This is a genomic window from Dechloromonas aromatica RCB, from assembly GCF_000012425.1.
In genome coordinates this window covers 311779-422879 of record NC_007298.1, presented here as the reverse complement: position 1 = coordinate 422879, position 111101 = coordinate 311779, and the positions used below count along the sequence as shown (strand labels likewise).

Genomic DNA, 111101 nt, shown 5'->3' with positions numbered 1-111101 from the left:
ACTTTCACCTTCACCTTGAGGCGGGTGTCCGGCAACATCTTCTTCGGTGCATCGAGGCTGACTGCCAGCTTGCGGTCGCCACGTTCGAGCGGCAGATGGGTCAGGCCGAGCGCCCGCGCCGGAGTGACCTTTTCACCGGCACTGCCCGGGCGCAGCACCACGGCCGAGACGTAGAGGTCGTGACGCTTCCAGTCCTTGTCGACCGGGATATCAATGGTCGTGCCTTCGAGCGGCACCGAAACGCGCTTCAACCAAAGGGTCTTGTCGGCCTCAACGGTGACCAGCGCTTCGCCGGCATGCGGCGGGGTGATGGTCAGCTTGGCAGTCTCGCCATCCTTGTAGGCCGGCTTGTCGAACTTCAGCGCCACCCGGTCGGGACGGACGCCTTGCGTTTCGTCGCCGCGTGCACTCCAGCCGGCGTAGAAGCGGTATTTGGTGATCTGGCCGGTTTCCGAATCGGTGATCTCGACGCGATAACGGCCGTATTTGACCGGCAGGCCGAGCTTGCCGCGGCTGCCATCGGGAATGCTGACCACCGTCGTGTCGACCAGCTCGTCGGTTTCGGTGAAGCCCGAATGCCAGCCGCGCTGGTCATCGAAGCGCCAGTAGTAGTCGCGGTTTTCGCGGAACAGGCGGACAGGCAGTGCCTTGCCGCCATGCAGCTTGGCTTCGGCGTTGGCGCGGATCACCTCGAACTGGGCGACGCTGCCTTCGCGGGCGTAATCGCCGGTGAACAGAGGACGGACACCGACCAGCACCGGGGCTGGCCAGATCACCCGTTCAAAATTGCGCACCACCGGCCGGCCGCCGCTTTCGAGCAGGCTGAGCGTTGTCCGTACCGTGTAGGGCGAACGCTTGCCCTTGGCCGGGGCGAGATCGACCTCCAGCGCGAGGTCGCCGTTCTCGTCGAGCTGGTTCTGCTCGAGTTCAACGCGCTGACGCTGGCTGTCCTCATTGGTATCGCCGAACTCGAAGCCGGGCAGCTTTTGCGCCAGCGGATTCTTCTGGCGCTCGAAAACGGCCACGCCGAGCAGCTGGTTGCCAGCCGCCGGGGCTCCGTAGAGATAGGCGCCCTTGATGTCGATTTTCAGGGATTCGTCGGGCGAGACCGTCGCCTGCTTGCTGTTCAGGTCGAGCTTCATGCGTTCGGGCAGGAATTCCTCGACCCCGAAACGGAAGCTGGTGGTCGCCAGCTTGTCGGCTGGGTCGGCGCGCAGCTCGAGGGTCCACGCACCGGTTGCGGCGTCGACCGGCAGCTCGATGCGACTCTGGTAGTAGCCACCGAGCTTGGCATCCGGCTGCCAGGTCGCGGTGAACTGGCTCTTGCCGTCCGGACGCCGGAGGATGGCCTGAATCGGCTGGGCCGGCACCGGTCGCCCATCGGCATCACGCGCGAGCACGGAAATGTCGAATTTCTCGCCGGGGCGATACAGGTTGCGCCCGGAGTAGGCGAACAGGCGCACCGGCCGACCGGGCAGGCCGGCCACATCGTATTCGGACAGGTCGAGCGCCGGTTCCTTGAGCGTGACCATCGAGATCTGCTGGCCGTGACGAGCAATGATGACCTTCGCTGCAGCGGGCCGCTCGGCAAAGTTGGCGCGGCCGCTGCTGTCGGTTTCGGCGCGACCCACCACCTTGGCGTTTTCGTCCATCCACGCTACTTCAACACCGGAAACAGCCTTGCCTGTGGTCAGCGAACTGACATAGGCATCAGCCCCCTTGGCAAACAGGCGGGTGCTCAGGCCGAGATCGCTGACGTAGAAATAGGTCACCTGATAGTCGTAGCGGAAGCGGTTGGGCTGGCTCATCACCGCGATATAGATCCCCGGTTCGCGGAGTTCCTTGATGTCCTCGACCGGCAGGAAAGTGACGTTGCGCTTGTTGGGCTTCTGCTCGGTCAGGAAACGACCGACAAAGACGCTTTCGGTCAGGTTGTGCAAGCTGTCCAGCGACCAGTTGTTGACCGCCCCCTTCAGGCTGGTGGCGCGCCAGTCATAGTCGCCGTCGTACTCCACGTCATAGTCGTAGTCGTCGTTGTTCTGGCGCTTGGCGCGCGCCTGCGGCCGCGGCCCGCTGATCACCTTGTCGAGGAAGCGCGGCAGCTGGTCCGGCTTGACGCGCAGGAACTGGACATCGACCTCAGGCACGTTGACGGTGACTACCGGCAAACCGCCATTCTGTTTGGCCGGCAGGACCGTGCCGCGACTGGCGAAGTAATAGGCGGGCGCCACAGTGGCCGTAACCACCGAGTAACGCCCCTCCTCATTCAGCTTCTGACCGGACAGCGAACTCAGGCCGGCAGCGACGCGAACGACATAGCGCGTCTGCGGCTTGATGTGCGGAAAATACAGGATGCGCGGATTGTCGCCGACCACCCAGGCGCCCTTGATCAGCTTGCCACCGTCGGTCGCGACATCGGCCGGCTCGGTGCTGACTTGCGGATTGGCGCTGCCCGGCGCGCCCTCCTCGCCTTCATCCTCGGATTCATTCACCTGCGCCTTGGCATCGCCCGGGCGCGGCGGCATCTCGAAGACCTGAATCTGCTCATCGTAGCCCTTCTTGGCATCCATCGGCAGGGTAAAACTCAACGCGAGCGATGGCGATCCTTCGAAATCGCGATTCGAGAAATCGGCAATCTCGAACGGCCCGTCTCCGGCGCTCGCCGTTTCCGATTGCCATGGCTTGGCGTAGATCAGGACAGCAGCGATCGCAACCGCCAGCGCCACCAACCAGGCAACAGCCCCGAAACCCCGACTCTTCGACAAACCTGACATCAGCGTATTCCTCAAGACGACTAAAACGGCAATGGATGAAGACAATCAATTCTGGGCGCAAATTATGACACGTCGATCATCAAGTCTTACTGCATTTGACTGAGTCTATTCGCCGGATTGACCAATGGTTATGCATGAGGCAGTAACCGGCCAAGGCTGCGTGAAAATTCAAAGCCAAAACCAAAGCCAAACAGGGATGCTTTACCCCGCCATGGCTTTGAAAAACAACCGTGTCGTAATTGTTAAATTCATCAAAACAACCAGTCACTGACCAGCCGTTTTCACACAATTCCAGCCAAAAGCGTCCAGTCCGGGTTGCAGGTGCAAGCACAGCTGGCGCTTCCAGATTCAGCGGTCTAGCGAACCGAGCCGTTGCAATGGGACATGCTTCACAAAATATGTAAAAGTGATATATGATATTCGGATTTTTGCTGTTTATACAAATATCATCAAAAGGGAGAAATATGTTTAAGAAAATTGCATCTGTAGCCATCTTTGCCGCTTTCATCACGGGCTGCGCATCTGTTCCGATGGAAAGCAAAGAAGCATCTGACCAAGCGAAGCGTTTCCCAGCGCCATCGCAAGGACAGGCAGGACTCTATATTTATCGCTCCGCCGGTGTTGGTGGAGCGCTGAAGAAAGACATTTGGGTCGATGGAAAATGCATTGGAGAGTCAGCACCAAATGTTTTCTTCTATGAGGAGGTGAAGGGGAATCAGGAGCATGTCATTGCCACGGAGTCGGAGTTTTCCCCTAACGAAATCAAGCTAGCAGTAGCAGATGGCATTAATTACTTCATTAGGCAGTACATAAAAATGGGGGTTTTTGTCGGCGGAGCAAACCTGGAAGTTGCGAACGAAGCCGAAGGAAAAGAGGTTGTCCGGAATCTGGAGATGGCTAAAAAAGGAACTTGTAGCGAATAAGATCAAGGCGGTTTGCTCGCTGACCGGCCGGCCCTCTCGCCTTGGTCGGTCAGTTAGACAAATACTCTGGCCTTATGGGAGCCTAGTATCGAGCCAGCAAGTACCAACTGAATCCGACAGAGATAAACAGGTACAAAAATACAAAAATATTTGTATTTTCCGTATCAGTAAGTCCTGAAAAAATTCAACTTGCCTGATGATTCGCGGGTTTGATGCTCAACACTGGCATACAAAACGATACTCGGCATCAGGTACAATCGAAGTCTTCAACGGGTCGCCATCGGTCCGAGCCATTTCCTCAACGCCCTTCGCCAGCCTATCTCGTGAGCACCGCCATCCAATCCCGCCTGAATGAATTCCGGCAACAGCGCCGTGTCCAGGCTGGCTCGCTGATCATCACCGTCTTTGGCGACGCGATCCTGCCGCGCGGCGGACGCATCTGGCTAGGCAGCCTGATCCGCCTGCTCGAACCACTCGAACTCAACGAACGGCTGATCCGCACCTCCGTCTTCCGTCTGGTCAAGGAGGAATGGCTGCGCACCGAAACCATCGGCCGGCGTGCCGACTACGTGCTGACGCCATCGGGCCGTCGGCGTTTCGAGGAAGCTTCACGCCACATCTACGCCTCGGATGCGCCACTCTGGGATCGCCGCTGGCGCCTGATCCTGGTCGTCGGCGATCTGGACCCCAAGCTGCGTGAGCAGGTCCGGCGCGCCTTGTTCTGGCAGGGGTTCGGCGCCTTGGGGGCCGATTGCTTCGTGCACCCTAGCGCCGAGTTGTCCAGCGTGCTCGACACGCTGATTACCGAAGGCCTGTCATCGGCCATCGGCGCGCTGATGCCCTTGTTCGCGGCCGATTCGCGTTCGGCCCAGTCGGCCAGCGACGCCGACCTCGTGCACCGCGCCTGGGATCTCGGGCATCTGGCCGAGGCCTACAGCGCCTTCGTCGCCACCTATCAGCCCATTCTCGACGAACTCCGGCGCGACCATCTGGCCGGGGTCAGCGAGCAGGATGCCTTCCTGCTGCGCATCCTGCTCATCCACGATTACCGGCGCCTGCTGCTGCGCGATCCGGAATTGCCGGAAGTCCTGCTGCCGGCCAACTGGCCAGGTCAGCAGTCGCGACTGTTGTGCAAGGAACTGTACAAGCGGCTGGAACCCCTCGCCAGCCGCCACCTCGACCAGCAGTTGTGCCTGGCCGATGGACGCGTGCCGGAAGAGGACCTGTCGCTCCCCGAGCGCTTCCCGCAGAACGATCCGCTATCGGCCTGATCAGGCCGAGTCGTCAGTCCCGCCGATTCTGCCCTGTTCGGCCCACCCCGCATCCCCATTCGCTTTATCGCGCGACCGGGGCGCGGAGCCTGCCTCGGCATCAAGGCAAACCTGCGTGGCAGACAACTAGCGGTTCTTCAGTTCAGTCAGCGGCACGACATCCGGCATCTCGATCCGCTTGCGATCGGCCTCGACCGCCGTCAGCGGGGTCGTTTCGACCATCGTCGCCAGGCAGCGCCGGGTCAGTTCCTGATAGGTCCGCGTCCCATCGCTCTTCCAGGCCATCTCCTGTTCGCTCAGCGGGCGGATCACCTTGGCCGGCACACCCGCGACCAGCACGCCGGGGGGGATTTCCTGGCTGGCCTTGACGAAGGCCGAGGCGGCGACGATGCTCGCCTCGCCGATCACTGCGTTGTCCATGATCACGGCGTTCATGCCGATCAGCGCATTCTTTTTGATGCGGCAGCCGTGCAGCACGGCACCATGGCCGATGTGGCCGTTTTCCTCGACCACCGTATCGGTGCCGGGAAAGCCGTGCATGACGCAGGTGTCCTGCAAATTCGCCCCGGCCTCCAGGATCAGTCGGCCGAAATCGCCCCGCAGGCTGGCGCAGGGACCGACGTAGCAATCCGTCCCGACAATCACATCGCCGATCAGCACGGCACTCGGGTGGACATAGGCGGTGGGATCGACCACCGGGACGATTCCGTCAATGGAATAAACGCGAAGTTTTGACATAATACAATGTTTTCCTTTGATATTTTGATTTATTATAAAACTAGTTTTGAATAACAGAATTCAGGGAGCAGCAATGAGTGAGGAACTGGAAGGGAAACACGGCGTTCAGTCGCTGGAAGTGGGCATGAGTATCCTGCGTGCCATGGCCAACGGCCAGCGTTCGATGATGCTGAAGGATATTGCTGCGGCGGCCGACATGCCCGCCTCCAAGGCGCACCGTTATCTGGTCAGCCTGATCCGGGCCGGCCTGGTCGACCAGGACCCGATGACCTCGCGTTACGATCTCGGCACCTTCGCGCTCAATCTCGGCCTCGTCGCGCTTGACCGACTGGACCGCGTCCGCCTCGGCCTGAGCGCCATTGCCGAATTGCGTGACGAAATCAACCAGACCACGGCCCTCGCGGTCTGGGGGGATGGTGGCCCGGTGGTGATCCGCTGGGAACGGCCGCGTCGGCCGATCACCGTCAACGTGACGACCGGTACCGCGCTCGATCTGCTGATGTCGGCCGCCGGGCGGGTTTTTGCCGCCTGGATGCCGAAGAAAATCACTGCGCCCCTGCTGGCCGAGGAGTTGAAGCACGCCCCGCTGCCGCCCGACTTGAAGAGCAAGGCGGCAGTCGAGGCGCTGCTGGCCGAGATTCGGGCGCAAGGCTATGCCGCGACCAATGGCCAGCACAAGGTGGCTGGCGTCGAAGCCGCTGCCGCGCCGATATTCAATTTCAAGAACGAAATCACGATGGCAGTCCTGGTCGTCGGCGTCCAAGGCATGCTCGACACCAGCCCGGAGGGCAACGTGATCCAGAGCCTGAAGCATTGCGCCGAAACACTTTCCCAGCGCCTCGGCGCCCACGGCGAACCGAAGCAGCCCTGAGGCACGTTCATTCCCGTGGTAACGGGAATGAACAGCCGGCTTACAACCAGGCGGGCGGACGCTTGTCGAGGAAAGCGGCAATACCGTCTTTCGCTTCATCGGTCGCCCGCTGACGGGCAATACGTTGCGCGGTTTCCTCGCTGATCGTTGCATCGATCGGCTGGCCGTTCACCGCGCCGATCAGATCCTTGGCCGCCTTCTGGGCCAGCGGACCGCCTTGCAGCAAGGCCTCGACCAGCTGGTCGACACAGGCATCCAGTTCATCCAGTTCGACGACGTCACCGACCAGGCCGATGGCCAGCGCCCGCGAGGCCTTGATCCGCTCGGCGCTCTGGAAGTAGCGCATGGCATGGCGCGGACCGATGGCGCGCAGCACATAGGGGCTGATCGCCGACGGGATGATGCCGAACTTCACTTCCGAGGTCGAAAACACCGCATCGCTGCTTGCCACCGCCATGTCACAAGCGGCGGTCAGGCCGGTACCGCCACCGAGGGCGGCACCCTGCACGCGGGCAATGGTCGGCTTGCTCATTTCGGACAACGTGCGCAGCATGCCGGCGAACTTGCGTGCATCCTCGACGTTCTGTTCGTGGGTGAATTGCGAAGCGCGCTTCATCCAGTTGAGGTCGGCACCGGCCGAGAAATGCTTGCCGCGACCACCGAGCACGACGATGCGGACGCTGGCATCGGCATCAAGCTCCTTGCAAGCAGCAGCGAGTTCGGCGATCAGCTGTTCGTCAAAGGCATTGAAGACGGCCGGACGGTTCATCCAGATGGTGGCGACCTTGCCGGCCCGTTCGATTTCCAGGGTTTCGTACATGGCACTCACTCTCAGCGGTTCTTGAACACGGGTTTTCGCTTCTCGACAAAGGCCGCCATGCCTTCCTTCTGATCTTCGAGGGCGAAGGCCGAATGGAAAACGCGGCGCTCAAAGAGCAGGCCTTCGTTCAACGAGGATTCGTAGGCGCGATTGACCGATTCCTTGATCATCATGACCACCGGCAGCGAATAGCCGGCAATGGTCTGGGCGGCCTTCAGGGTTTCGTCGAGCAGTTGCTCGGCCGGGATGATGCGGGCGACCAGCCCGGCCTTTTCGGCTTCGGCCGCATCCATCATGCGGGCGGTCAGGCACATGTCCATGGCCTTGGCCTTGCCGACGGCCCGGGGCAGACGTTGCGTGCCACCGGCCCCGGGCATGGTGCCAAGACGGATCTCCGGCTGGCCGAACTTGGCAGTATCGGCGGCGAAGATCATGTCGCACATCATGGCCATTTCACAGCCGCCACCCAGAGCGAAACCGGATACTGCGGCAATCACCGGCTTGCGGGTGGTCTTGATGCGTTCCCAGTTGCGGGTGATGAAGTCGGTCTTGTAGGCGTGCATGTAGTCGAAATCCTTCATGAAGCCGATGTCGGCTCCGGCGGCGAAGGCTTTCTCATTGCCGGTGATGACGATGCAGCCAATGTTCTCGTCGGCTTCGTAGATGTCGATGGCGGCACCGATGCCGTCGACGACGTCGTTGTTCAGTGCGTTCATCGCTTCCGGACGGTTGATGCGGATCAGGCCGACCTTGCCGATCACTTCGGTGAGGACTACTTGGGTCATGGTTTGCTCCAAAAAAATGACCGCCCCCGGAGGGAGCCGTGGGCGGTCCAAGTGCAGCTGTTGGTTGGCCGGATCAGCGTTCGTCGAAGCTGACCACCAGGCGTTTAGTCGTGGCGCGAGCCTGGCAGCTGAGCACGAAACCCTGCGCCATTTCGTCGCCTTCCAGCGTGTAGTTCTTGTCCATGACCACCTCGCCGCACAACACCTTGGCGCGGCAGGTACAGCAGACGCCGGCCTTGCAAGAGAACGGCAGGTCGAGGCCAGCGTTCATCGCAGCATCGAGTACATGCTCGTCGGGGCCGATCTGCAGCTCATGTTCCTTGCCGTCGAGAACGACGGTCAGGGCGATGTCCTTGGCGGCAGCGACGCGGGTCGGCGCGGCATCGGTATCGGCCTGGATCTTGGCGGCCTGGGCCGGGCCGGAGGTGAAGCGTTCGGTATAGACGCGGCTTTCCGGCACGCCGGCTTCGATCAGCGCCTTTTCGGTCGCTTCGATCATGGCTTCCGGGCCGCAGATGAACACTTCATCCATGCTCTTGACCGGCAGCAGGGCGTCGATCACGGCCTGAACCTTGGCGCCGTCGATCCGGCCTTGCAGCAGGTCGACTTCCTGCGCCTGGCGCGACAGGATGTGGATCAGCGTCAGACGGTCCGGGTAACGGTCCTTCAGGTCCTGCAGGGATTCGTTGAACATCACGCTGGACATGCGGCGGTTGCCATAGACCAGCGTGAATTTGGCTTCCGGCTGTTCTTCCAGCGTCGTCGCGGCAATCGACAGGATGGGCGTAATGCCCGACCCCGCGGCGAAACCGACACGGTGAATGGCGCGCTGCTTTTTGACGACAAAGCGACCATCCGGCGGCATCACGTCGAGCTTGGCGCCAGCCTTCAGGGTTTGCGCCGCCCAGTTGGAAAAGACGCCACCTTCGACCGGACGGATGCCGATTTCCAGCTCGCCGGCCTTGGCCAGACGGCTGCGCGGGCTGCTGATCGAATAGCTGCGGCGCACATCCTGGCCATCGACCTTGGCGCGCAGGGTCAGGAACTGGCCGGGCTGGAAGCTGAAGGCTTCGCGCTCGGCGTCAGGGATATTGAAGGTAATCGCCACCGAGCCGGCCGCTTCGGGGCTGACGCGCTTGATGGTGAGTTCGTGAAAACGGAGGGCTGACATTTCCTGATGCTCCGGTAAATTCTTAGTAAGGCTTGAAGTAATCGAACGGTTCCTGGCAATCAAGGCACTTGTACAGCGCCTTGCAGGCCGTCGATCCAAAATGGGAGGACTCGACCGTATGCGCCGAGCCGCAATGCGGACAGGGCACGGTTTCGACCTTGGCCGGCTTGCTGATGAAGCGCACGACATTGCTGCCGGCCGGCGTCTGGTGCGGCGGCGCAATGCCGTAGGCGCGCAGCTTTTCCTTGCCGGTTTCGCTCATCCAGTCGGTGGTCCAGGCGGGAGCCAGTTGCGTCACGACACGCGCCGAGATGCCCTTGGCGAGCAAGGTCGAGCGCACGTCATCCTCGATCTGGCTCATCGCCGGGCAGCCGCTGTAGGTGGGCGTGATGACCACTTCCAGACCGTCGGCACCGACCCGGATATCGCGCAGGATGCCGAGCTCGCGCAGCGAGATGACCGGAATTTCCGGATCGGCCAGATATTCCAGCGCAGCCCAGGCGGCATCGACGTTTGCGCTCATCGCTTACCAGACCCCGTTCGGATGGGCGCGGGCCAGGCTTTGCATTTCGGCCAGCAGGAAGCCGAGATGCTCGGAATGCACGCCGTTCTTGCCGTCCGAAACGTAACCGCCGGCTTTCGGGCGCTGCAGCGTCGCTTCTTCCAGCGCGGCATCGACGATGCCATCCCAGTCGGCCTTCAGCGTGTTCAGATCAACGGCAATACCATCCTTCACCGCGGCGGCTTCGGCCGGGCTGTGGGCCCAGAATTCCTGGGTGTAGGGCATCAGGTGATCGAGTGAGGCCTGAACGCGGGCATGCGATTCCTCGGTGCCATCGCCGAGGCGAACCAGCCAGTCGCGGGAGTGGCGCAGGTGATAGCGTACTTCCTTCAGCGACTTGGCGGCGATGGCGGCCAGATCGGCGTTGTTCGACTTGGCCAGCGCTTCCCAGAGCAGGGCCATCAGGGCGCTGTACAGGAAGTTGCGGACGATGGTCGTGCCGTAGTCGAGGCTGCTGTGGGCATAGCCGGACAGCGGGCCATGGTGCGGCAGTTCGAGCAGCGTGTAGTTGCGGAATTCGCCGGTATCGCGGAAGTAGGCCAGCTTGTCTTCGGTGGCATCGCCGCCCTTCAGCTGTGCAACCAGCTGATAGAGCATGCGGGCCTGGCCAATCAGGTCGAGGCTGACGTTGGACAGCGCAATGTCTTCTTCAAGGATCGGCCCGTGGCCGCACCATTCGGCATTGCGCTGGCCGAGGACCAGGGCATTGTCAGCCAGATGCAGCAGGTAATCGATGGCGGCACTCATTACATGTGCCCCACTTCGTCGGGGATTTCGTAGAAGGTCGGGTGACGGTAGATCTTGTCGGCCGCCGGATCGAACAGTTCGCCCTTCTCGTCCGGATTGCTGGCGGTGATTGCCTTGGACTCGACAACCCAGATGCTGACGCCTTCCTGGCGGCGGGTGTAGACGTCGCGGGCCATTTCCAGCGCCTGACGGGCATCGGCGGCGTGCAGGCTGCCGCAGTGCTTGTGCTCGAGACCCTGCTTGCTGCGAATGAAGATTTCCCAGAGGGGCCATTCTTTGAGTTCGGTCGTCATGCTGCTTCCTTCATCTTGCGTGCTTGTTGTTTGTTGGCATGGGCCAGCGCGGCATCGCGCACCCATTGGCCGTCGTTGTGTGCCTTGACGCGGGTCGCCAGGCGTTCCTTGTTGCAGGGGCCGTTACCATTGACGGTCTCCCAGAATTCGTTCCAGTCGATCTGGCCGTAGTCGTGATGCTGACGCTCCTCGTTCCACTTGAGATCGGGATCAGGCAGCGTGACGCCAAGCACCTTGGCTTGCGGCACGGTGGCATCGACAAACTTCTGACGCAGGTCGTCGTTGGAAATGCGCTTGATACCCCAGCGCATGCCTTGCACGCTGTTCGGGCTGTCGGCATCGGGTGGTCCGAACATGGCCAGGCACTTCCACCAGAAGCGGTTGACGGCATCCTGGACCATGGCCTTCTGCTCGGCCGTGCCGGTCATCATGACCAGCAGGGCTTCGTAGCCCTGGCGCTGATGGAAGGATTCTTCCTTGCAGACGCGGACCATGGCGCGGGCGTAGGGGCCGTAGGAGCAGCGACAGAGCGGGATCTGATTCATGATCGCGGCGCCGTCCACCAGCCAGCCGATCACGCCAACGTCGGCCCAGGTCAGGGTCGGGTAGTTGAAGATCGAGCTGTATTTGGCGCGGCCGCTGTGCAGGCCTTCGAGCATCTGGTCGCGGCTGGTACCCAGCGTTTCGGCGGCGGAATACAGGTAGAGGCCGTGGCCGCCTTCATCCTGCACCTTGGCGATCAGGATGGCCTTGCGCTTCAGGCTCGGGGCGCGGGAAATCCAGTTGCCTTCGGGCAGCATGCCGACGATCTCGCTGTGGGCGTGCTGGCTGATCTGGCGGACCAGCGTCTTGCGGTAGGCGTCCGGCATCCAGTCCTGCGGCTCGATGCGGCCATCGGCATCGATGCGGGTATCGAAAGCCGCCTGCAGCGCCGGATCTTCTTTGGACGGCACGGGAGCTACGGCCTTGCCGCCCGGCGCGTCGGGTACGTTGAAAGACTGGGTGTACATAAAGATCTCCTGTTGAGAAGGAAGCGGCGTTATGGGTCGCCGCATTCCGCCGGGACAGCCGCCAGGCGGCCATCCCGGAACTACGGTGTTACTGGACGATGGACCAGTCGCCGCCCTTCACTTCCAGCATGCGGAAAGCGGAGAGGTCGAGGCCCATGTGATCGGTGGCCGACATGTTGAAAGTGCCGCTGGTGCCGACGAAGCCCTTGGTCGCTTCCAGTGCATCACGCACCTTGGCCTTGTCGGTGCCGCCGGCGCGCTTGATGGCGTCGACCGCCAGCATCAGGCCGTCGTAGGCGTAGCCGCCAAAGGTCGACACGTCGGCCTTGTAGGCGGCCTTGTAGGTCTGCTCATAGGAAGTCACGACCGGCTTCTGCGGATCCTTGGCGGCCAGCTTTTCCGGGATCAGCTGAGCCGGGGACGGCAGACGGACACCTTCGGCGGCCGGACCAGCCAGCTTCAGGAATTCGTCGGAAGCCACACCATGCGACTGGTACAGCGGCAGCGTCACGCCAAGCTGCTTGTAGTTCTTGGTCACGATGGCCGGCCCCTGGCCCAGACCGAACACGAACACGGCCTGAACACCCGGCGTGGTCTTGATCTTGGTCAGCTGCGGGCTCATGTCGGTATCCTTCGGACCATAGGTCTCGTTGGCGACCAGCGTGATGCCGTACTTACCGGCGACGCCTTCGGTTTCCTTCTTGCCGGAAGCGCCGAAGCCGGAGGTTTCGGAAAGCAGCGCCACCTTGGTCAGGCCGCGCTTCTTCATGTCCTCGAAGACCTTTTCGGCGGCCATGCGGTCGGTGTGCGGGGTCTTGAAAACGAATTTCTTGACCGGCTCGACAATGACCACGGCACCGGCCAGTGAGACGAACGGCGTGCCGGACTTTTCAGCCAGCGGCACCATCGACATGGTGGAACCGGTGGTGGTGCCACCAACCAGCACGTCGACCTTGTCGTCTTCGAGCAGGCGCTTGGCAAAGCCGTTGGCCTTGTTGGCATCGCTGCCGTCGTCGTAATGGACCAGTTGCAACTGGCGACCGAGAACGCCACCCTTCTTGTTGATGTCATCAACGTACAGTTGCAGCGTCTTCAGTTCCGGGTCGCCGAGGAAAGCAGCCGGACCGGTGACGGAGAGCACCGAGCCTATCTTGATCGGATCGGCGGCGAAGGCACCAAAGGCACCGAAGGTCAGTGCGGCTGCGACAACGAGTTTCTTCATGCTGTGCTTCATGGGTTTGTCTCCTCTGTTGGTATATGGTCAGACACGCTCGATCACCATCGCGATGCCCTGCCCGACACCAATACACATGGTGCACAGGGCGTAGCGACCGCCACGGCGTTTGAGTTCATAGGCAGCCGTAGTCACCAGACGGGCGCCGCTCATGCCGAGCGGGTGACCCATGGCGATGGCACCGCCGTTGGGATTGACGTGGGCAGCATCGTCAGCCAGCCCGAGGTCGCGCAACACGGCCAGGCCCTGGGCGGCAAAAGCTTCGTTGAGTTCGATGACGTCCATCTGGGCCAGTGTCAGGCCGGTCTTGGCCAGCACCTTGCGCACGGCCGGCGCCGGACCGAAGCCCATGATGCGCGGCAGCACGCCGGCGGTGGCCATGCCGACCACGCGGGCCAGCGGCTGCAGACCGTACTGGCTGGCGGCGGCGCCGGAAGCCAGCAGCAGCGCACAGGCGCCGTCATTGACCCCGGAGGCATTGCCAGCCGTGACCGAGAGTTCCGGGCCATTGACGCCCTTCAGCTTGGCCAGCATGTCCAGCGTCGTTTCCGGACGCGGATGCTCGTCGGTATCGACGACGACCGGATCCCCCTTCTTCTTCGGGATGACGACCGGCACGATTTCGTCCTTGAAACGACCGGCCGCATTGGCCGCCGCCCAGCGCTGCTGCGAACGGACGGCGAAAGCGTCCTGATCGGCCCGGCCGATGGCGAAGTCGGCCGCGACGTTGTCAGCCGTCTGCGGCATCGAATGGGTGTCGTACAGCTTCTTCATCGCCGGATTGGGGAAGCGCCAGCCGATGGTCGTGTCGTAGATCGCGGCGCTACGGGAATAGGCGCTTTCCGCCTTGCCCATCACGAACGGGGCGCGCGACATGCTCTCGACGCCGCCGGCGATCATCAGTTCGGTTTCGCCAGACTTGATCGAGCGGGCCGCCATACCGATGGCGTCCATACCGGAACCGCACAGACGGTTGATCGTCGTGCCCGGCACTTCGATCGGCAAGCCGGCCAGAAGGCCGGACATGCGGGCGACGTTGCGGTTGTCTTCACCGGCCTGATTGGCGCAGCCGTAGATGATGTCTTCGACGGCGGTCCAGTCGACCTGTGGATTGCGTTCCATCAGCGCCTTGAGCGGGATGGCGCCGAGATCGTCGGCGCGGACACCGGCCAGGGCGCCGCCGTAACGGCCGATGGGGGTGCGAATGGCGTCGCAGATAAAGGCTTCATTCATGTTCATTTCCTCAGTTCTGCTTCGGGCGCTCGTCGAGCACGCGCTTGGCCTTACCGGTCAGCGTGCGGGGAATGGAGTCGTGTTCCATGACGGTGATCCGCGTCGAGATGCCGATGATGGTCTTGATGTGGTGCTGCAATTCCTTGCTGATCGCCTGGATTTCGCTCGGCGACAGCTTGCCGGACAACTCGCTCTGCAGCTCGCAACGCACTTCGACGTTGTCGAGGTGGCCATCGCGGGTAACCAGGATCTGGTAGGTGCCGGCCAGGCGCTTGTCGCGCAGGATCTGCTCCTCGATCTGGGTCGGGAAGACGTTCACACCACGGATGATCAGCATGTCGTCGGACCGGCCGGTGATCTTGCCGATGCGGCGGAACGAACGGGCAGTTGGCGGCAGCAGGCGGGTCAGGTCGCGGGTGCGGTAGCGGATGACCGGGAAGGCTTCCTTGGTCAGCGAGGTGAAGACCAGTTCGCCGAGTTCGCCGTCAGGCAACACTTCACCGGTTTCCGGATCAATGATTTCGGGGTAGAAATGGTCTTCCCAGATCACCGGGCCATCCTTGGTTTCGATGCATTCGCAGGCGACGCCCGGGCCCATCACTTCGGTCAGGCCGTAGATGTCGATCGCGTCGATGCCGAGCTTGCGTTCGATTTCGGCGCGCATGCCCTCGCCCCAGGGTTCGGCGCCGAAGATGCCGACCTTCAGCGGAATGTCTTCCGGCTTGATGCCAAGACGCTCGAACTCTTCGGCGATGACCAGCGAGTAGGACGGCGTGACCATGATCGCATCCGGCTTGAAGTCCATGATCTGCTGGACCTGCTTTTCCGTCTGTCCACCGGACATCGGCACGGCGGTACAGCCAAGGCGCTCGATGCCGTAGTGGGCGCCGAGGCCGCCGGTGAACATGCCGTAGCCGTAAGCGTTGTGCACCATGTCACCGGCACGGACACCAGCCGCGCGCAGCGAGCGGGCGATCAGGTCGGACCAGTTCTCGATGTCCTTCTTGGTGTAGCCGACAACGACCGACTTGCCGGTGGTGCCGCTCGAGGCATGCAGGCGGGCAACCTTGTCGCGCGGCACGGCAAACAGGCCGAACGGGTAGTTGTCACGCAAGTCCAGCTTGGTCATAAACGGAAACTTGCTGATGTCGGCCAGCGTCTTCAGGTCGTCCGGATGCACGCCTTTTTCCAGGCATTTCTTGCGGTACGGCTCGACGTTGTCGTAGGTGTGGCGCACCGACCATTTCAGGCGATCAAGTTGCAGCGCCGAAATCTCTTCGCGGCTGGCCGTTTCAATCGGTTCGAGGTCACCGGGCAGGGGTTTCTTGACGGTCATGAGTGTCTCCTCTGTGTTGTTGGGTCAGGCCTGGTCGGCCTGTTGCAGTCCGGCGATCACTTCGCCGCTGATGCGATAGCTCTTGCCCCGGAACAGGGCGACAGTCTTGCCACCAGAGGTGCGCACGGTGATGTCATAGACACCGGTACGTCCCGAGGCGGATTGCTCGACGGCCTCGGCTTCCAGCAATTCACCTTCCTTGGCCGGGGCCAGGAAGTCGATATGGCAGGCCGAAGCGACGGTAGTCTTGTTGTAGGCGTTGCAGGCGTAGGCGAAGGCGGTATCGGCCAGGCTGAAAATCATGCCGCCATGGCAAATATGGTGGCCGTTGACCATGTCGCCACGAACGCTCATGGTTAGCAACGAGGCACCCGGCTGGACGCGGACGATCTTGATGCCCAGCGCCTGGGCGGCACGATCACGCGAATACATCGCATCGGCGGTCGCCTCGGCCAGCGCTTGCGCCTCGGCCGGGCTCAGTTTGTGTTCAGTCATGGATATTCCTTCCGGCAAAAACGGCGCGCTGGATCAGCGGCGAAATGCGATAACGGTCCTCGCCGTAGCTGGCACCAAGATTGGCCAGCACGTCGCGGATGGCAGCGACACCGACCTGATCGGCCCAGGCCAGCGGGCCTTGCGGATAATTGACGCCGAGGCGCATGGCCTGATCGGCGCCGGCTTCGGAGCAGACGCCCTGATTGACGGCATCGGCCGCTTCATTGGCCAGCATTGCCACCGTGCGCATGACGATCAGGCCCGGCACATCGAGAAAGCGCGACACGGCGAAACCAGTGGCCTGGAGCAGGCCGACGGCCGAAGCGACGGCGGCCGGTTCGCATTGCTCGGCGGCGGCGATGGCCAGACGGGTCGCCTTGCTGTAATCGAGCGCGAGGTCGATCAGCACGGTATTGGCGACGCCGGTTTCGGCGGCACGTTGGGTGGCACTGCGACCGTCGGTCACGTACAACTTGGCGAAGCCGATTTCGGCGATACGGCCATCGCTGTCCGGTGCCCGGTTGTAGGAGAGGGCGGAGTGCTGCAGGCGCTCGACCAGCAGTTCAGCCAGATCGGACTCGCCAAAAACAGTGATCTTGCCGGCCGGCGTTTGCGCGGCTTCGGTCTGCGGCTCGGGCTTCACGGCACCTTCGCGGTAGTCGTAGAAGCCGCGTCCACTCTTGCGGCCATAGAACCCGGCATCGACCAGTTCCTGCTGGATCAGCGAAGGCAGGAAGCGCTGGTCGTTGTAGAAAGCACGCCACACCGAGTTGGTCACGGCGAAATTGACGTCGTGGCCAATCATATCCATCAGCTCGAACGGTCCCATGCGGAAGCCGCCAGCCTCACGGCAGCAGGCATCGATCGTGGCGTAGTCGGCTGCGCCTTCCTGCGCCACGCGCAGCGCTTCGGCATAGTAAGGACGGGCGACACGATTGACGATGAAACCGGGCGTCGACTTGGCATGCACGGCCGTCTTGCCCCAGGCATTGGCCGTGGAAAACAGCGTGTCAGCCACCGCTTTATCGGTCGCCAGGCCGGAAACGATTTCGACCAGCGCCATCAACGGGGCCGGATTGAAGAAATGCAGACCAGCCAGACGCTCCGGATGCTTCAGCGCAGCGCCGATGGCGGTCACCGAAATCGACGAGGTGTTGGTCCCGAAGATGCAGTCGGCACCGACGATGGCTTCGAGATCGGCATACAGCTTCTGCTTGGCGTCGAGGTTCTCGACGATGGCCTCGACGACCAGTGCGGCATCGGCCAGATCGGCCAGTTGCTCGACAGCGCTCAGGCGTTCGCCAGCCGCTTGCGCGGCTTCGGTGGTCAGCTTGCCTTTTTCGGCCAGCTTGGCGAACTGCGCACGGATACCGGCGACAGCCTTGTCAGCCGCGCCTGGCCGGTTATCGAGCAGCTTGACCGGATGGCCGGCCGCTGCGGCGACCTGGGCGATGCCGGCGCCCATGGCGCCAGTACCGACCACGGCGATGACCGCCTGTTGGGGAAGGGGTTGCTTAGTCACGCGTTCACTCTCCGGTGAATTTCGGCGCACGTTTTTCCATGAAGGCGGCGACGCCCTCGGCGTAGTCCGGGCTCCAGCCCAGTTCGCGCATGAAGCTGCCTTCGAAGGACAACTGCTGCTCCAGCGTGTGGCCCGGCGCGGCATGCATAGCCTGCCGGGTGCGGACCAGCGCCTTGGTCGGCATCACCGACAACTGCTTGGCCAGCGCGTCGATGCGGGCGGCGAAATCGGCGTCCTCGGTACATTCCCAGATCAGTCCCCAGGCGGCGGCCTTTTCGGCCGGCAACTTGTCGGCGAGCAGGGCGAGGCCCATGGCACGGGCCATGCCGACACGCTGCGGCAGGAACCAGGTACCGCCGGTATCCGGAATCAGCCCTATCTTGGAAAAGGCCTGCAGGAAGCAAGCCGACTTGGTGGCGACCACCAGGTCACAGGCCAGCGCCACCGAAGCCCCGGCACCGGCGGCAATGCCGTTGACCGCAGCGATGGTCGGCACGCGCAGGTTTTGCAGGCGCATGACCAGCGGCTTGTAGTTGCGGTCGACGACGTTGCCGATGTCCGGCATCTTGCCGTCGATTTTCGCCATGTCCGGATCGGCCAGGTCCTGGCCGGCGCAGAAGGCGCGACCGGCACCGGTCAGCACCAGCACGCGGATGGAATGGTCGCTCTGGACGCGGTCGAGGGCGGTACGCAGTTCGGCATGCATTTCGCCGGTGAAGCTGTTCAGCTTGTCCGGGCGATTCAGGGTCAGACGGGCAATGCCGGCTTCGACGGTGAAGGTGATGTTTTCAAAGTTCATTCAGTTCTCCAAAACGTGTGCAGAAATCGTAGCGAGCCCGCTTAGGTCGGCCCGAGAAGCGCAGTCGTACTCAAGTACGGCGAGCATCGCAGGGCCGAGATGGGCGGGCGCAGTAGATTTATGCATGCGTTTAGATGTGGTAACGGCGCTGGACGACTACGAAGCGGTTGGCGACAAAGGCGGCATCGGCGTAGGACGCGTTGGCAGCCGGGTTGCCGCCGGTACCGTGGTAATCGGAGTAAGCGGCCGACTGATTGACGAACACGCCACTGGTCAGGTTGATCGACAGGGCAACCTTGGCGCGCATCGTGGCGGCGGTCATCGCGTCGATCACTTCCGGCTTGGTCGAGTAGATACCGGCCGTCAGCGCACCGTGGGTAGACACAATGCGCTCGGACAGCGCGATGGCGGCAGCGGTATCAGCCACCTTGACGATGAAGCTGATCGGGCCAAAACGCTCTTCCATATAGGCATGCTCGTCGGCCGCATCACAGGCGAGCAGGACCGGGGTACGGACGGCAGCTTTCGGGAATTCCGGGTTGTCCAGCTTGGTGGAAGCCAGCACCACCTTGCCCAGCGTGCCGCTGTCAGCCATGTCGATACGCTTGATGGTATCAGCCGATTGCATGGCACCGAGCACGGCCAGCGCGACCTCCGGCTTGGACAGGAAGCCGGACACGGCACGGGCCAGATCGGCACAGACGTCGTCGTAGGACTTGTGGCCGTCTTCGGTCTCAATGCCAGCGGCCGGCACGAAGATGGCCTGCGAGGTGGTGCACATCTGGCCGGAATACAGCGACAGCGTGAAAGCCAGGTTGCGCAGCATCGGCTTGTAGGCATCGGTCGAATCGATCACGATGTTGTTGACGCCGGCCAGCTCGGCATAGACGCGGGCCTGGCGGCAGTTGTCGATCAGCCACTGGCCGAAGACATTACCGCCAGTGAAGTCGATGGACTTGACGGCCTTGTGGGTGACCAGCTTCTGCGTGGCGGCACGATCGGCCACGCACAGCGTGACCAGGTTGGGGTCAATGCCGTTCTCGGCCAGCACGGCGCGAATGGTGCGCACGGTAATGGCGGCCGGCAGGATGGCATTGCTATGCGGCTTGACGATCACGGCATTGCCGGTGGACAGCGCGGCAAACAGGCCGGGGTAGGTATTCCAGGTCGGGAAGGTGCCGCAGCCGACAACGACGCCGACACCGTGACCGACGATTTCGAAATGCTTCTTCATGACCAGCGGCGGGTTCTTGCCCTGCGGCTTGTCCCAGGTCGTTTCGGCCGGCACGAAGCTCTGTTCGCGATAGGCATAGGCAACCGCTTCGAGGCCACGGTCCTGGGCGTGCGGCGAGCCGGCCTGGAAAGCCATCATCCAGCCCTGGCCGGTGGTCATCATGACCGCATGGGCCAGCTCGAAGCTCTGCTGATTCAGGCGAGCCAGGATTTCGAGACAGATGCCAGTGCGGCCATCGGCCCCGATCTTCTGCCAGCCGCCCATGGCCTGCTGGCCGGCGGCGATCAATGTTTCATAGTTGCAGACCGGATACTGAACGTTCAGATCGATACCGTAGGGCGATTGCTCGCCACCGGCCCAACCCGTCGCCCCCGGCTGCCCCAGATCGAACTGCTTGCCAAGATGGGCTTCGAAAGCCTTCTTGCCATCTTCAGCCGCGGTTTCACCGTAGGTCTTCGGACTCGGCATCTCGTTATAGGCCGACCAATAGGCACGGGTGGCGATGGCATTAAGGGCGCCATCGAGCGTGGCGCGGTGCTTGTCGAGCAGGGGGTGGGACATCTGAAATCTCCTTGAAGACATCTTTTCTTGGGCAGAGGCGCACACAGCAGCCCCGATCTGGTTACACGATACGAATTATGTTTTCGAAAGTCAAACAAAAGTATCGTTAATATCTCAAAAACCACACATTCCGATTAGCGAAAGAAATTCTGCTTCATTAAAAAATACGCTTAAAAACCGTTATTTATAGTTTGCAAATTAGCGAACGAAGACTATGATTCCGAAATGCAGAATTTGTTCCCGAACAATTTCGAATCAATCTGATACAAATTTTGTTGACATTGCACATCGATACGTATCATTATCCATCCACGCCATCCGGACACCCGGATGGATCGCTCACTCGATGAAATGACTCGTAACGAACAGGAGACAAAGACATGGCTAGCCACAAGGAACGTTTTGCCGACAAGATGGAGTTCCCGCCGGAAATCCAGCAGCCCAACATCTACCCGCTGTCCTGGAACTCCAAGACCAAGAAGCTGCAGGAAGTCTGGGAAGCCTCGCTGCGCGAGAACTGGGATCCGGAGAAGCTGCCGTGGGACACCCTCGATGTAGACAGCTACACCTGGGAAGAGCGCGAATCGATCGCCTACTGGTGGAGCTTGCTGTCGGTGTTCGACGCATCCGCCCCCCCGGTGTTTGCCGAAGCGCTGATCAAGACCTACGAAGTGCATGAGGAAGACCCCGTTCGCAAGTGCTTCTTCTCGGTGACCCGTGACGAGCAGAACCACGAAATCATGTGTGGCCTGGCCATCACCAAGATGCTCGGCCATCCGGACCCGATTACCTACGAACCGAAAACCGATCTCGGTCGCCGCCTGCAGAAGAACGTCAAGTGGCTGTACTTCAACGGCTCGCGCTACTGGACCGGCTACAAGCAGGCCGTACCCAAGTACGACCTGGCCGTGCTGTTCAGCTCCTTCCTGATGGGCGAAATCGCCGCTGCCACCATCTTCAAGCAGATGTTCGACAACTCCCGCGAAGCTGTGTTCAAGGAAGGTTTCAAGAACATCGGCCGCGACGAAGGGCGTCACATGGCGATCTGTATGGCCGTCATGGAGCGCGACTATCCGGGCCTCAAGGAAGAAACCAAGGCCATCGTCACCAAGCAGATCCGCGCCGGCTACCTGTTCCTGTCCGCCGTGCTGTTCGAACCGCCGATGGAATTCTGGGACCTGCCGGAAGACTTCATTGCCAACCAGCGTGAGGGTGAAGAAGTGGCGCGCGGCGCCGGTTTCGGCATCCCGAGCTACGAGGCCAAGCTGGAAAACTGGAAGAACGCGATGATTAACCTGAAGGGTGTGCTCGACCGCTACAACATCCCGTTCCCGGCGATTCCGGAAGTCGGCATCACCGGCCAGGAAGTCTCCGAGATCGACATGGAAGACATCATTCCGGTCTTCTAAACCAGACCAGCGACTGTAATTTGCTCCGGCCGGCGCCCCCACAAGGGCGCCGGCCTTGCCGCAACAGAGAAACCAATTCCACTAGGGGAAGACAAAATGGCTCGTATCATCATGCAACCCTCCGGCAAGTCCGTTGATTGCGCCTATGGCGATACCGTTCTGATGGCGCTCGAAAAGGCCGGCTATGCCCTGCCCAACAACTGCCGCGCCGGCGCCTGCGGCGAATGCAAGGTCAAGGTCACCCAAGGCCAGTTCGACCAGGGCATGGTGCTCGACATGGCCCTCTCGCAGGACGAGCGCAAGCAGGGCTTCGGCCTGATGTGCATGGCCAAACCGATTTCCGAGGAGCTGACCATCGAATGGGGCACCGAGGATGCGAAGCCCAAACTCTTCCCCCCGCGCGAAGATGCGCTGTTCGTCGTCACCGACAAGAAGCAGATCGCCGCCCGCGTCGTCGAGCTGCGCCTGCGCCCGGTCGGCCAGCCGATCCGCTACTGGCCCGGCCAGTACGTCACGCTCGGCAACCCGCGCGCCGACATTCCGGCCCGCGCCTATTCCATTTCCAACGCCCCCCGTCCCGACGGCGAACTGGTGCTGCAAGTCGCCCGTGCCGACAGCGGCGTGACCAGCAACTGGGTCCACGACACCCTGCAGGCCGGCGATAACGTCAAGGTATCCGGCGCCTACGGCACTTTCATCGGCGACCCCTCGGTCGATACCCCGGTCCTCTGCATCGCCGCCGGCACCGGCCTCGCCCCCGTGCTGGCGCTGGCCGAAGCCGCCCTGCGCCGTGGTTTCAAGAAGCCGGTGACCATGCTCTTCTCGGCCCGCACCAAGGAAGACGTTTACAGCCAGGGCATGATGGCCTGGTGGCGGACCAAGCATCGCAATTTCGACTACAAGGTAACGTTGACCCGCGAAGAAGCCGACGGCTTCCTGAAAGGCCGCGTCGACGTCGTGCTGCCGCAACTGTTCAAGGACCTGTCCAAGCACACCATCTTCATCGCCGGCAGCCCGGAGTTCGTCGATAGCTGCGTCGCTGCCGCCAAGGCCCAGGGTGCATTGGATGAACTGATCCACACCGAAGGCTTCTTCGCCCAGCAGCAGCCGGTGGTGGCCGACGCCGACCATCTGCTGCCGCTCTAAATCACAAAAACAGACCCTCGAGGAGACGAAATGAACCCCCAAGACCAACAGAGAAGGAGGGCATGATGCTTGCCCAGTTCCTGCAATTCCTCTTTTCCGGGATCACGGTCGGCGCGACCTATGCGCTGGCCGCGCTCGGTTTCACGCTGATCTATAACGCCAGCAACGTAATCAACTTCGCCCAGGGCGAATTCATCATGCTCGGCGGCATGCTGGCCGTGTTCTTCACCCAGGCCGGCCTGCCCTTGCCGGTCGCGCTGGTGCTGGCCATCCTGATTCCCGCCATCGTCGGCGTGATCATCGAGAAGCTGGCCATCGAACCGGTCAAGGGCGCCGAAACGGTGACCCTGATCATCATCACCATCGGCGCCTCGCTGGTCATCCGCGGCCTGACCGCCGTCATCTTCGGCAAGAACACGCACAGCCTGCCGGCCTTCTCCGGCGAAACGCCCATCGACATCCTCGGCGCCACGCTGATGCCGCAAAGCCTCTGGGTACTCGGCATCACCGCGCTGGTCGTCGTCGTGCTGTGGTACTACTTCAACCGCACGCTGCAGGGCAAGGCCATGCTGGCCACCTCGTACAACCGGCTGGCCGCCGAGCTGGTCGGCATCAACACCGGCTGGGTGCTGTTCATGAGCTTTGCCATGTCGGCGGCGCTTGGCGCGCTGGGCGGCATCCTGATCACGCCGATCACGCTGACCTCCTACGACGTCGGGATCATGCTCGGCCTCAAGGGCTTCGTCGCTGCCGTGCTCGGCGGCCTGGGCAACGGCCTCGGTGCCGTGGTCGGCGGCCTGCTCGTCGGTATTCTCGAAGCGATGGGCGCCGGCTACATCTCGTCGGCCTACAAGGATGCGATCCCCTTCGTGTTGATCCTGTTCATTCTCTTCTTCATGCCGCGCGGCCTGTTCGGCGGCAAATCGACGGATCGGGTGTAAGCATGAAAAAAAGTGTCTATAACGGCCTCTATGTGGTCATCGCCATCCTGCTGGTGCTGCCTTTCGTGATGCCCAACAGTTTCTATCTCGATCTCGCGGTGCGCATGGCGATCAATGCCGTGATCGTTCTCGGGCTGAACCTGCTGATCGGCTTTGCCGGCCAGATCAGCCTTGGCCACGCCGGCTTCCTCGGCATTGGCGCCTACGCCTCGGCCGTGCTCCCGACGCACTTCGGCTGGCATCCGCTGCTCGCCATGGGCGCCGGCGCCGTGGCTACCGGCATTCTCGCCGCCGTGGTCGCCCGCCCGATCTTCAAGCTCAAGGGCAACTACTTGGCGATGGCCACGCTCGGCCTCGGCATCATCATCAGCATTGCGCTGCGCAACGAGGCGCAATGGACCGGTGGGCCGGACGGCATGCCGGTGCCGGCGATGGGCCTGTTCGGCTTCGAGCTGAGCAACGACAAGCAGTGGTACTGGGTCGTCGCCCTGCTGCTGTCGGTGTCGGTCTGGGCCTCGCTGAACCTGATCGACTCGCCGTTCGGCCGCGCCCTGCGCGCCCTGCACGGTTCGGAAGTCGCTTCGCAGGTGGTCGGCGTCGATGTCGTCCGCTACAAGGTCGCCATCTTCGTGCTGTCCGCCGTCTTCGCCAGCCTGATGGGCAGCGTCACGGCCCACTACGTCGGTTTCGTCAGCCCCAACTTCGCCGACTTCTTCCACTCCATCGAACTGGTCACCATGGTCGTCATCGGCGGCATGGCCTCGGTCTATGGCTCGCTGGTCGGCGCCGTGCTGCTCACCGCCCTGCCGCAAGCCCTGGCCACCTTCGAAGGCTGGGAAACCGTGGTCTTCGGCGCCATCCTGATGCTGTCGATGATCTTCCTGCCCAAGGGCCTCGTCCCGACGCTGGCCGCCAAATTCGGCAAGGGGGAATAAATCATGAGCATGCTCGAAGTCAAAGACCTCTCCATCCACTTCGGCGGCGTCAAGGCCGTCCAGAACGTGTCGTTCAACATCGATTCCGGCATCGTCTATTCGGTCATTGGCCCCAACGGCGCCGGCAAGACGACGCTGTTCAACCTGATCACCGGGGTCTACAAACCGACCACCGGCGAGATCCGGCTGGACGGTGAAGCCATCCACGGCAAGTCGCCGAACGAACTGGCCACCCGCGGCGTCGCCCGCACTTTCCAGAACCTGCAGATCTGCATGAACATGAGCGCCGTCGAGAACGTGATGGTCGGTGCTCACTTGCGCCTCGACCGCAATCTGTTCAAAGCCGCCCTGCGCTTCCCGGGCCTGAAAAAGCGTGATCGCGAACTGCGCGCCGAAGCGGCCGAACTGATGGCTTTCGTCGGGCTGGAGCAGTACGTCGAAACTCGCGCCGATGCGATGTCCTACGGCGCGCTGAAGCGTCTGGAAATCGCCCGCGCCCTGGCCATGAAACCGCGCCTGATCTTCCTCGACGAACCGGCCGCCGGTCTGAACCCCAAGGAAACCATCGAAGTCGACCATCTGATCCGCAAGATTGCCGACGCCGGCGTCACTGTCGTACTCGTCGAACACGACATGAAAATGGTCATGAACCTGTCCGACCGCATCCTCGTCCTCGACTACGGCAAGAAACTGGCCGAAGGCACCGGTGAAGAAATCCGCAAGAACCCGGATGTAATCGCAGCTTATCTGGGCGCTCACGCCTAAGCAGGGGAAGAACATGGAAGCATTACGCATCATCACCGAAGAGCACCAGAACCTCTGGCGCATCGCCACTACGCTCGACATGGTTGCCGACGAGATCGACGGCGGCGGCCACGTCGAAACGGCGTTTTTCACTTCGCTGTTCGATTACATCGACCAGTTCATGGACCGCGCCCACCACGCCAAGGAAGACAGCTACCTGTTCCCATCCCTGCTGCGCCGTGCGCCAGAAGCCGCGGCGATCATCGAGCGCCTGCAGGCCGAGCACCACAACGGCCCCGAAGTCCTGCGCGACCTGCGTGCCAAGCTGGCGGCGACCGCCGCCGGCAGCGAGGCCAACGCCACCTTCACGGCAGCCTTGCGCAGCTACGCGCAAGCCGTCAAGAGCCACGTCCGCAGCGAGGAAAAGGATGTCATGCCCCTCGCCCGCGAGGCGCTGACCGCCGACGACTGGGCCGATATCGACAAGGCCTTCCTCGACAACGACGACCCCCTGTTCGGCAGCAAGGCGAGGGCGGAATTCCGCGAGATCTTCCACCGCATCGTAAACCTCGCGCCGGAACCGATCGGCCTCGGCGGCCATAGCGGCGGCGCGCTGCAAAAGCCGATCGCCCCGGTTGGCGACGTGCTGCTCAAGATCGAGGGAATGGAAAGCTGCTACGGTCGGATCAAGGCGCTGAAGGGCATCGACCTCGAAGTGCGGCAGGGCGAACTGGTTGCGCTGGTCGGCGCCAACGGCGCAGGCAAGACCACCTTCCTGCGCACCCTGTCCGGCGTGCAGCCGATGAGCGCCGGCCGCATCATCTTCAACCGCGAGGACATTTCCGGCCTGCGCTCTGACCTGCGCATGCGCCGCGGCATCTGCCAGAGCCCTGAAGGCCGCCAGGTCTTCGGCCCGCTGGCCATCGAGGACAACCTGCGCCTGGGTGCCTACACGCGCCCCAAGAACGACGTTGAGGGCGATCTCGAGCGAGTCTATTCGATGTTCCCCATCCTCAAGGAGAAGCGCCATCTGCCGGCCGGCACCTTGTCCGGCGGCCAGCAGCAGATGCTGGCCATCGGCCGGGCGCTGATGGGTCGCCCGAAGATGCTGCTGCTCGACGAGCCGTCGATGGGCCTCGCCCCACTGCTGGTCGAAGAAGTCTTCAACGTCGTCAAGGCGCTGAAGGCTCAGGGCATGACCATCTTCCTGGTCGAGCAGAACGCCTTTGCCGCGCTGGCCATCGCCGACCGCGGCTATGTGCTGGAAACCGGCAACATCACGCTGACCGGCACCGGCCAGGAGCTGATCAGTAACGAACAGGTGCGGGCGGCCTACCTCGGGATGTAACCCGGCACCAAAACCGCGCCATCGGGTCGGCCAGTCACGGCCGACCCGATTCCTATCCGCAGCCGGGCCGGCATCAGGCTAGAATTCACGACAGCCCCTTTATCGCCACCGCACATCACTCGCCATGCTCCCTTCCCGCTCCGAATACCTCGACCTGCCCGACATCCGCCTGCACATCCGGCGCTGGGGCAATCCGAAGGCACCGACGCTGTTCCTGCTCCACGGCTGGATGGATGTTTCGGCCTCCTTCCAGTTCGTCGTCGATGAACTGCAGAAAGACTGGAACATCATCGCCCCCGACTGGCGCGGCTTCGGCAGTTCGGAATGGCTGAACCGCCCCTATTTCTTTGCCGAACATCTCGGCGATCTCGAAGCCATCCTTGACCGCTACGCCCCCGAAGGCAAGGTCAAGCTGGTTGGCCACAGCATGGGCGGCATCCTCGCCTGCCTGTACGCCGGCATCCGTCCGGAGCGGGTGGAAAGCGTGATCTCGCTGGAAGGCTTCGGCATCGCCCCGACCACGCCGGACATGGCGACAGAGCGCTACCAGAAATGGCTCGGCGTCCTGAAAAGCCCGCCGCGCATGCATCTCTACAGCGACCGCGCCGGCTTCGCCCGCCGCCTGATGCACACGGACCGCTTCCTGACGCAGGAACGCGCCAACTTCCTGTCCCGCCACCTCGCCCGGATCGGCGATGGCGAAACCCGGAGCGGCGAACGCCGTCACGGCATCATCTGGAACGGCGACCCATGGCACAAGGCCCCCGCCCCCTACCTGTTCCGTCTGGAAGAATCGATGGCGATCTGGCGTCAGATCACCTGCCCGGTACTCTGGGTGGCCGGCCGCCAGTCCTGGGTCATCCGCGAATTCGATACCCGGCCAGGCGACTGGGCCGCCCGCCAGGCCTGCTTTGCCGACGTTCGCGAAGCATGGGTCGACAATGCCGACCACATGCTGCACCACGACCAGCCGGAAGAAGTGGCGCGCATCGTCGAGACGTTCATCGCCTGACGGACCGGCCAAAACCGAAACGCTGAAATTGAAAAAGCCGGGAATCCCCGGCTTTTTCTGGTTTCGCCGAGCCAATCTGGCTCGGCAACCTGACTACGCCTGCTGCAAAAAACGGGATCCGTGATCCGTCAGGGCAGCAGCGTTGGATGAATGCGCTTAGTGATAAGCCGTCTTGGAAGACAACTTGATCGCCATCAAGCAGGCCAGACCAAAGATGGCCAAAGTAAAGCCAATACCCAAGTAAGAAATTTCGTCCATCGTTGCCTCATCGCAGGTAAGTTGAAAATTGAAGCGATGTAGACAGCGCACTGCAAAAAAGTTCCCGGGACGAAAATGCTTTTTACGTTGGCAGAATCATCCTCTATGCCGTGGCCGCTTGTTGGGGCTCGCGGCGCCGGATACCCGCCGTACAGACAGCGTGACCAGAAAGGGAAACTCCCTGTCCGCCGCCTGGATGATGCGAAACTCCGGCCCGACCGAGCGCGCCATCCACGCCGTCAGCGCCTCGAGATTGACGGCTTCACAACGAAGATCGGCAACGACGCTGCCCTGATCTTCGTACACCGGGAAGTCCGAGCACCCCAAAGGCTTGAGTTCCTGACCGTAGATGGTGCATGCGTGGCCCGCTTCGTCGTAGGCCGGGCACGGTTTGCTGTGGACGTAATAAAGCCCGTCATCCCCCGCCCGAATCTCGACGGGACCTTGGCCGGAGGAGAGGCGCTTGTCAAAACCCGGGCGCGATTCTTCGAGCCGCCAGAATGACTTGATCTGCTTCCACTCCAGCTCAAGGACCAGCGTATCGAGTTTGCAACACGGCTTCGCGCACACCGCGCAATGCGGGATAACGTCGGCCGTCTGATAGGCGGCGGCCGCAGCGGCAAGCTCCTTGCCCAGCGAGCGGCGAGTGTTCGGGGCGCTCATCGAAGGGCGGCGCGCAAATACTGGTTGGGCCAGGCGCCACCTTGCCTCAGCTCCTGCGCGGCCTGTTGCGGCCAGTACGGGTTGCGCAGAATTTCGCGGCCGAGCAGCACCATGTCGGCCTGGCCAGTGCGCAAGACATGATCCGCCTGAGCCGCCGACGTGATCAGGCCAACCGCCGCGGTCGGCAAGCCGGCCTCATGGCGCACGCGGGCGGCAAATTCGGTCTGGAAGCCGGGGCCGACAGGGATTTTCGCGGTCGGCACCAGACCGGCGGTCGAGATATCGGCCAGATCGACACCCAGCGTCTTCAAGTCACGGCACAACGCAACCGTTTCGTCGGCCGACCAGCCACCCTCGACCCAGTCGGTGGCGGACAGGCGAATCAGCAGCGGCAGGCTTTCCGGCCACACAGCCCGCACCGCCGTGACCACCTCGCGCAGCAGGCGGGTACGGTTCTCGAAACTGCCACCGTAGGCATCGGTTCGTTGATTCGATAGCGGCGACAGGAATTGATGCATCAGGTAGCCGTGGGCCGCATGGATTTCGATTGCCTGAAAACCGGCCACGACCGCCCGTCTGGCCGCTGCGACGAAGGCCGCAACGACCTCGGCGATCCCGGCGATGCTCAGTTCATGCGGCACCGCGTAGCCTTCGCCGAACGATATGGCCGAAGGCGCGACGGACTGCCAGCCACCCTCGTCGGCCCGCAGCGTGCGCTGCTCGCCCCAACCCAAACCGACACTGGCCTTGCGGCCGGCATGGGCGAGCTGGATGGCTGCCACACACCCCTGCTCCCGGGCAAAGCGGGCGATCTTCGCCAACGGTTCAATCTGCTCGTCTTTCCACAGGCCAAGGTCGCCCGGGCTGATCCGCCCCTCCGGCACGACCGCCGTCGCCTCGACAATCATCAGCCCGGCACCACCCACCGCCCGGCTGCCGTAATGGACGAAATGCCAATCAGCCGCCATGCCGTCCTGCGCCGAGTATTGGCACATCGGCGGGATGCCGATCCGGTTCTTGAGGGTGATGTCGCGTAATTTCAGGGGGTCGAATAGATGGCTCATGATTTCAATTTCTGGCAAAAAATTCCGGCTGACCGCAGGGCCAGCCGGAATTCTAATGCTTGATGGATTTTCAAAAAACGGGGCTTACTCGCCGCGCGCCCGACGAACGGTAATCGACTCACCGCCGACACCCCAGTTGTCGGTATCGACCTCGTCGATGACGACCACCGTGGTCTTCGGGTTCTTGCCCAGCACATCGACCAGCAACTGCGTCGCGCCGGCAATCAGGCGCGCCTTCTGTTCCGGCGTCGCCCCTTCGCGGGTGATCTTGATATTGACGTAGGGCATCAGCGTATCTCTTAACGATTCACATCGACGACGACACGACCGCGTACCTTGCCGTCCATCAGTTGCGCCGCCGTCGGAATGGCCTCGGCCAGCGACACTTCATGGGTGATCAGACCAAGCTTGGCAACATCGAGATCAGTGGCCAGCCGCTGCCACGCGACCAGACGCTCCGGACGCGGACACATCACGCTATCCACCCCGACCAGCGTCACGCCGCGCAGGATGAAGGGCGCCACCGACGACGGAAAATCCATGCCGCCGGCCAGACCGCAGGCCGTCACCACGCCACGATATTTGGTGGTAGCGCAGATGTTGGCCAGCGTATGGCTGCCAACCACATCGACCGCCCCCGCCCAGCGCTCCTTGCCCAGCGGCTTGCCGGGGCTGGAGAAGGCTGCCCGATCGAGCACTTCGGCCGCACCGAGCTGCTTCAGGTAATCCGTTTCTTCCGGCCGACCGCTGACGGCGACCACCGTGTAGCCGAGCTTGGCCAGTACGGCGATGGCCACGCTGCCCACACCACCCGCGGCACCGGTGACGACGATCTCGCCATCAGCCGGCTTGACGCCCTGGCGCTCCAGCGCCAGCACACACAACATCGCGGTGTAGCCGGCGGTGCCGATGGCCACGGCCTGTTTCTCGGAGAAAGCGGCCGGCAGCGGCACCAGCCAGTCGCCCTTGAGGCGCGCCTTCTGGGCCAGCCCGCCCCAGTGCGTTTCGCCAACGCCCCAGCCGTTGAGCACGACCCGGTCACCGGCCTTGTAGTCTGCATGACTGCTGGTTTCAACCGTGCCGGCAATGTCGATCCCCGGCACCATCGGGAACTTGCGAACGACTGGGCCTTTGCCGGTGATCGCCAGACCGTCCTTGTAATTGAGCGAAGACATCGCGACGCGCACCGTCACATCGCCTTCCGGCAACTGGCTCTCGTCTATATCCTTGACCGCCGCGCGATAGCCGGCATCATCCTTCTCGATCAGAATTCCCTTGAACATGCATCGTCTCCGTTTCAGTTCTGCAAGCTGGGCTCAAGCGCCAGCGTGGCGTCCCGCTTTTCCACCAGTTTCAGTATAACCAACAGCACGACGCCCATCACCATCACGCCGGCCGCGATATACAGGCCAATCGAATAGTTACCGAGCCGGGTGGCCAGCCAGCCAACGATGGCCGGCCCGATGATCTGCGCCACGCCGTAGGAGAGCGTCATCTTGCCCATCATCTTGGCCGGCTTGGTCGGGTAGTAGCGCCCGGCCATGGTCAAGACCAGACTCACCATGCCGATGAAGGTTCCACCGAACAACAACGCACCAAAGATCGTCGGAATCAGCCCACCGACCGCCACCGGCAGGACAATGCCGAATATCTGCAGCACGGCGGCGAGTATCAGGGCATTGATGTCCCCCGTGTAGCGGGCGATCAGATCCCAGTTGAAGGCGGCGGGCGCAGCGGCCAGACCGATGGCCAGGAAGGCCAGCCCGCCTTGCCCGGCCAGACCAGGCAGGCCATTGACGATGGCGACGATGAAGGTGGCACTGATCACATAGCCGAAACCGGCACAGAAGTAGGCTGCCATGAAGATGCGCAGGAACAGCGGGCTCGGCGGATTGTCGTGCATGGTGACGCCGCTCTTCGTCACCGGACTGGTATCGGGCGCCGGCAACCAGGCCATGGCCGGCACAATGAGCAGACAAGCAATGGCCGAAAAGGCGAACCACTGCTCGCGCCAGTCCAGCCAGCCGCCCATCAGCCACACCGCCACGGCACAACCGGAAATGCCCAGCCCGATGCCGGCAAAGTGGATGCCCAACTCCGGCCGGTGGTTGTGGCGAATCAGCCAGTTGAGGATCAGCCCGGTGCCGAGCAGCATGCCGGCCGCGCTGGAGAGGCCGGCGATGAAGCGCGAGGCCATCCAGAGCAGCGGGTCGGTGGTCAGCCCCATCATCACCGTGCTCAGGATGGCGACCACCAGGCCGATCCGGTACAGCTTGTCCTTGAGCACCAGGTTGCTGATCAGCGAGGCAATCAGTGCGCCACTGAGATAACCGGCGTAGTTGAGCGCCGCCAGCCAGCCGGCTTCGGCCAGCCCCAGCCCGGCCTGCTGCTGCATGATCGGCAGCAAGGGCGTGTAGGCAAAGCGGGCCACGCCAAAGGTCAGCAGCAGGCTGAATATCCCGGCGCTCAGCACCTTGAGGCGTTCTCTCTGTGAGTTCATGGGATGTTCCTTTTGTTATTGATAGGCGAACAATAAACAGGGTAAAGTATCTCTACAAGTGATTTATTTAGAACACACCATTCGTTTTTTGAGATAGCCATGGAACTCGTCGCCCTGCGCACCTTTCAGACGGTTGTCGAAGAAGGTGGCATTCTCGCCGCCTCACGCAAGCTGAACACCGTGCAATCGAACGTCACCGGCCGCATCCGACGGCTGGAAGAGGAGCTCGGCACCGAACTGTTCTTCCGCAAGGGCCGCGGGCTGGAGCTTGCCCCGTCGGGCAAGGTGCTGCTCGACTACGCGCGGCGCATGCTGATGCTCGAACGCCAGACCAGCGCCGCCGTCCGCCAGGTCGGCGAAAGCGCCGGCGAACTGCGCATCGGTGCCATGGAAACCTTTGCCGCCCTGCATCTGCCGAGTGCGCTGAAAGCCGTGCGTAGCGAACACCCGGGCCTTGAGCTGCGCGTCTTCACCGACACCACCAGCACGCTGATGGACAAGGTGCTCGACCACAAGCTCGACTGCGCCTTCGTTGCCGGCCCGGTCATCCATCCCGACCTGCAGTTCGACGAACTGGTCGTCGAAGAATTGGTCCAGGTGCATGCTGCCGGCACCGACCCGGTCCTGCTGCCGCTGATCCTCTTCCGCGAAGGCTGCGCCTATCGGACCCGCGCCATCGCCTGGCAACGCGCCCAGGGCCACGCCGTGGCCGACGCCATGGAATTCGGCACACTGGAAGGCATCCTCGGCTGCGTCGCCGTCGGCCTCGGCTGGACACTGATGCCCCGCCGTGTTGCAGAGCAATCCAGCCATGCCGCCGATCTGGTCATCGAAACGGTACCGGACGAGTTCAGCCGGGTACCGACCGGCATGATCCATCTGCGCGAAGCGGCGCCGATGGCTGCCTTGAAAACCCTGTGCGACGGCATCACCGCCTCGGCCAATCGCATCAGGACTTGAGCAGTTCTTCCCGTGAGCCCAGCCAGCGCTTGAGATGGCGTTCAGCCAGCTCGAGATGCTCGGTCAGCATCTCCTCGGCCACGTCACGCGCCATCTCGACCAGATCGGCATCCATTTCCAGATCGGCATAGCGCAATAGCGGCACACCACTCTGCCGCGCGCCGACAAATTCACCGGGTCCGCGAATCTGCAAGTCCTGACGGGCGATCTCGAAGCCGTCGGTATTCTCGAAAATAATTTTCAAGCGCTGGCGGGCAATCTCGCCCAAGGGCCCGGCATAGATCAGCACGCAGCTCGACTCGTACTTGCCGCGTCCGACCCGCCCCCGCAACTGGTGAAGCTGGGAAAGACCAAAGCGCTCGGCATGTTCGATGACCATCAGGCTGGCATTCGGCACATCGACACCGACTTCGATCACCGTCGTCGCCACCAGCACATCGATGTCGCCCGCAGCAAAGGCGGCCATCACCGCCTGCTTCTCGTCGGCCTTCAGGCGGCCATGGACCAGCCCGATAACCAGCTCCGGCAAATCAATGGACAACTGCTCGTAGGTATCCTGCGCCGTCTGCAACTGCAACGCCTCAGATTCCTCGATCAGCGGGCAAACCCAATAAGCCTGCCGGCCTTCCTCGACAGATTTCTTGACGAAACCGACCACATCCTCACGCCGGTTATCGGCGACCAGCCGTGTCTTGATCGGCGTCCGGCCGGGCGGCAGTTCGTCGAGCACGGTTACGTCGAGGTCAGCGTAATAGCTCATGGCCAGCGTGCGGGGGATCGGCGTTGCCGACATCATCAACTGGTGCGGGTTGTTGCCTTTCTTGCGCAGAGCCAGCCGCTGGGCGACGCCGAAGCGGTGCTGTTCGTCGACAATGGCCAATCCCAGCCTGGCGAAATCGACACCGTCCTGAATCAGTGCATGCGTGCCAACCACCAGCTGTGCCTCGGCCGCCGTCGCCGCCAGCTGTTCGCGCTTGGCCTTGGTTTTCAGGCTGCCGGACAGCCAGGCCACTTTGACGCCCAAAGGTTCCAGCCAGTCCTTCAATTTCAAATAATGCTGCTCGGCCAGGATTTCGGTCGGCGCCATGAAAGCTGCCTGCCACCCAGCCGAGATCGCCTGACAGGCTGCCAGCGCAGCAACAATGGTCTTCCCAGCGCCTACATCGCCCTGCAGCAGACGCTGCATCGGATAGGGCTGGGCCAGATCGTCGGCAATCTCGGCCATCGCCCGTAACTGGGCGCCGGTCAGGCCAAACGGCAACTGGTCGAGCAGGCGGGCGCCGAGATCGTCCTGCGCCACCAGCACCGGCGCGCCCTGCTCGCGACGAGCCAGATAGGCGCGGCGCAGCGACAGTTGCTGGGCCAGCACCTCGTCGAACTTGACGCGCCGCCAGGCCGGATGGTTGCGGGCATGCAAGGTGTCAAGATCAGTGCCGGGCGGCGGCCGATGCAGGAAGTTCAGGCTGCGCGCCAAGCCCGGCAGCTTGAGGCGCTGGCGTAGTGTTTCAGGCAGGGTATCCGACAGATCCCCCACCGCCAGCGCCTTGCCGATCAGCTTTTGTAGCGCCGAATTGGCTAAGCCGGCGGTCGACGGGTAAATCGGCGTCATCTCTGTCGGCAGCGCTTCGTCGCCACCCACTTTGCGGAAACGCGGATGCACCATTTCAGCCCCGAAGAAACCGCCGCGCACTTCGCCAAATGCCCGCAGACGCGAACCTTCACTCAAGGCCGCCTGCTGACTGGGATAGAAACTGAAGAAGCGCAGCGTAATCTCGCCGCTATCGTCAGCCGCCCGCACGATCATCTGCCGGCGTGGCCGGAACTGCACTTCATTACTCTGGACGACCACTTCGATCTGCACCGCTTCGCCGCCAAAGGCACGCTTGACCGGTGTGATACGCGTTTCGTCCTCATAGCGCAGCGGCAGATGCACCAGCAAATCGGCCTCGCTATGGAGGCCGATCTTGGCGAGCTTCTTCTGCAGCGCTTCGGAAGCGCGAATCGGCGGAGAGGCCGGAGCCGAAGCCCCGCTCGTCGTCATCAGTCCTTGATCAGCCGCTTAGTTGCCGATGACCATGACTGCATCGGCCTCGACCAGCGCGCCGCGCGGCAGTTCCTTGACGCCGACGGCGGCCCGGGCCGGGAACGGCTCGCTGAAATACTTGGCCATCGTCTCGTTAACCTTGGCGAAGTTGGCCAGGTCGGTCAGGAAAACATTCAGCTTGACCACATCGGCCAGCGAACCGCCGGCGGCTTCGGCCACCGCCTTCAGATTGTCGAAAACGCGAACGATTTGCGCATCGATTCCGTCTACCATCTGCATGGAAGCGGGATCGAGCCCGATCTGCCCGGACATGTAAACGGTGTCGCCGACGCGCACGGCCTGCGAATAGGTGCCGATGGCGGCCGGGGCGTTCGGGGTGGCGATGATGGTCTTGGCCATGAGTAACTTCCTGTATCCGGATTGCAAAACCCTATTTTAGCCTTGGTAGCCCATGAACCCACGTATCGAATCCCTGGAAAAAATGCTCGGCGGCCCACGCGACGGCGCCCTGCTCCGCTTCTCGCTCGGCAACGAATACCTGAAAGCCGGCGATCCAGCGAAAGCCGCCGTCAGCTTCAAAGACGCCGTCGACCGCGACCCGCAATATTCAGCCGCCTGGAAAGCGCTCGGCAAGGCGCGCGCCGAAGCCGGCGACAACATCGGCTGCCTGGCCGCTTACGAACAAGGCATCGCTGTCGCCGAAGCCAAAGGCGACATTCAGGCCGCCAGGGAAATGACCGTCTTTGCCAACCGGGTACGCAAGGCGCTGGCCGACTAGCCAGCAGAAAAGTCCGAAACCCCTTGCCGATCCTGAGTACTAACGATTTGTTACAAACCAGTCCGGGATCGCCGTATGCCAAACAGGGAGTGTCCGCGTTATTTACTTACCTAAGCACCGGAATCCCTGCCCAATGAAACTCTCGCCAACCCTTATCCGCCTCAGCCTCGCCACTGCCCTGCTCGGCAGCCTTGGCGCCTGCACGGTGGTTCCGGCCTATCCGGTGGGTTATCACCGCGCACCGCCGGTCTATGTCGAGAGCTATCCGGCCTATGGTTATGGCTATCCGAGGGCGAATATCTATTACGAATCCGATCGTCGGCACTACGATGATCGCGGTGGCCGGTATTACGACAATCAGCGCTATGAGATGCCCTTGCCGCCCCCCTTGCAGTTGCACCGCGATGTCCGGCGCAGCCTGGGTCTGCCACGCCTGCCGGGCATGCCCTGATCCGCTAGTTCTTGCCTCGGGGAGGAACGAGAATGGCCTCGACGCCCAGTTCCTTCAGTTTGGCCTGGGCCAGCTCGGCTTCGTGCCGGGTTCGGAACGGGCCAACCTGAACCCGGGTTTCCAGCGTCGAGGGAACGCCGCTCAACGTCAGTCGGGCGTGCAGCTCTTCAGCACGCTGGGTGCTGGAAAACACACCAGCCTGTAGCAGGAAGCCTGAAAACAGACGCGGTGCGCTCGGTGGCACCACCGCAGGCGCAGGCGCCGGGGCCGGAGCTGGTTTAGCCTCAATGATGCGCACCGAAGGCTTGGCCGGCGCAGCCTCCGCCGGTGTGGCAGCACGTTGCGGCGCCAGCCTGTTCGAAGGTGCTGTCGTCGCTTCAGGCACGGCTTGCGGTGCAGGTGGTGGTGGTACCGAAACCGCAGGTTTCACATTGGCGGCCGGTAACTTGGCCGCGACATGGGCCTCGGGCTTGGCCTCAACCACCGCTGATGCTGGCGCGTCCACCGTCGGCGGTGGCGGCGCCTCGGCAGGAGCCTCAACTTTTTCCGGAACCGGAGGTTCGGGCAAGTTCTCGGCCGGCGTCACCGGTTGTGAAACTTCCTTCTTGGGCGCCACGGGAACCGGCTGGGTAAAAACCTGCTGGTCTGCCTCATCAGGCGGATTAGCCAGATAGTCAAAAAACGCCAGCACCCCCAGCAAGAGGGCCACCAACACACCGGCAACCGCCAGACGGGCAATCAACTTGCCGCGCAATTCGCGGGCATGTTCTTCATTCTCGGAAACTTCTGGTTGGTCCGCCATTCCCTACCTCAACGTTCCTGACTCTTGGCCAACGCAACGACCAGTTCCGCTTCGGCCCGGGCGATACCGCATCGCTCGGCTATCGCCACCGGATCATAGCCGGAGACGGCCATCTGCATGGCATCGCCGTAAATCGGGGAAACCGTCTGGCTGGCCCGCAAATGTGCCAACTCCTGCAGCATGTCTTCGCGCAAGGCCGCCAGTTCGCCACGCATGGCATCGACTTCATCGCGCAACTGGACCAGGTCCCGCTCCAGCCCTTGGCGCAAAATCTCCTCACCCAGGCCCGCCGGAGTCTTCTCCCAGCTTTCGTCGCCGTCGGCCATCGCTGCCGTCAACGGGCTCACCGACTGCGCCTCCGGGGCGAGCCTTTCGGACGAAGCAACGGGCGTCTCGATGGGCTTGTTTCGCAAGCGGCGCATGCGAAACAGCACGAAGAGCATGTAGACCGCGACCAGCGCGATCAACATGATCACCCCTTCACGCAGCCCCAGCGTCATCCCGCCCAGTTCCAGCGCCGGCACGTTGGCCCCTTGCTCAAGAAATTAGAAACCCACCGAGTATTGCGCGCCAACGATATGGGCACTGGCGTTGTAATCGCCACGCAATTCGTGGGCTACTCCCACCACCTTGGACTGCTGGATAGACGGGTCCTTGACGTAAAGATAGGAGTAGCCGACATCGACCTTGCCATAGCGACCGGCATTCCACTGTCCGCCCAGCGACAACCACAAACGATCGTTGTCGGGCACGCGAGCCGAACGGTATTCATCGCGCACCGGCGTCCGGTCATAGGCAATACCGAATTTCACCTTGAGTGCATCACTGGCCTTGTAGGCAGCACCCCAGGCAAGTCGCCAGGAGTTTTCATAGTTGAAGATCTCGGTATCAACGCCAGCGGAGCTGCGAACATCCAGACGATCCAGGGTGCTCCAGCGCGTGTAGGACAAATCGCCCATCGCTTCCCAACGATCCGAAACCTGTTGCCAGACCGACAGGATAAAAGTATCTGGCAGCTTGATGTCCGCCTTGGCGGCAACGGAATTAGCCCCGACCGAACGGGTTCCTTCCAGCGTGTAATTCACTGCCGAGCGGTAAGACACACCAACGCGCATGGCGGGAGAAAGTGTAAACAAAGCACCGGCATTCCATCCCCAGGTCGAATCGTCACCCTTGACCCGGTAGAGACCAGCCGGGGTGTAACTGGTAATTTCAGCATCCAGTTGCTGATAATTGATGCCAAAACCCAGCGAAACCTTGTCGTTGACGCGATAGGCAAGCGACGGGTTGTAGTTGACGGTCTTGATCTCTGACTTGATCGCCTGAACACGCCCGACCCAGTTGCTGTCGTATTCAGTCGCCAGCCCAAATGGGGCCGAAACGCCAAAGCCGATCGAAAGATTATCGGTCAGATGCCCGGACAAATAGAGATTGGGAACGGCATTCCAGCCGCCCGCGTCACCGCCGTTGCCGCTACCCTTGAATGCTCCGGTCGAGCCATTGTCACGAAACTCATAGCTCGGCCCAACCCCGGTTACCCCAGCAGAGAACTGGAAGCCTGACAGTTGCGTCATCCCCGCCGGATTGAAGAAAACCGTACTGGCGTTATCCGCCACCGCTGCCGAGCCCGCATAAGCATTCCCCAGGCCGCTGGCATTTTGCTCCCAAAGCTGGAAGGCAGCAGCCGAGGCGGTGCCGGAAAAGATAGCCAACAGCAGTGCTGGGACGATACGCAGGTTCATCTTATTCATGGGAGTGCTCGCTTGCAGGCGGGGTAATTGTTTAACTGCCGGATTTTAGACCATTTCCGGTCATTTTTCGGTCGGAACATTGCGCTTCATCCCGGCGCCATCAATCGCCACATAGGTCAGCTCAGCCTCAGTCACCTTGACGATAATTGGTGCGGCGTAATTCCGTTCGGCATAGACCTCGACTCGAACGGTAATCGAGGTCGTGCCGACCCGCACGATATCGGCGTACAGGCTGACAATGTCGCCGACCGAAACCGGCTGCTTGAACAGGAAGGAATTAACCGAAACGGTGGCTACTCTGCCGCAAGCCCGACGCATTGCCGGGATGGCGCCAGCCACGTCGACCTGGGCCATGACCCAGCCGCCGAAGACATCGCCATTCTGGTTGAGGTCGGCCGGCATCGGGACGACACGCAGCGTGCAGTGCTTGTTTGGAAGAACGAGGGGATCAATGGTCATGGTCAGTCCGGATTGCGAATTGTTTCCGGATTTTCCCGGAAAGGCGGCAGTTTTCATATACTCGGCAGAGATTCTTCCAACGGATACCCACCAGACACATGCGTCGCGCCACTGCTCTCCCCAAACCGCCCGCTGGCCAAGCCCTGCCCCAAACCCATGTCTGGCTGACGCTGCGCACGCTGTTCCCTTATCTGTGGTCCTATCGGCTACGTGTGCTGGCCGCCATGGCTTGCCTGATCGGTGCCAAGATCGCCAATGTCAGCGTACCGTTGATCTTCAAGGAAATGATCGACGGCCTTTCCGGTAGCCAGCAGTTGCTGGCCCTGCCCATCCTGCTGCTGGTCCTGTACGGCGCCCTGCGCTTCTCGACTTCGCTGTTTACCGAATTGCGCGAAATCCTGTTTGCCCGGGTGACCCAACGCGCCGTTCGCCAGGTATCGCTGGAGGTATTCCGGCACCTGCATGCCTTGTCGCTGCGCTTCCACCTGGAGCGTCAGACCGGTGGCGTCTCCCGCGATATCGAACGCGGCAGCCGCTCGATCTCCAGTCTCATTTCCTACACGCTGTACTCAATCCTGCCGACGCTGGTCGAAATTGGACTGGTCCTCGGCATCCTGTTCGTCAAATACGATGTCGGCTTTGTCGTCATTACCGTCATATCACTGATCGTCTACATTGTATTTACCGTCAAGGTCAGTAACTGGCGCATCGACATCCGTCGGGCTGTCAATGAAAACGACTCAGCCGCCAATACCCGCGCCATCGACAGCCTGCTCAACTACGAGACGGTCAAATATTTTAATAATGAAGCGTGGGAAGCCCGTCGTTACGACGAACAACTGATCAAATGGGAAGAGGCTGCCACGCGCAGTCAGACTACGCTGGCCTTCCTCAACCTCGGCCAGGCAGCGATCATCGCCCTCGGCGTCACGGCGATGATGTGGCGCGCCGCCAGCGGGGTCGTTGCAGGCGAGATGACAATTGGCGATCTGGTGCTGGTCAATGCCTTCCTGATCCAGCTCTATATTCCGCTCAATTTCCTTGGCATCGTCTATCGCGAAATCCGGCAGGCCCTGACCGATATCGAACGCATGTTCAACCTGCTCAAGGAAAACCGTGAAATTGCCGATGCACCCGATGCTCGCGAGCTTCCGAACAGCCCCTTGCAGATCAATTTTGAAACCGTCGATTTCGCCTACGATCCGGATCGCCAGATCCTGAAGAATCTCAGTTTGGCCATTCCTCCAGGAAAAACAGTCGCTGTTGTCGGACACTCCGGTGCCGGCAAATCTACGCTGGCCCGGCTGCTCTATCGTTTCTATGACGTCACTGGTGGCGCCATCCGGATCAATGGCCACGATCTCCGTGCGCTTAAGCAAAGCAGTCTTCGAGCAGCAATCGGCATCGTGCCGCAGGACACAGTACTGTTTAACGACAGTATTTTCTACAACATCAACTACGGCCGCCCGGAAGCAAGCCGGGAAGAGGTTTTCGCCGCAGCCCGCGCCGCCCAGTTGCACGAATTCATCGAGTCCTTGCCGCAAAAATACGAAACACGCGTCGGCGAACGCGGCTTAAAACTGTCTGGTGGAGAAAAACAACGCGTCGCCATCGCCCGGGCCTTATTGAAAAACCCGCCCATCCTGATTTTTGACGAAGCCACCTCCGCCCTCGACTCAGCCACCGAACGAGCTATTCAGACCCAGCTTGAACAAGTCGCCGTTGGCCACACAACGCTGATCATCGCGCACCGCCTGTCCACCGTCATGAATGCCGACGAAATCCTCGTCATGAGCGAAGGCCACATCATCGAGCGCGGCTCACACGCCGCCCTCCTCGCAGCAGGCGCCACTTATGCGCGGATGTGGACCTTGCAACAACAGGAAGAACACGAGCACCCGGCAAGACACGGCTAAGCGGCGAGACGGCTCAAGATCGCTCATCGATTCAGCAAAGCTGATTGACTGCCGGGTTGATTGCCAAGTTTCGACAGCAACAGGGACGAAGGTTGGTAATATCGCAGCTAGCGATATTTAGCGCTTCAACGCGGATATCCCGCATTCGTCGATCATGATTCCAATAATGAACAAAATGAAGGTACTGGCGGTTGATGACAACCGCACCAACCTGCACATTCTCCAGGTCTTCCTGAAGAAGCTTGGGCATGAAGTCGTTCTTGCTGAGAACGGCGAGGAGGCGGTACGTCGATTTGAGACCGACGCTCCGGACCTGGTTCTCCTCGACATCATGATGCCGGTTATGGATGGCTTTGAAGCAGCTCGTCGTATCAAGGCCATGACCCGTGATCGCTGGACGCCAGTCATCTTCCTTTCCGCCCTGAATCGCGACGAAAACCTCGTTGAAGGGTTGGATGCAGGCGCCGACGACTACCTTACCAAGCCGATCAATTTTGTCGTTCTGGAAGCCAAGTTGCGTTCGATGCAACGTTCGCTGACCATGCAGCAGCAGTCTATCGATTCGCTGCGCCGGGTTCAGGCAATTTCCGACAACGTGCTGGATGCCATCGTTACAACCAACGAAGAAGGAATGATCGTCTCGGTAAATCAATCCACCGAACGTATTTTTGGTTGGTCCACGGCAGAGCTGCTTGGACAGAATGCCTCGCTACTAATGCCAGTCCCGGCGAGCGCATCGGGTGACATAATGCTCAGCCCGGGTGACGCGGCAAGGCCCTTGCCGGGGGCTGGACAAGAACAGGAAATAAATGCCCGGCACAAGGATGGGCATATATTCCCGGCAACCATCTCAATCAGTCAGGTCGAGCTCGACAATCAACGCATGATCATCAGTGTGATCCGCGACATTTCCGAGCGGAAAGAAACCGAACAAAAGCTGCGCGAAAACGCCCAGCAGCTGCAGGACTACTACGACCAAACCCAGACCGAACAACAACTTGCCCTGCGCCTGATGGAAAAGCAACTCCACCGCAGCGGTCTTCGCGACAAACGCCTCCGCTACAAAGTCATTCCAGCCGAACATTTCAGCGGTGACATTGTCGCCGCCTCCCGCTCCCCGGATGGACTCTTGTACGCGTTACTGGCCGATGCAACCGGCCATGGATTGACCGCCGCGATCAGTGTCCTGCCGGTATTGGCCCTGTTTTATCGGATGACCAAACTCAACCGGTCAATCCAGGAAATAGTGCTGGAATTAAATCAACAACTAAAGGAATCCATGCCGGTCGGGCGTTTTGTCGCCGTGACGCTGGTCTGCCTAGATGAAAAGAACAGAAAAGGCGAAATATGGGTCGGCGGTACGCCCGAAGCCTTCCTTTTTGATCGCTGGGGGCGGGTTGCCAGCACATTCCCTTCCGACAACCTGCCGCTCGGCATCGTTGGCAGCAATGAACTAGGCGGCCACCCACGACTATTTTCGTGGGAACCGGAAAGCCAACTCGCGCTATGCTCCGATGGCCTTCTGGAAGCGACCGACACCGAAGGTAAACAGTTTGGAAATTCGGGCCTGATCAACTCCGCATCAAACACCTCGCCAAGCGACCGCTTTGCCAAGATAGAAACTGCGCTGAAAGAGCATCAGAATGGCTGCGCCGCCAGCGACGATGTATCACTAATGCTGATCGACTGCCCTTAATAAGAAATTGGCAGCCAAAGAAAAAGGCCGGAGAACCGGCCTTTTTTCTATTTGAGAATTTCTCAGCTTACTCAGCTGCATCCTCAATCTCAACCGCTTCGGTCACTTCCGGGCGATCAAGCAATTCGACGAATGCCATCGGAGCATTGTCGCCGACACGGAAGCCACACTTCAGAATGCGAAGGTAGCCGCCCGGACGGGTTGCGTAACGCGGGCCAATTTCTGCGAACAGCTTGACCACGATATCGCGGTCGCGCAGACGGTCGAAAGCCAGACGCTTGTTAGCCAGCGTCGGGTTCTTGCCCAGGGTAATGATCGGTTCGACAACGCGGCGCAGTTCCTTGGCTTTCGGCACGGTGGTCTTGATAGCCTCGTGCTTGAGCAGGGAAACGGTCATGTTGCGCAGCATCGCCAGGCGATGGCTGCTGGTGCGGTTAAGTTTGCGAAGTCCATTGCGGTGACGCATGGTTAATCCTTTCTATGTTCTGCAGGCGTCCCTTGACAACCCGGGTTGAAAAAGGCTTACGCCTTTTCCAGACCGGCGGGCGGCCAATTTTCCAGTTTCATGCCGAGCGTCAAACCGCGTGCGGCCAAAACTTCCTTGATCTCATTCAGTGACTTACGACCCAGATTCGGGGTCTTGAGAAGTTCATTCTCGGTACGCTGGATCAGATCGCCGATGTAGTAGATATTCTCGGCCTTCAGGCAGTTCGCGGAACGAACCGTCAGCTCGAGGTCATCAACCGGGCGGAGCAGAACCGGATCAACCTGAGCCGGCTTGGAAGCCTCGGCCACAGGAGCGGTACCCTCCAGGTCGGCAAACACGGAAAGTTGTTCCATCAGCACGCGAGCAGCGTAGCGAATGGCTTCTTCCGGCTCGACAACACCATTGGTTTCGATATCAACAATCAGCTTGTCCAGATCGGTACGCTGTTCAACGCGGGCACTTTCGACCGCGTAAGCAACGCGACGGATCGGGCTGAACGAAGCGTCCAGAACCAGCTTGCCGATGGTCTTGGCATCGCCCAGGTTACGGACGTTACCCGGCACGTAGCCGCGACCCTTCTCGACCTTGATCTCCATGGCAAGCTTGCCACCAGGAGAGAGGTGAGCGATCACATGTTCCGGATTGATGATCTCGACGTCGTGGGGCAACTCGATATCGCCAGCACGGACGGCGCCTTCGCCTTCCTTGACCAGCTTGAGGTTAACCACGTCACGGTTGTGCAATTTGAAGACGACACCCTTCAGATTGAGAAGGATATCAACGACATCTTCCTGCACGCCATCAACGGTGGAGTACTCGTGGAGCACGCCGTCGATGCCGACTTCGGTCGGTGCATAACCGACCATCGAGGAGAGCAGAATGCGGCGCAGTGCGTTGCCGAGGGTATGGCCATAGCCGCGTTCGAACGGCTCCATGACCACCTTGGCTTGCACAGGCGACACGCTCTGCACGTCGATAATGCGGGGTTTGAGAAGTCCACTGCTTTGCATGGGCTAGATCCTCTGCTCAGTGCTTACTTCGAGTAAAGTTCGATGACGAGACCTTCGTTCAGGGTCGCCGGCAATTCGGAGCGCTGCGGCATGGCCTTGAACGTGCCCTTGCCTTCCTTGACGTCCACGGAGATCCACTCCGGGAAACCGCGGGACTCGGCAGCTTCGAGAGCGGCCTTGCAACGCAGGGAAGCACGTGCGCGATCGGTCAGCTGGACAACATCACCCGGCTTGACGATGAACGACGGAATGTTAACGCGCTTGCCGTTAACCAGAATGCCGTTATGACGAACAACCTGGCGCGACTCGGAGCGGGAAGCACCGAAACCCATGCGGTAGGCAACGGAATCCAGGCGAGCTTCGAGCAACTGCAGGAGGTTTTCACCGGTCTGGCCCTTGCGGCGATCAGCTTCGGCAAAGGTTTTGCGGAACTGGCCTTCAAGAACGCCGTAAACGCGGCGGATCTTCTGTTTGGCACGCAGGTGAACGCCGTAGTCGGACAAACGGGCACCTGACTTTTGACCGTGCTGGCCCGGCGCGTAAGAACGACGCTCAATGGCACACTTGTCGGTAAAACACTTTTCGCCCTTCAGGAACAGCTTTTCGCCTTCGCGGCGGCACTGACGGCATTTCGGATCGAGATTACGAGCCACTTGTCTTTCTCCTTAGATGCGGCGCTTTTTAGGCGGACGGCAACCGTTGTGCGGTACCGGCGTCACGTCCGAAATGGAAGTGATCTTCATGCCCAGCGCATTGAGCGCACGGACAGAGGATTCACGACCAGGACCAGGGCCCTTGATACGGACTTCGACATTCTTGACGCCACATTCCTGAGCAGCCTTGCCGGCGGCTTCGGCGGCAACCTGGGCAGCGAACGGGGTGGACTTACGCGAACCGCGGAAGCCGGCACCACCGGAGGTAGCCCACGACAGAGCGTTGCCCTGACGGTCGGTAATGGTGATGATGGTATTGTTGAACGATGCGTGGATGTGGGCAATGCCCTCAGCAACGTTCTTCTTGACCTTTTTGCGAACTTTCGTAGCAGTCTTTGCCATGTTCTGTCCCTATTACTTCTTGCCAGCGATGGCCTTGCGCGGGCCCTTGCGGGTACGAGCATTGGTACGGGTGCGCTGACCACGGCAAGGCAGACCCTTGCGATGGCGCAGGCCACGGTAGCAACCGAGGTCCATCAGGCGCTTGATATTCATGGTGACTTCGCGGCGCAGATCACCTTCGACGGTGAACTTGCCTACTTCGTCACGCAGACGATCCATGTCCGAATCGGACAGGTCTTTCATTTTTACGTTACGACCAACGCCGGCTGCGTCACAGATCTTCTGTGCGCGGGTACGGCCGATGCCGAAGATCGCGGTCAGAGCGATTTCTGCATGCTGATGGTTCGGAATGTTTACCCCTGCAATACGGGCCATTGAATCACTCCACTATTTCGAAAATTAACGAATGCCGAACTGGACAGGGGATTAACCCTGGCGCTGTTTGTGACGCGGATCCTTGCAAATGATGCGCACGACACCTTTGCGGCGGATAACTTTGCAGTTGCGGCAGATGCGCTTCACTGAAGGTTGGACTTTCATGTTTCACTCCTCGTCTGCGAGAGCTTGGAAGCAGCCGTGTTTCCTTGCCCTGCGGTTTATTGCGTAGAGAACTTTTTACTTGGTCCGGAAAACGATCCGGGCCTTGGTTAAATCATACGGCGTCAGTTGCACAGTCACTTTGTCTCCGGGAAGGATACGGATGTAATGCATCCGCATTTTTCCGGAAATGAACCCATGCACGATGTGTCCGTTTTCCAGCCTGACTTTGAAGGTCGCATTTGGGAGGTTCTCAACAACCTCACCCAGCATCTCAATGTAATCTTCTTTTGCCATGCTGATTACTACTTGATCATAGGTGCGCCCTTGAAGTTTGCTTTCTTCAGCAGGCTTTCATATTGATGCGACATCACATAGGCCTGAACCTGGGACATGAAGTCCATGGTCACGACTACGATAATCAACAGCGACGTTCCACCGAAATAGAACGGAACGTTCCACTTCAGGATCAAAAATTCGGGTAACAAACAAACAACCGTGATGTAAGCAGCCCCAATCAGGGTCAGGCGCATCAGGATCTTGTCAATATAACGGGCAGTTTGCTCACCAGGACGAATACCCGGGACAAAAGCACCACTCTTTTTCAGGTTATCGGCCGTTTCCTTGGAATTAAACACAAGGGCGGTATAGAAGAAGCAGAAAAAGACGATGGCTGACGCGTACAGCATCACGTAGATCGGCTGCCCAGGAGACAAGGTACCCGCAACATCCTTCAACCAATGCATCGACTCGCTGGAACCAAACCAGTTGGCCACTGTTGCCGGGAACAAAATGATCGATGAAGCAAAAATCGGGGGGATTACACCAGACATGTTCAGCTTCAGTGGCAGGTGCGAGCTCTGTCCACCATAAATCTTGTTACCTACTTGGCGCTTGGCGTAATTGACCAGAATTTTCCGTTGGCCACGTTCGACAAAGACCACGAAGCCAGTAACCGCAACGACGAGAATACAAATGATCAGGGCCGTCAGGGGGTGCATCGCTCCGGTACGGACCAGCTCAAGCAGGCCGCCAATTGCGTTCGGCAAGCCAGCGGCAATACCAGCGAAAATAATGATCGAAATACCATTACCAAGACCACGCTCGGTAATCTGTTCACCCAGCCACATCAGGAACATGGTGCCGGTCAGCAGCGTGGAAACGGTTGTCAGGCGGAACATAAAGCCTGGATCATTAACCAGACCGGCCTGCGCTTCAAGTGCGACGGCAATACCCAGCCCCTGAAACAGTGCAAGAATCACCGTGCCGTAGCGGGTGTATTGAGTGATCTTCCGACGCCCGGCCTCGCCCTCTTTCTTGAGAGCTTCCAGTTGCGGGCTAGCGACACTCATCAACTGCATGATGATCGACGCCGAAATATACGGCATGATCCCCAACGCAAAAATCGTAAATCGCGACAGGGCGCCACCCGAGAACATGTTGAACATGCCCAGGATGCCACCCTTCTGCGAATTGAAGAGATCGGCCAGAGCGTTGGGGTCAATCCCCGGAACCGGGATATGGGCGCCAATGCGGTACACAACCAGTGCGCCCAAAAGGAACCAAAGCCGGCGCTTGAGATCGCCGAACTTGCCACCTTTGCCAACGGTATTGGGATTTGCAGCCAACGTTCTAACCTTTCCCTGTCTTACTCAGCGATCGAGCCGCCGACTGCTTCAATAGCAGCCTTCGCACCCTTGGTCGCGCCAACACCCTTCAGGACAACCTTGCGGCTGATCGCACCGGACAAGATAACCTTGGCGGAGAGTGCGTCACCCGGAACGATACCGGCCACTTGCAGCGCAAGCAGGTCAATTTCGTCAACCGGCAGGCGGTCCAGATCAGTCAGGCGAACTTCATAGTTGCGCGCACGGGTCAGCGAGTTGAAGCCACGCTTCGGAAGGCGACGCTGCAACGGCATTTGACCGCCCTCGAAGCCTACCTTGTGGAAGCCACCGGAACGGGACTTCTGGCCTTTATGGCCGCGACCGCAGGTCTTGCCCAGGCCGGAACCAATACCGCGGCCAACACGCTTGGCGGTCTTCTTGGAGCCTTCGCCCGGCTTGATAGTATTCAGACGCATGGCTTAACCCTCAACCTTAACGAGATACTGAACCTTCTGGATCATGCCGCGGACAGCCGGCGTATCGATCAGCTCAGACGAACTATTCAGCTTGCGCAGACCAAGGCCCTTGACGGTAGCCCGGTGATCTTGCTTGGTGCCGATAACGCTCTTGACGAGCGTCACTTTGATTTTCTTGTCAGCCATGACTTACCCCTGGATCTGATCAACCGAAAGACCGCGCTTGGCGGCGATTTCGGCTGGCGTATTCACCTTCGACAGACCGTCGATGGTGGCACGCACGATGTTGTAGGGATTGGTCGAGCCGTGAGCCTTGGCAACAACATTGGTCACGCCAACGACTTCGAAAACAGCACGCATTGCGCCACCCGCGATGATCCCGGTACCTTCCGGAGCCGGTTGAATCATCACGGTAGTAGCGCCATGACGACCCATCACAGTGTGATGAACGGTACCGCTCTTCAAGCTGACCTTGGCCATCTTGCGACGTGCCTCTTCCATTGCCTTTTGAACGGCAACCGGCACTTCGCGGGACTTGCCCTTGCCCATGCCGATGCTACCGTCACCGTCGCCGACCACGGTCAGGGCTGCAAAACCGAGAATCCGGCCGCCCTTTACAACCTTGGTAACGCGATTGACCGCAACCATCTTTTCGCGCATGCCATCATCGCGCTCTTCAGCCTGTTGCGGCTTTTTGTTTCTTTCAGGTTTAGCCATTTCTTAACCTCGTCCTTTTGCCGTCGGTTAGAACTTCAGGCCGCCTTCACGCGCGGCTTCCGCCAACGCCTGAATACGTCCGTGGTACTGGAGACCGGAACGGTCAAAGGCTACCTGCTCGATACCGGCGGCCTTGGCGCGCTCGGCAATCAGCTTGCCAATAGTAGTGGCAGCAGCCTTGTTTCCGCCGTTCGCGAGGTCCTTACGGACATCGGTATCCAGCGTGGAAGCCGAAGCCAGAACCTTACCGCCGCAAGGCGAAATGATCTGGGCGTAAATGTGGCAGTTGGTGCGGTTAACGCACAAACGGACAGCTTTGAGCTCGGCGATTTTGGCCCGGGTTTTGCGGGCACGGCGCAGACGCGCTTGCTTCTTGTTAAACATATGCCACCCTTACTTCTTCTTGGTTTCCTTGATAACCACCACTTCATCGGCATAACGAACGCCCTTACCCTTGTAGGGCTCCGGCTTGCGATATGCACGAATCTCGGCGGCAACCTGACCGACTTGCTGCTTGTCCGAACCCTTGATCAGGATTTCGGTCTGGGTCGGACACTCAACTTTCACACCAGCAGGCATCTTATGCGCCACCGGATGAGAGAAGCCAAGCGACAGATTCAGGGTGTCACCCTGAGCCTGGGCACGATAGCCCACGCCAACCAGTTGCAGCTTACGCTCGAAGCCCTTCGAAACACCGGTTACCATGTTATTCAGGTTGGCGCGCATGGTGCCCCACATGGCGGCAGCATTTGCTGCGCCAGCAACCTTGGATACGGTAACGTTCTGGCCTTCGACGGCAACATTGACTGCTGAATGAGCAGCCGTCTTCAGGGACCCCAAAGGCCCCTTGACGACGATCTGCTCACCGACGGTGACTTCAACACCGGCGGGCAGCACTACGGGATTTTTACCAATACGAGACATGCTTCGCTCCTTACGCCACGATGCAAAGGACTTCGCCGCCAACCTTGCTGGCGCGAGCCTTGCGGTCAGTCATGACGCCCTTCGGGGTAGAAACGATGGCCACACCAAGACCATTCATGACACGCGGAATATCGTCGCAGCCCTTGTAGATACGCAGACCAGGCTTGGAAATACGCTCAATACGCTCAATGACCGGACGACCGGCGTAATACTTGAGTGCGATTTCGAGATTTGCCTTGCCATCAGCCTGACGAACTGCAAAATCTTCGACGTAGCCTTCATCCTTGAGCACAGCAGCAATAGCCACCTTTACCTTGGACGAGGGCATGGAGACAGACGCCTTTTCGGCGAGCTGGGCGTTGCGGATGCGAGTCAGCATGTCCGCGATCGGATCGCTCATAGCCATTTCTGAATCTCCTTGTTACCAGCTGGCTTTAACAACACCCGGAACTTCGCCGTTGAAGGCGAGTTCGCGGATCTTGTGACGGCACAGACCGAATTTACGGAAAACACCACGCGGACGGCCGGTCAGCTGGCAACGATTGCGCAGACGGGACGGGCTGGAATTGCGCGGCAGGGCCTGCATCTTCAGACGGGCTTCATAACGCTCCTCGTCAGACAGGCTCACGTTGGTGATGATCGCCTCCAGGGCCGCACGCTTCTTTGCGTACTGAGCCACCAGCTTGCGGCGCTTCTCTTCACGGTTGATCAGAGCAAGTTTTGCCATGATTGCCTCAATTCTTGAACGGGAACTTGAAGGCCACCAGCAGAGCTTTAGCTTCTGCATCGGTCTTCGCGGTCGTGGTGATACTGATGTTCATACCCCGCAGAGCATCGATCTTGTCGTACTCGATTTCCGGGAAAATAATCTGTTCTTTGACGCCCATGTTGTAGTTGCCCTGGCCGTCAAAACCCTTGCCAGAAATACCACGGAAGTCGCGAACGCGCGGCAAAGCGATGGTCACCAGACGATCAAGGAATTCGAACATGCGAGGACCACGCAGGGTGACCATGCAACCGATCGGATAACCATCACGAATCTTGAAGCCGGCAATGGACTTGCGGGCTTTCGTGGTAACCGGCTTTTGACCTGCAATCTTCTGCATGTCGCCAACGGCGTTTTCCAGAACTTTCTTATCAGCTACCGCCTCGCCAACACCCATGTTCAAGGTGATCTTGGTGATACGCGGAACTTCCATCACGGATTTGTAACCAAACTGCTTAACCAGATCGGAAACAATCGTTTCTTTGTAAAACTGTTGCAAACGCGCCATGACCACCCCTTATGCGTTTACCAGTTCGCCGTTCGACTTGAACACGCGAACCTTGCGGCCATCATCAAGCGCCTTGAAGCCGACACGATCGGCCTTCTTGGTCGCCGGATTGAACAGCGCAACATTGGAGATATGGATAGGCATGTCTTTATCTACGATGCCACCAGCCACACCCTTGACCGGGTTCGGCTTAACGTGCTTTTTAGCACGATTGACACCCTCGACAAGCACATGCTCATCATCGACACGGCGCAGCACTGTGCCGCGTTTGCCCTTGTCTTTACCGGTGATGACGACGATTTCGTCACCTTTGCGAATTTTTTCCATCATCCGTTCCTTACAGCACTTCAGGAGCCAGCGACACGATCTTCATGAAGCGCTCGGTACGCAGTTCGCGGGTTACCGGGCCAAAGATGCGCGTGCCAATCGGCTCGAGCTTGTTGTTGAGAAGGACTGCGGCATTGCCATCAAAGCGCACCAGCGAGCCATCCGGACGACGAACACCCTTGGCAGTGCGAACCACCACGGCGTTGTAAACGTCACCCTTTTTGACACGGCCACGCGGAGCAGCATCCTTGATGCTGACCTTGATGATGTCACCAATGCCCGCATAACGGCGCCTGGACCCACCCAGCACTTTGATACACATTACTGAACGTGCGCCGGTGTTATCGGCGACATCCAGAGTCGTCTGCATCTGAATCATTTAAATAAACTCCAACTTAATCCGCCCAGGCGGTCAGTCTTGGAACCCGTACGGGTCGAACAACTTCGCAACCACCAGGACGGCAGTTGCAAAAAAGAAGCCGGATTATACCGGCTTCTTTGATCACTGCGCAAGCGTTTTTAAAAACTTTCGTTATACAACGATCGCCTTTTCAAGAACGCTGGTGACAGCCCAAGTCTTGGTACGGGAAACCGGACGGGTTTCGACGATCTCGACGAGATCGCCAGCCTTGGCCGAATTGCCTTCGTTATGGGCATGGTACTTCTTCGAACGAACCATCACCTTGCCATACATAGGGTGCTTGACCTTACGCTCGACGAGGACGGTGACCGTCTTATCCATCTTGTCGCTGACAACACGACCGATGAGAGTACGCTTGATACTGGAGGATTCGCTCATTGCTGCACCGCCTTTTCACGGATAAGCGTGCGAACGCGAGCGATGTCGCGACGCACCTTGGACATTTGGCTGGTATTGGACAACTGCTGGGTAGCGAGTTGCATACGCAGACCGAACTGGGCCTTCAACAGGTCCAGCAATTCCTTTTTGAGCTCGTCCACGCTCTTGGTTCTCAGTTCACTAGCTTTCATGATTACCCCAGATGACGAGTCACGAAGGTGGTGGGAATCGGCAGCTTGGCAGCAGCAAGGGCAAACGCCTCGCGAGCCAGCGCTTCATTGACACCATCCATCTCGTAGAGGACCTTGCCCGGCTGGATTTCGGCAACCCAATATTCCGGGTTACCCTTACCGTTACCCATACGAACTTCAGCCGGCTTCTTGGAAATCGGCTTGTCCGGGAAGATACGGATCCAGATGCGACCACCCCGCTTGATATGACGGGTCATGGCGCGACGAGCAGCTTCGATCTGACGAGCCGTCAGACGACCGCGACCGATGGCCTTGAGGCCCCACTCGCCGAAGGAAACCTTCGTGCCACGAGTCGCCAGACCTTCATTGCGGCCCTTGTGCTCCTTACGGAACTTGCGACGGTTAGGTTGCAGCATGTTAAGCACCTGCCTTTCTTACGCGCTTGGCCGGATCAGCTGCACCGTCAACTTTCTTGACGGTACGGGTACGCGGCTTGTCACCATCGGGCCTGCCCGGGGTACGACGCGGACGACGGTCATCGGCAGCCGGTTCTTCTGCCACCGGTTGCTCATTACGATCAAGCATGTCGCCCTTGTAAACCCAGACCTTGATACCGATAATGCCGTAAGTGGTCAGCGCTTCAGAGGTTGCATAGTCGATGTCGGCGCGCAGGGTGTGCAACGGCACACGACCTTCGCGATACCACTCGCTACGGGCAATTTCTGCACCGTTCAGACGACCAGCGCTCATCACCTTGATACCTTGAGCACCAAGACGCATGGCGTTCTGCATCGCGCGCTTCATGGCACGACGGAACATGATGCGCTTTTCGAGTTGTTGCGCAATCGAATCAGCGATCAACTGCGCATCGATTTCCGGCTTGCGGATTTCTTCGATCGACACATGGACGGGAACGCCCATGATGCGCTGAAGGTCCGTACGCAGTTGCTCGATATCTTCGCCCTTCTTACCGATAACGACACCCGGACGGGCGGAGTAAACGGTGACGCGGGCATTCTTTGCCGGACGTTCGATCAGGACACGACCAACTGAAGCGTGCGCGAGCTTGCGCTTCAGATATTCACGAACCTTGATGTCTTCGTTCAACATGCCAGGGAAGTCTTTGCTGTTAGCGTACCAGCGCGAACTCCAGTTTTTGGTGACTGCCAGGCGGAAGCCAGTCGGATGAATTTTCTGTCCCATGGCTCTTCCTTAGTTACCAACGGTCAGATAGATATGGCAGGTCGGCTTGATGATCCGATTACCACGACCCTTGGCGCGGGCAGTAAAACGCTTCAGCACCATGCCTTTTTCGACGTAGATGGTTTTCACCGTCAGTTCGTCGATATCAGCACCATCATTGTGCTCGGCGTTGGCGATTGCCGACTCCAGCACCTTCTTGACGATACCGGCGCCCTTTTTGGGGCAGAAAGCCAGGATGTTTAGAGCCTGACCAACCGGCTTGCCGCGCACCAGATCCGCAACCAAGCGGCCCTTTTGCGCAGAGAGGCGTACGCCTCGCAGACTTGCACGAGTTTCCATGTCAGCTCCTTACTTCTTGGCCTTCTTGCCGGCGGTGTGACCCTTGAACGTACGGGTCAGCGAGAACTCGCCGAGCTTGTGACCGACCATATTTTCGGTGACGAACACCGGAATATGCTGCTTGCCATTGTGGACCGCAATCGTCAGGCCGATGAACTCGGGGAGGATCGTCGAACGACGCGACCAGGTCTTGATCGGGCGCTTGTCGCTGGTAGCGCGAACTGCTTCGACTTTGTCGATCAGATGCGCATCAACAAACGGGCCCTTTTTGAGAGAACGTCCCATTTCCTACCCCTTAACGCTTATGACGGCGCTGAACGATCATGCTGTTCGTGCGCTTGTTGCTGCGGGTGCGGTAACCCTTGGTGGGCTGACCCCACGGATTGACCGGTACGCGGCCTTCGCCAGTGCGGCCTTCGCCACCACCGTGCGGGTGATCCACCGGGTTCATGGCTGTACCACGAACGGTCGGACGCACACCGCGCCAACGCATCGCACCAGCCTTGCCGATCTTGCGCAGGTTATGCTCTTCGTTACCAACCTCACCGATGGTGGCGCGGCACTCAACGTGCACACGACGCACTTCACCGGAGCGGAGGCGAATCTGAGCATACGTACCTTCGCGAGCCAGCAGCTGAACGGAAGTACCGGCCGAGCGAGCCAATTGCGCGCCCTTGCCCGGCAGCATCTCAACGCAGCAAATCGTCGTACCAACCGGAATATTACGGATCGGCAGCGCATTACCAGACTTGATCGGCGCTTCGGAGCCACTCATGATCGGCTGACCAACCACCATCCCCTTGTTGGCGATGATGTAGCGACGCTCACCGTCGGCATAACAAAGCAGCGCGATGTTGGCCGTGCGGTTGGGATCGTATTCCAGACGTTCAACCTTGGCCGGAATACCGTCCTTGTTGCGCTTGAAATCGATGACACGATAGGCCTGCTTGTGACCGCCGCCTTGATGGCGAACAGTGATGCGACCGTTATTGTTACGGCCGGCGTTGCCAGACTTGGCTTCAACCAGTGCCGCAAACGGCTTGCCCTTGTGAAGGCTGGCGTTGACGACCTGAACTACGCCGCGACGCCCCGGGGAAGTCGGTTTGACTTTAACGAGTGCCATTACGCATTCCCCCCTTCAACAAAATTGATTTCCTGACCCGGCTTGAGGCTCACGTAGGCTTTTTTCCAGCCCTTGCGACGACCGGTTGCACCCTTGAAGCGCTTAACCTTGCCCTTCACGTTGGCAACCTGAACACCTTCGACTTCAACCTTGAACAGCAACTCGACAGCAGCCTTGATTTCCGGCTTGGTTGCATCAGATGCAACACGGAAAATCACTTGCTCATACTTGTCAGCAACATAGGTTGCCTTCTCGGAGATTTGCGGTGCCAGCAGCACCTGCATCAGACGCTCTTGATTCATCCCCACATCTCCTCGAACTTGGCCACGGCGTTCTTGGTAACCAGAACCTTGGCGAAGCGGACCAGAGAAACCGGATCGGCTTCCTGAGCTTCGAGAACCAGAACGTTAGGCAGGTTGCGCGACGAGAGGTACAGATTTTCGTTCAGCTCGTCGGTGATGACCAGAAGATTGCCTTCAAGACCCATGCTCTTCAGCTTCTGCGTGAACAGCTTGGTTTTGGGCGCATCGACAGACAGATCGTCGATAACGACGAGACGGTCCTGACGGGCCAACTCGGAGAGGATCGCAGCCATACCGGCGCGGAACATCTTCTTGTTAACCTTCTGGCTGAAGTTTTCTTCAGGAGAGTTCGGAAAAATCCGACCGCCTCCGCGCCACAGCGGGCTGCCATTGGAACCAGCACGAGCACGACCGGTGCCCTTCTGACGCCACGGCTTGGTGGTGGTGTGACGGACTTCGGAGCGATCCTTTTGCTGACGGTCGCCAGAACGAGCATTCGCCTGATAGGCGACAACGATCTGGTGCACCAACGCTTCATTGAAATCGCGACCGAACAGTACATCGGAAGCCTGCAGCTTGGCAGCTTCCTGACCTTGTTCGTTAATAACCTTGAGTTCCATGTCGCCCCCTTAAGCCTTGACCGCCGGACGCACAACGACGTCGGAACCCTTGGCACCAGGAACGGCGCCCTTGACCAGCAAAAGCTGGCGATCGGCATCAACACGGACAATCGTCAACCCCTGCATCGTGGACTGAACATCGCCCAGATGACCGGCCATGCGCTTACCCGGGAAAACACGACCCGGATCTTGCGCCATACCGATGGAACCCGGCGCGTTATGCGACAGCGAATTACCATGGGAAGCACGGTTGGAACTGAAGTTGTGGCGCTTGATACCACCCTGGAAACCCTTACCGATCGAGGTGCCGGTCACATCAACTTTTTGCCCTTCGGCAAAGATAGTGACAGCAACCTGATCACCGGCCTTGAAACTAGCCAACTGATCAGCTTCGATCTGGAATTCCTTGAGCACATGCCCGGCTTCCACACCCGCCTTGGCCAGATGGCCTGCAAGGGGCTTGGAAACGCGCGAGGCACGGCGCTTGCCGAATGCGACCTGAATGGCTGCGTAGCCATCGATCTCCGGCGTTTTGACTTGGGTCACGCGGTTGTTTGACACGTCAAGCACAGTTACCGGAATGGACGCGCCATCCTCGGCAAAAATGCGAGTCATGCCAACCTTGCGACCAACAAGGCCTAGACTCATGGTTATTCTCCTCACCGCCGGCTGCGATTGGCCGGTCGATGTAAAACAACAAATGGGCAGCCGTCGCCGGCCACCCCCGAAAGGCGCGGATTATATCCGCGAACTGCTATTACTGCAACTTGATTTCGACGTCGACACCTGCCGGCAGATCCAGCTTCATCAGCGCATCAACCGTCTTGTCGGTCGGATCAACGATATCCATCAGACGCAGATGGGTACGGATTTCGAGCTGATCACGGGAAGCCTTGTTGACGTGCGGCGAACGCAGGATGTCGAAACGCTGCTTACGGGTCGGCAGCGGAACAGGACCACGAACAACAGCACCGGTACGCTTGGCGGTCTCAACAATTTCCTGAGCGGATTGATCGATCAGGCGATAATCGAAGGCCTTGAGACGGATACGGATTTTCTGGTTTGCCATTTTGGTTTCCAAAGAGCGATGGGGTGAAGTCTTCTTCACCCCGGATTTTTAAAAAGAACGATTACTCGATGATCTTGGCGACGACGCCGGCGCCGACGGTACGACCGCCTTCACGGATGGCGAAGCGCAGACCTTCTTCCATGGCGATCGGCGCAATCAGCTTGATCGTCATGGCGATGTTGTCGCCCGGCATAACCATTTCGGTGCCTTCCGGCAGCTCGATGGAGCCAGTCACGTCGGTCGTGCGGAAGTAGAACTGCGGACGGTAGCCGTTGAAGAACGGGGTGTGACGGCCACCCTCATCCTTGGACAGGATGTACACTTCAGAGGTGAAGTGGGTGTGCGGCTTGACAGAACCCGGCTTGCACAGCACCTGACCACGCTCGACGTCTTCACGCTTGGTACCACGCAGCAGGGCGCCAATGTTGTCGCCAGCCTGACCTTGGTCGAGCAGCTTGCGGAACATTTCAACACCGGTACAGATGGTCTTGACGGTCGGGCGGATACCAACGATTTCGATTTCTTCGCCAACCTTGACGATGCCGCGCTCAACACGACCGGTCACCACGGTACCGCGACCAGAGATGGAGAAGACGTCTTCAACCGGCATCAGGAACGGCTGATCGATGGCACGCTCCGGATCAGGGATGTAGGAGTCCAGGGCGTCGGCCAGACGGAAGATCGACGGTTCGCCGATTTCGGATTGGTCGCCTTCGAGGGCCTTCAGGGCGGAGCCGTGAATGATCGGGGTGTCGTCGCCCGGGAAGTCGTACTTGGAGAGCAGCTCGCGCAGTTCCATTTCGACCAGTTCGAGCAGCTCGGCGTCGTCAACCATATCGCACTTGTTCATGAACACCAGAACGTACGGCACACCAACCTGGCGAGCCAGCAGGATGTGTTCGCGGGTTTGCGGCATCGGGCCGTCAGCGGCGGAACAGACCAGGATCGCGCCGTCCATCTGGGCAGCACCGGTAATCATGTTCTTGACGTAGTCAGCGTGGCCCGGGCAGTCAACGTGGGCGTAGTGACGGTTGGCGGTTTCGTATTCGACGTGGGCGGTATTAATCGTAATACCGCGGGCCTTTTCTTCCGGCGCAGCGTCAATTTCATCATATTTCTTGGCAGCGCCACCGAACTTGGCGGACAGCACCGTCGTGATCGCAGCCGTCAGCGTGGTCTTGCCGTGGTCAACGTGACCAATCGTGCCAACGTTTACGTGCGGTTTCGTACGCGCGAATTTTTCCTTAGCCATTATCAGCTCTCCAGATTACTTCTTGTTAATGACGGCCTCAGCGACGTTCTTCGGCGCTTCGGTGTAGTGCTTGAATTCCATCGAGTAGGTAGCCCTACCTTGCGACAACGAGCGCACGGAGGTCGAGTAACCAAACATCTCGGACAGCGGGACTTCAGCCTTGACGACCTTGATGCCGCCAACCTGATCTTCCATACCCTGAACGATGCCGCGGCGGGACGAAAGATCGCCCATCACGTTACCCATGTACTCCTCAGGCGTTTCAACTTCAACCGCCATCATCGGCTCAAGCAACGTCGGACTGGCCTTCTTCATACCTTCCTTGAAGGCCATCGAAGCAGCCATACGGAACGCATTTTCGTTGGAGTCAACGTCGTGATAGGAACCGTCGAACAGCGTGAACTTCACGTCCACCACCGGGAAGCCAGCCAAAACGCCGCTGGTCACTGCATCACGCAGCCCCTTGTCAACCGCCGGGATGAATTCACGGGGAACCACACCGCCCTTGATGGCGTCGATGAATTCGTAGCCCTTGCCGGCTTCGTTCGGCTCGATCTTGAGCCAGACGTGACCGAACTGACCACGACCACCGGACTGCTTGACGAACTTGCCTTCCTGTTCGACCGACTTCTTGATGCATTCGCGATAGGCAACCTGAGGTGCACCAACAGAAGCATCAACGTTAAATTCGCGACGCATACGATCGACCAGGATTTCCAGGTGCAATTCGCCCATACCGGAAATAATGGTTTGACCGGATTCTTCGTCAGTGCGGACGCGGAAGGACGGATCCTCCTGAGCCAAACGACCCAACGCCAGCCCCATCTTTTCCTGGTCAGCCTTGGTCTTCGGCTCGACGGCAACGTGAATCACCGGCTCCGGGAAGACCATGCGCTCAAGGGTGATGACCTTGGCCGGATCACACAGCGTATCACCAGTGGTGGCTTCCTTCAGACCCACGGCAGCAGCGATGTCGCCAGCGCGCACTTCCTTGATTTCTTCACGCTGATTGGCGTGCATCTGCAGGATGCGACCCAGACGCTCCTTACGACCCTTGACCGGGTTGTAGACGGTATCGCCGGAATTGATCACGCCGGAATAAACACGGAAGAAGATCAGCTGACCAACAAACGGGTCGGTCATGATCTTGAAGGCCAGAGCCGAGAAAGCCTCGTCATCAGCAGCACGGCGCTCGCCCTCGGACTCGTTTTCGAGAATACCCTTGACCGGCGGGATATCTACCGGCGACGGCAACAACTCGATAACGGCGTCGAGCATCTTCTGCACGCCCTTGTTCTTGAAGGCGGTACCACAGAGCATCGGCTGGATTTCACAGGCGATGGTGCGGGTACGCAGACCAAGAATGATGTCAGCCTCAGACAGATCACCTTCTTCAAGGTACTTGTTCATCAGCTCTTCAGAGGCTTCAGCGGCTGCTTCAACCATCTGCTCACGCCAAGTGGCGGCATCATCAGCCAGCTCCGCCGGGATTTCACGGGCATCGTACTTCATGCCCTGCGAAGCCTCATCCCAGTAGATGGCTTTCATCTTGATCAGATCAACCACACCTTCGAACTTGTCTTCAGCACCGATAGGAATGACGATGGGCACCGGGTTGGCCTTCAGACGCAGCTTGAGCTGATCAACGACCTTGAAGAAGTTGGCACCGGAACGGTCCATCTTGTTCACGAAGGCCAGACGTGGCACGCCGTACTTGTTGGCTTGACGCCAAACAGTTTCCGACTGGGGCTGAACACCACCCACGGCACAGTAAACCATGCAAGCAGCGTCGAGAACACGCATAGAACGTTCAACTTCAATAGTGAAGTCAACGTGACCCGGGGTGTCGATGATGTTGATGTGGTGCGGCTGGAACTGTTTGTCCATACCACTCCAGAAACAGGTGGTCGCAGCAGAGGTAATGGTGATACCACGCTCCTGCTCCTGCTCCATCCAGTCCATGGTGGCGGCGCCATCATGAACTTCACCGATCTTGTGATTAACACCGGTGTAGTAAAGGATACGTTCAGTCGTCGTCGTCTTGCCGGCGTCGATGTGCGCGCTGATACCGATATTGCGGTAGCGCTCGATGGGAGTTTTACGTGCCACGTTAAAGCCCTTTGAAAATTAGAAGCGGAAGTGGGCGAAGGCCTTGTTGGCTTCAGCCATACGGTGCACTTCGTCGCGCTTCTTGACAGCGCCACCACGGTTTTCGGCAGCCTCAAGCATTTCAGCAGCCAGACGCTGACCCATGGACTTTTCCGAACGCTTGCGAGCGGACTCACGCAGCCAGCGCATTGCCAGCGCGGCGCGACGAGCCGGGCGCACTTCAACCGGCACCTGATAGTTTGCACCACCGACACGACGGGACTTGACTTCGACCATCGGCTTCACGTTGCTCATGGCAGCGCTAAAGACTTCGAGAGGATCCTTGCCACCCTTGGTGGTGATGATATCGAAAGCACCATAAACAATGCGCTCGGCTACAGACTTCTTGCCGCTTTGCATGATGGCGTTAACGAACTTGGAGACTTCAACGTTGCCGAACTTCGGATCCGGCAGAATGTCACGCTTGGGTACTTCACGACGACGGGGCATATTAACCTCAATTAAACACGATTCAGTTGAAAAGCCGGGAAGGGGTTTTCACCCACCCGGCCCTCTCGGCCGCCCAACTGAGCGACCACTTACTTAAGCCACTTAAGGAATTAAGCAGCCTTCGGACGCTTGGCGCCGTACTTGGAGCGCGACTGCTTGCGATCCTTGACGCCTTGCGTATCCAAGGAACCACGCACGGTGTGGTAACGCACACCCGGCAAGTCCTTGACACGACCACCACGAATCAGGACCACAGAGTGCTCCTGCAGGTTGTGGCCTTCACCGCCGATGTATGAAATGACTTCGAAGCCATTCGTCAGACGAACCTTGCAAACCTTACGGAGCGCGGAGTTCGGCTTCTTCGGGGTGGTAGTATAAACACGGGTGCAGACGCCACGCTTCTGCGGGCACTTTTCCAGAGCAGGAACCTTGCTCTTGGCCTTTTCGGCTACGCGCGGCTTGCGCACGAGCTGGTTGATGGTCGGCATATCAAACTTCCTTCAACAGCCGGGCACCGAAATATGATGCACGACGGCAATTTTGTTATCCAAAGCAGAGACAATGATTAGCCTCTGCCGACAAAGACCATAAATTCTATGGCTGATCAACCCCCGTGTCAACGTGACACGGGGGTTGCTAGACAGATCACAGGCCCTGATCGGCTTCCTGTGTTGTGTTTTCGGCAGTTGCCTCTTCGATCTGACGGGAGGCCGCGATATCTTCACCTGCCAGCTGAGCCTTGCGGCTCCGATGGAAGGCCAGACCGGTACCCGCCGGAATGAGACGACCGACGATGACATTTTCCTTGAGACCACGCAATTCATCGCGCTTGCCCATGATGGCAGCCTCGGTGAGTACGCGAGTGGTTTCCTGGAAGGATGCAGCAGAGATGAACGAATCGGTCGACAAGGATGCCTTGGTAATACCGAGCAACATGTGTTCGATTGTTGCCGGGATCTTCCCTTCGGCATTGGCACGATCATTCTCAGCCAGCAGTTCAGCGCGTTCGACCTGCTCGGACTTGATGAACTTGGTGTCGCCCGGTTCAACAATGGTCACCCGACGCAGCATCTGACGGACGATCACTTCAATGTGCTTGTCGTTGATCTTCACGCCCTGCAAGCGGTAAACGTCCTGGACTTCGTCGGTAATGTAGCGGGCCAGAGCTTCGATACCCTGCAGACGCAGAATATCGTGCGGATCCGGTTCGCCTTCGACGATCTTTTCGCCCTTGTTAACCACCTGGCCATCGTGCACCAGAACATGCTTGTCCTTGGAAATCAGGAACTCGTGAACGTTGCCTTCGAGATCGGTGATAACCAGGCGCTGCTTGCCCTTGGTGTCCTTACCAAAGCTGATCGTGCCAGTGACTTCAGCCAGCACGGATGCATCCTTCGGCGTACGAGCTTCGAACAGTTCGGCAACGCGCGGCAGACCGCCGGTAATGTCGCGAGTCTTGGCAGACTCTTGCGGCATACGGGCCAGCACATCGCCCACACCAACCTGCTGACCATCGACCACAGAAATAATCGAGCCAACCTGGAAGGCGATCGAAACAGTGTGATCACTGCCGTGCACGCGTACTTCCTGCCCGCTCTCATCAAGGAGCTTGACCACCGGGCGAACACCCTTGACCGCAGCCTTGCCACCGCGCTTGTGGTCGATAACTACCAGCGTGGACAAGCCAGTCACATCATCGACCTGCTTGGCGACGGTAACGCCTTCCTCGACATTCTCGAAGCGAACGGTACCCGCGTATTCGGTAATGATCGGACGGGTATGCGGATCCCAGGTTGCCAGCTTGGCACCTGCCTTGACTGATTTATCTTCATCGACCGACAGCATGGCGCCGTACGGCACCTTGTGACGTTCGCGCTCACGACCATGATCGTCGACGATAAGCACTTCGCCAGAACGGGAAATGACAACCTTTTCGCCCTTGGCGCTGGTGACATAACGCATGTTCGAGGTATAGCGCACGGTACCAGCCGACTTGCCTTCGACCTTGTCAGCCACGGCAGCACGGGAAGCCGCACCACCGACGTGGAAGGTACGCATGGTAAGCTGAGTACCCGGCTCGCCAATCGACTGGGCAGCGATCACGCCGACTGCCTCACCGGCGTTGACCATCGTGCCACGGCCAAGATCACGGCCATAACACTGGGCGCACAGGCCATAGCGCGTGTCACAGGTCAGCGGCGTGCGGACTTTGACTTCATCGATACCCAGCTTGTCGATCAAATCAACCAGGTCTTCATCCAGCATCGTGCCAGCGAAGATGACCGTTTCCTGGGTTTCCGGATCGATCAAGTCATCAACGGTGACACGACCCAGAATACGTTCGCGCAGTGCTTCGATCACTTCACCGCCTTCGACCAGCGCCTTTACAACGAAGCCGTTCTTGGTGCCGCAGTCATCTTCGGTGATCACCAGATCCTGGGTCACATCGACCAGACGACGGGTCAGGTAACCGGAGTTTGCGGTCTTCAGCGCGGTATCGGCCAGACCCTTACGGGCGCCGTGGGTCGAGATGAAGTACTGGAGAACGTTCAGGCCTTCGCGGAAGTTGGTGGTAATCGGGGTCTCGATAATCGAGCCGTCCGGCTTGGCCATCAGACCGCGCATACCAGCCAGCTGACGAATCTGTGCGGCGGAACCGCGAGCACCTGAGTCAGCCATCATGTAGATGGAGTTGAAGGAGTCCTGCTTGACCTTCTTGCCGTGGCGGTCGATGACTTCCTCGTGGCCGAGTTCTTCCATCATCACCTTGGCAACCTGGTCACCGGTGCGGCCCCAGATATCAACGACCTTGTTGTAACGCTCGCCCTGGGTAACCAGACCGTTCGTGTATTGCGTCTCGATTTCCTTGACCTCGGCTTCGGCTGAGGAAATGATTTCGTACTTCTTGGCCGGCACCAGCATGTCGTCCGAGCAGAAAGAAATACCGGCCCGCGTTGCGAGCGCGTAGCCGTTCTGCATCAGTTTGTCAGCGAAGATGACTGTTTCCTTCAGACCGCAACGGCGGAAGGACTCGTCGATCAGCTTGGAGATTTCCTTCTTCTTCAGGGCACGATCAATTGCCTTGAAGGGCAGACCCTTCGGCAGAATCTTGGCGAGCAGCGCACGACCGGCCGTGGTTTCGACACGAACGGTCTTCTCTTCCCATTCGCCATCGACGGCCGCCGGTTCGTACTGCTTCAGGCGGACCGAAATACGGGAGTGCACATCCAGCTGACCAGCAGCCATGGCGCGTTCGATTTCGGCAGTATCGGCAAAGTACATGCCTTCACCCTTGCCGTTGATCTTCTCGCGGGTCGCATAGTACAGACCCAACACGATATCCTGCGACGGCACGATGATCGGCTGGCCGTTAGCCGGCGACAGCACGTTATTGGAGGCCAGCATCAGGGTGCGGGCTTCCATCTGCGCTTCGAGCGACAGCGGGACGTGAACAGCCATCTGGTCACCGTCGAAGTCGGCGTTGAACGCCGCGCAAACGAGCGGGTGCAGCTGGATGGCCTTGCCTTCGATCAGGGTCGGTTCGAACGCCTGGATACCCAGACGGTGCAGGGTCGGCGCACGGTTCAGCATGACCGGATGTTCGCGGATGACATCTTCAAGGATGTCCCACACCACCGGTTCCTGACCTTCGACCATCTTCTTGGCTTGCTTGATGGTGGTGGCGTAGCCGAGCACTTCCAGCTTGTGGAAGATGAAGGGCTTGAACAGCTCCAGGGCCATCAGCTTGGGCAGGCCGCACTGATGCAGCTTGAGCTGCGGACCAACCACGATGACCGAACGGCCGGAGTAGTCGACGCGCTTACCCAGCAAGTTTTGACGGAAACGACCGCCCTTGCCCTTGATCATGTCAGCCAGCGACTTCAGCGGACGCTTGTTGGCACCGGTCATCGCCTTGCCGCGACGGCCGTTGTCAAGCAGGGAATCGACCGACTCCTGCAGCATGCGCTTTTCGTTACGGACGATGATTTCCGGAGCCTTCAACTCGAGCAAGCGCTTCAAGCGATTGTTCCGGTTGATGACACGACGATAAAGATCGTTCAGGTCGGAGGTCGCAAAGCGGCCGCCATCCAGCGGAACCAGCGGACGCAGGTCCGGCGGCAGAACCGGCAGAACTTCGAGGATCATCCAGTCCGGCTTGATGCCCGACTTCTGGAACCCCTCAAGGATCTTCAGACGCTTGGCCAGCTTCTTGTTCTTGGCTTCAGAACCGGTCACTTCGAGTTCAGCGTGCAGAGACTCGACTTCGCTATCCAGTTCGAGGTTGCGCAACAGTTCGCGAATACCTTCAGCGCCCATCAGGGCCTGGAATTCATCACCGTGCTCTTCGACCATTTCCAGATACTGGTCTTCCGTCAGCAACTGAGCGCGCTGAAGGTTGCTGACCATGCCCGGATCGGTCACGACGTATGCTTCGAAGTACAGGACGCGTTCGATATCGCGCAGCGTCATGTCGAGCACCATGCCGAGACGGGACGGCAGCGACTTCAGGAACCAGATGTGGGCGGTCGGCGAGGCCAGTTCGATGTGACCCATGCGGTCGCGACGAACCTTGGCCAGCGTCACTTCAACGCCGCACTTCTCGCAGATCACGCCACGATGCTTCAGGCGCTTGTACTTGCCGCACAGGCATTCGTAATCCTTGATCGGACCAAAGATTTTGGCACAGAACAGGCCATCACGCTCCGGCTTGAAGGTGCGGTAGTTGATGGTTTCCGGCTTCTTGACTTCACCATAGGACCAGGAACGGATCTTGTCGGGCGAAGCGAGGCCAATGGTAATCGCGTCGAATTCTTCCTCGGCGGTTACCTGCTTGAATAGATCGAGCAATGCTTTCATCGTTTAACTCCCAGCCCTAAATCAGTAACGTTCCAGATCGATATCGATCGCCAGCGAACGGATTTCCTTGACCAGCACATTGAAGGATTCCGGCATGCCGGCTTCGATGCGATGCTCGCCCTTGACGATGTTTTCGTAAACCTTGGTACGGCCGTTCACATCGTCGGACTTCACGGTCAACATTTCCTGCAGCACGTAGGACGCGCCATACGCCTCCAGTGCCCACACTTCCATTTCACCGAAGCGCTGACCACCGAACTGCGCCTTGCCGCCCAGCGGCTGCTGGGTAACCAGGGAGTACGGACCAGTCGAACGGGCATGCATCTTGTCATCGACCAGATGGTGCAGCTTCAGGTAGTGCATGTAACCAACCGTCACCTTGCGCTCGAAAGCTTCGCCAGTGCGACCGTCAAACAAGGTCATCTGGCCGGAAGAGGGCATACCGGCCATCGCCAGCATCGCCTTGATTTCTTCTTCCTTGGCACCATCGAACACCGGCGTCGCGAACGGCACGCCACCCTTCAGATTTTCTGCCATTTCCAGAACTTCGACATCGTTCAACTCGTCAAGGTTCTCGGACTTGCCGCTGGAGTTGTAAATCTGGTCAAGGAAGCCGCGAACTTCCTTGGCGCTGGACTGGGCCCGGAGCATCGCACCAATCTTGTGGCCAAGGCCCTTGGCGGCGAGGCCGAGGTGAACTTCCAGAATCTGACCAACGTTCATCCGGGACGGCACGCCGAGCGGGTTCAGAACGATGTCGACCGGGCTGCCATCTTCCATGTGCGGCATGTCTTCGACCGGCAGGATGCGCGATACAACACCCTTGTTACCGTGACGACCGGCCATCTTGTCACCTGGCTGCAGGCGACGCTTGACCGCAACATAGACCTTGACCATCTTCTGGACGCCCGGCGGCAATTCGTCGCCCTGCGTCAGCTTCTTGCGCTTGCCTTCGAAGGCAATGTCGAAGTCTTTGCGCGCCTGCTCCAGGCCATCTTTGACCTGTTCCAGTTGCTGGGCAGCTTCGTCATCGGCCAGACGGATATCGAACCAGTGGTGCGGATCCATGCTGTCGAGGTACACCTTGTCGATCACCGTGCCCTTGGCCAGTTTCTTCGGACCGCCATTCGCTTTCTTGCCGGTAATCAGGCGCTCAACACGAGCAAAAGCATCGCGCTCAACGATACGCATCTGGTCAGCGAGGTCCAGCTTGTAATGGCGCAGGTGCTCGTCAATGATGGCCTGAGCGCGCTTGTCACGCTCGATGCCTTCGCGGGTAAAGACCTGGACGTCGATGACGGTACCGGCGATGCCGGACGGCACGCGCAGCGAGGTGTCTTTAACGTCCGATGCCTTCTCGCCGAAAATGGCGCGCAGCAGCTTCTCTTCCGGGGTCAGCTGGGTTTCGCCCTTCGGCGTGACCTTGCCCACCAGCACGTCACCGGCTTCGACTTCGGCGCCGATATAGACGATGCCGGAATCATCCAGACGGGACAGCTGAGCCTCACCCAGCGACGCGATGTCACGGGTGATTTCCTCAGGGCCGAGCTTGGTGTCACGAGCGACCACCGTCAGTTCCTCGATGTGAATCGAGGTGTAACGGTCTTCTGCAACGACGCGCTCGGAGATCAGGATCGAGTCTTCGAAGTTGTAGCCATTCCACGGCATGAAGGCGATCAGCATGTTCTGACCGAGAGCCAGTTCGCCCTTGTCAGTAGATGCGCCGTCAGCCACCACGTCGCCCTTGGCGATGTGGTCACCCACACGCACCATCGGACGCTGATTGATGTTGGTGTTCTGGTTGGAACGGGTGTACTTGACCAGGTTGTAGATATCGACACCAACTTCACCAGCGATGGTTTCGTCGTCATTGACGCGAACCACGACACGTGCGGCATCGACGTAATCGACCATACCACCGCGCAGGGCGACTACAGCAGTACCCGAGTCAACAGCAACGGTGCGCTCGATGCCGGTGCCGACCAGCGGCTTTTCCGGACGCAGACAAGGCACAGCCTGACGCTGCATGTTGGCGCCCATCAATGCGCGGTTTGCGTCATCGTGCTCAAGGAATGGAATCAGCGAGGCAGCAACCGATACGATCTGGCCCGGTGCCACGTCCATGTACTGAACACGGCCCGGTTCGGCCAGAATGGTTTCGCCTTTTTCGCGGCAGGTCACCAGATCGTCGGACAAACGGCCATTCGCATCCAGCGAGGCGTTAGCCTGGGCAACCACATAGTTGCCTTCTTCGATCGCCGAGAGGTATTCGATGTCGCTGGTCACCTGACCGTTATTTACCTTGCGGTAAGCGGTTTCGATGAAGCCGTAGCTATTGACCTGTGCAAACAACGCCAGGGAGTTGATCAGGCCGATGTTCGGGCCTTCCGGTGTTTCGATCGGGCAAACACGACCGTAGTGCGTCGGATGCACGTCGCGCACTTCGAAGCCAGCACGTTCGCGCGTCAGACCGCCAGGGCCCAGTGCGGAAACACGACGCTTGTGCGTAATTTCCGACAGCGGGTTGGTCTGGTCCATAAACTGCGACAGCTGGCTCGATCCGAAGAATTCCTTGATGGCGGCACTGATCGGCTTGGCGTTGATCAGGTCATGCGGCATCAGATTGTCGGATTCGGCTTGCGACAGACGTTCCTTGACGGCACGCTCGACACGGACCAGACCGGCACGGAACTGGTTCTCGGCCAATTCACCGACTGAACGGACGCGGCGGTTACCGAGGTGATCGATGTCGTCGATTTCGCCACGGCCATTACGCAGTTCGACGAGAATCTTGATGACTTCAACGATATCGCGCGGCGACAGCGTCAACTGTTCGCGGACTTCGACATTGGCACCCAGCGGCTTCAGTTTGGCAGCCAGTGCTTCGACTTCGCTCAGGGTCGAGTTTTCGACCATGGCACGAGCACCGAACGGCATCAGGCTGACCAGATCCTGAATGGCCGACAGGGCAAAACCAGAAGCTTCAGCAAGATTCTTCAGCGCCGCTTCAGCCTTGGAGGCCAAGCCCTTGACCATCAGCTTGTATTCAATGACATCCTGACGCGCCAGACGGCGGTTGAACTTCATCCGGCCAACGCCGGACAAATCGTAACGCTCGTCGGAATAGAACAGGCCGTTAAACAGGATTTCAACCGCTTCTTCCGTCGGCGGTTCGCCCGGACGCATCATGCGATAAATCGCGACACGAGCTGCCTGACGCGTTGCCGTTTCATCCGCACGCAGCGTATTGGAGATGAAAGCACCGCGATCAAGTTCGTTGGTATACAGCGTCTCGACCGTCGTAATTTCGGCCTCACGCAGCTTGGCCAACAAGGTCTCGGTGATTTCGTCGTTGGCATTGGCGACAACTTCACCCGTGGCCTTGTCGACAATATTCTTGGCAACCACACGGCCAATCAGGAAATCTTCAGGCACAACGATCTGCTTGATCGCAGCGGCACCGATGTCGCGAATGTGCTTGGCGGTGATGCGCTTGTCCTTCGGAACAATCAAGACACCATCCGGACCCACGAAATCAAAGCGAGCTACTTCACCGCGCAGACGCTCCGGAACCAGCGTAAATTCGACCTTGTCCTTGGACAGCAGGAAAGTATCAAAATCGAAGAACTGGTCGAGAATCTCCTCGGACGACATGCCGATGGCCTTCAACAACGTGGTGACCGGCATCTTGCGACGACGGTCTACGCGGAAGAAGAGCGTGTCCTTGGGATCAAACTCGAAATCCAGCCAGGAGCCACGGTAAGGAATTACGCGCGCCGAGAACAGCAACTTGCCTGAACTGTGCGTCTTGCCGCGGTCGTGTTCGAAAAACACGCCTGGGGAACGGTGGAGCTGGGAAACGATGACACGCTCGGTACCATTAATCACGAAGGAGCCATTGGTTGTCATCAGGGGAATTTCACCCATGTAGACTTCCTGCTCTTTCACTTCCTTTACCGTGTCGGGCGCTTCGCGGTCCATGATGACCAGGCGAACCCGCGCGCGCAGCGAAGAAGCAAAGGTCAAACCACGCTGCTGACATTCGGTAACGTCGAACGCCGGCTCGCCCAGCATGTAGCTGACGAATTCCAGACGGGCATTGCCGGAATGCGAAACAATCGGGAAGATCGAGGTGAACGCAGCCTGCAAACCCTCGTTTTTCCGCTTCTCGGGAGCCACTTCGTCTTGCAAAAAGTCCTTGAAGGACTGCAGTTGAGTGGCCAACAAGTAGGGAACGTCCAGCACGCTGGCGCGCTTGGCGAAGCTCTTGCGGATGCGTTTCTTCTCGGTGAAGGAGTAAGTCATGGTAACTCCGTGAGGATGAAATCAAACGTTGAACCTGAGAAAACAGGCAAACGCAAACAAACTCCCTTCCCCGCCGGGGAAAAGGAAAGCCTTGTTTGCGTTTGCCAGTTGGCGATATTCAAGTTCGTTTTCTGGATCAATGAAACCTGTCGTACAAAGCACAAAAGGGCTGGCGGAAAACCGCCAGCCCACACACCAAAAGTCGATTACTTAACTTCGACCTTGGCGCCAGCTGCTTCCAGCTGAGCCTTGAGGGCTTCAGCATCGGCCTTGGAAACGCCTTCCTTGACAGCCTTCGGAGCGCCATCAACCAGGTCCTTGGCTTCCTTGAGGCCCAGACCGGTAGCTGCACGAACGACCTTGATGACTTCAACCTTCTTGTCACCAGCACCGGTCAGCATGACGGTGAATTCGGTCTGTTCTTCAGCAGCAGCAGCACCGGCACCGGCCGGGCCAGCAACGGCGACAGCAGCAGCGGAAACGCCAAACTTCTCTTCGAATGCCTTGACCAGGTCATTCAGTTCCATAACGGTCAGGGAGCCAACGGCTTCCAGGATGTCTTCTTTGCTAATTGCCATTTCAATAAACTCCTAAATCAGTTCGTATGCGGTAAGGATCAAGCGGCAGCTTCTTCGCGCTGCGCAGCCAGTGCGGCCAGGCCGCGGACAAAGCCGGCAACCGGAGCCTGCATGACGTACAGCAGCTTGGAGAGCAGCTCTTCGCGGCTCGGTACGGAGGCAAGCGCCTGCACACCAGCTTTGTCGAGCACCTTGCCGGCATAGGAACCGGCCTTGAGCACCAATTTGTCGTTGGATTTTGCGAAGTCGCTCAGCACCTTCGCGGCAGCCACCGGATCAGCGGAGACGCTATATATCAGCGGTCCAACCATGTGGTCAGCCAGGGCAGCGAACGCAGTGTCCGCGACCGCGCGACGCACCAAGGTGTTCTTCAACACACGCAGATACACACCAGACTCGCGCGCCTTCTTGCGCAGCACGGTGAGGTCGGTAACCTCAATGCCACGATACTCGGCAATCACGATGGTCTGTGCGTTGGCCACTTGTGCCGACACCTCAGCTACAACCGCTTTTTTGTCGTTCAGATTGAGACCCACGGGTCCTTCCTCCTTTCAAGTCATAACACGACGGGAAAATTCCCGCCGCACCTACGGCGACCTGAACTAGAAGTTAAGCCATCCATTGCGGACAACTAGAAATCTTGTTCGGGGACACCGTCTGCGCAGGCTACTTACGCGATTAAGTTCCGTTACCGAAACACCTGCGGTCTTTGACGATCCGCCGGCAGTCACCGAAGTGACCACCAACGGCCCAAAGTTCTGTTAAGCCACCACCGTGGACTGGTCGACGCGAACGCCGGGGCCCATCGTGGCAGAAACTGCAATTTTCTTCAGGTACTGACCCTTGGACGAAGCCGGCTTGGCCTTGGCCAAGGCATCGATCAGCGCCTTCAGGTTGCTTTCCAGGCTCTCAACGGAGAAGGAAGCACGACCGATCGTGGCGTGAATGATGCCAGCCTTGTCGGTACGGTACTGCACCTGACCAGCCTTGGCGTTCTTCACTGCGGTGACAACGTCCATGGTCACGGTACCAACCTTCGGATTCGGCATCAGGCCACGGGGCCCGAGGATCTGGCCGAGTTGACCAACAACCTTCATGGCATCCGGAGTGGCGATAACGACATCGAAATTCAGGTTACCGGCTTTGACTTCGGCAGCCAGATCATCGAAACCGACGACTTCAGCGCCTGCAGCCTTGGCGGCTTCGGCCTTTTCGCCCTGGGCGAAAACGGCAACGCGAACCGACTTGCCGGTACCCGCCGGCAGAACGACGGAACCGCGAACGACCTGATCCGATTTACGTGCGTCAACACCGAGGTTGACCGCGACGTCGATCGATTCGTCGAACTTGGCGATTGCCGTTTCCTTGGCCAGGGTCAGCGCTTCTTGCAGCGGATACAGCTTCTGCGCGACAACCTTGCTGGCAAGGGCTTTTTGCTTTTTCGTGAGCTTAGCCATGATTACAGACCCTCTACCGTGATACCCATCGAACGGGCGGAGCCGGCGATGGTGCGAATTGCTGCTTCCATATCGGCAGCGGTCAAGTCAGGCGACTTGGTCTTGGCGATTTCTTCGCACTGGGCGCGGGTGATCTTGCCAACCTTGTCGGTGTGCGGCTTGGCCGAACCGGACTTGATACCAGCAGCCTTCTTGATCAGGATGGTGGCCGGCGGGGTCTTCATCACGAACGTGAAAGACTTGTCCGCAAAGGCGGTAATTACGACAGGAATCGGCAGACCCGGTTCAACGCCTTGAGTCTGGGCATTGAAGGCCTTGCAGAATTCCATGATGTTCAGACCGCGCTGACCGAGGGCTGGGCCGATCGGGGGCGACGGGTTTGCTTTGCCGGCTGGCACTTGCAGCTTGATGTAGCCAATAATTTTCTTGGCCATAGTTTGCTCCTAATAAATGAGTCGTAACGCGCGTTGGCTGCAACACTGCCAGCTACTGACGCTCCTCTTGCCGAAATCCGGGCTTTCGGCGAACCCTGAAACCTAGATCAGGCCTTTTCGACCTGAGCGAACTCCAACTCAACCGGCGTGGCGCGACCGAAGATGGTCACCGAAACGCGCAGGCGATTCTTTTCGTAGTTGACGTCTTCGACCGAGCCATGGAAGTCGGTAAACGGACCTTCCTTGACGCGAACCACTTCACCAACTTCGAACAACACTTTCGGACGGGGTTTCTCAACGCCCTCCTGCATTTGCTGCATGATCTTCTCGACTTCCTTTTCGGAAATCGGAGTCGGCTTGGTCGCTGTGCCACCGACAAAACCGGTGACTTTCGGCGTGTTCTTGACCAAATGCCACGAGTCGTCGTCCATCTCCATTTCGCAGAGGACGTAGCCAGGGAAGAACTTGCGCTCAGAAATAGCTTTCTGACCGCCTTTCATTTCGACGACCTCTTCAACCGGCACCAGAATCCGGCCGAACTTTTCTTCCATGCCCAAACGGGTAATGCGCTCCTGAATGGCGCGCATCACACTTTTTTCGAAGCCGGAGTAGGCATGTACGACGTACCAGCGTTTGCTCATGATTTCTTCCAGCCCAGCACCCAGTCGTAAAGAACCACTTCAAGGCTCTTGTCAGTCAGATACAGGAAAATTGCCATGACCACGACAAAGGCGAATACTGCGCCCGTGGTTTGCATGGTTTCCTTGCGAGTCGGCCAAACAACCTTCTTGGCCTCGACAACCGCCTCATTACCAAACAGGAAAAAACGCTGACCCGGCTCGGTTTTCCAAGCCACTGCAACTGCCAGCGCCAAACCAACGAGGACCGCCAGGACGCGCAAAATCATTGCCTGCTCGGAGAGCAGGTAGAAGCCAGCCACGCCAGCCGCCAGAATAATCAGCGCCAGCGCAAACTTGATCTTGTCAGCCATTACGTTCGCGATCTTTAAAGAGAGTGGCAGGGGCGGAGGGAATCGAACCCCCGACCTACGGTTTTGGAAACCGTTGCTCTACCAATTGAGCTACACCCCTGCTGCAGAAACATCAAAGCGCTTCGGTTTCCCGAAGCGCCTTAATTACTGAAAGACTATCGATTACTCGATGATCTTGGCGACGACGCCGGCGCCGACGGTACGACCGCCTTCACGGATGGCGAAGCGCAGACCTTCTTCCATGGCGATCGGCGCAATCAGCTTGATCGTCATGGCGATGTTGTCGCCCGGCATAACCATTTCGGTGCCTTCCGGCAGCTCGATGGAGCCAGTCACGTCCGTCGTGCGGAAGTAGAACTGCGGACGGTAGCCGTTGAAGAACGGGGTGTGACGACCGCCTTCATCCTTGGACAGGATGTACACTTCGGAGGTGAAGTGGGTGTGCGGCTTGACCGAACCCGGCTTGCACAGCACCTGGCCACGCTCGACGTCTTCACGCTTGGTACCACGCAGCAGGGCGCCAATGTTGTCGCCAGCCTGACCTTGGTCGAGCAGCTTGCGGAACATTTCAACACCGGTACAGATGGTCTTGACGGTCGGGCGGATACCAACGATTTCGATTTCTTCGCCAACCTTGACGATGCCGCGCTCAACACGACCGGTCACCACGGTACCGCGACCAGAGATGGAGAAGACGTCTTCAACCGGCATCAGGAACGGCTGATCGATAGCACGCTCCGGATCAGGGATGTAGGAGTCCAGGGCGTCGGCCAGACGGAAGATCGACGGTTCGCCGATTTCGGACTGGTCGCCTTCGAGGGCCTTCAGGGCGGAGCCGTGAATGATCGGGGTGTCGTCGCCCGGGAAGTCGTACTTGGAGAGCAGCTCGCGCAGTTCCATTTCGACCAGCTCGAGCAGCTCGGCGTCGTCAACCATGTCGCACTTGTTCATGAACACCAGAACGTACGGCACACCAACCTGGCGAGCCAGCAGGATGTGTTCGCGGGTTTGCGGCATCGGGCCGTCAGCGGCGGAACAGACCAGGATCGCGCCGTCCATCTGGGCAGCACCGGTAATCATGTTCTTGACGTAGTCAGCGTGGCCCGGGCAGTCAACGTGGGCGTAGTGACGGTTGGCGGTTTCGTATTCGACGTGGGCGGTGTTAATCGTGATACCGCGAGCCTTTTCTTCCGGCGCAGCGTCAATTTCATCATATTTCTTGGCAGCGCCACCGAACTTGGCGGACAGCACCGTCGTGATCGCAGCCGTCAGCGTGGTCTTGCCGTGGTCAACGTGACCAATCGTGCCAACGTTTACGTGCGGTTTCGTACGCGCGAATTTTTCCTTAGCCATTCCAGTTCCTCAATAATCAAATAAAGTAAAAAATCCAGAATCCAAGCTAATCGGTGGTGCCCATGGGCAGGATCGAACTGCCGACCTCTCCCTTACCAAGGGAGTGCTCTACCACTGAGCCACATGGGCCTACCTTAAAACTCCAGCCGTACTGCATCTTGGAGCGGGTGAAGGGAATCGAACCCTCGTCTTAAGCTTGGAAGGCTTCAGCTCTACCATTGAGCTACACCCGCTTATTACGCCCGCATCACAGGCTGCTACAGCATTCAATCTGGTGGAGGGGGAAGGATTCGAACCTTCGAAGGCAGAGCCGACAGATTTACAGTCTGTTCCCGTTGACCGCTTGGGTACCCCTCCGGAAGAACCCGAGATTATCCGGACGAGACCAGGACCTGTCAACACCTAAAAACAGAAAAGCCGGCATATAGCCGGCTTTTGCGCTTTCGAAGCTTGAATTACTTCTGGGAGAGTACCCAGGCAACCAGCTTCTTGGCTTCGTCTTCGGTGACGTTGTTGGGAGGCATCGGAATCTGACCCCAGGTACCCTTGCCACCGGCCTTGACCTTGGCAGCCAGCATGGCCGGAGCCTTGGCATCGCCCTTGTACTTGGCGGCAACATCCTTGTAAGCCGGACCAACCAGCTTCTTGTCGATAGCGTGGCAGGACATGCAGTTCTTGGCCTTGGCCAGCGCCTCATCGGCCTGGGCCTGACCAGCCATCACAACACCAGCAGCAATCATGGCAACGTAAACAGCTTTCATTCTCTTGCTCCGTTCTTCGAGTTGGAAGGTAAATCAGCTGGGGATGATAAAACCCTTTTCTGTCCCTTGCAAACAAGGAGAACGGCAAGTCTGGTCTTTCGCATCCGCATGCTATTAACGCACGAAAGAAGCGCTACGTTGACAGCAAACGCTAAGGCTTCGACGAGATGGCCAACAACGCACCGGCCGACACGAAAAGGCCGCCGAACGCACGATTCTGCAGGCGAATGGCTTCAGGATCATGCAACCAGCGCCCCAGGCGAGTGCCCGCCAACGCATAACCGGACATCACCGTCATGTCCGTAAGACAGAGCGTAGCGGCGATCAGGAGGTATTGCGGAATTTGCGGCAAGGCTGGACTGACGAACTGCGGGACCAGGGCGCCAACGAAGATGATCGCTTTCGGATTGGTCAGATTAACCAGCACACCTTGCAGAAAGAGCCCCTTGCGGCGAACCAGAGGGACATTGGCATCCACCGGAACGGCAGGTGCTCGCCACTTCTGAATACCGAGCCAAACCAGATAGGCAGCACCGAGAAATTTGACCAGCGTAAACGCCGCTTCCGAAGCGGCCAGCAAGGCACCGAGGCCGAGGGCAACGATCAGCAGATGCAGAAGGATGGCTGCCTGAAGTCCGAGGATCGCAGTCAGTGCCGACCAGTAGCCATGCCGCATACCGGTGCTCATGCTGATGACGGCACCCGGCCCGGGGGTGACGGCGATCAATATCGATGCCGCCAGAAACCCGAGCCAGACAGTCAGTGTCACTTGCGGCGCTGGATCTGTTTGACGTCGCGCACGGCACCCTTGTCGGCCGACGTCGCCATCAGGGCGTAGGCTTGCAAGGCAGGCGAAATGACCCGTTCGCGACTAACCGGCTGCCAGGCGGCTTCGCCCTTGGCTTCCATCGCGGCGCGACGCTGGGCCAGCTCGCCATCGGTGACCGCCAGATGGATGCGACGATTCGGGATGTCGATTTCGATGGTATCGCCCTCCTCCACCAGACCGATGGCGCCGCCATCGGCCGCCTCGGGCGAGGCATGACCAATGGAGAGACCGGAAGTGCCCCCGGAGAAACGACCATCGGTGAGCAGCGCACATTCCTTGCCGAGACCCATCGATTTCAGATAAGACGTCGGGTAGAGCATTTCCTGCATGCCGGGGCCGCCCTTCGGGCCTTCGTAGCGGATAACGACAACGTCGCCGGCGACGATTTTCTCGCCCAGGATGGCTTCGACCGCAGCATCCTGGCTTTCAAAAACGCGGGCCTTGCCGGTGAATTTCCAGATCGACTCGTCGACACCGGCTGTCTTGACGATACAACCATCCAGCGCGATGTTGCCGTAGAGCACAGCCAGACCACCTTCCTGCGAATAGGCGTTGGCCTTGTTGCGGATACAGCCGTGGGTACGATCAATATCCAGTTCGTTGAAGCGGCGATCCTGCGAGAAAGCGACTTGCGTTGGCACGCCACCGGGCGCTGCCTTGAAGAATTCGTGCACCTTGACGTCGTGCTGGCGCACCACATCCCAACGGTCGATTGCTTCACCGAGGTTTTTTGCATAGACGTTCGGGACGTCACGATTGATCAGACCAGCCCGGTCGAGTTCGCCGAGGATGCCCATGATGCCACCAGCGCGATGGACGTCTTCAATGTGATACTTGTCAGTCATCGGCGCGACCTTGCACAGGCACGGCACCGAGCGCGAAATGCGGTCGATGTCGGCCATCGTGAAGTCAACACCGGCCTCCTGCGCCGTAGCCAGGATATGCAGCACGGTGTTGGTCGAGCCACCCATGGCGACATCGAGGGTCATGGCATTTTCGAAGGCGGCCTTGGTGGCGATCGCACGCGGCAGGACCGAGGCATCATCCTGCTCGTAGTAGCGCTTGCACAGCTCGACGATCTGGCGACCGGCACGCAGGAAGAGTTGCTTGCGGTCGGCGTGCGTGGCGACGACGGTACCGTTGCCGGGCAGGCTGAGGCCAAAGGCTTCGGTCAGGCAGTTCATCGAATTGGCGGTAAACATGCCGGAGCAGGAGCCACAGGTCGGGCAGGCCGAACGCTCGACATCATCCAGTTCAGCTTGGGAAACCGAGTGATCTGCAGCCTTGACCATGGCATCAATGAGGTCGAGATGGATAACTTGCCCCTGAATCTTGACCTTGCCGGCTTCCATCGGGCCACCGGACACGAAGATGACCGGGATGTTGAGGCGCATGGCGGCCATCAGCATGCCCGGGGTGATCTTGTCGCAGTTGGAGATGCAGACCATGGCGTCGGCACAGTGGGCGTTGACCATGTATTCGACCGAGTCGGCGATCAGGTCGCGGCTGGGCAGCGAATACAGCATACCGCTGTGGCCCATGGCGATGCCGTCGTCGATGGCGATGGTGTTGAATTCCTTGGCGACGCCGCCAGCGGCTTCGATTTCGCGCGCCACCAGCTGCCCCATGTCCTTCAGATGGACGTGGCCCGGCACGAACTGGGTGAAGCTATTGACCACGGCGATGATCGGCTTGCCGAAGTCACCATCCTTCATGCCGGTGGCGCGCCACAAGGAGCGGGCACCAGCCATGTTGCGGCCGTGGGTCGAGGTGTGGGAGCGGTATTGGGGCATGAAAATCTCCGTCTGAATCTGGCGCCGACGTTTTGTCATGGCGCGCGAACTATAATCGGCTAATTCTAGCCCACTCTGCGCCTTCGATGCTTCTTCACCCACAGTTCGACCCCGTCGCTTTCTCTGTCGGCCCGCTCTCCGTGCGCTGGTACGGTTTGATGTATCTGGTGGCCTTCGTTCAGTTTATTTTTCTTGGCCGCTACCGGATCAAAACCCGGCCAGGCTTCCTGAGCGTAGAACAGTTGGACGACCTGCTGTTCTACGGCATGCTCGGCGTGATTCTTGGCGGTCGGCTGGGACAGGTCCTGTTTTACGAACCAGCCTATTTCCTGGCCAATCCGCTGGAAATATTCGCGGTGTGGAAAGGCGGCATGAGTTTTCATGGCGGCTTCCTCGGCGTTCTGGTCGCCATGGGCCTCTGGACGCGCAAACACCACCTGAACTGGTTCGAGGTGATGGATTTCGTGGCGCCGCTGGTGCCGCTAGGCCTGGCCGCCGGACGCGTTGGCAATTTCATCAACGGCGAGCTGTGGGGCCGCGTGGCCGATGCCAGCCTGCCGTGGGCAATGATCTTCCCGCAGTCGGGCGACATGCAGCCGCGCCACCCATCGCAGCTCTACCACGTTGGACTGGAAGGCCTCGCGCTGTTCGTGATCCTCTGGTGGTTCACCGCCAAGCCGCGCCCGCGCGCTGCTGCCTCGGGTGCCTTCCTGATCGGTTACGGCGCCTTCCGTTTCATTACCGAGTATTTTCGCGAGCCGGATCACGGTATTTTCGGGCAGTCCTACACAATCAGCATGGGACAGTGGCTGTCGTTGCCGATGATCCTGATCGGGGTGGCCATGGTGGTCTTTGCCTACCGGAAGAAATCCCTATAATTATGGATTACGTTATTCAATCCAACACAGGAATCCAGTCATGACTCGTCCCTTCAAGGTTCTCGGCATCCAGCAAATCGCCATCGGCGGTCCGTCCAAGGAAAAACTGCGCACCCTGTGGGTCGAGAAATTCGGTCTGGAAATCACCAGCACCTTCGTTTCCGAGCGCGAAAATGTCGATGAAGACATCTGCGCCATGGGCACCGGCCCGTTCAAGGTCGAAGTCGACCTGATGCAGCCACTCGATCCGGAAAAGAAGCCGGCCGTGCATACCACGCCGCTCAACCACGTCGGTCTGTGGATCGACGACCTGCCGAAGGCTGTCGAATGGCTGTCGGCCAACGGTGTTCGTTTTGCTCCGGGCGGCATTCGCAAGGGCGCGGCTGGTTTCGACATCACCTTCCTGCACCCGAAGGGCAATGACGAATTCCCGATCGGCGGCGAAGGCGTGTTGATCGAACTGGTGCAGGCGCCGCCGGAAGTCGTTGCGGCCTTCGCCAAGCTGGCGGCTCAATAAGCCTTTCATGGCTGACATCCCCGAGGAAGATCTCGAGGAAACCCGGGCGGCGCTCGCTCCAACGCTGGCAGCGACTGCCGCCATCCTGCCCTGGGTCAGCAAACCCCGGCAATTACGCTTCGATGCAAAGCTCAATGAGCGCTGGGTCGCTGCCGGAAAGCGTCTGGCTGCCGCGTGGTCAGACCGTCACGGCGCGGGGGCTGAAGACATCCGGCCCGCCATCTTCAGTCTCTACGCCATCGCCATTGAAGCTGCCGATGGCGACTCTCTCCGACTGGGCGAAGCCCTGGCCAGTGCGGCCGACCGCCTGGAGAATGCGAGCCCGTCGCCGCGCCTGATCGCTGCCATCACCGGGGCCATCGAATGCCTTGGCGAAGCGGACGGTCTGGAGCATGAGGCCTTTGCCGACCGCGCCCAGCATTTCTCAATGCGCCTCGAAGCGGCAGCCTCAGCGCCCGACAACGCCGAACGCTCGGCCGTTCTCGACCGTCTTTTTGTCGACGAGGCTTGCGAGCAGATCGAGTTGATGCGCGATGCACTGGCCGCCCTGCCGCCTGATGCCTATGCGCTGACGACCGAAGCGATGAAACTGGCGCAGCAGGCCGAATTGCTGGAACTCTGGGGCATCATGCATCTTGCCCGGCATTTGACCGACTATATTGGCCGCAACGCGGCCGAGCTGGACTCAGATGAGCACCGGGAGGAAATTGAGCGGCTGGTGCACGCGCTAGCCACGGCAATCGCTGCCGTCGCGGCCTAGACCGGCCGAAAAACACTCAAGGCGAGCCGTCGGCCATCACTCAGATCGGCAACCTCGGCGGTTATCTCGACCGGAAGCTTGCGGCCGTCGCTGTGCTGCACCTGGCTGGCCAAAGTCAGAGACTGGCAGCCATCGAACATCTGGCGAAACTCACCGAGCATGCTTTTCTGAAACTCGGCCGGATGCAGGCTTCCCTGGTGACGACCAAGCAATTCATTGCGCGTCCGCCCGACCAGGGCTTCGGCCTGACGATTGACATCCAGAATCTCGCCACTATCGCGATCCGCCAGGAAAAGCGCATCCCTTGATGCATCAAACACGGCGCGCAGGCGCTCGCTGGCTTCCTTGGCGGCCCGCCGCGCTTCTTCCGCTTCGTATTCGACCAAGGCGAGAGTCACGAGATTGGCGACGGCCTGAGCAAAAAGCTGATGCGCCGCGGTCCAGGGCTGACGGGAAGCAACCTGTTCGAGACAGAGCACTCCTTGCAATTCACCGCGAATGTGGATCGGCGTATCGAGCATTGCCGTAACCTTGTGGCGCGGCAAATAATCGCTGGCAAATTCGGCCGTCAACGGGTGCAGATAGGCGTCATCGGCCGTAATGGCCGTACCGGCCTGAAGGGCGCGGAAATAGACGGGATACCCTCCGGCATCAATGCTCGCGCCCTTGCTGTGCTGCCCGGAGGCTTGTTCATAGAGATCGAGGCATGTCAGTTCGCTCTGACTATTGGTCAAAGCCCAGATGCTGACGCGCTCAACCCCGGACATTTGTGCAGCCGATTCGGTCAGGATGCTGAGCATCATGCTCAGGGAGGCCTCCCTGAAATAGACCCCGCGCGACAGGCTGGCGATGCCTTCCTGTAACGCAGCTGGTGACATCAGGGTTGCCCCACTCGCGGGTTGATGCAGTTTTCCCATTTGACTTCGAACCACCTCTGCCCTTTCGAGCATTAACATAGTTCGAATTTTACAAAATCATCAAAAACGCAATGTGAAATCCTCCACACATGACTAAAGTAATAGGCGATTTTTCCAGTTAATCCGGCCCGGGGGTCGTTTTAAAAACGAAGGCCACCTTTTCGATGTCGGTGATCCAGACCAGACCATCTCCGTAATGCCCGGTCTGCGCCACTTCGGTAATGCGTAGGAAGATGGTCTCGGCGACTTCGTCGGGCGCGACGATTTCGATGCGTACCTTGGACGTGTAATCGGTCAGTTCATCCTTGATTTTGGTCCGCGCCGGCACATGGCGCGACGGGGCGCTGCACCCCTCAACCTTGGAGACCGTCATCCCTGGAAAGTCCGGCAAGGCGACCAGCGCATCGCGCAAAAGCGGCAGTTTGTTGGGGCGAATGATCGCCTTGATTTCTTTCATGCTTCGACCTCATCTTCGTCAAACCAGCGGTAAATCGTGGGTAAAACCAGCAGCGTCAGCAAGGTGCAGGTAATCAGCCCACCAATGACCACGATGGCCAGCGGTCGCTGCACCTCAGACCCCGGCCCGCTGGAAAACAGGAAGGGAATCAGGCCGAGCATGGCGACTGTCGCCGTCATCATGACTGGCCTGAAACGCAGCGTTGCGCCTTCGATCACGGCCTGACGCACACTCCGCCCCTGATCGCGCAGACCACGAATGTAGGAGACCAGCACCACGCCGTTGAGCACGGCGATCCCCCACAGCGCGATGAAGCCGACCGAGGCGGGTACCGACAGATATTCCCCGGTCACGAACAAGCCGACAATACCGCCGATGGAAGCAAAGGGCAGCACGGTGATGATCAGCGTAGCGAAACGCAGCGAATTAAAAAGCAGGAAGAGCAGGAAGAAGATCGCTGCGATGGTGATCGGGATAATGATCTTCAGATGGCCAAGCGCCCGCTCCATGTTCTGGAACTGCCCCCCCCACTCCAGGTAGTAGCCTTCCGGCAGCGTGATCTGGCTTTCAACCTTCTGCTGCAACTCGGCGACGAAGCTGCCCAAGTCGCGATCCTTGACGTTGACCCCGATCACGATGCGGCGCTTGCCAAGTTCGCGCGAAATCTGTGCTGGGCCATCCATGACGCTGATTTTGGCCACGTCGGCCAACCGGGCCTGCGCCCCGTTGCGCGAAGTGAGCAGGATGTTCGAGATCGCCTCGACGTTATTGCGGAAACGTTCCGGCAAGCGCACCACGCCAGGGAAGCGCCGTTCGCCTTCGAAAATCTCGGTCGCCACCTTGCCGCCAACGGCCGTTTCCAGCACGTCATTGACGTCAGAGACATTCAGGCCAAGGCGGGCAATCGCCTGACGGTCGATTTCGATCGACAGGTATTGCTGGCCGCTGATCCGCTCGATGCGCAGATCCTGTGCCCCCTGCAAGGATTGGGCGACCTTGCCGATCTGGCCGGCGACCCTCTTCAGTTGATCGAGATCATCGCCGAAGACCTTGACCGCGATATCGGAACGCACGCCGGTGACCATTTCATCAACCCGGTCAGAAATCGGCTGGGCCATGACAATCTGCACGCCCGGCAAGGCTTTCAGCTTTTCCCGCATGGCATCCTGAATATCGTCCTGCGTCCAGCCGGATGGCCACTCGCTGCGCGGCTTCAGACTGACGATGGGCGTCGACTCGTTTGGCCCCTGTGGGTCGGCCGGCGATTCGCCGCGCCCGACGCCGGATACGGCCGACTTGACGCCGGGCACCTGCATGACCAGGCGCATGGCCTCCATTTCCATCTTGATCGACTCGTCGAGCGAGATGTTGGGCACGCGGTTAATACCGGGCACCACGGAGCCCTCTTTCATTTCCGGAATGAAGGCCGTGCCGAGGAAAGGCAGCAGGCTGACGGTGACGACAAAGGCAATGATCGCCAGGGTCACCGTCTTTTTTTCGTTGCCGAGCGCCCAGTGCAACATTTTCAGATAGCGCTGCTTCATGACCGCGATCAGTCGGGTGTCGTGGTCACCGTCATGGGCCGGCGGCTTGAGCAGATAAGTCGACATCACCGGCGTCAGCGACAGCGACAGGATCAGCGAAATCGCCAGCGCAATGGCAATGGTGTAGGCGAGCGGTGCAAACATCTTGCCTTCCATGCCCTGTAGCGTCATCAAGGGCAGAAAGACCAGGATGATGATACCCACCCCGAAGATGACCGGCGTCGCCACCTCGACCACGGCGCGCAGGATCACCCGGGTCGAACTTTCACCGGACTTGAGCATCCGCCCCAGTTGCAGGTAGGCGTTTTCGACGACGACCACCGAGCCGTCGACCATCAGGCCGATGGCGATGGCCAGGCCGCCCAGCGACATCAGGTTGGCCGAAATGCCCAGCTTGTTCATCGCAATGAAGGTCAGCAACGGCGTCAGCACCAGCGTGCCGACGACGATCAGCGAGGAACGGACATCGCCAAGGAACAGGAAGAGCACGACAACAACCAGCGCCACGCCTTCGAGCAGCACCTTGGTGACCGTCCACAGCGCCGCATCGACCAGCTCGGAGCGGTCGTAATAAGGCTCTATCTTCAAGCCATCGGGCAACATGCCCTTACGGTTGATCTCCTCGACCCGCGCCTTGATGCGGCCGACCACTTCCTTGGCGTTGCCGCCGGCGATCATCATGACCACGCCGCCGACCGCCTCGGTCACGCCATTCTTGATCACGGCGCCCTGGCGGACGTCATGGCCGATCTGCACGTCAGCCACATCGCGCACATAAACCGGGACGCCATCCCTCTCACGAAGAACGATGGCCCGCAGGTCTTCGATATCGCGCACCAGACCAATGCCGCGGATCAGGTATTGCTCGGCATACTGCGGCAACACCCCACCACCGGCGTTGGCATTGTTGCGCCCGACCGCCTGATAGACATCGGCCACCGACAGCCCGAAGTGGCGCAATTTGTCCGGATTGACCAGCACGTGATACTGCTTGGCATAACCACCTTGCGAATTGATTTCCGCCACGCCCGGAATCGAACGCAGCAGCGGACGAACCACCCAGTCCTGGGCGATCCGGCGCTTCATCAATTCCTCTTCGCTCAGAGTCCGGTCACCATCATCTGCCCGCTCCAGCGTGTATTGATAGACCTCGCCCAAGCCAGTCGATACCGGCCCCAGCACCGGCGTGATGCCCTGCGGCAGGCGCGAGCCGACTTCCAGCAGGCGCTCCATGACCAGTTGACGAGCAAAATAGACATCGGTCTTGTCATTGAATACCAGGGTAATCAGCGACAGGCCTGGCTTATTCAGCGAGCGCATTTCTTCCAGCCCTGGCAGGCCAGTCATGGCGACCTCCAGCGGCACGGTGGCGAAGCGTTCGACCTCTTCCGGCGAACGGCCAGTGGCCTCGGTCGCAATCTGGACCTGGACATTGGTCACGTCTGGGAAGGCGTCGACCGACAGCTTGCGCGCCGCATCCAGCCCGAAGAAAAAGAGAACGGCCGCGATGACCGCGACGATCAGGCGCTGCTTAAGCGCACTACGGACGAGGGACTCGATCACGATCCCTCCATTTCCTTGCGATTACGCTCGTTGTTCAGGTGGAATGCTCCGTCAACCACCAGTTTTTCGCCGCCTTTGAGCCCGGATAACAGCACGCGGATACCGCCTTGCTCCGGCCCCAGCTTGACCTTGAGCAGACGGAAAATCCCATCGCCCTCGGCAACGAAAACATGATCCTCGTCGTTTTCACGCACGACGGCACTGGCCGGCACGACCAGGCGTTCAACCGGCTTGGCTTCGATCAGCATTGAGGCCAGCATGGCCGGCTTGAGGCGCCCCTCGCGGTTGTCCAGTTCAGTACGGACCAGTACCGTGCGCGTCTCCGGATCGATGGTCTGGCCGACAAAAATCAGTTTGCCGACCAGCTTCTCATTGCCCAGCGCCGGAACTTCAATGCTGACCGATTGCCCGCTCTTGACTTGGCTCACCTGCTGTTCCGGCACCTGAGCCACGGCCCACAGGCGCGACAAGTCGGCGACGACGAACAGCGCATCCGCCGGCTGCACCACCTGCCCTTGGGCCAGTTTGCGCTCGACCACGACCCCGTTCAACGTTGCCGTGACAGGCGTCACCGAATCAACCGCCCCCTGCTTGCCGAGACGATCGATTGCCGCGCGGCTGACCCCGAGCAATTGCAACTGGTCGGAGGCGGCGCGGGTTTCGGCCACGGAAATCTGGAATTCGCTTTCCCTTCGCTGCAACTCGGCAGCGCCGATCACGTCGGCGTCGAACAAGGCCTTGGCTCGCTCAGCGTTGCGGCGGTTCAGCTCCAGCTGAGCCCGTGCTTTCAGGTAAGCCAGTTGCTGGCTGGACAACTCGCTGCTGTTCAGACGGGCCAGGACTTCGCCTTTTTTGACGCTTTGCCCGAGCAGGGCATCAATGTCGGTGACGCGACCGGTCACCGTGGCGCCGATGCGCGCCAGACGCTGCTCGTCGAAATCGATCCGCCCCGCCACGCGCAGGGTTTCAGCCACCGCCTTCGTTTCCAGATCCGCCAGCTTGAGTTGAGCCAGCAACTCCGGGGAGGGGTGAACGATGCTCGGATCCTGCGCCTGCTTGGCAGCTGCCGGGTTGTTTTCCTTGTTGCAGCCGAGCAGCAATGCCGAGCTCAAGGCCAAAATCAGGGCTATTTTCATTGTCTTGTTTCTCCGGGAATCGCCCGCAATCTTTCAATTTCCACCCACGCCGCCGCCAATTCGTAGCGCGCTGCAATCAACTCGGCGCGAGCCGCACGGAATACCCGTTGCGCATCGAGCACTTCGAGGAAGCCGCGTTCGCCAAAGCGATAAGCCGCCTCGGAGACCTTCAGTGCAGCTTCGGCTTGCCTGACGATGCCGCCTTCCAGCGCCGTCACCTGCGACTGGGCGATTTCATACTGCTGGACAGCAACGTCCAGCTGCTGGGCCAGCGAAAACTCCTGCGCCGCGAATTCGTGGCGCGTCCGCGACAATTGCGCCGCCGCCTCGCCGATGGGGCCGCTACGCCGGTCCCACAAGGGTATCGAGACCACCACGCCGACTTTCGAAGCCCGCGTCTCAGGATCCTCATCCATGCTGGCTTTCAAGGCGATGCTCGGCCAGCGTTGCCGTTTTTCCAGATCAAGCTGATGCTGGGCGCGCACCATTTCGGCGCGGGCCCGCGCCAAATCCGGGCTCGTTTCACCCAGTTGTTTGCGCAGCCCATCCAGCGGCGGCAGCTCCGGTACATCACGTAATCGGCCCTGCAAACCGAACTCAGGCGGCAGCGCACCACCAACCGCCTGGCGCAGCAACGAACGCGCCTGTTCGACCCTGAATCCGGCGGCCTGAGCGCTCTTCTGCGCGTTGAGCGCTTCGGCATCGGCCTTGATCAACTCGAAACGCGGCGCTTCACCGGTTTCGACCCGAAGTGCGATACGTGAGCGCACACTCTCCATCAAGCTCATGTCTTCGCGGGCATTTTTCAACTCGGCATCGCGACGTAGAACTTCGAAATAGCGCAGGCGAAGACGGGCCAGCGAGTCCGCTTCGAAAGCGCGCACCGCCGCACTGGTCGCCGCCAATCCCGCCTCCGCCGCACCGATCCGGGCAGCTCGGCGCCACGGCATATCCAACGGCTGAGTCAGCGCGACGCTGCGTGCATCGCCAAGATTGCCCCCCACGCCGCGAGAACGCGCAGTGCCACCGAGGTATTCCAGTTCCGGATTGGGAAAGGCACCCGCACTTTCGACGGCATGGCGGGCAGCCGTGATCTGCTCCCGCGCCGCCAGTACGGAGCGGCTGGACTCCATGGCCAGCGCTTCCAGCTTCGGCAGATCGTATTCGGGCTGCGCGACGGCCAGCGTCGCACTCATGCCCAACAGGAGAATCAACAGGTTTGTGCGTTGCATCATGAACATTGAGTTAGCAAACCGCATGCCACGAACGGCAGCGATCAACGGCCTCCCAATGCGGCAATCCGTTCTTCCAGCGGCGGGTGGGTGGAAAACAGCGCCATGAAGCCCCCCTTGCCACCGGCAATACCTGAAGCGGCCATGTTTTGCGGCAAGGCTTCGGTATGCAGGTTGCCCAGACGACGCAAGGCGTTCTGCATCGGCACCGGCGAGCCCATCAAGCCAGCCGCCCCCGCATCGGCACGGAATTCACGCTGACGCGAGAACCAGGCCACAACGATGCTGGCCAGCAGGCCGAAGATGACTTCACAAATCATGCTGGTCACCATGTAACCAATCCCCGGGCCACTGTTTTCGCTGTCGCCACGACGCAGGAAGCCATCGACCACGTAGCCGACGATGCGCGACAGGAAGACGACGAAGGTGTTCACCACGCCCTGGATCAGCGTCAGCGTGACCATGTCGCCGTTGGCGATGTGGGCCACCTCATGGGCCAGCACGGCTTCGGCTTCATCGCGGGTCATGCTCTGCAGCAGGCCGGTCGAGACGGCAACCAGCGACTTGTTCTTGGTCGCGCCGGTCGCGAAGGCATTCGGCTCGCCATCGTAGATAGCCACTTCCGGCATCGGCAGGTTGGCGCGCTTGGCCAGCTTGGCCACCGTATCGACCAGCCACATCTCCGTCGATGAACTCGGTGACTCGATGACCCGAGCGCCAGTGCTCCACTTGGCCATGGTCTTGGACACCAGCAGCGAAATGAAGGCGCCACCGAAACCGATCACTGCGGCAAAGACAAACAACATGCCGACGTTCAGGCCATTGGCTGTCAGGAACTTGTTAACGCCCAACAGGCTGGTGGCCACACTGAGAACCAGCATGACCGCCAGGTTGGTGGCGAGAAACAGGATGATGCGTTTCATGTCGAACTCCTCAAAAGACAAACGGGCCAATGGTATGGCGTTGCACAAAATTAAAAAACAGGAGCAAAATTGACTATTACTTCGATTTTTCCTGACAAACCAATGACGCCACTTAACTACAAGCATCTTCATTACTTCTGGGTCGTCGCCCAGGAAGGCAGCATCACCCGAGCCGCCGAGCGACTCGATGTCGCCGTTCAGACCATCAGCGGCCAGCTTTCCCTGCTTGAACGCCATCTGGGCAAAGCGCTGTTCAACAGCCAGGGACGCGGCCTGGTACTGAGCGAGGCCGGCCGCGTCGCACTCGGTTACGCCGACCAGATATTCCAGCTCGGCGACGCGCTGGTCGACGCCGTGGAGCACAGCAACAGCGAGTCCACGCTTCGCCTGCGCGCCGGCATTTCCGACGGCATTCCCAAGCTGCTAGCCTATCGACTGCTGTCGACGGTGACCGACATGCCGGCCGATGTCCGCTTGATTTGCGATGAAGGCGAATTCGAAACCCTGTTGGCCGATCTCGCCCTGCACCGCCTCGATGTGGTGCTGACCGATCGCTCTGCCCCGGTCGGTGGCAATCTGAAGGTGTTCAGCACCCGGCTGGGCGAATTCGCCACCGGACTATTCGCCACACCGGCCCTCGTCGAGCGTTATCAGCCGGACTTCCCGAACAGCCTCGACGGTGCGCCGATGCTGTTGCCGACTCGCCACAACGCCCTGCGTGGCCGGATTGATCGCTGGCTGGAGAACACCAACATTCGTCCGAAGATCGTCGGCGAATTTGAAGACAGCGCGCTACTCAACACCTTCGGCCGCGGCGGCCTGGGGATATTCCCGGCCCCGCTCGGCCTGGCCGAACAGATTGCCTCGCAACTCGATGCCCAGCCACTGGGCGCCATGGCCGGCGTCAGCGAACAGATCTACGCGATCTCCAGCGAACGGCGCATCCGCCACCCGGCCGTCGAGGCGCTCTGCGCCGCAGCGCCGCAGGCCGGCGCGGAGCCGAGGGTATAATGTCCTCCCCCAACGCAAAACAAAGTACAAACCCCATGTCGCTGTTCCGCAAGACCGCTTTCATCCTCCTCAGTATTGTCACCGCTGGCCAGGCCATGGCCCAACAGCTTCCCGTCCCGCCTGCATTGGCCGCCAAATCCTGGCTGCTGCTGGAAGTCGGTTCGAACCAGGTTTTGACCGCCGAAAAATCTGACGAGCGCCTCGAACCGGCCTCGCTAACCAAACTGATGACGGCCTACCTGACTTTCGCCGCCATCCGCCAGAAAACCATCGGCCTGAGCCAGACCCTGCCCGTCTCCGAAAAGGCCTGGCGCACCGGCGGTTCGAAGATGTTCGTCCGGGTCGACACGCAAGTGCCGGTGGAAGACCTGATCAAGGGCATGATCGTCCAGTCCGGCAACGACGCCTGCGTCACGCTGGCCGAAGGCATCGCCGGCAGCGAAGAGAATTTCGCCCAGATGATGAACCGCGAAGCACAGCGCCTGGGCATGACCAACAGTCACTTCATCAACTCGACCGGCCTGCCCGATCCGCAGCACTACACCACCGCCCGCGACCTCTCCCTGCTCGCCTCCGCACTGATCCGCGACTTCCCCGAGGACTACAAGAAGTACTACTCGATGAAGGAATTCCGCTACAACAACATCACCCAGCCGAACCGCAACCGCCTGCTCTTCATCGATCCGACGGTTGATGGCGTCAAGACCGGCCACACCGAAGCCGCCGGCTATTGCCTGATTTCCTCGGCCCTGCGCGACAAGCGCCGCCTGCTGTCGGTGGTGCTCGGCACGACCTCGGACAGCGCCCGCGCGACCGAATCGCAAAAGCTCTTGAACTGGGGCTTTATCTCCTACGACTCCGTGGCACTTTTTGCCAAGGATCAGGCTGTCGCCACCCTGCGCGTCTGGAAGGGCGCCCAGAGCGAGGTCAAGGCCGGCTTCACCAGTGATCTCGGCATTGCGGTTCCGAAGGGCTATGCCGACAAGGTCAAGAGCGATTTCATCGCCGAGCCGCGCCTGATCGCCCCGGTCGAAGCGGGCCAGAAAATCGGCACGCTGAAGGTCAGTATCGACGGCAAGCCGTACAACGAATATCCGGTCGTCGCTCTTGAAAATATCGCACTCGGCAATATCTTCATTCGTATCATCGATACCATCCGACTCTGGTTCAACTAAACCCATGACACCCTACGTCGCCGATCCCGTCTACCTGAATGGCCGTTTCCTGCCGTTGGCGGAAGCGGGTATTTCCCCACTCGACCGGGGTTTTCTATACGGCGACGGCGTCTATGAAGTGATCCCGGTCTATTCCCGCCGGGCTTTCCGCATCGACGAACATGTCAAGCGTCTGCAAGCGACACTGGACGGCATCAAGCTGGCCAACCCGCTGACCGCCGACGGCTGGAAGGAAGTCATTGCCAAGCTGATCGAAACTGCCCCCTGGGACGACCAGTCGATCTATCTGCAAGTCACCCGCGGCGCCGACGACAAGCGTGACCACGCCTTCCCGCCGGCCTCGATACCATCGACAGCCTTTGCCTTCGCTTCGCCGCTGGTCACCACGCCCGCCGAGGTCCGCGCCAAGGGCGTCGCCGCGATCACCGTGCCCGATCTTCGCTGGTCGCGCTGCGACCTCAAGGTCATCTCGCTGCTCGCCAACGTGCTGGCCCGCCAGCAAGCCGTCGATCAAGGCTGTGCCGAGGCACTGTTGATTCGCGACGGTTTCATGAAAGAAGGCGCTGCCTCCAACATCTTCATCGTCAAGGACGGCGTGCTGGTCGCCCCGCCCAAGACGCACCTGATGCTGCCGGGCATTACCTACGACGTGATCCTCGAACTGGCGGCGACCCACCAGCAGGCTTTGGCAGTACGCGAAATCAGCGAAACTGAACTTCGTGGCGCCGACGAGGTCTGGATGACCTCATCGACCAAGGAAATCCTGGCAATCACGACGCTCGATGGCGAGCCAGTCGGCACCGGCAAACCCGGCCCGTTCGGCGAGCAGATGTGGCAGTGGTATCAGGATTTCAAGAACACCGTAATGCGTAAAGGCTGAGATGGCTTCGTACAAGGACACCCTCCTCGAATTCCCGTGTGAATTCCCCCTGAAGATCATGGGCAAGGCTGATGACAGCCTGGCTCAGGTCGTCCTCGACATCGTCACCGTGCACGCCCCGGATTTCGACGGCGCCAGCATGGAAATGCGCGCCAGCTCTGGCGGCAACTACCTGAGCCTGACGTGCACCGTGATTGCCCGCTCCAAGCCACAACTCGACGCGCTCTACACCGACCTCAGTGGTCATCCGATGATCAAGGTCGTCCTCTAAGTGCCTCCTGTCGTCAAACGCCTGGGCCGGGTCGATTACCAACCCACGTTCCAGGCCATGCAGGACTTCACGGCCAGCCGTACGGCCGAAACCCCGGACGAAATCTGGATCGTCGAGCATCCGCCGGTCTACACCCTCGGCCAGGCCGGCAAGCCGGAACACATCCTGCGCGATGTCGGCATTCCGCTGGTTAAGATCGACCGCGGCGGCCAGGTGACCTACCACGGCCCCGGCCAGGTCGTGATCTACCTCTTGCTCGACCTTTCACGCCTGAAGATCAAGGTCCGTGAGCTGGTCACCGCCATCGAACAGTCGGTGATCGACCTGCTGGCCGAGTACGGCATCACTGCAGAGCGGCGTGACGGTGCTCCCGGCGTCTATGTCGGCGAAGCCAAGATCGCGGCCCTCGGCCTGCGCATTCGCAATGGTTGCAGCTACCACGGGGTCTCACTCAATGTCGATATGGATCTTTCCCCCTTTGCGGCGATCAATCCCTGCGGCTATGCTGGCCTGAAGGTCATCCAGACCAAAGACTTCAATATTCCGCTCACCGCTCACGAGGCTGGCGAGCAACTCTCGCAACACTTGCTACAGCAACTGGACCAGAAAAATGGCTGAAAAAGGCGTCAAACAAAAAGGCGAACTGAAAACCGCGCGCATCCCCATCAAGATCGTGCCGGTCGATACGCCGCTACGCAAACCGGAGTGGATTCGCGTCAAGGCCGGCAACAGCGCCGGGCGATTCGGCGAGATCAAGTCCATGCTGCGCGAGAAAAAGCTGCACACCGTCTGCGAAGAAGCGGCCTGCCCCAACATCGGCGAATGCTTCGGCCGCGGCACGGCGACCTTCATGATCCTTGGCGACATCTGCACCCGCCGCTGCCCTTTCTGCGACGTTGGCCACGGCCAGCCGCTGCCGCCCAACCCGAACGAACCGGCCGAGCTGGCTGATTCGGTGTCGTCGCTAAAGCTGCAGTACGTGGTAATCACCAGCGTCGACCGCGACGACCTGCGCGATGGCGGCGCCCAGCATTTCGTCGATGTCGTCCGTGCCGTACGCGAGGCCTCGCCCAAGACGACCATCGAAACCCTGGTCCCCGACTTCCGTGGCCGCATGGACATCGCCATCGACATTCTCGGCAATGGCCTGCCCGATGTGCTGAACCACAACATGGAAACCGTGCCCCGCCTGTACAAGCAAGCCCGTCCCGGTGCCGACTACGCCCATTCGCTGGCCCTGATGAAGCAGTTCAAGGCACGCTACCCCGACGTCAAGACCAAGTCCGGCCTGATGGTCGGCCTCGGCGAGACCGACGAGGAAATCCTCGAAGTCATGCGTGACCTGCGGGCCAACGATGTCGAAATGCTGACTATCGGCCAATACCTGGCCCCGTCAGGCCACCACCTGCCGGTCAGCCGCTACGTCCATCCCGACACTTTCAAAATGTTCGAGGAAGAAGCCAAAAAGATGGGCTTCTCCGGTGCGGCCTGCGCCCCGATGGTGCGCTCGAGCTACTGGGCTGACCAGCAGGCCCATAGCGCTGGCGTCGCCTGATCACAGCGCAACCCCCAAAAGCAAAGGGCAGCACCGAAAGGTGCTGCCCTTTTTGTATTAGCCGACCTTACCTGACATTGGCTGGCGGGGGCGGTGGAGACCCCGGCGGCGGCGGGGGAATATTGGCATCCTGGGGTTGCATTTGTTGCTGTTGCGAACGCACAGGGGCCGAATAGCTCATGTTGGCGGGCACCGGAACGCGATGCCCCTTGCTGTACATGCACTGAATGTAGGCATTGTCGTACTGGCGCTGGGTGCCGACCGTGGATGCCCGTGAAGCATCGGCTCCGGTGGCACTGCCCATCAACAATCCTGCGCCGGCACCAATGGCAGCCCCCTTGCTGTTGCCACCAATGGCCGCACCGGCCAGAGCGCCAACCGCCGTACCGACCGCCGCGCTGGTGACAGCCGATTCCTTGGCGGCGTCACCGGCCGTCTTGCCACCCACTTGATACTGGGCGAACTGGCGGCAATCCATATCGTCAGCCCGGAAACGCTCAAAGGTTTGCCCAGTTCCCGGCAAGACCATAACGCTCGGCCCGGTTGGAATGACGGTACAGGCGCCGAGCAATAGTGCCGCACCCAGCAAGGTCAAACGCGGCATGAGTTTACTGTTGGACATCAATCATCACCTCTCTGGTTGCGGCAATACCTTCTGCCAGCCCTCTGGGCATTCCTTGACGTAAGGGTAGTAACCCTTGGCCCTTGCGCAGTAATACCAATATTGCTGCGATGACTGCGGTTCCGGCTGTGCCTGTTCAATGTACACCGGCGGCGGCGCTGGCGGCGGCACCACGATGACCTGCGGCGGATAATAGTAAGGGGGCGGGTACCACACCGGCCCCCAGACCGGTCCACCAACATAGACCCCCAGGCGAACTCGCCCACCGTGGGCCCATGCGCTGGAACCAAGGCCAGCCATGACCAAGGCAAGCAATACGACAAGTAGTTTTCGGAAATTCATGGCAGCACTCGATTAGCCAATAGCTCACTTACAAGATAGCGAATTATCGGCCAATCCTGGAGAACTAAATTGCTACAGTTTGTAAGCGCTGACCGAATCCTCGGCCAGGCGCTTCAAATATCTCGCTCGATAGCCTCTGACAGCTTTCGGCGCAAGCCTTCGGGCATTTTCAGCGTTGTCCGGTCCCAGCCTTCCATCGTCAGAATCTGGTCCAGACACTCCTCCATCATGGCGTGCGCCCTGATGGTTACTTCGGCAATGGCCTGGTGAACCGCAGGATCATTGCCAGGATCGATTTCACAACTGAGCTGATAGCGAAACAGTTCGCGCAGTCCTCGAATCTGGACGACCACCTGAGCCGGGCAGGCGCACATGTAAATGGTCGCCTCCTCGATAATCTGCTCGAGCTCTTGATCCGAGAACCGCTTCTGCAACATGACGCCTCCTTAAAGCAGCTTGAGCTTCTTCGCTGCCTCACGCAGTTCACCACGGAAATTCGGGTGAGCGATGCCGATCAGCGCTTCGGTGCGCTGTTTTGCCGTCTTGCCGCGCAGTTGTGCCACACCAAACTCGGTCACCACGTAATTGATGTCGTTCTTGCTGGTCGACACGTGGGTACCGGCCGACAGGGTCGGTACGATACGTGAGATGGTGTCGTCCTTGGCCGTCGATGGCAGCACGATGAAAGCCTTGCCACCGTTCGAGCGGTTGGCGGCACGGACGAAGTCGGACTGGCCGCCGGTACCGGAATAAGGAATCGAGCCGAGGCTTTCCGAACCGCACTGGCCCAGGAAATCAATCTGCATCGTGGCATTGATCGCGTGCAGGTTGTCGTTCCGGCCGGCCAGATACGGGTCGTTGGTAAAGTCGACCGGGTGCATTTCGAGTGCCGGGTTGCGGTGCATGAACTGGTAGAGTTTCTTCGAGCCGAGCGCAAAGGTCGCCAGCATCTTGCCCTGGTGGTAATTCTTCTTGCGGTTGGTAACGACGCCCGCCTCGACCAGCGACATGATGCCGTCGCCGACCATTTCGGTATGGATGCCTAGGTCGTGCTTGTCGGTCAATTGCATGACCACGGCGTCAGGAATACCGCCGTAGCCGATCTGCAGCGTCGCGCCATCGGGAATCATGTCGGCGACGTACTTGCCGATCGCCTCTTGCACCGGACCGATCTTGGGCAGACCAACTTCGAGGATGGGCTCGTCGCTCTCACACAGCGCGGCAACCCGAGAAATATGGATATGGCAGTCGCCATTGGCGAATGGCACGTTCGGATTAATTTCCAGCACGATGACCCGTGCCCGCTCGATCGCGGCCATCGTATAGTCGGCAGCCAGAGACAGCGAGAAGAAACCGTGCTCGTCCATCGGCGAGGCCATGCTGAAGACCACATCAGCCGGCATCAGGCCGCGGTTGATCAGTTGGGGCATTTCGGAGAAATAGGCCGGAATGAAATCGACCCAGCCATCCTTGCCGCCTTGACGCGTGGCGCCGCTGTAGAAGTAGGCCGTATGACGGACATTCTCAACGGTCTCCGGATCCAGATAGCCATATTTGCGCACCGCCAGGATTTGGCAGACCTGTACATCGCGAAAATCACGACGCGCTTCGGAGAGGGCCGTCAGCAGGCTGGGTGGCTCACCGACCGCCGTCGGAACAACGATGGTATCGCCGTTCTTGACGACACGAATGGCGTCAGCGGCAGGCATGCGTTTTTGTTGATACAGGGCCCGAATGGACATGCACTATCTCCTAGTTTTATTTTTAAAAACCTTGATGCTCGCATAGCGGTCAGACCAATAGGCTGACCAAGATCAAATTCGAATGCTTATTGCATCGCAACAATCACAGCTTGCGATTACTCCCCGCCACCATGCGAATCTCGAACAAGCGACACTCCAGCGGCCCGTTGAACAGTGGCGTCTTGCGGCTGGGGCGCAGGCCGACCAGCTTGGGCAAACGCATGTCAGCGGTAAAGAAGAAACAGTTCCAGCCCGCCCAGTGACGCTTCAGTGCCGTACCGAGTTGCGGATAGAGAGCGGCCAGTTCGTCCTGCTCGCCGATACGTTCGCCGTAGGGCGGGTTGGTCACCAGAATGCCATGATCGGTCAGCGGCTGCGTTTCCAGCACATCACTATTATCGACCATCACTGCGGCGCCGAAGCCGGCCTCCTGCAGATTGCGTCGGGTGGCGCGCACGGCCTTGTCGTCGTTGTCGTAGCCGCGAATATCCATCGGCTCGACCGGTTTGACGCGCGCCTCGGCGGCAGCGCGAATATTCGCCCAATTCATCGCCTCGAAGCTTTTCAGCAGTTCGAAAGCAAAGCCGCGATCCAGCCCCGGTGCCCGATCAAGCGCCATCTGCACCGCTTCGAGCAGGAAGGTGCCGCTGCCGCACATCGGATCAATCAGCGGGGTGCCAGGCTGCCAGCCAGTCATTTTCAGGATGCCGGCCGCCAGATTTTCCTTCAGCGGCGCATCGACGCTAGCCTTGCGAAAGCCGCGCTGCCACAACGGCTGACCAGAAGTATCGAGGTATAGCGTGCATTCGTTTTCGCTGAGGAAGACGTGAACGCTGACATCCGGGTGGCGCGTTTCGATGTTCGGACGCTCGCCGAGATCCTCGCGGAAACGGTCACAGATGGCATCTTTGACGCGTAGCGTGACGAAATCGAGCGATTTCAGCGGACATTTGATCGCCGTGGTCACCACGCGCATCGTCCGGCTGACCGAGAAATGGTTCGGCCACAACTGGCGGACAGCCAGCCGATAGATATCCTCTTCCTTGGCGTACGGCCCCTTGACGATGTGCCACAGGATACGGGTGGCCAGCCGGGATTCCAGGTTGGCCCGGTAACAGACTGACCAGTCACCGGAGAAAAAGACACCGCCATGCGTGGCCCGCAGTTCCTCTGCGCCGACCGCCCGTAGTTCCTCGACCAGCAGTTCTTCCAGCCCGCGCGGGCAAATTGCGAAATATTTGTTCATGTCAGAAAGGCTTCAGGACGACGAGGAATAGGACAACCAGCAGAATGATGACCGGCAGTTCGTTGTAGAAACGGAACCAGACGTGCGATTTGGCATTGTCGCCCAACTGGAAGCGTTTGAGCACCCTGCCACAGTGCCAATGATAGCCGGCCAGCACGGCAACCAGCGTGGTCTTGGCATGCAACCAGCCACCGGAAAAACCATAGCCAAACCATAGCCAGAAACCAAGCACGATGGCCAGCACGCCGAGCGGCGTCATGAACTTGTAGAGCTTGCCGGCCATCAGCAGCAGGCGGTCACGCTCGGCGTGACTGTCGGCCGGCACCATGGCCAGATTGACGAAAATGCGCGGCAGGTAGAACAGGCCGGCGAACCACGAAATAACCATCCAGATATGCAATGTCTTTACGACGAGCATGCGTTTCTCCTTGCAAGCGATTCGGCGATCCCGACATCAACGGTCGGGTATGCGAGACGCAGTTTTAATTCTTTTTTCAGACGCTGATTGCCAATGCGCCGCGATTCGCGCATGAAGGACATCTGCACCGGCGACAAGGTCTTTTCCGCCTCTCGCCGCGAGATACGTGGCGGACGAGGCAACGCAAAGGCATCGGCAACGCGGTCGAAATATTCGGCCATCTTCAGATCGGAATCATCGACGACATTGTAGACGCGGTTGCCCCGGCCGTTACGCAGCGCAGCGATGCACGCAGCCGCCAGATCGTTGGCATGAATGTGGTTGGTGTAGCCATCGTCTTCGCCAAGCAGCGCCGGCGTCCCTTTTTGCAGGCGCTCCAACGGCAGACGGTCGGCAGCATAGATACCCGGAGCACGGAGGATGGACACCAGCACGCCAGTCCGTGCGCCCCAGTCGCGCAGACAGCGCTCGGCATCGACCCGCCGGCCAGCCCGGGCACTTTCGGGATTCAAACGGCGGGTTTCATCGATCTGAGCCCCGCCACAGTCGCCGTAAACCCCTGTCGTGCTTACGTAAATCAACTGTCGTGGTAGACTTTTGGCCTTGCCCAAGGCGGCCAGCAGGTTGCGGGTACGCGTGTCGCGACGGCCTTCGCCGGGCGGTGGCGCCAGATGCAGCACGACGTCGGCCAGGCCGGCAATGCGTTGCAGGCTGCCCCGGTCGTCGAGGTCGGCGAGCACCGGCACGGCGCCGGCCGCCCGCCACTCGGCCGCCCGCGCCGCATCGCGCAGCAGTGCATAGACGCAGGCGCGGCGGGCAAGGCGGGAGAGAATGCGGCGGGCAACGTCCCCGCTGCCGACAATCAGGATTTTTTGCACGGCTGCATTGTAGCCGACCAGTTAGGGGAACCGATGAGCTACCAAGTCACAGTCCAGCCGAGCGGCAAGCAATTTGCTGCCGAAGCCGACGAAACCCTGCTTGACGCCGCGCTGCGTCAGGGCCTGACCCTGCCCTACGGCTGCAAGGATGGCGCTTGCGGCGCTTGCAAGGGCAAAGTCGTCAGCGGTACCGTCGATCACGGCAAGGCCCAGGCCCATGCCTTGAAAGACGATGAGAAAGCTGCCGGCCAGACGCTCTACTGCTGCGCCAAAGCGCAATCCGATCTGGTCATTGAGTGCAAGCAGGTCAGCTCGGCGGGTGATATTCCGGTCAAGACCCTGCCTTCACGGATCGAAAAACTGGAAAAGCTGGCGCCGGATGTCATCGAACTGCAGCTGCGCCTGCCGGCCAGCGAGCGTTTGCAATTCTGGGCCGGCCAGTACATCGACATCCTGCTCAAGGACGGCAAGAAGCGCAGCTATTCGCTGGCCAATGCCCCGCACGACGATGCCCTGCTCCAGCTGCATATTCGCCACGTCCCCGGTGGCCTGTTCACCGACCAGGTGTTCTCGACCATGAAGGTCCGCGACATCCTGCGCTTCAATGGCCCGCACGGGACTTTTTACCTGCGTGAAGACTCGAAGAAACCGATGATCCTGCTCGCCGGTGGCACTGGTTTCGCGCCGATCAAGGCTATCGTCGAACACGCCATCGCGGAGCAGTGTGAACGGCCAATGTTTATCTACTGGGGTGCCAAGGCGCGCGTCGATCTCTATCAGAATGCCCTGCCGGAGCAATGGACAGCGGAACACGGCAGTATCAAGTACGTGCCGGTACTGTCTGAACCGGCCTCCGGCGAATGGGCCGGTCGCTCCGGTTTTGTGCATCAGGCCGTGCTGGCAGACTTTGCCGACCTGTCGGGCTATCAGGTCTATGCTTGCGGCGCACCGGTGATGATCGAAGCTGCCAAGCGTGACTTCATGGCGCGAGGCCTGCCGGAAGAAGAGTTCTTCGCCGACGCCTTCACCTTTTCTACAAACTGATTATTGGCTGCGCCAGCCAGGCCTGGCTGGCGCTTTCCAGCCAAGTTCTAGCGCGCCCAGGCGCAGCCCTTGAGCACCTGCCCATTCAGGTCAAGCGTTGCGGTCCAGCCGAAAACGCCATTCGCCGCAGCGTCACGACAAAGCGTCTTTTCAAAGCGAACGGACAGCTTGTTGTTGTCCTTGGCACCGTCGTAGCGGGTCAGGTTTCCTTCGGTACGGAATTCCGTATAGGGTAGAACCACCTCCGGCTTGCCATAGCGCTGCAACTGGACATATTCGCTACCGGCAACCAGCGCCCAGGCCGGATCGTTACCGGCCGCCCGCCACGACTCTTCCTTGCCGCCCGGCATCTGGCAGCGCCCTTCAATGCGCGCCATGTTGACCGACGACGCCTTCAGCTGGGCGCCCTCGAGCACACCAAGCAATTCGACGTACAGGCGCTTGCCGGCATCCAGACCAAGGCTGTTCAGGACCTTGGTCACACTGCCATCGGCCGAGACATCCTCGACATAGGCGTAGCTGCGGTCGCGGCAGGGCGAGAAAATCAGCTTGTCACCCTGCTTCAGCATCAGGCCGTAGGCCATCCGTGGCGTGGTATCGACCGGCTTGGCTTCTTCGGCATGGAGCGCGGTCGCCAGCAAGATGGCAGCCAGAGCAGAAAAGGAGTGACGAATGTTCATGGCAGCGGAATCCTGAAAAAGACAATGCCGGCATTGTGACCTGCCGGCATGGCAAAACGTTTGATGCATCTCAGCAAACGAACTTCGAGCGATCTGAGCCCCAAGGCCGCTTGCCGAGTTGTCCCGGCGTGCCCTAGCCCTTTTCGGGCAGGACGATATTGACTTCGAGGACTTCGTAGTTGCCCTGTTTTTCGAGGGAAACGCGGATGTCCTCGGTGTTCACCTTGACGTACTTGGAGATCACGGCGATCAGTTCGCGTTGCAGGTCAGGCAGGAAATTGGCGCTGCTGCCGCCACCATCGCGTTCGTGGGCGATGATCAGCTGCAGGCGCTCCTTGGCCAGATGGGCGGTTTTCGGCTTATTGCCGAAGAGCATCGAAAGCAGCGACATCTCACTTGCCTCCGAACAGGCGCTTCAGCAGGCCCGGCTTGACGTAATCAACGAAGCGCAGCGGCTTGTCCTCACCGAGAAAGCGACCGATCACATCGTGGTAGGCCTCGGCGGCGTCGGTTTCTTTCTGGTGAATGACTGGCGAGCCCTGGTTGGAGGCCTGCAGCACTTCTTCGGATTCCGGAATGACACCGATGATCGGCACCCGCAGAATTTCCTGGATATCCTTGTACGACAGCATTTCACCGGCTTCAACGCGGGTCGGGTTGTAGCGGGTGATCAGCAGATGTTCCTTGACCGGCTCGCGGCCCTCGATGGCGCGACGCGACTTGGCCTGCAGGATGCCGAGGATGCGGTCTGAGTCGCGCACCGAAGAGACTTCCGGGTTGGTCACGACCAGCGCCTCGTCAGCGAAGGTCAGCGCCATCACGGCACCGGACTCGATGCCGGCCGGCGAATCGCAGACGATGTAGTCAAAGCCCTGGTGCTCCAGCTCCTTGATGACTTTCTCGACGCCCTCTTCGGACAGCGCATCCTTGTCGCGCGTCTGCGAAGCTGGCAGCACGTAGAGATTGTCAGTGTGCTTGTCCTTGATCAGGGCCTGGGTCAGCGTCGCTTCGCCGTTGATGACGTTGATCAGGTCATAAACGACACGGCGCTCGCAGCCCATGATCAGGTCGAGGTTGCGCAGGCCGACGTCGAAGTCGATGACGGCCGTCTTGAAGCCGCGCATGGCGAGGCCGGAGGAGAAGCTGGCGCTGGTGGTGGTCTTGCCGACCCCGCCTTTGCCGGAAGTTACGACGACGATTCTGGTCACGGTGAGTTCTCGTTGGAAGGTTATAGGAATAAGGTCTAGCGCAACGCCAGCGGCACGATGCTGAGGCCATCCTCGATCAGGCTGACGGTGGCTGGTTGACGCAGCAATTCAGCCGGCACGCCGGCTTCGAAAGTACGGTACAGACCGGCGATGGAGAGCAGTTCAGCCTCCAGGCTGGTGGTAAAAATGCGAGCGGCCTTGTCGCCGCTGGCGCCGGCCAGGGCGCGGCCACGCAGCGGGGCATAGACATGGATATTGCCGTCGGCAATCACTTCCGCGCCGGCGCTGACCATGGCCGTGACGATCAGGTCACAACCCTTGGCATAGAAGCGCTGGCCGGAACGCAGCGGCTTGTCGAGGATGATGGTGCGCGGGGCAGGCTCAGGTGCCGTAGCGGCCACAGGTGGCGGGGCAGGTTCAGGCGCAACAACCGGCGGCGCTTTAGGTGCTTCCTCGACCTTGGCACGCTGGCGGCCAAGGGCATCGACGCCGACAACCGGCAAGCCGGCCGCCGCAGCCGAAGTCGCCAAGTCATCGGGCAGTCCGCAAGTCGCCACGGCATTCAGGCCGGACTGCCTGAGCAAATTGACGATACCGGCCCAATCAGCGGACTCCGGCAAGGCCTGGGCCTGGCTGAAATCGAGGACAGCCAGCTCGTTCTCGAAAAAGTCCGGGCTGTTGCCGGTCAATTCGGTGAGGGCTTGATGCAGCGCGGCGTGATCGGTGGTGCGGAGTTGCGTCTGGATGATCTTGAGCGTGGTGCCCTTGAACTGAATCGGTGAATCTTTGGCCATGCCTGCGACGTGTGTTGCGAAAGGATCACGATTATCCCACAGGCTCGCCCCGGCCAGATGAGGGATGCATGACACAAGGCCGGCCACTCACTCGCCGAGATAGGCGGCGCGCACTTTCGGATCGTCCAGCAACATCGCCGATTCGCCATTCAGCGTGATTTCACCGCTTTCCATGACATAGCCGCGCTGGCTGGATTGCAGTGCCAGCCGGGCATTCTGTTCGATCAGCAGGATGGTCATGCCATTGGCGGCCACTGCACGGACCACTTCGAAAATTTTCTGGACCATGATGGGCGCCAGACCCATCGAGGGTTCGTCGAGCAGCAGCATTTTCGGGCGGCTCATCAGCGCACGGCCGATGGCCAGCATCTGCTGTTCGCCGCCGGACAAGGTACCGCCGAGCTGGCTTTCGCGCTCCCTGAGACGGGGAAAGTATTCGAAGACCATTTGCAGGTCTTTGTCGACATCGGCGTCGGCATCCCGCACATAGGCCCCCATGTGCAGGTTTTCCAGCACCGTCAGCCGCGGGAAAACGCCACGCCCCTCCGGGACCAGCGCAATGCCCTTGCGAATGATGTCGTGCGGTGCCAGGCGGGTGATTTCTTCGCCACAGAAGTGCACATCGCCACCGACGGCATCAAGCACCCGCGAGATGGCTTTCAGCGTGCTGGTCTTGCCGGCCCCGTTGGCACCAATCAGGGCGACCGTCTCGCCGGCATTGACGTGAAAGGTGATGCTGCGCACCGCCTGGATGCCGCCATAGGCGACGTGGAGTCCGGTTACTTCAAGCACCTAGGTAAGCCTCAATGACGCGTTGATCTTTCAGCACGACGGCGGGTACATCCTCGATGACCAGCGCGCCGTAATCGAGCACCGCCACCCGGTCGCACAGGCCCATGACCAGCTTGACGTCGTGTTCGATCAGCAGGATGGTCGTCCCGTCACGCCGGATGCCCTCAATCAGCTCGCGCAGCTCGGCCGTTTCCGTCGCGTTCATGCCGGCCGCCGGCTCATCCAGACAGAGCAGCTTGGGTTCGGTGGCCAGCGCGCGGGCAATCTCCAGCCGGCGCTGGTCACCGTAGGACAGGTTCTTGGCCAGATCATCGGCGCGCTCCTCGATCCGCACGTAATGCAGCAAGTCGCTGGCCCGCTGGCGGATCGCCGCTTCCTCGGCCTTGGTTGCGGCATTCTGGAACATGGCGCCGAGTACGCCGGCCTTCGTCCGCACGTGGCGGCCAACCATGACGTTTTCCAGCGCCGTCATGTTGCCGAACAGCCGGATATTCTGGAAGGTGCGGGCAATGCCACGCTCGGCGGCCTGATGCGGCGCATCGGCAATCAGCGGCGCACCATCGAAGACGAAGCCGCCGCCATCCGGCACATACAGCCCGGTCATGCAGTTGAAGAAGGTCGTCTTGCCGGCGCCGTTCGGGCCGATCAGGCCGTAGATTTCGCCACGGCGGATGGTCAGCGAGACCTCCTGCAGCGCCTTGACGCCGCCGAAGTGCTTGGCGACCGCTTCGGCCTTGAGAAGCACCTCGCTCATTGCCCCGCCTCCTGCAACTCGCGTTTTCGTTCCGGTGACGGCCACAGCCCGGCCGGCTTGAAGCGCATGACCAACACCAGCGCCAGACCAAAGACCAGCATGCGCAGGCTTTCCGGATCGACCAGCATCTTGCCGAAGAGCGCCATTTGGGCAGGCCCGACGCCGTAGCGCAGGACTTCGGGCAGGATGCTGAGCAGCACGGCACCAAGGATGACGCCCGGGATGTGGCCCATGCCGCCGAGGACGACCATGGCCAGGATCATGATCGACTCCATCAGCGAGAAACTCTCCGGAGAGACGAAGCCTTGCATCGCTGCGAACACGCCGCCGGCGATGCCGCCGAAGCTGGCCCCCATCGCGAAGGCGAGCAACTTGATATTGCGGGCATTGATGCCGACCGCCTTGGCGGCGATCTCATCCTCGCGAATGGCCTGCCAGGCCCGGCCGATGCGCGAATGCTGCAGGCGCAGGTTGATGACGATGACCAGGATGGCCAGTGCGACCAGCAGGTAGTAATACTTGATCGGCCCGCTCACGCTCAGCCCAAAGAGCTGAGAGGTACCGGAAAACCTGAAATCGCCGAAAGCCACCGGATCGATCAGGGTGATGCCCTGTGGTCCGTTGGTGATGTTGACCGGCGCATTCAGGTTGTTCATGAAGATGCGGACGATTTCGCCGAAGCCCAGCGTGACGATGGCCAGGTAATCGCCACGTAACTTCAGGGTCGGAGAGCCGAGCAGCACCCCGGCAAAGCAGGCCAGCCCGGCCCCGATCGGCAGGATGACCCAGATTGGCAGATGCAGGCCGAAATGCGGGCTGGCCAGCAAGGCCCAGGTGTAGGCGCCGACCGCGTAGAAAGCGATATAACCGAGATCGAGCAGGCCGGCAAAACCGACCACGATGTTCAGACCGAGGGCGAGAAAAACATAGAGGATCGCGAAGTCAAGAATGCGCACCCAGGCCTGGCCGCCCATGGCAGCGACGAAAGGCAGACCGAGCAGCGCCACGGCAATCAGCGCGATACCAAAGGCGGAACGGGGATTCAGCCACTTGCTCATGCGCGATCCCCTGTCTTTTCGCCAAATAGACCGCTCGGCTTGAACATCAGCACGACGATCAGCACGATGAAGGCGAAGATGTCCTGATAATGGCTGCCCAGGAAACCGCCGGTCAGGTCGCCGATGTAGCCGGCGCCCAGCGCCTCAATGATACCGAGCAGGATGCCGCCCAGCATTGCCCCCCCGAGATTGCCGATACCGCCCAGCACAGCCGCGGTGAAGGCTTTCAGGCCGAGCATGAAACCCATCTGATAGTGGGCGATTTCATAGTAGCCACCGACCATGACGCCAGCCAGCGCACCAAGCGCCGAACCGATCACGAAGGCGGCGGCGATGACGCGGTTGATATTGACGCCCATCAGACTGGCGACGGCTGGATTCTGCGCCGTGGCGCGCATCGCCATGCCCAGCTTGGTGCGATAGACCAGGAGCAGCAACCCGCCCATGGTCGCCGCGGAAACCAGAACGATGATGACCTGAATGGCCGTGAAATTGGCGCCGGCGAATTCAAAATCCATCTTCGGCAGCAGCGGGGGGAAAGTCAGGTAATTCCGCCCCCAGATCATCATGGCCAGATTCTGCAGCACGATGGACATACCGATCGCCGTGATCAGCGGCGTCAGGCGCGGCGCGTTGCGCAGCGGGCGATAGGCAATGCGCTCCAGCCCCCAGCCCAGCGCCATGCAGACCAGTACCGAAGCACTAACCCCAGCCAGCCCGGCCAAAGCCACCGGCATGCCCGCCTTGATCAGCGAACCGGCCACGGTAATCGTCACCAGGGTGCCGATCATCACCACCTCGCCATGCGCGAAGTTGATCAGCCCCATGATTCCGTAGACCATCGTGTAACCCAAGGCGACCAGGGCGTAGATGCTGCCTTGTACTAGGCCATTGATGATCTGCTGGAGAAAAATATCCATTTCGTCTTTTTCTTTTAAGGCATAAGGAAACGGCACCTTGCGGTGCCGTTTCCAGTCAGCGGAACATCAGTTTACTTCTTTTCGACAGCCGCCTTGGTGGCATCGGCCGCATTCTTGACAGCCTCGGCCCCCGCCTTCACAACGTCCTTGGCCGCCTCCTTGGCGTCACCCACCGCTTCCTTGCCCACGGCCGTTGCCGCGCCAGCCACGGCCTTGGCGGCATCCTTGACACTATCAACGGCTTCCTTGACCTCAGCCTTTGCTGTCGCAACCGAACTGCCGCCCAGGGTCTCGACATACTCGAGTTTGCCGCCCTTGTACTGATAAATGGAGATAGCGCCGCCCTTCAGGTCACCCTGCGGGTCGAATTCGATCAGTGCGGTCACGCCATCGTATTTCGTCTGGCCAATGGCCGGCAGAAACTTGACGGGATCGACGGAATCGGCGCGCTTCATCGAATCGGCCATGACCATCACGGCATCATAGACATACGGGGCGTACAGCTGAATCTCGGCATTGAATTTCTTGGTGAATTTTTCGCGGAATTCCGGCCCCTTGGCCAGTTTCTCCAGCGGCTGGCCCGGCAGCGAACAGAAATTGCCTTCCGTGGCCTCGCCACCCAGCTTCATGAACTCCGGCGTACAGACACCATCGCCACCGAGGAACTTGGCCTTGATGCCCAGTTCCTTCATCTGCTTGGCCATCGGGCCACCCTGCGCATCCATGCCGCCGTAGAAGACCAGTTCGGCCTTGGTCGACTTGATCTTGGTCAGGATCGCCTTGAAATCAGTGGCCTTGTCGTTGGTGTATTCAGTAGCGACCACCTTGAGACCAGACGCTTCGGCGGCCTTCTTGAATTCATCAGCCAGGCCCTGGCCGTAAGCAGTGCGGTCGTCAACGACTGCCACCGTCTTGACCCCCTGCTTGGCGGCGAACTCACCGAGCGCCCGGCCCTGCTGAACGTCGTTGGCCATCACGCGGAACGCCGTCTTGAAACCCTGCTGCGTATATTTCGGATTGGTCGCCGAGCCGGAAATCTGCGGGATGCCAGCATCGGAATACAGCTTGGAAGCCGGGATGGTGGTGCCTGAGTTCAGGTGGCCGATCACGCCGTTAACCTTGGCATCAACCAGCTTCTGGGCAACGATGGCACCCTGCTTCGGGTCGGCCGCATCATCTTCGGCCAGCAACTGGAATTTGACCTTGGCACCACCGATTTCCAGTCCCTTGGCATTGAGTTCTTCGATGGCCAGTGCGGCGCCGTTTTCATTGTCCTTGCCAAGGTGGGCCTGCGGGCCGGTCATCGGCGCGACATGGCCAAGCTTGACGACGACTTCGGGCTTGCCGGCCGGCGCGGCGGGTGCCGCAGCCTTCGGCTCTTCCTTCTGGCCGCAGGCGGACAGGGCAAAGGCGGCAGCAACGGAAAGGGCGACTACGGAAAGCTTCGCGTGCATCGATATTTCTCCTGGTCTCTGGGGATAAAAGGCTTCCGTCGATTGTCCGGAGGCGCCGAATACATGTCAATAATAAGGTGCTATGATGAATTCGTAGTCATTTTCGATAGGGCGCCTTGATGCCGGTCATTGCCAAGTTGCGGTTCCTGGTCAACCAGACGGCTCGCAAGCTGTTTTCAATGCTGCCGCAGAAGAGCCGGCATAACGTTTATCGTTCGCTCGTCGACTGCAACCCGGACCCTAACAAGCGCCTGGTTCTGAAGATTGCCGAAAGCAAGGAAGAACTGGAAGCCTGCTTCAAGCTGTTGCATGACGCCTATGTCAGCAGCGGCTTCATGACGCCGGACCCGTCGGGCATGCGGGTCACCATTTACCACGCGCTGCCGACAACAACGACCCTCTGCGCCAAGTACGACGACCAGGTCGTCGGCACCTTGTCTCTGATCCGCGAAAGCGCCATCGGTTTCCCGCTACAGCGCATTTTCGACCTGACTGGGGTCCGCGAAAAGGAAGGCCAGATCGCCGAAGTTTCGGCGCTTGCCGTGCATCCGCGCTTCCGGCGAACCGGCGGGACCATCCTCTTCCCGTTGATGAAGTTCATGTACGAGTACTGCACGACCTTCTTTGACACCCGCCATCTGGTCATTGCGGTCAATCCGCGCCATATCGAGATGTACGAGTCGCTGCTCTTCTTCAAGCGACTGACCGCCAACGTCGTCGAGAACTATGATTTCGTCAATGGCGCCCCCGCTGTTGGCGCCACGCTCGATCTCAAGCACGCGCCCGAAATCCTGCGCAAAGCCTACGCCGGCAAAGCGCCGAACCGCAATCTTTACCACTACTTCCTCGAAACCAAGCTGGCCAACATCCAGATCCCGCACCGTCGCTTCTTCACCACGAACGACCCCGTGCTGACGCCCGAACTGATCGATTACTTCTTCAACAAGAAGACCTCCGTCTTTGCCGACCTGAGCGATCGCAAGAAGGCCTTGTTGCATCTGATCTACGACCTGCCGGAATATCGCAAGATACTTCCCGCCATTCCGGACAAGGGCGAAGGGGTGGTGCAGCAGATTCGCCAACACCGCCGTTTCTCGGTCAAATGCCCGGCCAAGCTTGCCAACTCAACGGCCTTTATCGACAAACCCATTTCGGTCGAGGTTAACGAAGTCTCGCGTTATGGTTTCCGTGCCAGGGTCGCCCAGCAAATCCCGGCCGAAGTATGGCTTAATGCCACGGTTCAACTTGGCCTTAACGAGATTTCCCGACTGACCGTGCAGGCCGTGCAGGAAACGGATGTCGATGACCAGCATTACTGCGGTTTCCGTATCGGCGAACCAGATCTGGTTTGGCGAAAATTCGTCACCGCGCTCTATGAAGGGCATACTCACACGGATCTCGACCAAGCCACCCGATTCCTCCCGTGACCAGAAAAGCCCTCCCCGAAGCACTGCAGCAAGCCCTCCAGCAACAATTCCAGCAACGTTTTTCGCAAGGCGAATCGACCCGCCTGCAGCATGGCCGCGACGAATCCGTTCATGCGCCTGAACTGCCCGACGGCGTCGTCCTGGCCGAAAGCACCGACGAAGTGGCACAGGTTGTCCGCCTGTGCGCCGAACATGGCGTCCCGGTCATCCCCTATGGCGTCGGCAGTTCGGTCGAGGGCCACGTGCTGGCGACCAGCGGCGGCATTTCGCTCGATCTTTCCGGCATGAACCAGGTGATCGCCATCCACGCCGAAGATGGCGACGCCACGGTGCAGGCCGGCGTCACCCGCAAGCAGCTGAACGATGCCCTGAAGGGCAGCGGCCTGTTCTTTCCGATCGACCCCGGCGCCGACGCAACAATTGGCGGCATGGCCGCCACCCGGGCTTCCGGCACCAATGCTGTCCGTTACGGCACGATGCGTGAAAACGTGCTGGCTACCACCACGGTGCTGGCCGATGGCCGCGTGATGAAAACCGGCGGCCGCGCCCGCAAGTCCTCCGCCGGTTACGACCTGACCCGCTTGCTGGTCGGATCCGAAGGCACGCTCGGCATCATGACCGAACTGACGGTCAAGCTCTACCCGATCCCGGAGGCCATTTCGGCCGCCGTGTGCACCTTCCCGAGCATCGAAGCGGCGGTGCAGACGGTGATCCAGACCATCCAGCTCGGCGTGCCGGTCGCCCGCATCGAACTGCTCGACGCGCTTTCGCTGAAGGCCATCAACCTGTTCAGCAAGACCACGCTGGCCGAGGCGCCGACGCTGTTCTTCGAATTTCATGGCAGCCCATCCTCCGCCACCGAGCAGGCCGAAACCGTGCAGGCCATTGCCGACGAACTGGGCGGCACCAATTTCGAATGGGCCGCCCGGCCGGAAGACCGCAGCCGCCTGTGGCAGGCCCGTCATGATGCCTATTTCGCCTGCCTGCAATTGAAGCCGGGCTGCCGCTGCTTCCCGACCGATGTCTGCGTGCCGATCTCGCGACTGGCCGAATGCATTGCCGAAACGCAGGCCGACATTGCGCAGGTCAGCATTCCCATCGCGCTGTTCGGCCATGTCGGCGATGGCAATTTCCATCTTGTCGTGCTGGTTGATACCGACAACGCGAAAGAGATGAAAGAAGCCGCCTGGATCAGCCAGCGGGTGGTCGAACGGGCCATTGCCATGGAAGGCACCTGCACCGGCGAGCATGGGATTGGGCTGGGCAAGCGCAAATACCTGCCGCTTGAACACGGCGACGTTGCCGTCGACGTGATGCGGACGATCAAACAGGCGCTCGATCCAAACAATCTGTTGAACCCGGGCAAAATCCTGCCCCCGGGTTAACCCGCCTTGGCCGGAACGTTCTGTTTCGGCCAAACTCAAATCTCCAAAGTGCCCGTTGTCACCACCCCCGACGACAGGGCGAACCACCACCGGCCCACAAGGCCGAAACAATGGAGACAAAAATGAGCAACCTCGCTCTGCCGGCAGGCCTCGCCGCGACGCTGGACGACAAATACACCCGCAGTTCCGGCCGCGTCTTCCTGACCGGCACCCAGGCCCTGATCCGCCTGCCCATGCTGCAACGCGAACGCGATCTGGCGGCCGGGCTGAACACCGCCGGTTTCATCTCCGGCTATCGCGGCAGCCCGCTTGGCAACCTCGATCTCGGCCTATGGAAAGCCAAAGCGCACCTCGCCGAGCATCACATCACCTTCCAGCCCGGCATCAATGAAGACCTTGCCGCCACAGCCGTCTGGGGCAGCCAGCAGGTCAATCTCTTTCCCGGAGCGCAATACGATGGCGTGTTCGGCCTGTGGTACGGCAAGGGGCCAGGCGTGGACCGCTGCGGCGATGTCTTTCGCCATGCCAACGCGGCCGGCTCATCGAAATTCGGCGGCGTGCTGGTCATCGCCGGCGACGACCACGCCGCCAAGTCCTCGACCCTGCCGCACCAGACCGAGCATGTTTTCAAGGCACTGATGATGCCGGTGCTCTACCCGGCCAATGTGCAGGAATACCTCGATTTCGGCCTGCACGGCTGGGCGATGAGCCGCTATTCCGGCTGCTGGGTCGCATTCAAGGCGCTGGCCGACACGGTGGAAACCTCGGCCTCGGTCACTATCGACCCGGCTGCGCTTACCCCGATTATTCCGCCAGATTTCAAATTGCCACCGGATGGCCTGAATATCCGCTGGCCCGACCCGCCGCTGGTTCAGGAAGCCCGGTTGCTCAACCACAAGCTCTACGCCGCGCTGGCCTATTGCCGGACCAACGGGCTAAACAAGCTGATCATCGATTCGCCGACCCCCAAGCTGGGAATCCTGACCGCCGGCAA

General features: G+C 59.9%; 122 protein-coding genes and 4 tRNA genes (2 of these 126 only partly in view). 28 read left to right on the top strand and 98 right to left on the bottom strand.

Features of this window, described 5'->3' with window-relative positions; genetic code table 11:
- Nucleotides 1–2774, bottom strand: partial view of an alpha-2-macroglobulin family protein gene (locus DARO_RS02045; protein ID WP_011286157.1) — the 5' portion only. It extends 2410 nt beyond the left edge of the window; the window shows 2774 of its 5184 coding nt (coding positions 1–2774); it begins with the start codon at nucleotides 2772–2774; the stop codon falls past the left edge of the window.
- Nucleotides 2775–3238: 464 nt separating this feature from the next.
- Between DARO_RS02045 and DARO_RS02040 the strand changes: the two genes are divergently transcribed.
- Both DARO_RS02040 and paaX read left to right on the top strand, forming a co-directional pair.
- Nucleotides 3239–3697 carry a DUF2846 domain-containing protein gene (locus tag DARO_RS02040; protein WP_011286155.1) on the top strand — a complete coding sequence of 153 codons (459 nt, stop codon included), beginning with the start codon at nucleotides 3239–3241 and terminating at the stop codon, nucleotides 3695–3697.
- Nucleotides 3698–4020: 323 nt separating this feature from the next.
- Nucleotides 4021–4968, top strand: a complete 948-nt coding sequence (gene paaX / locus DARO_RS02035; protein WP_198134088.1) for a phenylacetic acid degradation operon negative regulatory protein PaaX — start codon at nucleotides 4021–4023, stop codon at nucleotides 4966–4968.
- A 126-nt stretch (nucleotides 4969–5094) separates the two neighbouring features.
- On the opposite strand, the gene paaY is transcribed toward paaX, so the two are convergent.
- Nucleotides 5095–5706, bottom strand: coding sequence for a phenylacetic acid degradation protein PaaY (paaY, locus tag DARO_RS02030; protein WP_011286153.1), 612 nt, complete (start codon nucleotides 5704–5706; stop codon nucleotides 5095–5097).
- A 73-nt stretch (nucleotides 5707–5779) separates the two neighbouring features.
- On the opposite strand from paaY, the gene DARO_RS02025 reads away from it, so the two are divergent.
- On the top strand, nucleotides 5780–6577 hold the full coding sequence (locus DARO_RS02025) for an IclR family transcriptional regulator (RefSeq protein WP_011286152.1): 798 nt from the start codon (nucleotides 5780–5782) through the stop codon (nucleotides 6575–6577).
- Nucleotides 6578–6617: 40 nt separating this feature from the next.
- Here DARO_RS02025 and DARO_RS02020 read toward each other — a convergent pair whose 3' ends face one another.
- The 14 genes from DARO_RS02020 to paaN form a co-directional block, all read right to left on the bottom strand.
- The gene (locus DARO_RS02020) at nucleotides 6618–7397 is read right to left on the bottom strand and encodes an enoyl-CoA hydratase/isomerase family protein (protein WP_011286151.1); all 780 of its coding nucleotides are present in this window, start codon (nucleotides 7395–7397) and stop codon (nucleotides 6618–6620) included.
- Between the two features lie 11 nt (nucleotides 7398–7408).
- On the bottom strand, nucleotides 7409–8182 hold the full coding sequence (locus DARO_RS02015) for an enoyl-CoA hydratase (protein WP_011286150.1): 774 nt from the start codon (nucleotides 8180–8182) through the stop codon (nucleotides 7409–7411).
- Nucleotides 8183–8255: 73 nt separating this feature from the next.
- On the bottom strand, nucleotides 8256–9353 hold the full coding sequence (locus DARO_RS02010; protein WP_011286149.1) for a 2Fe-2S iron-sulfur cluster-binding protein: 1098 nt from the start codon (nucleotides 9351–9353) through the stop codon (nucleotides 8256–8258).
- Between the two features lie 22 nt (nucleotides 9354–9375).
- A complete protein-coding gene (paaD, locus tag DARO_RS02005; RefSeq protein WP_011286148.1) occupies nucleotides 9376–9876 on the bottom strand; it encodes a 1,2-phenylacetyl-CoA epoxidase subunit PaaD in 501 nt (166 codons plus the stop codon).
- A gap of 3 nt (nucleotides 9877–9879) precedes the next feature.
- A complete protein-coding gene (gene paaC, locus DARO_RS02000) occupies nucleotides 9880–10662 on the bottom strand; it encodes a 1,2-phenylacetyl-CoA epoxidase subunit PaaC (RefSeq protein ID WP_011286147.1) in 783 nt (260 codons plus the stop codon).
- The gene (gene paaB, locus DARO_RS01995; protein ID WP_011286146.1) at nucleotides 10662–10955 is read right to left on the bottom strand and encodes a 1,2-phenylacetyl-CoA epoxidase subunit PaaB; all 294 of its coding nucleotides are present in this window, start codon (nucleotides 10953–10955) and stop codon (nucleotides 10662–10664) included. Before paaB ends, paaC begins: the two co-directional genes overlap by 1 nt.
- Complete coding sequence (paaA, locus tag DARO_RS01990) at nucleotides 10952–11965, bottom strand: 1,2-phenylacetyl-CoA epoxidase subunit PaaA (protein ID WP_011286145.1); 1014 nt, start codon at nucleotides 11963–11965, stop codon at nucleotides 10952–10954. Before paaA ends, paaB begins: the two co-directional genes overlap by 4 nt.
- A gap of 88 nt (nucleotides 11966–12053) precedes the next feature.
- Nucleotides 12054–13199, bottom strand: coding sequence for an ABC transporter substrate-binding protein (locus DARO_RS01985; RefSeq protein WP_011286144.1), 1146 nt, complete (start codon nucleotides 13197–13199; stop codon nucleotides 12054–12056).
- Between the two features lie 27 nt (nucleotides 13200–13226).
- Complete coding sequence (gene pcaF, locus DARO_RS01980) at nucleotides 13227–14432, bottom strand: 3-oxoadipyl-CoA thiolase (protein WP_011286143.1); 1206 nt, start codon at nucleotides 14430–14432, stop codon at nucleotides 13227–13229.
- Between the two features lie 10 nt (nucleotides 14433–14442).
- Nucleotides 14443–15768 carry a phenylacetate--CoA ligase PaaK gene (gene paaK, locus DARO_RS01975; RefSeq protein ID WP_011286142.1) on the bottom strand — a complete coding sequence of 442 codons (1326 nt, stop codon included), beginning with the start codon at nucleotides 15766–15768 and terminating at the stop codon, nucleotides 14443–14445.
- 24 nt (nucleotides 15769–15792) lie between these two features.
- Nucleotides 15793–16263: a hydroxyphenylacetyl-CoA thioesterase PaaI gene (gene paaI, locus DARO_RS01970; RefSeq protein ID WP_011286141.1), complete on the bottom strand. Its 471-nt coding sequence runs from the start codon at nucleotides 16261–16263 to the stop codon at nucleotides 15793–15795.
- A complete protein-coding gene (gene paaH / locus DARO_RS01965; RefSeq protein ID WP_157037260.1) occupies nucleotides 16256–17728 on the bottom strand; it encodes a 3-hydroxyacyl-CoA dehydrogenase PaaH in 1473 nt (490 codons plus the stop codon). The genes paaI and paaH overlap by 8 nt, the downstream gene beginning before the upstream one ends.
- 61 nt (nucleotides 17729–17789) lie before the next feature.
- Nucleotides 17790–18584, bottom strand: coding sequence for a 2-(1,2-epoxy-1,2-dihydrophenyl)acetyl-CoA isomerase PaaG (gene paaG, locus DARO_RS01960; protein ID WP_011286139.1), 795 nt, complete (start codon nucleotides 18582–18584; stop codon nucleotides 17790–17792).
- Between the two features lie 130 nt (nucleotides 18585–18714).
- Complete coding sequence (paaN, locus tag DARO_RS01955) at nucleotides 18715–20379, bottom strand: phenylacetic acid degradation protein PaaN (RefSeq protein WP_011286138.1); 1665 nt, start codon at nucleotides 20377–20379, stop codon at nucleotides 18715–18717.
- Nucleotides 20380–20759: 380 nt separating this feature from the next.
- Between paaN and DARO_RS01950 the strand changes: the two genes are divergently transcribed.
- From DARO_RS01950 to DARO_RS01920, 7 genes are all read left to right on the top strand, one after another.
- Nucleotides 20760–21788: a hypothetical protein gene (locus DARO_RS01950; RefSeq protein ID WP_011286137.1), complete on the top strand. Its 1029-nt coding sequence runs from the start codon at nucleotides 20760–20762 to the stop codon at nucleotides 21786–21788.
- A 96-nt stretch (nucleotides 21789–21884) separates the two neighbouring features.
- Nucleotides 21885–22934, top strand: coding sequence for a 2Fe-2S iron-sulfur cluster-binding protein (locus DARO_RS01945; protein ID WP_011286136.1), 1050 nt, complete (start codon nucleotides 21885–21887; stop codon nucleotides 22932–22934).
- 62 nt (nucleotides 22935–22996) lie between these two features.
- Entirely contained in the window at nucleotides 22997–23875 is an 879-nt protein-coding gene (locus DARO_RS01940) for a branched-chain amino acid ABC transporter permease (RefSeq protein WP_198134087.1), read from the top strand.
- 2 nt (nucleotides 23876–23877) lie between these two features.
- Nucleotides 23878–24810, top strand: a complete 933-nt coding sequence (locus tag DARO_RS01935) for a branched-chain amino acid ABC transporter permease (RefSeq protein WP_011286134.1) — start codon at nucleotides 23878–23880, stop codon at nucleotides 24808–24810.
- 3 nt (nucleotides 24811–24813) lie between these two features.
- The gene (locus tag DARO_RS01930) at nucleotides 24814–25575 is read left to right on the top strand and encodes an ABC transporter ATP-binding protein (protein WP_011286133.1); all 762 of its coding nucleotides are present in this window, start codon (nucleotides 24814–24816) and stop codon (nucleotides 25573–25575) included.
- Between the two features lie 13 nt (nucleotides 25576–25588).
- Nucleotides 25589–26902, top strand: coding sequence for an ATP-binding cassette domain-containing protein (locus tag DARO_RS22085; RefSeq protein ID WP_011286132.1), 1314 nt, complete (start codon nucleotides 25589–25591; stop codon nucleotides 26900–26902).
- A 124-nt stretch (nucleotides 26903–27026) separates the two neighbouring features.
- Nucleotides 27027–27914 carry an alpha/beta fold hydrolase gene (locus DARO_RS01920; protein WP_011286131.1) on the top strand — a complete coding sequence of 296 codons (888 nt, stop codon included), beginning with the start codon at nucleotides 27027–27029 and terminating at the stop codon, nucleotides 27912–27914.
- A 354-nt stretch (nucleotides 27915–28268) separates the two neighbouring features.
- On the opposite strand, the gene DARO_RS01915 is transcribed toward DARO_RS01920, so the two are convergent.
- The 5 genes from DARO_RS01915 to DARO_RS01895 all read right to left on the bottom strand — a co-directional run bounded on the left by DARO_RS01915 (nucleotide 28269) and on the right by DARO_RS01895 (nucleotide 32399).
- The gene (locus tag DARO_RS01915) at nucleotides 28269–28835 is read right to left on the bottom strand and encodes a YkgJ family cysteine cluster protein (protein ID WP_011286130.1); all 567 of its coding nucleotides are present in this window, start codon (nucleotides 28833–28835) and stop codon (nucleotides 28269–28271) included.
- Entirely contained in the window at nucleotides 28832–29899 is a 1068-nt protein-coding gene (locus tag DARO_RS01910; protein WP_011286129.1) for an NADH:flavin oxidoreductase/NADH oxidase, read from the bottom strand. Before DARO_RS01910 ends, DARO_RS01915 begins: the two co-directional genes overlap by 4 nt.
- An 84-nt stretch (nucleotides 29900–29983) precedes the next feature.
- Nucleotides 29984–30187 (bottom strand): tautomerase family protein, encoded by a 204-nt coding sequence (locus DARO_RS01905; RefSeq protein WP_011286128.1) that lies wholly within the window; start codon nucleotides 30185–30187, stop codon nucleotides 29984–29986.
- 11 nt (nucleotides 30188–30198) lie between these two features.
- Nucleotides 30199–31182, bottom strand: a complete 984-nt coding sequence (acuI, locus tag DARO_RS01900) for an acrylyl-CoA reductase (NADPH) (RefSeq protein ID WP_011286127.1) — start codon at nucleotides 31180–31182, stop codon at nucleotides 30199–30201.
- A gap of 14 nt (nucleotides 31183–31196) precedes the next feature.
- A complete protein-coding gene (locus DARO_RS01895) occupies nucleotides 31197–32399 on the bottom strand; it encodes a YbfB/YjiJ family MFS transporter (RefSeq protein ID WP_011286126.1) in 1203 nt (400 codons plus the stop codon).
- A gap of 99 nt (nucleotides 32400–32498) precedes the next feature.
- Here DARO_RS01895 and DARO_RS01890 point away from each other — a divergent pair, with 99 nt between their 5' ends.
- Nucleotides 32499–33359, top strand: coding sequence for a LysR substrate-binding domain-containing protein (locus tag DARO_RS01890; RefSeq protein ID WP_011286125.1), 861 nt, complete (start codon nucleotides 32499–32501; stop codon nucleotides 33357–33359).
- Here DARO_RS01890 and recG read toward each other — a convergent pair.
- Together recG and DARO_RS01880 are read right to left on the bottom strand one after the other, a co-directional pair.
- The gene (recG, locus tag DARO_RS01885; RefSeq protein ID WP_011286124.1) at nucleotides 33349–35400 is read right to left on the bottom strand and encodes an ATP-dependent DNA helicase RecG; all 2052 of its coding nucleotides are present in this window, start codon (nucleotides 35398–35400) and stop codon (nucleotides 33349–33351) included. The genes DARO_RS01890 and recG overlap by 11 nt on opposite strands.
- A gap of 18 nt (nucleotides 35401–35418) precedes the next feature.
- The gene (locus DARO_RS01880; protein WP_011286123.1) at nucleotides 35419–35802 is read right to left on the bottom strand and encodes a RidA family protein; all 384 of its coding nucleotides are present in this window, start codon (nucleotides 35800–35802) and stop codon (nucleotides 35419–35421) included.
- 52 nt (nucleotides 35803–35854) lie between these two features.
- Between DARO_RS01880 and DARO_RS01875 the strand changes: the two genes are divergently transcribed.
- Nucleotides 35855–36181, top strand: a complete 327-nt coding sequence (locus DARO_RS01875; protein ID WP_011286122.1) for a tetratricopeptide repeat protein — start codon at nucleotides 35855–35857, stop codon at nucleotides 36179–36181.
- 133 nt (nucleotides 36182–36314) lie between these two features.
- Nucleotides 36315–36632 (top strand): hypothetical protein, encoded by a 318-nt coding sequence (locus DARO_RS01870; protein ID WP_011286121.1) that lies wholly within the window; start codon nucleotides 36315–36317, stop codon nucleotides 36630–36632.
- 4 nt (nucleotides 36633–36636) lie between these two features.
- On the opposite strand, the gene DARO_RS01865 is transcribed toward DARO_RS01870, so the two are convergent.
- Genes DARO_RS01865 through DARO_RS01850 form a run of 4 tightly spaced genes read right to left on the bottom strand, consistent with a single transcriptional unit; the run spans nucleotide 36637 to nucleotide 39644 of the window.
- Entirely contained in the window at nucleotides 36637–37434 is a 798-nt protein-coding gene (locus tag DARO_RS01865) for an SPOR domain-containing protein (protein ID WP_011286120.1), read from the bottom strand.
- A gap of 8 nt (nucleotides 37435–37442) precedes the next feature.
- Entirely contained in the window at nucleotides 37443–37958 is a 516-nt protein-coding gene (locus tag DARO_RS21460; protein ID WP_011286119.1) for a DUF2802 domain-containing protein, read from the bottom strand.
- Nucleotides 37959–37979: 21 nt separating this feature from the next.
- Nucleotides 37980–39185, bottom strand: coding sequence for an OmpP1/FadL family transporter (locus DARO_RS01855; protein ID WP_011286118.1), 1206 nt, complete (start codon nucleotides 39183–39185; stop codon nucleotides 37980–37982).
- Between the two features lie 60 nt (nucleotides 39186–39245).
- Nucleotides 39246–39644 carry an acyl-CoA thioesterase gene (locus tag DARO_RS01850; RefSeq protein WP_041224641.1) on the bottom strand — a complete coding sequence of 133 codons (399 nt, stop codon included), beginning with the start codon at nucleotides 39642–39644 and terminating at the stop codon, nucleotides 39246–39248.
- Nucleotides 39645–39742: 98 nt separating this feature from the next.
- Between DARO_RS01850 and DARO_RS01845 the strand changes: the two genes are divergently transcribed.
- Nucleotides 39743–41560, top strand: a complete 1818-nt coding sequence (locus DARO_RS01845) for an ABCB family ABC transporter ATP-binding protein/permease (protein WP_011286116.1) — start codon at nucleotides 39743–39745, stop codon at nucleotides 41558–41560.
- A 166-nt stretch (nucleotides 41561–41726) separates the two neighbouring features.
- Nucleotides 41727–43256, top strand: a complete 1530-nt coding sequence (locus DARO_RS01840; RefSeq protein WP_497463018.1) for a SpoIIE family protein phosphatase — start codon at nucleotides 41727–41729, stop codon at nucleotides 43254–43256.
- Nucleotides 43257–43323: 67 nt separating this feature from the next.
- Here the strand turns inward: DARO_RS01840 and rplQ are convergent, their stop codons facing one another.
- The 49 genes from rplQ to ilvD form a co-directional block, all read right to left on the bottom strand.
- Nucleotides 43324–43722 carry a 50S ribosomal protein L17 gene (rplQ, locus tag DARO_RS01835; RefSeq protein WP_011286114.1) on the bottom strand — a complete coding sequence of 133 codons (399 nt, stop codon included), beginning with the start codon at nucleotides 43720–43722 and terminating at the stop codon, nucleotides 43324–43326.
- 56 nt (nucleotides 43723–43778) lie between these two features.
- The gene (locus DARO_RS01830) at nucleotides 43779–44753 is read right to left on the bottom strand and encodes a DNA-directed RNA polymerase subunit alpha (protein WP_011286113.1); all 975 of its coding nucleotides are present in this window, start codon (nucleotides 44751–44753) and stop codon (nucleotides 43779–43781) included.
- Between the two features lie 23 nt (nucleotides 44754–44776).
- On the bottom strand, nucleotides 44777–45406 hold the full coding sequence (gene rpsD, locus DARO_RS01825) for a 30S ribosomal protein S4 (protein ID WP_011286112.1): 630 nt from the start codon (nucleotides 45404–45406) through the stop codon (nucleotides 44777–44779).
- A 12-nt stretch (nucleotides 45407–45418) separates the two neighbouring features.
- Nucleotides 45419–45808, bottom strand: coding sequence for a 30S ribosomal protein S11 (gene rpsK, locus DARO_RS01820; RefSeq protein WP_011286111.1), 390 nt, complete (start codon nucleotides 45806–45808; stop codon nucleotides 45419–45421).
- A 12-nt stretch (nucleotides 45809–45820) separates the two neighbouring features.
- Nucleotides 45821–46183 carry a 30S ribosomal protein S13 gene (gene rpsM, locus DARO_RS01815; RefSeq protein WP_011286110.1) on the bottom strand — a complete coding sequence of 121 codons (363 nt, stop codon included), beginning with the start codon at nucleotides 46181–46183 and terminating at the stop codon, nucleotides 45821–45823.
- Between the two features lie 51 nt (nucleotides 46184–46234).
- Entirely contained in the window at nucleotides 46235–46348 is a 114-nt protein-coding gene (rpmJ, locus tag DARO_RS01810; protein WP_011286109.1) for a 50S ribosomal protein L36, read from the bottom strand.
- Nucleotides 46349–46423: 75 nt separating this feature from the next.
- A complete protein-coding gene (infA, locus tag DARO_RS01805) occupies nucleotides 46424–46642 on the bottom strand; it encodes a translation initiation factor IF-1 (RefSeq protein WP_011286108.1) in 219 nt (72 codons plus the stop codon).
- 8 nt (nucleotides 46643–46650) lie between these two features.
- Complete coding sequence (gene secY, locus DARO_RS01800; RefSeq protein WP_011286107.1) at nucleotides 46651–47973, bottom strand: preprotein translocase subunit SecY; 1323 nt, start codon at nucleotides 47971–47973, stop codon at nucleotides 46651–46653.
- Between the two features lie 20 nt (nucleotides 47974–47993).
- Nucleotides 47994–48428, bottom strand: a complete 435-nt coding sequence (gene rplO, locus DARO_RS01795) for a 50S ribosomal protein L15 (protein ID WP_011286106.1) — start codon at nucleotides 48426–48428, stop codon at nucleotides 47994–47996.
- A gap of 3 nt (nucleotides 48429–48431) precedes the next feature.
- Nucleotides 48432–48614: a 50S ribosomal protein L30 gene (rpmD, locus tag DARO_RS01790; protein WP_011286105.1), complete on the bottom strand. Its 183-nt coding sequence runs from the start codon at nucleotides 48612–48614 to the stop codon at nucleotides 48432–48434.
- Nucleotides 48615–48617: 3 nt separating this feature from the next.
- Nucleotides 48618–49145 (bottom strand): 30S ribosomal protein S5, encoded by a 528-nt coding sequence (gene rpsE / locus DARO_RS01785; RefSeq protein WP_011286104.1) that lies wholly within the window; start codon nucleotides 49143–49145, stop codon nucleotides 48618–48620.
- Between the two features lie 27 nt (nucleotides 49146–49172).
- Nucleotides 49173–49529 carry a 50S ribosomal protein L18 gene (gene rplR / locus DARO_RS01780; protein WP_011286103.1) on the bottom strand — a complete coding sequence of 119 codons (357 nt, stop codon included), beginning with the start codon at nucleotides 49527–49529 and terminating at the stop codon, nucleotides 49173–49175.
- Between the two features lie 9 nt (nucleotides 49530–49538).
- Nucleotides 49539–50069 carry a 50S ribosomal protein L6 gene (gene rplF / locus DARO_RS01775; RefSeq protein WP_011286102.1) on the bottom strand — a complete coding sequence of 177 codons (531 nt, stop codon included), beginning with the start codon at nucleotides 50067–50069 and terminating at the stop codon, nucleotides 49539–49541.
- A 10-nt stretch (nucleotides 50070–50079) separates the two neighbouring features.
- On the bottom strand, nucleotides 50080–50475 hold the full coding sequence (gene rpsH / locus DARO_RS01770; protein ID WP_011286101.1) for a 30S ribosomal protein S8: 396 nt from the start codon (nucleotides 50473–50475) through the stop codon (nucleotides 50080–50082).
- Nucleotides 50476–50490: 15 nt separating this feature from the next.
- Entirely contained in the window at nucleotides 50491–50796 is a 306-nt protein-coding gene (gene rpsN, locus DARO_RS01765; RefSeq protein WP_011286100.1) for a 30S ribosomal protein S14, read from the bottom strand.
- A 7-nt stretch (nucleotides 50797–50803) separates the two neighbouring features.
- Complete coding sequence (gene rplE, locus DARO_RS01760) at nucleotides 50804–51343, bottom strand: 50S ribosomal protein L5 (RefSeq protein WP_011286099.1); 540 nt, start codon at nucleotides 51341–51343, stop codon at nucleotides 50804–50806.
- Nucleotides 51344–51352: 9 nt separating this feature from the next.
- A complete protein-coding gene (gene rplX / locus DARO_RS01755) occupies nucleotides 51353–51670 on the bottom strand; it encodes a 50S ribosomal protein L24 (RefSeq protein WP_041224161.1) in 318 nt (105 codons plus the stop codon).
- A gap of 10 nt (nucleotides 51671–51680) precedes the next feature.
- Nucleotides 51681–52049, bottom strand: coding sequence for a 50S ribosomal protein L14 (gene rplN, locus DARO_RS01750; protein WP_011286097.1), 369 nt, complete (start codon nucleotides 52047–52049; stop codon nucleotides 51681–51683).
- 153 nt (nucleotides 52050–52202) lie between these two features.
- Complete coding sequence (gene rpsQ / locus DARO_RS01745) at nucleotides 52203–52469, bottom strand: 30S ribosomal protein S17 (RefSeq protein WP_011286096.1); 267 nt, start codon at nucleotides 52467–52469, stop codon at nucleotides 52203–52205.
- The gene (gene rpmC / locus DARO_RS01740) at nucleotides 52466–52660 is read right to left on the bottom strand and encodes a 50S ribosomal protein L29 (protein WP_011286095.1); all 195 of its coding nucleotides are present in this window, start codon (nucleotides 52658–52660) and stop codon (nucleotides 52466–52468) included. The genes rpsQ and rpmC overlap by 4 nt, the downstream gene beginning before the upstream one ends.
- Before the next feature lie 2 nt (nucleotides 52661–52662).
- Nucleotides 52663–53076 (bottom strand): 50S ribosomal protein L16, encoded by a 414-nt coding sequence (gene rplP / locus DARO_RS01735; protein WP_011286094.1) that lies wholly within the window; start codon nucleotides 53074–53076, stop codon nucleotides 52663–52665.
- 1 nt (nucleotide 53077) lies between these two features.
- Complete coding sequence (rpsC, locus tag DARO_RS01730) at nucleotides 53078–53863, bottom strand: 30S ribosomal protein S3 (RefSeq protein WP_011286093.1); 786 nt, start codon at nucleotides 53861–53863, stop codon at nucleotides 53078–53080.
- A 9-nt stretch (nucleotides 53864–53872) separates the two neighbouring features.
- A complete protein-coding gene (rplV, locus tag DARO_RS01725; RefSeq protein WP_011286092.1) occupies nucleotides 53873–54202 on the bottom strand; it encodes a 50S ribosomal protein L22 in 330 nt (109 codons plus the stop codon).
- Between the two features lie 9 nt (nucleotides 54203–54211).
- Nucleotides 54212–54487 carry a 30S ribosomal protein S19 gene (gene rpsS, locus DARO_RS01720; RefSeq protein WP_011286091.1) on the bottom strand — a complete coding sequence of 92 codons (276 nt, stop codon included), beginning with the start codon at nucleotides 54485–54487 and terminating at the stop codon, nucleotides 54212–54214.
- 10 nt (nucleotides 54488–54497) lie between these two features.
- On the bottom strand, nucleotides 54498–55325 hold the full coding sequence (gene rplB / locus DARO_RS01715; RefSeq protein WP_011286090.1) for a 50S ribosomal protein L2: 828 nt from the start codon (nucleotides 55323–55325) through the stop codon (nucleotides 54498–54500).
- A complete protein-coding gene (gene rplW / locus DARO_RS01710) occupies nucleotides 55325–55627 on the bottom strand; it encodes a 50S ribosomal protein L23 (protein ID WP_011286089.1) in 303 nt (100 codons plus the stop codon). The genes rplB and rplW overlap by 1 nt, the downstream gene beginning before the upstream one ends.
- Nucleotides 55624–56247 (bottom strand): 50S ribosomal protein L4, encoded by a 624-nt coding sequence (gene rplD, locus DARO_RS01705; protein ID WP_011286088.1) that lies wholly within the window; start codon nucleotides 56245–56247, stop codon nucleotides 55624–55626. Before rplD ends, rplW begins: the two co-directional genes overlap by 4 nt.
- Nucleotides 56248–56256: 9 nt before the next feature.
- A complete protein-coding gene (gene rplC, locus DARO_RS01700) occupies nucleotides 56257–56895 on the bottom strand; it encodes a 50S ribosomal protein L3 (RefSeq protein ID WP_011286087.1) in 639 nt (212 codons plus the stop codon).
- A 109-nt stretch (nucleotides 56896–57004) separates the two neighbouring features.
- Nucleotides 57005–57316, bottom strand: a complete 312-nt coding sequence (rpsJ, locus tag DARO_RS01695) for a 30S ribosomal protein S10 (RefSeq protein WP_011286086.1) — start codon at nucleotides 57314–57316, stop codon at nucleotides 57005–57007.
- Between the two features lie 61 nt (nucleotides 57317–57377).
- A complete protein-coding gene (gene tuf / locus DARO_RS01690; protein ID WP_011286074.1) occupies nucleotides 57378–58568 on the bottom strand; it encodes an elongation factor Tu in 1191 nt (396 codons plus the stop codon).
- 15 nt (nucleotides 58569–58583) lie between these two features.
- Entirely contained in the window at nucleotides 58584–60677 is a 2094-nt protein-coding gene (fusA, locus tag DARO_RS01685; RefSeq protein WP_011286085.1) for an elongation factor G, read from the bottom strand.
- Nucleotides 60678–60695: 18 nt separating this feature from the next.
- Nucleotides 60696–61166 (bottom strand): 30S ribosomal protein S7, encoded by a 471-nt coding sequence (gene rpsG, locus DARO_RS01680; protein ID WP_011286084.1) that lies wholly within the window; start codon nucleotides 61164–61166, stop codon nucleotides 60696–60698.
- A gap of 110 nt (nucleotides 61167–61276) precedes the next feature.
- Nucleotides 61277–61654 carry a 30S ribosomal protein S12 gene (rpsL, locus tag DARO_RS01675; protein ID WP_011286083.1) on the bottom strand — a complete coding sequence of 126 codons (378 nt, stop codon included), beginning with the start codon at nucleotides 61652–61654 and terminating at the stop codon, nucleotides 61277–61279.
- 157 nt (nucleotides 61655–61811) lie between these two features.
- The gene (rpoC, locus tag DARO_RS01670) at nucleotides 61812–66023 is read right to left on the bottom strand and encodes a DNA-directed RNA polymerase subunit beta' (RefSeq protein ID WP_011286082.1); all 4212 of its coding nucleotides are present in this window, start codon (nucleotides 66021–66023) and stop codon (nucleotides 61812–61814) included.
- 21 nt (nucleotides 66024–66044) lie between these two features.
- A complete protein-coding gene (gene rpoB, locus DARO_RS01665; protein ID WP_011286081.1) occupies nucleotides 66045–70328 on the bottom strand; it encodes a DNA-directed RNA polymerase subunit beta in 4284 nt (1427 codons plus the stop codon).
- Between the two features lie 206 nt (nucleotides 70329–70534).
- A complete protein-coding gene (gene rplL / locus DARO_RS01660; RefSeq protein ID WP_011286080.1) occupies nucleotides 70535–70906 on the bottom strand; it encodes a 50S ribosomal protein L7/L12 in 372 nt (123 codons plus the stop codon).
- Nucleotides 70907–70944: 38 nt separating this feature from the next.
- Entirely contained in the window at nucleotides 70945–71442 is a 498-nt protein-coding gene (rplJ, locus tag DARO_RS01655; RefSeq protein WP_011286079.1) for a 50S ribosomal protein L10, read from the bottom strand.
- A 225-nt stretch (nucleotides 71443–71667) separates the two neighbouring features.
- A complete protein-coding gene (gene rplA / locus DARO_RS01650; protein ID WP_011286078.1) occupies nucleotides 71668–72363 on the bottom strand; it encodes a 50S ribosomal protein L1 in 696 nt (231 codons plus the stop codon).
- Nucleotides 72364–72365: 2 nt separating this feature from the next.
- Nucleotides 72366–72797: a 50S ribosomal protein L11 gene (gene rplK / locus DARO_RS01645; protein ID WP_011286077.1), complete on the bottom strand. Its 432-nt coding sequence runs from the start codon at nucleotides 72795–72797 to the stop codon at nucleotides 72366–72368.
- Nucleotides 72798–72904: 107 nt separating this feature from the next.
- Nucleotides 72905–73438, bottom strand: coding sequence for a transcription termination/antitermination protein NusG (gene nusG, locus DARO_RS01640; protein ID WP_011286076.1), 534 nt, complete (start codon nucleotides 73436–73438; stop codon nucleotides 72905–72907).
- Complete coding sequence (gene secE, locus DARO_RS01635; protein WP_011286075.1) at nucleotides 73435–73788, bottom strand: preprotein translocase subunit SecE; 354 nt, start codon at nucleotides 73786–73788, stop codon at nucleotides 73435–73437. Before secE ends, nusG begins: the two co-directional genes overlap by 4 nt.
- A 24-nt stretch (nucleotides 73789–73812) precedes the next feature.
- Nucleotides 73813–73888: transfer RNA gene (locus DARO_RS01630), tRNA-Trp, on the bottom strand.
- Between the two features lie 62 nt (nucleotides 73889–73950).
- Nucleotides 73951–75141 (bottom strand): elongation factor Tu, encoded by a 1191-nt coding sequence (tuf, locus tag DARO_RS01625; RefSeq protein WP_011286074.1) that lies wholly within the window; start codon nucleotides 75139–75141, stop codon nucleotides 73951–73953.
- A gap of 54 nt (nucleotides 75142–75195) precedes the next feature.
- A tRNA-Thr gene (locus DARO_RS01620) sits at nucleotides 75196–75270 on the bottom strand.
- Nucleotides 75271–75300: 30 nt separating this feature from the next.
- Nucleotides 75301–75374: transfer RNA gene (locus DARO_RS01615), tRNA-Gly, on the bottom strand.
- Between the two features lie 39 nt (nucleotides 75375–75413).
- Nucleotides 75414–75498: transfer RNA gene (locus DARO_RS01610), tRNA-Tyr, on the bottom strand.
- A gap of 98 nt (nucleotides 75499–75596) precedes the next feature.
- The gene (locus DARO_RS01605; RefSeq protein WP_011286073.1) at nucleotides 75597–75902 is read right to left on the bottom strand and encodes a c-type cytochrome; all 306 of its coding nucleotides are present in this window, start codon (nucleotides 75900–75902) and stop codon (nucleotides 75597–75599) included.
- A gap of 151 nt (nucleotides 75903–76053) precedes the next feature.
- Nucleotides 76054–76671, bottom strand: coding sequence for a homoserine/homoserine lactone efflux protein (gene rhtB, locus DARO_RS01600; protein ID WP_011286072.1), 618 nt, complete (start codon nucleotides 76669–76671; stop codon nucleotides 76054–76056).
- Nucleotides 76668–78524 (bottom strand): dihydroxy-acid dehydratase, encoded by a 1857-nt coding sequence (gene ilvD, locus DARO_RS01595; protein WP_011286071.1) that lies wholly within the window; start codon nucleotides 78522–78524, stop codon nucleotides 76668–76670. The genes rhtB and ilvD overlap by 4 nt, the downstream gene beginning before the upstream one ends.
- Before the next feature lie 86 nt (nucleotides 78525–78610).
- Here ilvD and lgt point away from each other — a divergent pair, with 86 nt between their 5' ends.
- From lgt to DARO_RS01580, 3 genes are read left to right on the top strand one after another with little or no spacing between them, the layout of a single operon-like run.
- On the top strand, nucleotides 78611–79402 hold the full coding sequence (gene lgt / locus DARO_RS01590; RefSeq protein WP_011286070.1) for a prolipoprotein diacylglyceryl transferase: 792 nt from the start codon (nucleotides 78611–78613) through the stop codon (nucleotides 79400–79402).
- A gap of 40 nt (nucleotides 79403–79442) precedes the next feature.
- Complete coding sequence (locus DARO_RS01585; RefSeq protein ID WP_011286069.1) at nucleotides 79443–79919, top strand: VOC family protein; 477 nt, start codon at nucleotides 79443–79445, stop codon at nucleotides 79917–79919.
- Nucleotides 79920–79926: 7 nt separating this feature from the next.
- On the top strand, nucleotides 79927–80679 hold the full coding sequence (locus tag DARO_RS01580; protein ID WP_011286068.1) for a hypothetical protein: 753 nt from the start codon (nucleotides 79927–79929) through the stop codon (nucleotides 80677–80679).
- Here DARO_RS01580 and DARO_RS01575 read toward each other — a convergent pair.
- From DARO_RS01575 to htpX, 6 genes are all read right to left on the bottom strand, one after another.
- Nucleotides 80676–81557, bottom strand: coding sequence for a GAF domain-containing protein (locus tag DARO_RS01575; protein WP_041224160.1), 882 nt, complete (start codon nucleotides 81555–81557; stop codon nucleotides 80676–80678). The two genes, DARO_RS01580 and DARO_RS01575, sit on opposite strands and share 4 nt — an antisense overlap.
- A gap of 157 nt (nucleotides 81558–81714) precedes the next feature.
- Entirely contained in the window at nucleotides 81715–82053 is a 339-nt protein-coding gene (locus DARO_RS01570; protein WP_011286066.1) for a P-II family nitrogen regulator, read from the bottom strand.
- Entirely contained in the window at nucleotides 82050–85160 is a 3111-nt protein-coding gene (locus DARO_RS01565) for a CusA/CzcA family heavy metal efflux RND transporter (RefSeq protein WP_011286065.1), read from the bottom strand. Before DARO_RS01565 ends, DARO_RS01570 begins: the two co-directional genes overlap by 4 nt.
- Nucleotides 85157–86296, bottom strand: a complete 1140-nt coding sequence (locus DARO_RS01560) for an efflux RND transporter periplasmic adaptor subunit (protein ID WP_011286064.1) — start codon at nucleotides 86294–86296, stop codon at nucleotides 85157–85159. Before DARO_RS01560 ends, DARO_RS01565 begins: the two co-directional genes overlap by 4 nt.
- A complete protein-coding gene (locus DARO_RS01555; protein ID WP_041224639.1) occupies nucleotides 86293–87531 on the bottom strand; it encodes a TolC family protein in 1239 nt (412 codons plus the stop codon). The genes DARO_RS01560 and DARO_RS01555 overlap by 4 nt, the downstream gene beginning before the upstream one ends.
- A 41-nt stretch (nucleotides 87532–87572) precedes the next feature.
- On the bottom strand, nucleotides 87573–88451 hold the full coding sequence (gene htpX / locus DARO_RS01550) for a protease HtpX (RefSeq protein WP_011286062.1): 879 nt from the start codon (nucleotides 88449–88451) through the stop codon (nucleotides 87573–87575).
- Nucleotides 88452–88553: 102 nt separating this feature from the next.
- On the opposite strand from htpX, the gene DARO_RS01545 reads away from it, so the two are divergent.
- The 6 genes from DARO_RS01545 to lipA are packed head-to-tail and all read left to right on the top strand — an operon-like array spanning nucleotide 88554 to nucleotide 93343.
- Nucleotides 88554–89462 carry a LysR family transcriptional regulator gene (locus DARO_RS01545; RefSeq protein ID WP_011286061.1) on the top strand — a complete coding sequence of 303 codons (909 nt, stop codon included), beginning with the start codon at nucleotides 88554–88556 and terminating at the stop codon, nucleotides 89460–89462.
- Nucleotides 89463–89497: 35 nt separating this feature from the next.
- On the top strand, nucleotides 89498–90637 hold the full coding sequence (locus DARO_RS01540; protein ID WP_041224159.1) for a D-alanyl-D-alanine carboxypeptidase family protein: 1140 nt from the start codon (nucleotides 89498–89500) through the stop codon (nucleotides 90635–90637).
- Nucleotides 90638–90641: 4 nt separating this feature from the next.
- A complete protein-coding gene (locus tag DARO_RS01535) occupies nucleotides 90642–91517 on the top strand; it encodes a D-amino acid aminotransferase (RefSeq protein ID WP_011286059.1) in 876 nt (291 codons plus the stop codon).
- 1 nt (nucleotide 91518) lies between these two features.
- Entirely contained in the window at nucleotides 91519–91788 is a 270-nt protein-coding gene (locus tag DARO_RS22990) for a YbeD family protein (protein WP_011286058.1), read from the top strand.
- Nucleotides 91789–92406: a lipoyl(octanoyl) transferase LipB gene (lipB, locus tag DARO_RS01525; RefSeq protein ID WP_011286057.1), complete on the top strand. Its 618-nt coding sequence runs from the start codon at nucleotides 91789–91791 to the stop codon at nucleotides 92404–92406.
- Nucleotides 92399–93343 (top strand): lipoyl synthase, encoded by a 945-nt coding sequence (lipA, locus tag DARO_RS01520; RefSeq protein ID WP_011286056.1) that lies wholly within the window; start codon nucleotides 92399–92401, stop codon nucleotides 93341–93343. The genes lipB and lipA overlap by 8 nt, the downstream gene beginning before the upstream one ends.
- Nucleotides 93344–93410: 67 nt before the next feature.
- Here lipA and DARO_RS01515 read toward each other — a convergent pair whose 3' ends face one another.
- The 7 genes from DARO_RS01515 to DARO_RS01490 all read right to left on the bottom strand — a co-directional run bounded on the left by DARO_RS01515 (nucleotide 93411) and on the right by DARO_RS01490 (nucleotide 98591).
- Nucleotides 93411–93965, bottom strand: coding sequence for a glycine zipper family protein (locus DARO_RS01515; RefSeq protein WP_011286055.1), 555 nt, complete (start codon nucleotides 93963–93965; stop codon nucleotides 93411–93413).
- 6 nt (nucleotides 93966–93971) lie between these two features.
- Complete coding sequence (locus DARO_RS22080) at nucleotides 93972–94307, bottom strand: hypothetical protein (RefSeq protein ID WP_011286054.1); 336 nt, start codon at nucleotides 94305–94307, stop codon at nucleotides 93972–93974.
- 113 nt (nucleotides 94308–94420) lie between these two features.
- Complete coding sequence (locus DARO_RS01510) at nucleotides 94421–94744, bottom strand: hypothetical protein (protein WP_011286053.1); 324 nt, start codon at nucleotides 94742–94744, stop codon at nucleotides 94421–94423.
- 9 nt (nucleotides 94745–94753) lie between these two features.
- Entirely contained in the window at nucleotides 94754–96049 is a 1296-nt protein-coding gene (locus DARO_RS01505) for an acetyl-CoA hydrolase/transferase C-terminal domain-containing protein (RefSeq protein ID WP_011286052.1), read from the bottom strand.
- Between the two features lie 103 nt (nucleotides 96050–96152).
- Complete coding sequence (locus DARO_RS01500) at nucleotides 96153–97295, bottom strand: THUMP domain-containing protein (protein WP_011286051.1); 1143 nt, start codon at nucleotides 97293–97295, stop codon at nucleotides 96153–96155.
- A 1-nt stretch (nucleotide 97296) separates the two neighbouring features.
- Nucleotides 97297–97713, bottom strand: a complete 417-nt coding sequence (locus DARO_RS01495; protein WP_011286050.1) for a HemJ family protein — start codon at nucleotides 97711–97713, stop codon at nucleotides 97297–97299.
- Complete coding sequence (locus DARO_RS01490; protein WP_011286049.1) at nucleotides 97701–98591, bottom strand: NAD-dependent epimerase/dehydratase family protein; 891 nt, start codon at nucleotides 98589–98591, stop codon at nucleotides 97701–97703. Before DARO_RS01490 ends, DARO_RS01495 begins: the two co-directional genes overlap by 13 nt.
- A gap of 33 nt (nucleotides 98592–98624) precedes the next feature.
- On the opposite strand from DARO_RS01490, the gene DARO_RS01485 reads away from it, so the two are divergent.
- Nucleotides 98625–99635 carry a CDP-6-deoxy-delta-3,4-glucoseen reductase gene (locus DARO_RS01485; RefSeq protein ID WP_011286048.1) on the top strand — a complete coding sequence of 337 codons (1011 nt, stop codon included), beginning with the start codon at nucleotides 98625–98627 and terminating at the stop codon, nucleotides 99633–99635.
- A gap of 47 nt (nucleotides 99636–99682) precedes the next feature.
- Here the strand turns inward: DARO_RS01485 and DARO_RS01480 are convergent, their stop codons facing one another.
- The 9 genes from DARO_RS01480 to DARO_RS01440 all read right to left on the bottom strand — a co-directional run bounded on the left by DARO_RS01480 (nucleotide 99683) and on the right by DARO_RS01440 (nucleotide 107295).
- Nucleotides 99683–100315: a hypothetical protein gene (locus tag DARO_RS01480; protein WP_011286047.1), complete on the bottom strand. Its 633-nt coding sequence runs from the start codon at nucleotides 100313–100315 to the stop codon at nucleotides 99683–99685.
- Nucleotides 100316–100448: 133 nt separating this feature from the next.
- On the bottom strand, nucleotides 100449–100706 hold the full coding sequence (minE, locus tag DARO_RS01475) for a cell division topological specificity factor MinE (protein ID WP_011286046.1): 258 nt from the start codon (nucleotides 100704–100706) through the stop codon (nucleotides 100449–100451).
- A 1-nt stretch (nucleotide 100707) separates the two neighbouring features.
- On the bottom strand, nucleotides 100708–101523 hold the full coding sequence (gene minD, locus DARO_RS01470; RefSeq protein ID WP_011286045.1) for a septum site-determining protein MinD: 816 nt from the start codon (nucleotides 101521–101523) through the stop codon (nucleotides 100708–100710).
- 35 nt (nucleotides 101524–101558) lie between these two features.
- Nucleotides 101559–102317, bottom strand: a complete 759-nt coding sequence (gene minC, locus DARO_RS01465; protein WP_041224158.1) for a septum site-determining protein MinC — start codon at nucleotides 102315–102317, stop codon at nucleotides 101559–101561.
- 87 nt (nucleotides 102318–102404) lie between these two features.
- Nucleotides 102405–103109 carry an ABC transporter ATP-binding protein gene (locus DARO_RS01460; protein WP_011286043.1) on the bottom strand — a complete coding sequence of 235 codons (705 nt, stop codon included), beginning with the start codon at nucleotides 103107–103109 and terminating at the stop codon, nucleotides 102405–102407.
- Nucleotides 103102–103863 (bottom strand): ABC transporter ATP-binding protein, encoded by a 762-nt coding sequence (locus tag DARO_RS01455; RefSeq protein WP_011286042.1) that lies wholly within the window; start codon nucleotides 103861–103863, stop codon nucleotides 103102–103104. The genes DARO_RS01460 and DARO_RS01455 overlap by 8 nt, the downstream gene beginning before the upstream one ends.
- A complete protein-coding gene (locus tag DARO_RS01450) occupies nucleotides 103860–104921 on the bottom strand; it encodes an ABC transporter permease subunit (protein ID WP_011286041.1) in 1062 nt (353 codons plus the stop codon). The genes DARO_RS01455 and DARO_RS01450 overlap by 4 nt, the downstream gene beginning before the upstream one ends.
- Entirely contained in the window at nucleotides 104918–105841 is a 924-nt protein-coding gene (locus DARO_RS01445; protein WP_041224157.1) for a branched-chain amino acid ABC transporter permease, read from the bottom strand. The genes DARO_RS01450 and DARO_RS01445 overlap by 4 nt, the downstream gene beginning before the upstream one ends.
- Before the next feature lie 71 nt (nucleotides 105842–105912).
- Nucleotides 105913–107295 (bottom strand): branched-chain amino acid ABC transporter substrate-binding protein, encoded by a 1383-nt coding sequence (locus DARO_RS01440; RefSeq protein ID WP_011286039.1) that lies wholly within the window; start codon nucleotides 107293–107295, stop codon nucleotides 105913–105915.
- Between the two features lie 119 nt (nucleotides 107296–107414).
- On the opposite strand from DARO_RS01440, the gene DARO_RS01435 reads away from it, so the two are divergent.
- The 3 genes from DARO_RS01435 to DARO_RS01425 all read left to right on the top strand — a co-directional run.
- Nucleotides 107415–108722, top strand: a complete 1308-nt coding sequence (locus DARO_RS01435) for a GNAT family N-acetyltransferase (RefSeq protein WP_011286038.1) — start codon at nucleotides 107415–107417, stop codon at nucleotides 108720–108722.
- Nucleotides 108719–110107: an FAD-linked oxidase C-terminal domain-containing protein gene (locus DARO_RS01430; RefSeq protein ID WP_011286037.1), complete on the top strand. Its 1389-nt coding sequence runs from the start codon at nucleotides 108719–108721 to the stop codon at nucleotides 110105–110107. The genes DARO_RS01435 and DARO_RS01430 overlap by 4 nt, the downstream gene beginning before the upstream one ends.
- Before the next feature lie 122 nt (nucleotides 110108–110229).
- Nucleotides 110230–111101: the beginning of an indolepyruvate ferredoxin oxidoreductase family protein gene (locus tag DARO_RS01425; protein WP_011286036.1), read on the top strand. Its footprint extends 2581 nt past the window's final position; the window shows 872 of its 3453 coding nt (coding positions 1–872); it begins with the start codon at nucleotides 110230–110232; the stop codon falls past the right edge of the window.

Excerpts from the sequence above, each read along its gene's own strand:
- DARO_RS02040 (WP_011286155.1), top strand. The coding sequence starts at position 3,239 with ATGTTTAAGAAAATTGCATCTGTAGCCATCTTTGCCGCTTTCATCACG.
- paaY (WP_011286153.1), bottom strand. The coding sequence starts at position 5,706 with ATGTCAAAACTTCGCGTTTATTCCATTGACGGAATCGTCCCGGTGGTC.
- DARO_RS02025 (WP_011286152.1), top strand. The coding sequence starts at position 5,780 with ATGAGTGAGGAACTGGAAGGGAAACACGGCGTTCAGTCGCTGGAAGTG.
- DARO_RS02020 (WP_011286151.1), bottom strand. The coding sequence starts at position 7,397 with ATGTACGAAACCCTGGAAATCGAACGGGCCGGCAAGGTCGCCACCATC.
- DARO_RS02015 (WP_011286150.1), bottom strand. The coding sequence starts at position 8,182 with ATGACCCAAGTAGTCCTCACCGAAGTGATCGGCAAGGTCGGCCTGATC.
- DARO_RS02010 (WP_011286149.1), bottom strand. The coding sequence starts at position 9,353 with ATGTCAGCCCTCCGTTTTCACGAACTCACCATCAAGCGCGTCAGCCCC.
- paaD (WP_011286148.1), bottom strand. The coding sequence starts at position 9,876 with ATGAGCGCAAACGTCGATGCCGCCTGGGCTGCGCTGGAATATCTGGCC.
- paaC (WP_011286147.1), bottom strand. The coding sequence starts at position 10,662 with ATGAGTGCCGCCATCGATTACCTGCTGCATCTGGCTGACAATGCCCTG.
- paaB (WP_011286146.1), bottom strand. The coding sequence starts at position 10,955 with ATGACGACCGAACTCAAAGAATGGCCCCTCTGGGAAATCTTCATTCGC.
- paaA (WP_011286145.1), bottom strand. The coding sequence starts at position 11,965 with ATGTACACCCAGTCTTTCAACGTACCCGACGCGCCGGGCGGCAAGGCC.
- DARO_RS01985 (WP_011286144.1), bottom strand. The coding sequence starts at position 13,199 with ATGAAGCACAGCATGAAGAAACTCGTTGTCGCAGCCGCACTGACCTTC.
- pcaF (WP_011286143.1), bottom strand. The coding sequence starts at position 14,432 with ATGAATGAAGCCTTTATCTGCGACGCCATTCGCACCCCCATCGGCCGT.
- paaK (WP_011286142.1), bottom strand. The coding sequence starts at position 15,768 with ATGACCGTCAAGAAACCCCTGCCCGGTGACCTCGAACCGATTGAAACG.
- paaI (WP_011286141.1), bottom strand. The coding sequence starts at position 16,263 with ATGACTGAACACAAACTGAGCCCGGCCGAGGCGCAAGCGCTGGCCGAG.
- paaH (WP_157037260.1), bottom strand. The coding sequence starts at position 17,728 with ATGGGCGCCGGCATCGCCCAGGTCGCCGCAGCGGCCGGCCATCCGGTC.
- paaG (WP_011286139.1), bottom strand. The coding sequence starts at position 18,584 with ATGAACTTTGAAAACATCACCTTCACCGTCGAAGCCGGCATTGCCCGT.
- paaN (WP_011286138.1), bottom strand. The coding sequence starts at position 20,379 with ATGTCCCACCCCCTGCTCGACAAGCACCGCGCCACGCTCGATGGCGCC.
- DARO_RS01950 (WP_011286137.1), top strand. The coding sequence starts at position 20,760 with ATGGCTAGCCACAAGGAACGTTTTGCCGACAAGATGGAGTTCCCGCCG.
- DARO_RS01945 (WP_011286136.1), top strand. The coding sequence starts at position 21,885 with ATGGCTCGTATCATCATGCAACCCTCCGGCAAGTCCGTTGATTGCGCC.
- DARO_RS01940 (WP_198134087.1), top strand. The coding sequence starts at position 22,997 with ATGATGCTTGCCCAGTTCCTGCAATTCCTCTTTTCCGGGATCACGGTC.
- DARO_RS01935 (WP_011286134.1), top strand. The coding sequence starts at position 23,878 with ATGAAAAAAAGTGTCTATAACGGCCTCTATGTGGTCATCGCCATCCTG.
- DARO_RS01930 (WP_011286133.1), top strand. The coding sequence starts at position 24,814 with ATGAGCATGCTCGAAGTCAAAGACCTCTCCATCCACTTCGGCGGCGTC.
- DARO_RS22085 (WP_011286132.1), top strand. The coding sequence starts at position 25,589 with ATGGAAGCATTACGCATCATCACCGAAGAGCACCAGAACCTCTGGCGC.
- DARO_RS01920 (WP_011286131.1), top strand. The coding sequence starts at position 27,027 with ATGCTCCCTTCCCGCTCCGAATACCTCGACCTGCCCGACATCCGCCTG.
- DARO_RS01915 (WP_011286130.1), bottom strand. The coding sequence starts at position 28,835 with ATGAGCGCCCCGAACACTCGCCGCTCGCTGGGCAAGGAGCTTGCCGCT.
- DARO_RS01910 (WP_011286129.1), bottom strand. The coding sequence starts at position 29,899 with ATGAGCCATCTATTCGACCCCCTGAAATTACGCGACATCACCCTCAAG.
- DARO_RS01905 (WP_011286128.1), bottom strand. The coding sequence starts at position 30,187 with ATGCCCTACGTCAATATCAAGATCACCCGCGAAGGGGCGACGCCGGAA.
- acuI (WP_011286127.1), bottom strand. The coding sequence starts at position 31,182 with ATGTTCAAGGGAATTCTGATCGAGAAGGATGATGCCGGCTATCGCGCG.
- DARO_RS01895 (WP_011286126.1), bottom strand. The coding sequence starts at position 32,399 with ATGAACTCACAGAGAGAACGCCTCAAGGTGCTGAGCGCCGGGATATTC.
- DARO_RS01890 (WP_011286125.1), top strand. The coding sequence starts at position 32,499 with ATGGAACTCGTCGCCCTGCGCACCTTTCAGACGGTTGTCGAAGAAGGT.
- recG (WP_011286124.1), bottom strand. The coding sequence starts at position 35,400 with ATGACGACGAGCGGGGCTTCGGCTCCGGCCTCTCCGCCGATTCGCGCT.
- DARO_RS01880 (WP_011286123.1), bottom strand. The coding sequence starts at position 35,802 with ATGGCCAAGACCATCATCGCCACCCCGAACGCCCCGGCCGCCATCGGC.
- DARO_RS01875 (WP_011286122.1), top strand. The coding sequence starts at position 35,855 with ATGAACCCACGTATCGAATCCCTGGAAAAAATGCTCGGCGGCCCACGC.
- DARO_RS01870 (WP_011286121.1), top strand. The coding sequence starts at position 36,315 with ATGAAACTCTCGCCAACCCTTATCCGCCTCAGCCTCGCCACTGCCCTG.
- DARO_RS01865 (WP_011286120.1), bottom strand. The coding sequence starts at position 37,434 with ATGGCGGACCAACCAGAAGTTTCCGAGAATGAAGAACATGCCCGCGAA.
- DARO_RS01855 (WP_011286118.1), bottom strand. The coding sequence starts at position 39,185 with ATGAATAAGATGAACCTGCGTATCGTCCCAGCACTGCTGTTGGCTATC.
- DARO_RS01850 (WP_041224641.1), bottom strand. The coding sequence starts at position 39,644 with ATGACCATTGATCCCCTCGTTCTTCCAAACAAGCACTGCACGCTGCGT.
- DARO_RS01845 (WP_011286116.1), top strand. The coding sequence starts at position 39,743 with ATGCGTCGCGCCACTGCTCTCCCCAAACCGCCCGCTGGCCAAGCCCTG.
- DARO_RS01840 (WP_497463018.1), top strand. The coding sequence starts at position 41,727 with ATGAACAAAATGAAGGTACTGGCGGTTGATGACAACCGCACCAACCTG.
- rplQ (WP_011286114.1), bottom strand. The coding sequence starts at position 43,722 with ATGCGTCACCGCAATGGACTTCGCAAACTTAACCGCACCAGCAGCCAT.
- DARO_RS01830 (WP_011286113.1), bottom strand. The coding sequence starts at position 44,753 with ATGCAAAGCAGTGGACTTCTCAAACCCCGCATTATCGACGTGCAGAGC.
- rpsK (WP_011286111.1), bottom strand. The coding sequence starts at position 45,808 with ATGGCAAAGACTGCTACGAAAGTTCGCAAAAAGGTCAAGAAGAACGTT.
- rpsM (WP_011286110.1), bottom strand. The coding sequence starts at position 46,183 with ATGGCCCGTATTGCAGGGGTAAACATTCCGAACCATCAGCATGCAGAA.
- rpmJ (WP_011286109.1), bottom strand. The coding sequence starts at position 46,348 with ATGAAAGTCCAACCTTCAGTGAAGCGCATCTGCCGCAACTGCAAAGTT.
- infA (WP_011286108.1), bottom strand. The coding sequence starts at position 46,642 with ATGGCAAAAGAAGATTACATTGAGATGCTGGGTGAGGTTGTTGAGAAC.
- rplO (WP_011286106.1), bottom strand. The coding sequence starts at position 48,428 with ATGCGTCTGAATACTATCAAGCCGGGCGAAGGCTCCAAGAAGACCGCC.
- rpmD (WP_011286105.1), bottom strand. The coding sequence starts at position 48,614 with ATGGCTGACAAGAAAATCAAAGTGACGCTCGTCAAGAGCGTTATCGGC.
- rpsE (WP_011286104.1), bottom strand. The coding sequence starts at position 49,145 with ATGGCTAAACCTGAAAGAAACAAAAAGCCGCAACAGGCTGAAGAGCGC.
- rplR (WP_011286103.1), bottom strand. The coding sequence starts at position 49,529 with ATGTTTAACAAGAAGCAAGCGCGTCTGCGCCGTGCCCGCAAAACCCGG.
- rplF (WP_011286102.1), bottom strand. The coding sequence starts at position 50,069 with ATGTCTCGTATTGGTAAAAATCCCGTAGTGCTGCCCGCCGGTGTTGAA.
- rpsH (WP_011286101.1), bottom strand. The coding sequence starts at position 50,475 with ATGGCTATGAGCGATCCGATCGCGGACATGCTGACTCGCATCCGCAAC.
- rpsN (WP_011286100.1), bottom strand. The coding sequence starts at position 50,796 with ATGGCAAAACTTGCTCTGATCAACCGTGAAGAGAAGCGCCGCAAGCTG.
- rplE (WP_011286099.1), bottom strand. The coding sequence starts at position 51,343 with ATGGCGCGTTTGCAACAGTTTTACAAAGAAACGATTGTTTCCGATCTG.
- rplX (WP_041224161.1), bottom strand. The coding sequence starts at position 51,670 with ATGGAAAAAATTCGCAAAGGTGACGAAATCGTCGTCATCACCGGTAAA.
- rplN (WP_011286097.1), bottom strand. The coding sequence starts at position 52,049 with ATGATTCAGATGCAGACGACTCTGGATGTCGCCGATAACACCGGCGCA.
- rpsQ (WP_011286096.1), bottom strand. The coding sequence starts at position 52,469 with ATGAGCGAATCCTCCAGTATCAAGCGTACTCTCATCGGTCGTGTTGTC.
- rpmC (WP_011286095.1), bottom strand. The coding sequence starts at position 52,660 with ATGAAAGCTAGTGAACTGAGAACCAAGAGCGTGGACGAGCTCAAAAAG.
- rplP (WP_011286094.1), bottom strand. The coding sequence starts at position 53,076 with ATGCTGCAACCTAACCGTCGCAAGTTCCGTAAGGAGCACAAGGGCCGC.
- rpsC (WP_011286093.1), bottom strand. The coding sequence starts at position 53,863 with ATGGGACAGAAAATTCATCCGACTGGCTTCCGCCTGGCAGTCACCAAA.
- rplV (WP_011286092.1), bottom strand. The coding sequence starts at position 54,202 with ATGGAAACTCGTGCAAGTCTGCGAGGCGTACGCCTCTCTGCGCAAAAG.
- rpsS (WP_011286091.1), bottom strand. The coding sequence starts at position 54,487 with ATGGGACGTTCTCTCAAAAAGGGCCCGTTTGTTGATGCGCATCTGATC.
- rplB (WP_011286090.1), bottom strand. The coding sequence starts at position 55,325 with ATGGCACTCGTTAAAGTCAAACCGACTTCCCCGGGGCGTCGCGGCGTA.
- rplW (WP_011286089.1), bottom strand. The coding sequence starts at position 55,627 with ATGAATCAAGAGCGTCTGATGCAGGTGCTGCTGGCACCGCAAATCTCC.
- rplD (WP_011286088.1), bottom strand. The coding sequence starts at position 56,247 with ATGGAACTCAAGGTTATTAACGAACAAGGTCAGGAAGCTGCCAAGCTG.
- rplC (WP_011286087.1), bottom strand. The coding sequence starts at position 56,895 with ATGAGTCTAGGCCTTGTTGGTCGCAAGGTTGGCATGACTCGCATTTTT.
- rpsJ (WP_011286086.1), bottom strand. The coding sequence starts at position 57,316 with ATGGCAAACCAGAAAATCCGTATCCGTCTCAAGGCCTTCGATTATCGC.
- tuf (WP_011286074.1), bottom strand. The coding sequence starts at position 58,568 with ATGGCTAAGGAAAAATTCGCGCGTACGAAACCGCACGTAAACGTTGGC.
- rpsG (WP_011286084.1), bottom strand. The coding sequence starts at position 61,166 with ATGCCCCGTCGTCGTGAAGTACCCAAGCGTGACATTCTGCCGGATCCG.
- rpsL (WP_011286083.1), bottom strand. The coding sequence starts at position 61,654 with ATGCCGACCATCAACCAGCTCGTGCGCAAGCCGCGCGTAGCCGAAAAG.
- rpoC (WP_011286082.1), bottom strand. The coding sequence starts at position 66,023 with ATGAAAGCATTGCTCGATCTATTCAAGCAGGTAACCGCCGAGGAAGAA.
- rpoB (WP_011286081.1), bottom strand. The coding sequence starts at position 70,328 with ATGACTTACTCCTTCACCGAGAAGAAACGCATCCGCAAGAGCTTCGCC.
- rplL (WP_011286080.1), bottom strand. The coding sequence starts at position 70,906 with ATGGCAATTAGCAAAGAAGACATCCTGGAAGCCGTTGGCTCCCTGACC.
- rplA (WP_011286078.1), bottom strand. The coding sequence starts at position 72,363 with ATGGCTAAGCTCACGAAAAAGCAAAAAGCCCTTGCCAGCAAGGTTGTC.
- rplK (WP_011286077.1), bottom strand. The coding sequence starts at position 72,797 with ATGGCCAAGAAAATTATTGGCTACATCAAGCTGCAAGTGCCAGCCGGC.
- nusG (WP_011286076.1), bottom strand. The coding sequence starts at position 73,438 with ATGAGCAAACGCTGGTACGTCGTACATGCCTACTCCGGCTTCGAAAAA.
- secE (WP_011286075.1), bottom strand. The coding sequence starts at position 73,788 with ATGGCTGACAAGATCAAGTTTGCGCTGGCGCTGATTATTCTGGCGGCT.
- tuf (WP_011286074.1), bottom strand. The coding sequence starts at position 75,141 with ATGGCTAAGGAAAAATTCGCGCGTACGAAACCGCACGTAAACGTTGGC.
- DARO_RS01605 (WP_011286073.1), bottom strand. The coding sequence starts at position 75,902 with ATGAAAGCTGTTTACGTTGCCATGATTGCTGCTGGTGTTGTGATGGCT.
- ilvD (WP_011286071.1), bottom strand. The coding sequence starts at position 78,524 with ATGCCCCAATACCGCTCCCACACCTCGACCCACGGCCGCAACATGGCT.
- lgt (WP_011286070.1), top strand. The coding sequence starts at position 78,611 with ATGCTTCTTCACCCACAGTTCGACCCCGTCGCTTTCTCTGTCGGCCCG.
- DARO_RS01585 (WP_011286069.1), top strand. The coding sequence starts at position 79,443 with ATGACTCGTCCCTTCAAGGTTCTCGGCATCCAGCAAATCGCCATCGGC.
- DARO_RS01580 (WP_011286068.1), top strand. The coding sequence starts at position 79,927 with ATGGCTGACATCCCCGAGGAAGATCTCGAGGAAACCCGGGCGGCGCTC.
- DARO_RS01575 (WP_041224160.1), bottom strand. The coding sequence starts at position 81,557 with ATGTCACCAGCTGCGTTACAGGAAGGCATCGCCAGCCTGTCGCGCGGG.
- DARO_RS01570 (WP_011286066.1), bottom strand. The coding sequence starts at position 82,053 with ATGAAAGAAATCAAGGCGATCATTCGCCCCAACAAACTGCCGCTTTTG.
- DARO_RS01560 (WP_011286064.1), bottom strand. The coding sequence starts at position 86,296 with ATGAAAATAGCCCTGATTTTGGCCTTGAGCTCGGCATTGCTGCTCGGC.
- DARO_RS01555 (WP_041224639.1), bottom strand. The coding sequence starts at position 87,531 with ATGATGCAACGCACAAACCTGTTGATTCTCCTGTTGGGCATGAGTGCG.
- htpX (WP_011286062.1), bottom strand. The coding sequence starts at position 88,451 with ATGAAACGCATCATCCTGTTTCTCGCCACCAACCTGGCGGTCATGCTG.
- DARO_RS01545 (WP_011286061.1), top strand. The coding sequence starts at position 88,554 with ATGACGCCACTTAACTACAAGCATCTTCATTACTTCTGGGTCGTCGCC.
- DARO_RS01540 (WP_041224159.1), top strand. The coding sequence starts at position 89,498 with ATGTCGCTGTTCCGCAAGACCGCTTTCATCCTCCTCAGTATTGTCACC.
- DARO_RS01535 (WP_011286059.1), top strand. The coding sequence starts at position 90,642 with ATGACACCCTACGTCGCCGATCCCGTCTACCTGAATGGCCGTTTCCTG.
- DARO_RS22990 (WP_011286058.1), top strand. The coding sequence starts at position 91,519 with ATGGCTTCGTACAAGGACACCCTCCTCGAATTCCCGTGTGAATTCCCC.
- lipA (WP_011286056.1), top strand. The coding sequence starts at position 92,399 with ATGGCTGAAAAAGGCGTCAAACAAAAAGGCGAACTGAAAACCGCGCGC.
- DARO_RS01515 (WP_011286055.1), bottom strand. The coding sequence starts at position 93,965 with ATGTCCAACAGTAAACTCATGCCGCGTTTGACCTTGCTGGGTGCGGCA.
- DARO_RS22080 (WP_011286054.1), bottom strand. The coding sequence starts at position 94,307 with ATGAATTTCCGAAAACTACTTGTCGTATTGCTTGCCTTGGTCATGGCT.
- DARO_RS01510 (WP_011286053.1), bottom strand. The coding sequence starts at position 94,744 with ATGTTGCAGAAGCGGTTCTCGGATCAAGAGCTCGAGCAGATTATCGAG.
- DARO_RS01505 (WP_011286052.1), bottom strand. The coding sequence starts at position 96,049 with ATGTCCATTCGGGCCCTGTATCAACAAAAACGCATGCCTGCCGCTGAC.
- DARO_RS01500 (WP_011286051.1), bottom strand. The coding sequence starts at position 97,295 with ATGAACAAATATTTCGCAATTTGCCCGCGCGGGCTGGAAGAACTGCTG.
- DARO_RS01495 (WP_011286050.1), bottom strand. The coding sequence starts at position 97,713 with ATGCTCGTCGTAAAGACATTGCATATCTGGATGGTTATTTCGTGGTTC.
- DARO_RS01485 (WP_011286048.1), top strand. The coding sequence starts at position 98,625 with ATGAGCTACCAAGTCACAGTCCAGCCGAGCGGCAAGCAATTTGCTGCC.
- DARO_RS01480 (WP_011286047.1), bottom strand. The coding sequence starts at position 100,315 with ATGAACATTCGTCACTCCTTTTCTGCTCTGGCTGCCATCTTGCTGGCG.
- minE (WP_011286046.1), bottom strand. The coding sequence starts at position 100,706 with ATGTCGCTGCTTTCGATGCTCTTCGGCAATAAGCCGAAAACCGCCCAT.
- minC (WP_041224158.1), bottom strand. The coding sequence starts at position 102,317 with ATGGCCAAAGATTCACCGATTCAGTTCAAGGGCACCACGCTCAAGATC.
- DARO_RS01455 (WP_011286042.1), bottom strand. The coding sequence starts at position 103,863 with ATGAGCGAGGTGCTTCTCAAGGCCGAAGCGGTCGCCAAGCACTTCGGC.
- DARO_RS01450 (WP_011286041.1), bottom strand. The coding sequence starts at position 104,921 with ATGAGCAAGTGGCTGAATCCCCGTTCCGCCTTTGGTATCGCGCTGATT.
- DARO_RS01445 (WP_041224157.1), bottom strand. The coding sequence starts at position 105,841 with ATGGATATTTTTCTCCAGCAGATCATCAATGGCCTAGTACAAGGCAGC.
- DARO_RS01440 (WP_011286039.1), bottom strand. The coding sequence starts at position 107,295 with ATGCACGCGAAGCTTTCCGTAGTCGCCCTTTCCGTTGCTGCCGCCTTT.
- DARO_RS01435 (WP_011286038.1), top strand. The coding sequence starts at position 107,415 with ATGCCGGTCATTGCCAAGTTGCGGTTCCTGGTCAACCAGACGGCTCGC.